The organism is Streptomyces physcomitrii, from assembly GCF_012273655.1.
Taxonomy (GTDB): domain Bacteria; phylum Actinomycetota; class Actinomycetes; order Streptomycetales; family Streptomycetaceae; genus Streptomyces; species Streptomyces physcomitrii.
Genome location: NZ_JAAWWP010000003.1, coordinates 114,198 through 229,540, shown reverse-complemented (window position 1 = coordinate 229,540; position 115,343 = coordinate 114,198). Strand labels below are relative to the sequence as shown.

General features: G+C 73.5%; 77 protein-coding genes, 2 tRNA genes, 1 other RNA gene, 2 pseudogenes, 1 CRISPR repeat array and 1 riboswitch (2 of these 84 cut by a window edge). Of the genes and pseudogenes, 43 read left to right on the top strand and 39 right to left on the bottom strand.

Annotated features, from left to right (window positions below; genetic code table 11):
- A protein-coding gene (locus HFV08_RS06840; protein ID WP_312885433.1) for a tetratricopeptide repeat protein crosses the window boundary here: on the bottom strand, positions 1-2,037 show its 5' portion. It extends 483 nt beyond the left edge of the window; the window shows 2,037 of its 2,520 coding nt (coding positions 1-2,037); the start codon lies at positions 2,035-2,037; the stop codon falls past the left edge of the window.
- Between the two features lie 350 nt (positions 2,038-2,387).
- Here HFV08_RS06840 and HFV08_RS06835 point away from each other — a divergent pair, with 350 nt between their 5' ends.
- Positions 2,388-5,666, top strand: a complete 3,279-nt coding sequence (locus tag HFV08_RS06835; protein ID WP_312885432.1) for an AfsR/SARP family transcriptional regulator — start codon at positions 2,388-2,390, stop codon at positions 5,664-5,666.
- A 511-nt stretch (positions 5,667-6,177) separates the two neighbouring features.
- Here the strand turns inward: HFV08_RS06835 and HFV08_RS06830 are convergent.
- Positions 6,178-6,750 (bottom strand): hypothetical protein, encoded by a 573-nt coding sequence (locus HFV08_RS06830; protein WP_168536838.1) that lies wholly within the window; start codon positions 6,748-6,750, stop codon positions 6,178-6,180.
- Positions 6,747-7,997, bottom strand: a complete 1,251-nt coding sequence (locus HFV08_RS06825) for a hypothetical protein (protein ID WP_210429940.1) — start codon at positions 7,995-7,997, stop codon at positions 6,747-6,749. Before HFV08_RS06825 ends, HFV08_RS06830 begins: the two co-directional genes overlap by 4 nt.
- Before the next feature lie 684 nt (positions 7,998-8,681).
- On the opposite strand from HFV08_RS06825, the gene cbiE reads away from it, so the two are divergent.
- Together cbiE and cobM are read left to right on the top strand one after the other, a co-directional pair.
- Entirely contained in the window at positions 8,682-10,154 is a 1,473-nt protein-coding gene (gene cbiE, locus HFV08_RS06820; RefSeq protein ID WP_312885431.1) for a precorrin-6y C5,15-methyltransferase (decarboxylating) subunit CbiE, read from the top strand.
- On the top strand, positions 10,151-10,900 hold the full coding sequence (gene cobM, locus HFV08_RS06815) for a precorrin-4 C(11)-methyltransferase (RefSeq protein WP_168536836.1): 750 nt from the start codon (positions 10,151-10,153) through the stop codon (positions 10,898-10,900). The genes cbiE and cobM overlap by 4 nt, the downstream gene beginning before the upstream one ends.
- A gap of 143 nt (positions 10,901-11,043) precedes the next feature.
- Here cobM and HFV08_RS06810 read toward each other — a convergent pair whose 3' ends face one another.
- From HFV08_RS06810 to HFV08_RS06800, 3 genes are all read right to left on the bottom strand, one after another.
- Positions 11,044-12,798 carry a hydrogenase maturation protein gene (locus HFV08_RS06810; RefSeq protein WP_168536834.1) on the bottom strand — a complete coding sequence of 585 codons (1,755 nt, stop codon included), beginning with the start codon at positions 12,796-12,798 and terminating at the stop codon, positions 11,044-11,046.
- A gap of 204 nt (positions 12,799-13,002) precedes the next feature.
- Positions 13,003-13,989 carry an aminoglycoside phosphotransferase family protein gene (locus HFV08_RS06805; RefSeq protein WP_168536832.1) on the bottom strand — a complete coding sequence of 329 codons (987 nt, stop codon included), beginning with the start codon at positions 13,987-13,989 and terminating at the stop codon, positions 13,003-13,005.
- A 249-nt stretch (positions 13,990-14,238) separates the two neighbouring features.
- On the bottom strand, positions 14,239-14,790 hold the full coding sequence (locus tag HFV08_RS06800; protein WP_168536830.1) for a TetR/AcrR family transcriptional regulator: 552 nt from the start codon (positions 14,788-14,790) through the stop codon (positions 14,239-14,241).
- 202 nt (positions 14,791-14,992) lie between these two features.
- Here HFV08_RS06800 and HFV08_RS06795 point away from each other — a divergent pair, with 202 nt between their 5' ends.
- Both HFV08_RS06795 and HFV08_RS06790 read left to right on the top strand, forming a co-directional pair.
- On the top strand, positions 14,993-15,391 hold the full coding sequence (locus tag HFV08_RS06795; RefSeq protein WP_210429939.1) for a PPOX class F420-dependent oxidoreductase: 399 nt from the start codon (positions 14,993-14,995) through the stop codon (positions 15,389-15,391).
- A gap of 88 nt (positions 15,392-15,479) precedes the next feature.
- A complete protein-coding gene (locus HFV08_RS06790) occupies positions 15,480-16,328 on the top strand; it encodes an SDR family NAD(P)-dependent oxidoreductase (protein WP_168536828.1) in 849 nt (282 codons plus the stop codon).
- A gap of 28 nt (positions 16,329-16,356) precedes the next feature.
- Here HFV08_RS06790 and HFV08_RS06785 read toward each other — a convergent pair whose 3' ends face one another.
- Entirely contained in the window at positions 16,357-17,472 is a 1,116-nt protein-coding gene (locus HFV08_RS06785; protein WP_168536826.1) for a cobalt-precorrin-5B (C(1))-methyltransferase, read from the bottom strand.
- Between the two features lie 17 nt (positions 17,473-17,489).
- Here HFV08_RS06785 and HFV08_RS06780 point away from each other — a divergent pair, with 17 nt between their 5' ends.
- From HFV08_RS06780 to HFV08_RS06765, 4 genes are all read left to right on the top strand, one after another.
- Positions 17,490-18,230: a cobalt-precorrin-6A reductase gene (locus HFV08_RS06780; RefSeq protein ID WP_168536824.1), complete on the top strand. Its 741-nt coding sequence runs from the start codon at positions 17,490-17,492 to the stop codon at positions 18,228-18,230.
- 147 nt (positions 18,231-18,377) lie between these two features.
- A complete protein-coding gene (locus tag HFV08_RS06775) occupies positions 18,378-18,767 on the top strand; it encodes a ribosome maturation factor RimM (protein ID WP_168536822.1) in 390 nt (129 codons plus the stop codon).
- Between the two features lie 86 nt (positions 18,768-18,853).
- Positions 18,854-19,903: a polyphosphate kinase 2 gene (gene ppk2, locus HFV08_RS06770; protein ID WP_168536820.1), complete on the top strand. Its 1,050-nt coding sequence runs from the start codon at positions 18,854-18,856 to the stop codon at positions 19,901-19,903.
- Positions 19,904-20,053: 150 nt separating this feature from the next.
- Positions 20,054-20,761, top strand: a complete 708-nt coding sequence (locus HFV08_RS06765; RefSeq protein WP_168536818.1) for a GAF and ANTAR domain-containing protein — start codon at positions 20,054-20,056, stop codon at positions 20,759-20,761.
- 153 nt (positions 20,762-20,914) lie between these two features.
- On the opposite strand, the gene HFV08_RS06760 is transcribed toward HFV08_RS06765, so the two are convergent.
- On the bottom strand, positions 20,915-21,988 hold the full coding sequence (locus tag HFV08_RS06760; protein WP_168536816.1) for a medium chain dehydrogenase/reductase family protein: 1,074 nt from the start codon (positions 21,986-21,988) through the stop codon (positions 20,915-20,917).
- Between the two features lie 181 nt (positions 21,989-22,169).
- On the opposite strand from HFV08_RS06760, the gene HFV08_RS06755 reads away from it, so the two are divergent.
- Entirely contained in the window at positions 22,170-22,943 is a 774-nt protein-coding gene (locus HFV08_RS06755; RefSeq protein WP_246341559.1) for a TetR/AcrR family transcriptional regulator, read from the top strand.
- 224 nt (positions 22,944-23,167) lie between these two features.
- Here the strand turns inward: HFV08_RS06755 and HFV08_RS06750 are convergent, their stop codons facing one another.
- From HFV08_RS06750 to HFV08_RS32490, 3 genes and pseudogenes are all read right to left on the bottom strand, one after another.
- Complete coding sequence (locus tag HFV08_RS06750) at positions 23,168-24,718, bottom strand: precorrin-2 C(20)-methyltransferase (protein WP_246341583.1); 1,551 nt, start codon at positions 24,716-24,718, stop codon at positions 23,168-23,170.
- Positions 24,719-24,858: 140 nt separating this feature from the next.
- The gene (locus HFV08_RS06745) at positions 24,859-25,500 is read right to left on the bottom strand and encodes a precorrin-8X methylmutase (RefSeq protein WP_168537181.1); all 642 of its coding nucleotides are present in this window, start codon (positions 25,498-25,500) and stop codon (positions 24,859-24,861) included.
- Between the two features lie 1,329 nt (positions 25,501-26,829).
- Positions 26,830-27,099: pseudogene (locus HFV08_RS32490) on the bottom strand (ferredoxin-like domain-containing protein); the annotation flags it as partial.
- A 200-nt stretch (positions 27,100-27,299) separates the two neighbouring features.
- A riboswitch (cobalamin riboswitch) is annotated at positions 27,300-27,368 on the top strand.
- A gap of 54 nt (positions 27,369-27,422) precedes the next feature.
- On the opposite strand from HFV08_RS32490, the gene cobN reads away from it, so the two are divergent.
- Positions 27,423-31,196, top strand: coding sequence for a cobaltochelatase subunit CobN (cobN, locus tag HFV08_RS06735; protein ID WP_246341558.1), 3,774 nt, complete (start codon positions 27,423-27,425; stop codon positions 31,194-31,196).
- A gap of 143 nt (positions 31,197-31,339) precedes the next feature.
- Here the strand turns inward: cobN and HFV08_RS06730 are convergent, their stop codons facing one another.
- Positions 31,340-33,835: a glycoside hydrolase family 65 protein gene (locus HFV08_RS06730; protein WP_376770570.1), complete on the bottom strand. Its 2,496-nt coding sequence runs from the start codon at positions 33,833-33,835 to the stop codon at positions 31,340-31,342.
- 2 nt (positions 33,836-33,837) lie between these two features.
- Positions 33,838-34,608, bottom strand: a complete 771-nt coding sequence (locus tag HFV08_RS06725) for an HAD family hydrolase (protein WP_168536812.1) — start codon at positions 34,606-34,608, stop codon at positions 33,838-33,840.
- Positions 34,609-34,848: 240 nt separating this feature from the next.
- Between HFV08_RS06725 and HFV08_RS06720 the strand changes: the two genes are divergently transcribed.
- Positions 34,849-35,070, top strand: coding sequence for a hypothetical protein (locus tag HFV08_RS06720; protein WP_168536810.1), 222 nt, complete (start codon positions 34,849-34,851; stop codon positions 35,068-35,070).
- Between the two features lie 163 nt (positions 35,071-35,233).
- Here HFV08_RS06720 and HFV08_RS06715 read toward each other — a convergent pair whose 3' ends face one another.
- On the bottom strand, positions 35,234-35,437 hold the full coding sequence (locus HFV08_RS06715; RefSeq protein WP_040250848.1) for a cold-shock protein: 204 nt from the start codon (positions 35,435-35,437) through the stop codon (positions 35,234-35,236).
- Positions 35,438-35,966: 529 nt separating this feature from the next.
- On the opposite strand from HFV08_RS06715, the gene HFV08_RS06710 reads away from it, so the two are divergent.
- Entirely contained in the window at positions 35,967-36,722 is a 756-nt protein-coding gene (locus HFV08_RS06710) for a helix-turn-helix domain-containing protein (RefSeq protein ID WP_168536808.1), read from the top strand.
- 174 nt (positions 36,723-36,896) lie between these two features.
- Entirely contained in the window at positions 36,897-37,253 is a 357-nt protein-coding gene (locus HFV08_RS06705; RefSeq protein ID WP_168536806.1) for a PRC-barrel domain-containing protein, read from the top strand.
- Positions 37,254-37,323: 70 nt separating this feature from the next.
- Here the strand turns inward: HFV08_RS06705 and HFV08_RS06700 are convergent, their stop codons facing one another.
- Together HFV08_RS06700 and HFV08_RS06695 are read right to left on the bottom strand one after the other, a co-directional pair.
- Entirely contained in the window at positions 37,324-38,007 is a 684-nt protein-coding gene (locus HFV08_RS06700) for a class F sortase (protein ID WP_168537175.1), read from the bottom strand.
- A 257-nt stretch (positions 38,008-38,264) separates the two neighbouring features.
- A complete protein-coding gene (locus HFV08_RS06695; protein ID WP_168536804.1) occupies positions 38,265-39,104 on the bottom strand; it encodes a GVDTG sorting domain-containing protein in 840 nt (279 codons plus the stop codon).
- Between the two features lie 395 nt (positions 39,105-39,499).
- Here HFV08_RS06695 and HFV08_RS06690 point away from each other — a divergent pair, with 395 nt between their 5' ends.
- Positions 39,500-39,799: a chaplin gene (locus tag HFV08_RS06690; protein ID WP_168536802.1), complete on the top strand. Its 300-nt coding sequence runs from the start codon at positions 39,500-39,502 to the stop codon at positions 39,797-39,799.
- A gap of 285 nt (positions 39,800-40,084) precedes the next feature.
- On the opposite strand, the gene HFV08_RS06685 is transcribed toward HFV08_RS06690, so the two are convergent.
- The 4 genes from HFV08_RS06685 to HFV08_RS06670 all read right to left on the bottom strand — a co-directional run bounded on the left by HFV08_RS06685 (position 40,085) and on the right by HFV08_RS06670 (position 43,292).
- Entirely contained in the window at positions 40,085-40,846 is a 762-nt protein-coding gene (locus HFV08_RS06685) for an SDR family oxidoreductase (RefSeq protein ID WP_168536800.1), read from the bottom strand.
- A 375-nt stretch (positions 40,847-41,221) separates the two neighbouring features.
- Positions 41,222-41,479 carry a hypothetical protein gene (locus tag HFV08_RS06680; RefSeq protein WP_168536798.1) on the bottom strand — a complete coding sequence of 86 codons (258 nt, stop codon included), beginning with the start codon at positions 41,477-41,479 and terminating at the stop codon, positions 41,222-41,224.
- Positions 41,476-41,880 carry an ArsR/SmtB family transcription factor gene (locus tag HFV08_RS06675; RefSeq protein WP_376770576.1) on the bottom strand — a complete coding sequence of 135 codons (405 nt, stop codon included), beginning with the start codon at positions 41,878-41,880 and terminating at the stop codon, positions 41,476-41,478. The genes HFV08_RS06680 and HFV08_RS06675 overlap by 4 nt, the downstream gene beginning before the upstream one ends.
- A 446-nt stretch (positions 41,881-42,326) precedes the next feature.
- Positions 42,327-43,292, bottom strand: coding sequence for an AfsR/SARP family transcriptional regulator (locus HFV08_RS06670; protein WP_168536794.1), 966 nt, complete (start codon positions 43,290-43,292; stop codon positions 42,327-42,329).
- 405 nt (positions 43,293-43,697) lie between these two features.
- Between HFV08_RS06670 and HFV08_RS06665 the strand changes: the two genes are divergently transcribed.
- Positions 43,698-44,075, top strand: a complete 378-nt coding sequence (locus HFV08_RS06665) for an ArsR/SmtB family transcription factor (RefSeq protein ID WP_210429938.1) — start codon at positions 43,698-43,700, stop codon at positions 44,073-44,075.
- 32 nt (positions 44,076-44,107) lie between these two features.
- On the opposite strand, the pseudogene HFV08_RS31075 reads toward HFV08_RS06665, so the two are convergent.
- Positions 44,108-45,005 (bottom strand): annotated as a pseudogene (locus tag HFV08_RS31075) (SDR family oxidoreductase).
- 654 nt (positions 45,006-45,659) lie between these two features.
- Here HFV08_RS31075 and HFV08_RS06655 point away from each other — a divergent pair.
- The 4 genes from HFV08_RS06655 to HFV08_RS06640 all read left to right on the top strand — a co-directional run bounded on the left by HFV08_RS06655 (position 45,660) and on the right by HFV08_RS06640 (position 49,901).
- Positions 45,660-46,841: an LLM class flavin-dependent oxidoreductase gene (locus HFV08_RS06655; protein ID WP_168536790.1), complete on the top strand. Its 1,182-nt coding sequence runs from the start codon at positions 45,660-45,662 to the stop codon at positions 46,839-46,841.
- The gene (locus tag HFV08_RS06650) at positions 46,838-47,440 is read left to right on the top strand and encodes a GNAT family N-acetyltransferase (protein WP_168536788.1); all 603 of its coding nucleotides are present in this window, start codon (positions 46,838-46,840) and stop codon (positions 47,438-47,440) included. Before HFV08_RS06655 ends, HFV08_RS06650 begins: the two co-directional genes overlap by 4 nt.
- A 544-nt stretch (positions 47,441-47,984) precedes the next feature.
- Positions 47,985-49,151 (top strand): metalloprotease, encoded by a 1,167-nt coding sequence (locus HFV08_RS06645; protein ID WP_246341557.1) that lies wholly within the window; start codon positions 47,985-47,987, stop codon positions 49,149-49,151.
- Between the two features lie 219 nt (positions 49,152-49,370).
- Positions 49,371-49,901: a DUF5994 family protein gene (locus tag HFV08_RS06640; protein ID WP_168536786.1), complete on the top strand. Its 531-nt coding sequence runs from the start codon at positions 49,371-49,373 to the stop codon at positions 49,899-49,901.
- A gap of 106 nt (positions 49,902-50,007) precedes the next feature.
- On the opposite strand, the gene HFV08_RS06635 is transcribed toward HFV08_RS06640, so the two are convergent.
- Both HFV08_RS06635 and HFV08_RS06625 read right to left on the bottom strand, forming a co-directional pair.
- Complete coding sequence (locus HFV08_RS06635) at positions 50,008-52,548, bottom strand: aldehyde dehydrogenase family protein (protein ID WP_210429936.1); 2,541 nt, start codon at positions 52,546-52,548, stop codon at positions 50,008-50,010.
- A gap of 47 nt (positions 52,549-52,595) precedes the next feature.
- On the bottom strand, positions 52,596-53,447 hold the full coding sequence (locus HFV08_RS06625) for an IclR family transcriptional regulator (RefSeq protein WP_168536784.1): 852 nt from the start codon (positions 53,445-53,447) through the stop codon (positions 52,596-52,598).
- A 262-nt stretch (positions 53,448-53,709) separates the two neighbouring features.
- Between HFV08_RS06625 and HFV08_RS06620 the strand changes: the two genes are divergently transcribed.
- The 4 genes from HFV08_RS06620 to HFV08_RS06605 all read left to right on the top strand — a co-directional run bounded on the left by HFV08_RS06620 (position 53,710) and on the right by HFV08_RS06605 (position 58,976).
- Positions 53,710-55,260 carry a sodium:solute symporter family protein gene (locus tag HFV08_RS06620; RefSeq protein ID WP_168536782.1) on the top strand — a complete coding sequence of 517 codons (1,551 nt, stop codon included), beginning with the start codon at positions 53,710-53,712 and terminating at the stop codon, positions 55,258-55,260.
- Between the two features lie 170 nt (positions 55,261-55,430).
- Positions 55,431-56,411, top strand: a complete 981-nt coding sequence (locus tag HFV08_RS06615) for a 5-dehydro-4-deoxyglucarate dehydratase (protein WP_168536780.1) — start codon at positions 55,431-55,433, stop codon at positions 56,409-56,411.
- 71 nt (positions 56,412-56,482) lie between these two features.
- A complete protein-coding gene (locus HFV08_RS06610; RefSeq protein WP_168537169.1) occupies positions 56,483-57,748 on the top strand; it encodes an enolase C-terminal domain-like protein in 1,266 nt (421 codons plus the stop codon).
- Between the two features lie 64 nt (positions 57,749-57,812).
- Positions 57,813-58,976, top strand: coding sequence for a hypothetical protein (locus HFV08_RS06605; protein ID WP_168536778.1), 1,164 nt, complete (start codon positions 57,813-57,815; stop codon positions 58,974-58,976).
- A gap of 24 nt (positions 58,977-59,000) precedes the next feature.
- Here HFV08_RS06605 and HFV08_RS06600 read toward each other — a convergent pair whose 3' ends face one another.
- Together HFV08_RS06600 and HFV08_RS06595 are read right to left on the bottom strand one after the other, a co-directional pair.
- On the bottom strand, positions 59,001-59,795 hold the full coding sequence (locus HFV08_RS06600; RefSeq protein ID WP_168536776.1) for a potassium channel family protein: 795 nt from the start codon (positions 59,793-59,795) through the stop codon (positions 59,001-59,003).
- A 341-nt stretch (positions 59,796-60,136) separates the two neighbouring features.
- A complete protein-coding gene (locus HFV08_RS06595; protein WP_168536774.1) occupies positions 60,137-61,042 on the bottom strand; it encodes a LysR family transcriptional regulator in 906 nt (301 codons plus the stop codon).
- Between the two features lie 132 nt (positions 61,043-61,174).
- Between HFV08_RS06595 and HFV08_RS06590 the strand changes: the two genes are divergently transcribed.
- Positions 61,175-62,287 carry an EamA family transporter gene (locus HFV08_RS06590; protein ID WP_168536772.1) on the top strand — a complete coding sequence of 371 codons (1,113 nt, stop codon included), beginning with the start codon at positions 61,175-61,177 and terminating at the stop codon, positions 62,285-62,287.
- Positions 62,288-62,437: 150 nt separating this feature from the next.
- On the opposite strand, the gene HFV08_RS06585 is transcribed toward HFV08_RS06590, so the two are convergent.
- Entirely contained in the window at positions 62,438-65,812 is a 3,375-nt protein-coding gene (locus HFV08_RS06585) for a pyruvate carboxylase (RefSeq protein ID WP_168536770.1), read from the bottom strand.
- 464 nt (positions 65,813-66,276) lie between these two features.
- Positions 66,277-67,851, bottom strand: coding sequence for a peptidoglycan-binding protein (locus tag HFV08_RS06580; RefSeq protein ID WP_168536768.1), 1,575 nt, complete (start codon positions 67,849-67,851; stop codon positions 66,277-66,279).
- A gap of 515 nt (positions 67,852-68,366) precedes the next feature.
- Between HFV08_RS06580 and HFV08_RS06575 the strand changes: the two genes are divergently transcribed.
- The 12 genes from HFV08_RS06575 (at position 68,367) to HFV08_RS06520 (ending at position 87,250) form a co-directional block, all read left to right on the top strand.
- Positions 68,367-69,656: an MFS transporter gene (locus HFV08_RS06575; RefSeq protein WP_246341556.1), complete on the top strand. Its 1,290-nt coding sequence runs from the start codon at positions 68,367-68,369 to the stop codon at positions 69,654-69,656.
- A gap of 207 nt (positions 69,657-69,863) precedes the next feature.
- Complete coding sequence (locus HFV08_RS06570; RefSeq protein ID WP_168536766.1) at positions 69,864-73,685, top strand: amino acid adenylation domain-containing protein; 3,822 nt, start codon at positions 69,864-69,866, stop codon at positions 73,683-73,685.
- A complete protein-coding gene (locus HFV08_RS06565) occupies positions 73,682-74,977 on the top strand; it encodes an ATP-grasp domain-containing protein (protein WP_168536764.1) in 1,296 nt (431 codons plus the stop codon). Before HFV08_RS06570 ends, HFV08_RS06565 begins: the two co-directional genes overlap by 4 nt.
- The gene (locus HFV08_RS06560) at positions 74,974-75,918 is read left to right on the top strand and encodes a peptidase (RefSeq protein WP_246341555.1); all 945 of its coding nucleotides are present in this window, start codon (positions 74,974-74,976) and stop codon (positions 75,916-75,918) included. Before HFV08_RS06565 ends, HFV08_RS06560 begins: the two co-directional genes overlap by 4 nt.
- A 3-nt stretch (positions 75,919-75,921) precedes the next feature.
- Positions 75,922-77,721: an asparagine synthase (glutamine-hydrolyzing) gene (asnB, locus tag HFV08_RS06555; RefSeq protein WP_168536762.1), complete on the top strand. Its 1,800-nt coding sequence runs from the start codon at positions 75,922-75,924 to the stop codon at positions 77,719-77,721.
- 89 nt (positions 77,722-77,810) lie between these two features.
- Positions 77,811-78,647, top strand: a complete 837-nt coding sequence (locus HFV08_RS06550) for a hypothetical protein (RefSeq protein WP_168536760.1) — start codon at positions 77,811-77,813, stop codon at positions 78,645-78,647.
- 11 nt (positions 78,648-78,658) lie between these two features.
- Positions 78,659-79,579, top strand: coding sequence for an aminotransferase class IV (locus tag HFV08_RS06545; protein WP_168536758.1), 921 nt, complete (start codon positions 78,659-78,661; stop codon positions 79,577-79,579).
- A gap of 94 nt (positions 79,580-79,673) precedes the next feature.
- Entirely contained in the window at positions 79,674-80,624 is a 951-nt protein-coding gene (locus HFV08_RS06540; protein ID WP_168536756.1) for an AEC family transporter, read from the top strand.
- Between the two features lie 96 nt (positions 80,625-80,720).
- The gene (locus HFV08_RS06535) at positions 80,721-81,683 is read left to right on the top strand and encodes a TauD/TfdA dioxygenase family protein (protein ID WP_312885425.1); all 963 of its coding nucleotides are present in this window, start codon (positions 80,721-80,723) and stop codon (positions 81,681-81,683) included.
- 173 nt (positions 81,684-81,856) lie between these two features.
- The gene (locus HFV08_RS06530) at positions 81,857-83,101 is read left to right on the top strand and encodes an aminotransferase class V-fold PLP-dependent enzyme (protein WP_312885424.1); all 1,245 of its coding nucleotides are present in this window, start codon (positions 81,857-81,859) and stop codon (positions 83,099-83,101) included.
- Positions 83,102-83,496: 395 nt separating this feature from the next.
- Positions 83,497-85,668, top strand: coding sequence for a hypothetical protein (locus HFV08_RS06525; RefSeq protein WP_168536752.1), 2,172 nt, complete (start codon positions 83,497-83,499; stop codon positions 85,666-85,668).
- A gap of 4 nt (positions 85,669-85,672) precedes the next feature.
- Positions 85,673-87,250, top strand: a complete 1,578-nt coding sequence (locus HFV08_RS06520) for a type 1 periplasmic-binding domain-containing protein (RefSeq protein ID WP_168536750.1) — start codon at positions 85,673-85,675, stop codon at positions 87,248-87,250.
- Positions 87,251-89,342: 2,092 nt separating this feature from the next.
- Here HFV08_RS06520 and cas2e read toward each other — a convergent pair.
- The 8 genes from cas2e to HFV08_RS06480 form a co-directional block, all read right to left on the bottom strand.
- Positions 89,343-89,717: a type I-E CRISPR-associated endoribonuclease Cas2e gene (gene cas2e, locus HFV08_RS06515; protein WP_168536748.1), complete on the bottom strand. Its 375-nt coding sequence runs from the start codon at positions 89,715-89,717 to the stop codon at positions 89,343-89,345.
- On the bottom strand, positions 89,714-90,679 hold the full coding sequence (gene cas1e, locus HFV08_RS06510) for a type I-E CRISPR-associated endonuclease Cas1e (RefSeq protein WP_168536746.1): 966 nt from the start codon (positions 90,677-90,679) through the stop codon (positions 89,714-89,716). Before cas1e ends, cas2e begins: the two co-directional genes overlap by 4 nt.
- 10 nt (positions 90,680-90,689) lie before the next feature.
- Entirely contained in the window at positions 90,690-91,454 is a 765-nt protein-coding gene (gene cas6e / locus HFV08_RS06505; RefSeq protein WP_168536744.1) for a type I-E CRISPR-associated protein Cas6/Cse3/CasE, read from the bottom strand.
- Positions 91,455-91,463: 9 nt separating this feature from the next.
- Entirely contained in the window at positions 91,464-92,219 is a 756-nt protein-coding gene (gene cas5e / locus HFV08_RS06500; RefSeq protein ID WP_168536742.1) for a type I-E CRISPR-associated protein Cas5/CasD, read from the bottom strand.
- Entirely contained in the window at positions 92,216-93,409 is a 1,194-nt protein-coding gene (cas7e, locus tag HFV08_RS06495; protein ID WP_168536741.1) for a type I-E CRISPR-associated protein Cas7/Cse4/CasC, read from the bottom strand. Before cas7e ends, cas5e begins: the two co-directional genes overlap by 4 nt.
- Positions 93,410-93,526: 117 nt before the next feature.
- Positions 93,527-94,468, bottom strand: coding sequence for a type I-E CRISPR-associated protein Cse2/CasB (gene casB / locus HFV08_RS06490; protein ID WP_168536740.1), 942 nt, complete (start codon positions 94,466-94,468; stop codon positions 93,527-93,529).
- A gap of 54 nt (positions 94,469-94,522) precedes the next feature.
- Positions 94,523-99,322, bottom strand: coding sequence for a type I-E CRISPR-associated protein Cse1/CasA (gene casA / locus HFV08_RS06485; protein ID WP_168536739.1), 4,800 nt, complete (start codon positions 99,320-99,322; stop codon positions 94,523-94,525).
- Between the two features lie 724 nt (positions 99,323-100,046).
- Positions 100,047-100,625: direct repeats of the CRISPR family, unit length 29 nt; unit sequence GGGACCACCCCCGCATGCGCGGGGACCAC.
- A 452-nt stretch (positions 100,626-101,077) separates the two neighbouring features.
- Positions 101,078-101,165 (bottom strand) — tRNA-Ser (locus HFV08_RS06480).
- A 71-nt stretch (positions 101,166-101,236) separates the two neighbouring features.
- Between HFV08_RS06480 and ffs the strand changes: the two genes are divergently transcribed.
- The 6 genes from ffs (at position 101,237) to HFV08_RS06450 (ending at position 111,915) form a co-directional block, all read left to right on the top strand.
- Positions 101,237-101,333, top strand: an RNA gene (ffs, locus tag HFV08_RS06475) — signal recognition particle sRNA small type.
- A gap of 74 nt (positions 101,334-101,407) precedes the next feature.
- The gene (locus HFV08_RS06470) at positions 101,408-104,146 is read left to right on the top strand and encodes a DNA polymerase III subunit gamma and tau (RefSeq protein ID WP_168536738.1); all 2,739 of its coding nucleotides are present in this window, start codon (positions 101,408-101,410) and stop codon (positions 104,144-104,146) included.
- 364 nt (positions 104,147-104,510) lie between these two features.
- Positions 104,511-105,764: a phosphoribosylamine--glycine ligase gene (gene purD, locus HFV08_RS06465; RefSeq protein WP_168536737.1), complete on the top strand. Its 1,254-nt coding sequence runs from the start codon at positions 104,511-104,513 to the stop codon at positions 105,762-105,764.
- 580 nt (positions 105,765-106,344) lie between these two features.
- Positions 106,345-108,585 (top strand): hypothetical protein, encoded by a 2,241-nt coding sequence (locus tag HFV08_RS06460; RefSeq protein ID WP_210429933.1) that lies wholly within the window; start codon positions 106,345-106,347, stop codon positions 108,583-108,585.
- A 409-nt stretch (positions 108,586-108,994) separates the two neighbouring features.
- Positions 108,995-110,746, top strand: coding sequence for a N,N-dimethylformamidase beta subunit family domain-containing protein (locus HFV08_RS06455; RefSeq protein ID WP_246341554.1), 1,752 nt, complete (start codon positions 108,995-108,997; stop codon positions 110,744-110,746).
- Positions 110,747-111,015: 269 nt separating this feature from the next.
- Positions 111,016-111,915, top strand: coding sequence for a phosphoribosylaminoimidazolesuccinocarboxamide synthase (locus HFV08_RS06450; protein WP_168536736.1), 900 nt, complete (start codon positions 111,016-111,018; stop codon positions 111,913-111,915).
- Between the two features lie 292 nt (positions 111,916-112,207).
- Here the strand turns inward: HFV08_RS06450 and HFV08_RS06445 are convergent, their stop codons facing one another.
- The 4 genes from HFV08_RS06445 to HFV08_RS06430 all read right to left on the bottom strand — a co-directional run.
- A complete protein-coding gene (locus HFV08_RS06445) occupies positions 112,208-113,779 on the bottom strand; it encodes a sulfatase family protein (RefSeq protein ID WP_168536734.1) in 1,572 nt (523 codons plus the stop codon).
- Between the two features lie 252 nt (positions 113,780-114,031).
- Entirely contained in the window at positions 114,032-114,895 is an 864-nt protein-coding gene (locus tag HFV08_RS06440; RefSeq protein ID WP_168536732.1) for an SAM-dependent methyltransferase, read from the bottom strand.
- A 281-nt stretch (positions 114,896-115,176) separates the two neighbouring features.
- Positions 115,177-115,249 (bottom strand) — tRNA-Gly (locus HFV08_RS06435).
- 22 nt (positions 115,250-115,271) lie between these two features.
- On the bottom strand, positions 115,272-115,343 hold the final stretch of the coding sequence (locus tag HFV08_RS06430) for a response regulator (RefSeq protein WP_168537157.1). Its footprint extends 594 nt past the window's final position; the window shows 72 of its 666 coding nt (coding positions 595-666); its start codon lies beyond the right edge, outside the window; its stop codon occupies positions 115,272-115,274.

The window sequence follows — 115,343 nt, the reverse complement described above, 5'->3', positions numbered from 1 at the left end:
CTCGTAGCAGCAGGTCCCGAGTCCGAGCAGCGACTGGCCCGCGTCGCGCACATCGCCCGCGGCCCGGGCCGCTTCGAGGGCCTCCTCGTGCCAGGCCAGCGCCTCGTCCGGTTTCCCGGCCGCGCTCAGTCCGATGGCGCCCGAGGTGAGCAGCTGCCGGAAGGCGGGCGCGCTGCCGTCGAGGCGCGCGGCGTCCCGGCCGATCTCATGGGCCTCGATCCACAGGTCGTAGTGGCGGACGTTCAGGAAGTACGGCCACATCGCGTCGACCAGCTGCCAGGCGCAGGCGTGCCAGCCGCGGGCGACGGACTCCCGTAGGCAGGCGACGAGTTCGAGCCGGTGAGCCTCCAGCCAGGCCAGTGCCTGCCGCTCGCCGTCGAAGCGGGGGAGGGCCTCCGGCTCGCACGGGTACGCGTAGGTGCGGGGCAGGACCGCCTGGGCGGGCGTCAGCAGCCGCTGGGCGGTGGAGGCGGCGGCCAGGTGCCAGTCCACCGCGCGGCGGACGGTCCCGGTGCGCGACTCCGCCGGGTCGAGCCGTTCCGCGGTCTCGCGCGCATGGGCCCGTACCAGGTCGTGGAACCGGTAGCGGCCCAACTCGTCGTCCTCGACCAGATTGGCCTCCATGAGTTCGTCGAGCACTTCCTCGCTCTGATGTGCCGTCAGCTCGCTTGTGCAGGCGATGAGTTGACTGTCATAAGTGAGGAGCGGGAGTGCGCCGAGGCGGCGGTAGAGGAGCGCGGCGTCCTGACCGAGGGCGTCGTAGGACGCGTCGAGCGCGTTCCGCACGGGGTGGACTCCTTCTGCGTGGAGGGCGGTGAGCGGCCCGGACTCATGGGCGAGTGCCTCGGCCAGTACGCGGATGGGCTGGCGGGGCCGGGAGGCGAGCCGCGCCGAGGCGAGGGAGACGGCGAGCGGCAGCCCGGCGCACAGGTCCACCACCCGCTGGGCGGCCTCGGGTTCGCGGGCGACGCGCTCCCCGCCGATCACCCGGCTGAGCAGCGCGTGCCCCGCCTCGGCGGCCAGCGGCCGCAGTACGTGGGAGCGGGCGCCGTCGACCAGGAGCCCGGTCAGCCGCTGGCGGCTGGTCACCACGACCACGCTGCCCGTGCCGCCCGGTATCAGCGGCCTGGCCTGCGCCGCGGTGAGCGCGTTGTCGAGCAGCAGGGCGAGCCGTCGGCCCGCGGTCATCGAACGCCACAGCGAGATCTGCTCGGCCTCCCCCGCGGGAACCGAGGCGGCCCCGAGGGAGCGCAGCAGGAGGCCGAGGGCCACGGTCGGCGGCAGCGCGCCCTGGAGCGTGTCGCCCCGCAGATCCACGTACAACTGCCCGTCGGGACAAGCCTGTTCACCTATCGCCCGCAGCCACGCGGTGGCGAGCGAGGTCTTGCCGACCCCGGCGGGCCCGCTGAGGACCAGCAGCAGCGGGGCGTCCGGCAGGGGAGCGGCCAGCAGCCGGTCGAAGAGGCCCATGTCCTCGGCCCGTCCGGTGAAGTGCGAGGTGGTGGGCGGCAGTTGGCGGGGCGCGATCGCCTCGCGCGCGGCGGACCCGGCCGCCTGCGGCGCCGCGTGGACGTGCACGCTGTGCAGATGCACGGGCCCGGTGATCCGCCCCGCCTGCACCACGGGGCCGTACTGCTGCGAGTCGCCGGTGAGGGTGTTGTGGACTTGGCTCGGGGGTGGGGCGTCGGCGGGCTGCGGGGTATCCCTCGACTCACGGGCGCCATGGCCGGGTTCCGGCGGCGGGGCCTCATCCTCCCCTGTGGGTAGGGGAGTTGGACCGGTGCGGCGGATCAGGTCCCCGAGCCGCTGCTCGGTTGCGGGGTGCCGCGCCGCCGTGGCGAGCAGCGCCGCCGCGAAGGCAGCCGGGATGCCGCTGTCGGGAGCGGACCTGGCCCGCGTCCATAACTCCCCTATGGCCGCGTCCGGTTGGGTGCGGTCGAGGTCGGCGGCGAGTTCGCCGAGCCCGGCCCGTGCCTCTCCGGTCCCGTCCGGCGGCGGGGCTCCGTCCGGGCCGAGGCCGTCCAGGGCCCGTGACACCAGTCCCAGAACCTCGCGAAGACTGACCGGTTGCATGCGTCCCCCCGGATCGGCAGTGCCCTCTGTGTGGTGCTGACGTCAACGCGTGCGAAACAGGAGCCGGTGCTCTCTCTGACTCTTCCCCTCAACCCGGTCCTTTACATGATCGGCTACGACAATACTGGTCGGGCTCGCGAAGAAACTCGGCCACCGGGCGCACGCAATACGGCAGCGAACGGCTCCTTCTCGCGCCGTGCCGTCTGGTAACCGCCCCCGGGCCCGTGGCATGCTCGTCAATTCCTTAACAACAGCCGTATCTGCACTGCGACTTCAACTGACCGCCCGCCTCACGGGATCACGGATCATGGGGAGTGACGCCGGTGGAACTCTTACTGCTTGGGCCAGTCGAGCTGAGTGCGGCCGGGGCGACCCACTCGTTCAGCGCGGGGAAAGAGGAGCGGCTCGTCGTGAGCCTCGCCCTCAATATCGGGCGGCTGCTCACCGTCGACACCCTGATCGACCGGCTCTGGGACGGTGATCCTCCCGACCACGCCCGCTCCAGTGTGCATAGCCATGTCTCGCGCCTGCGAAGGAAGTTGAAAGAGGCGGGAGCGCCCCCGGGAGCGCAGCCGCTCATCCGCCGCAATCATGCGTACGGATTAGAGGAATCGTTCATCTCCGTCGATTACCTCGGATTCCGCGGACTCATCGAGCAGGCGCGCACCGCGGCCTCCCGGGGCGAGGACGAGCGCGTGGTCGAGCTGCTGAGCACGGCGCGCGCCCTGTGGCGCGGTGAGGCGCTGGCCGGGATGGACGGCCTCTGGCCGAAGCGGGTGCGGCGCGAGTTCGCGGAGAAGCACGCCGACGCCGTACTGACCCAGAGCGCCGCCTGCCTGCGCCTCGGCCGCTACCCCGATCTCATCCCCGACCTCACGGAACTGACCCAGCAGGAGCCGGAGGACGAAGTCCTCGGTCTCCAGCTGATGTTGAGCCTCTACGGAGCGGGCCGCTACTCCGACGCGATGCGCGTCCACCAGCGCATCAGCAGCGTCCTGCGCAGCCAGCACGGCACCCCGCCCGGCCCGCGCCTCGCCCGCCTGCACGAGGACATGCTGCGGCGCAGGCCGGTGGAGGAGCTGGTACGGGAGTGCTTGGGGGAGCGGGGTGCGGCGGGGGGCCCGAGAGGCGCGGAGACGGTTCGGTGGGAGGCACCCCTGCCCGGGGAGCACGAGGCGCGCACGCCGGCTCCTTCCCGGGACCCGGCCGCCCGGTCCATCCTCCGGGACAGGCCGAGGGCGCTGCCGCCCTATGCGCGCGTGATCGGCCGCAGCCGTGAACTGGACGCGATCACAGGCGAGTTGAGCGAGGTCGGGAACGCCGGGGGCACCGTGGTGGTGACCGGCACCGCGGGGGTGGGCAAGTCGGCGCTCGCGGTGCAGGCGGCGCGCGTCCTGGCCGAGCGGTACCCGGACGGCGAGCTGTACCTCAACCTCCGTACCTACTCGGGATCCCAGCCGCCGCTGGACCCCGAGGAGGCCCTCGCCACCCTGCTGCGCATGCTGCTCGGCCATGAGCACCCCGTCCCGCTCACGCTCGCCGAACTCACCGCGACCTGGCGCTCCTCGCTCGCTCGGCTGCGCTGTGTGGTGGTCCTGGACGACGCCAAGGACGCCGCACACATCGGCTCGCTGCTCCCGGGGGACTCCACCTCGCTGATGCTGGTCACCAGCCGCCGCCGGATCGGCGGGCTCCCGCGGGCGCTCAACGTGGCCCTGGAGCTCCTGGAACCGCAGGACGCCATCGCGATGTTCCGGGAGATCGTCGGCCCCGAGCGCACCCAGGACATCGCCGTGGTCGCCCGGATCGTGCGCCTCTGCGGCTATCTGCCGCTGGCGATCGACATTGTCGGGCACCGCCTCCGCGGCCGGCCTGCCTGGAACCTCGGCGCCCTCAGCGAACGCCTGGAGCGCCATCCGGGGCGGCTGCACGAACTCCGCGACTCGGACCGCCAGGTGGAACGCGCCCTCGCCATGTCCTACGAGGCCCTCACGCCCACCGAGCAGTCGGCCTTCCGCCTCCTGAGCCTGCACCCCGGCGCCGAGTTCTCGCTCGGTGCGGCGGCGGCCCTGCTGGACCGCGCGGAACCGCAGGCGGAGCCCCTCGTGGACGAACTCCTCACCACCCACCTGCTGCAGGAGACCGAGGCGGACCGGTACCACTACCTGGATCTGCTGGGGGAGTTCGCCCGCTCGCTGGTCCAGCGGCACGACTCCGCCGAGGAGCAGGAAGCCGCGATGCTCCGCCTGCTGGCCTTCTACGGAAGGGCAGTTGCCCAGGCGGACCTGAGCGCCCATCCGCACACCTGGCGCCCCCCGGCCGACCCGTACTCCCCGACCGGCCGACCCGGGCCCCTGCCCTTCGCCACCACCGCCCAGGCGGCCCGGACCTGGCTCCGGAAGGAGCGTGGCACCCTCCTCGCCCTGGTCCAGTACGCGCGGACGCGGGGCGACACCGACACCGCCGTCTTCCTCGCCCAGCATCTCTTCGCCTCGCTCGACGAGGACGGCCGCTGGGGCGAGGCCCGCGCCCTCGCCGAACTGAGCGCGGACCACTGGCGGGCGCGCGGCCGCACCGCCCCGCTCTGCCGCGCGCTGCTGATACTGAGCGGTGCGCTGATGCAGCTCAGCGATTACCCGCGGGCGCGGAGAACCGCCGAGGAAGTGCTTTCCCTCTCCCGTGCCCAGGGGATCAGCGTGGCCGAGGGCGAAGCCTTGAGAATTCTCGGGGTCCTGCAATGGCACCAGGGCGCCTTCGCCCCGGCGATCGAATTCTTCGAGGCCGCGCTGCCCATCAAGAAGGCGACGGGAACCGCGATCGAGGCGGCGAGATTGCTCAACAACATCGCCATCTCGTCAAACTATCTCGGGCGGTACGAGGAGGCTCTCAGCTCTTTGGGAGCCGCCATCGAGGAATTCCGTCGCGCGGGGGACACGAAAGCGGTGGGGTCGGCCCTGAGCAATAAGGCGACTTTCCACATGGACCGTGAGGACAACGAACTGGCCCGGGAATGCCTGGAAGAAGCGATACCGCTTCTGGAATCTTCGGGGAATCTATACGAAAGCGCCACCGCGCGCGCGAACATGGCAGATCTGCTGGTGAAATCCGGGGAGCCCTCGAAGGCCCTCCCGGTATATCGGGAGAGCCTGGCGATACACCGGGAATCGGGCGACCAGAAGAGCCAGGTGAACTGTCTGAACGGCCTGGGCGCGGCCTACCACGCCCTGGAGCGCCATGAGGAGGCGCTCGACCAGTACCACGCCTCGATCCGCTTGGCCCAGGATCTGGGGGCCACCCATGACGAGATCGTCGCCCGGATCGGTGCGGGGCGGACGATGCATTCCCTGGGCCGGGTTTCCGACGCGTTCGACATGTTGGCCTCCGCTGTCGCTCTCGCACGCCGGGTCGGAGAGGCCGACGAACAGGTGCGGGCGCTCGCGCATTTCGTCCGTTTCCTGCGGGCGGAGAATAATATGCGTGAGGCATATGCCAGAGTCATAGGAGCCCTTGATGTACTGGGAAGTCGCACTCATCCGGATCGAGAATACTTGCTGCGGGTGCGCAGAGAGTTACGTCAAGTGAGCACCGAGTGAGTCGCCGGGATTCGCCACTCCCCGCCACCTCGGGGGCGTTACCGACGGCGTGAGTCGGCATGATAAGAATTCGCTCCGAGCAGTTCGATCTATGCTTTTCTGGAGCGAGAGTTGCCGAACCGTGGGGTGCGCATTTCCCGGACGGTCGTCCTTTTCCCTTTCCTCGTGGCGGGTGTGGTGTCCGGGTCGCCGACGGAGGGCCGAATACCGTACGCCTCCGAGCAGAGCCTCGGTGGCCCGTCCGGTGCGGGGCGCGTGGAGGATGTCTCGTGGCGTTTCTCTGTCGATGTGGCTGCTGCGGAGGGGGTGCCCGCCCGGAGGGTGGTGGCCTCGGCCTGCATTCCGATGTTCAAGAAGTCCGGGACGGGCGGCGCGGCGGCGGCGATGACAGAGGAAGGCATTTTGAGGTGTCCATGTAAGGAATGGAGGCGGGTCGCGTAGCTGCCGACCCGCCTCTTTCGCGAATTCTCCGCGTGGCTCGCGCTGCAGATCGCGTGCCCCATCCGCTCCCTCACTCCAGCAGCGTGACTCTCTCCCTTCCTTGCAGACGCCGCCCGGTGGTCAGCCAGCCGTGCAGGCAGGACGGAAGCAGCAGTCGCGCCGTCGCCGACGTGAACGACCCGCCGTCGAGGCGGAGTTCATGCAGCGACAGCCCTCCTCGGCCCCTCCCGGTGTTCCGGACGGCGACTGCCCACCCGTGCCTCGCGGGGGCCGTCGCCAGCAGGCAGCCGGGGTGGTCGCGCAGCAGCCGTCCTGCCGAACTACGTGCCTGATCAATGGAGTTGACCTCCAGCAGCGCCAGTACGTCGGCCTGGGCAAGGCCGTCCAGGTCGACGCGGGCGTGAGGCCCGGGCGCGGTGACGGAGAGATGGATGTCGAGGGGGGCGTCCGACTCCGGTAGGGCCCGCTCCCACGGCTCGCTCCGGGTAGGGCCCGGCCGGGTGAGCGTCGCGACCAGCCCGAACCCGTCCACGCGGGCCCCGAGAGCCCTGAGGCCGTGCGCTTCCGCCTCCCGTACGAGGGCCCGCACCCGCCCGTCCGGCACCCCCTCCCCCAGCAGATGCACCGCCACGAACCCGCTCACGCCGACACCTCCCAAGCCGCCCCCGGGGCGCCCGGTCCCGACCACTCCGGCGGGCGTACCGGCAGTGGCAGGCGGGCCGTGGGGGGTTCGTGGGCGGGCTGGCCGAGGCCCAGGGCGAGGTAGAGGACGCGGCGCATGCGGCGGGCGAACTCGCCCGGGCAGGAGGTCAGCCGGGCCGCGATCGCCGCGTACTCCTCGCGCCGGTACTGCGAGGCGGCGTAGGCCAGTTGCTCGGGGAGCGGGGCCGATCCCGTCAGGGCGGGGGCCGTTGCCGCGAGGGTGGCGGCGGGGGAATCCGGGTTGATCTCCCGCTCCGGTGAACTCGCCAGCAGGATGGGCGCGTCGGTGAGCGTGGCGTAGACGGACAGGCTGCCGTGATCGCCCAGCAGGTGATCGGCGGCGACCAGCAGGCTCCGCCATTCCGTCTCCGGGGGAAGTACGGCGATGCCGCGCCGCACGCAGGCCGCGAGCCAGGCGGACACCTGGTAACGCCCGTGCCAGGCGAAGACGTTGGGGTGGAGCAGCACCGCGGTGCGGAAGCGGTCCTTCGGGAGTTCGGTGGCGAGCCGGGGGAGCAGGGTCTCCGCCTTGGCGAAGGCAGAGTGCGGGCCCCAGGTGGAGAGGAAGAGGACCAGCTTCTCCTCGGCGCGCAGTCCCAGGGCCTCGCGGTAGGCGGCGCGGTGCGGGAGGCTCGCCGTGACCCGGTCGCACACCGGGTCCCCGACCACCCGCGTGATCGGCAGAGCCTCCGGGCAGCTGCGGGCCAGACCCCGCAGCTCCTCGGTGTGCGGGACGGTGAGCGCGGCCGGCAGGGTGGCCCCGTCCGGCATCACGTCCTTCCTGCGCAGCCCCGGGATTCCGTCCTCCTCCGGCCCGAGGCCGCTGATCCGCTTCACGTACCCGGCGCCGTGCGACAGGGCCACCAGCGGGGCGTCCACCTCGCTCACCCCGCGCGGCCCCGCGGCCAGTGCCAGGTCGAAGCGCTCCCGGGTCGCCTGCTCCCAGGGCACCACCGCACTGCCCAACTCGCGCAGGGCGTGCGGCACTTCGCCGCCGAAGACATGCGGCGGCGCGGTGAAGAGCACCTGCACCCGGAAGTCGCCCTCGAACAGGGCCAGTACATCGCGCATCCGCTTGAGGTAGGTGAGGGAGTGGACGATGGCGAGTACGCGCTTCTGCCCGGGGAGGGTGAGCCACTGACGGCCCCCCGGGCTCCCCTCACCGGCTGACGAGTGAGATCGGTTCATGTCCCCCGTGTCCCTTCTCTGAAGTACCGCTTGACGGAGGCCTGTTGGCCCCCGTGCCTGGCGGGCGCCCCCCGTTTTCGGGCGCCGGTGAAGGGACTGTCACCGCGCGCCCGCACAGAGCCCGTATGAGGAACTGTCAGAAACCTTGCACGGAACCTGCGTCGAGGCGCCGACCTCGGTCGTGCGCCCCCGCCCGGGGTGTTCCGCCGCCCCGCGTCGGCGAGGGCGGGGGCGTGCCGAGCGCGGCCTTCCGCCGAGGCGGGGTGGGGGCGGTGAGGCGGGAGGGGACGCTGCGGTGGGCGGTGGCCGTACCGGGCGGTCCGCTTGCAGGAGGCGTATGCCCTTGTCAGGTGAGGTGTCTGCCTTCGGGGACCTTGCACCGCCGGGGATTTCGCGTACGGGCGCACGGGTGGCAATGGGAGCACTTCGGGCGTGCGGGGTCGCGCGGTACGGGCGGCGGGCGTGATCCGGTGGAGGAGCGGGGAGGGCGGGGCGCGCCGCCGCTCGGGAAGCGAGCCGGTCCCGCCCCCGGCGCCGGGCTCGGCGTCCCGCCCGCCCGGGACCGAAAACCGACTGGCCAGTAAAGTGCGGTTGCCCGCCCTTTGCCCTTCCTGCCCCGCTGACCCGCCCGTTTCTCTTTCTTCTCCCGCTTCCCCTCTCCCGTCTTCTTCGAGGTGCCCCGCAGTGACTCCCTCAGTTCCTTCCGTGCCGGTGGTGACCGTGGCCGGGATCGGGGCCGACGGCTGGGAAGGGCTGCCGGGGGCGGCGCGGGCGGCGCTGCTGGACGCCGAGGTGCTGCTCGGCGGGGCGCGGCAGCTGGCCCTGCTGCCGCCGGAGTGCCGAGGGGAACGGGTGGCCTGGCCCTCGCCGCTGCGGCCCGCGGTGCCGGGGCTGCTCGCACGGTATGCGGGGCGCCGGGTCGCCGTACTGGCCAGTGGGGACCCGCTGTTCTACGGGATCGGGCGGACGCTGGCCGAGGTGCTGGGGGCGGAGGCGGTCGCGGCCGGGGCGCTGCGGGTGCTGCCGCATCCCTCCTCGGTGTCCTATGCCTGCGCCCGGCTCGGCTGGGCGGTGGAGGAGACCGCGACGGTCACCCTCGTGGGGCGCCCGCTCGCGGGGCTCGCCGCCGCGCTGCACCCCGGGCGGCGGCTGCTCGTCCTGAGCGCGGGGGCGGCGACCCCGGCCGAGGTGGCCGCGCTGCTGCGGGACCGCGGCTTCGGGCCGAGCCGGATGCGGGTCATGGAGCAGCTCGGGGGCGAGAAGGAACGTACCGGGCCGGAGCGTATGGCCCAGGACTGGGCGGAGCCGCTCGGGGATCCGCTCAATCTGGTGGCCGTGGAGTGCCGCAGGGCGGCGGAAGCGCTGCCGCTCGGTGCGGTGCCGGGGCTGCCGGACGCGGCGTACGCGCACGACGGGCAGCTCACCAAGCGCCATGTGCGCGCCGCCACGCTGGCCGTCCTCGCGCCCGAACCCGGCGAACTGCTCTGGGACATCGGCGGCGGCTCGGGCTCGATCGGCATCGAGTGGATGCGTACGCATCCCTCCTGCCGCGCCGTCTGCGTCGAACGCGACCCGGCCCGCGCCGAGCGCATCCGCGCCAACGCCGAGCAGCTCGGTGTCCCAGGGCTCCAGGTCGTGACCGGTGCCGCACCTCAGGCGCTTGCCCAACTCCCGTTCCCCGACGCGGTCTTCATCGGCGGCGGTCTCACCGCTCCCGGGCTGCTCGACGCCTGCTGGCAGGCGCTGCCGCCCGGCGCCCGCCTGGTCGCCAACACGGTCACCCTGGAGTCGGAGGCCCTGCTCACCGAGTGCTACCGGCGGCACGGCGGCGACCTCGTGCGGCTGGCCGTCGCGCACGCCGCGCCGGTGGGCGGCTTCACCGGCTGGCGGCAGGCGATGCCGGTGACGCAGTGGTCGGTACGCAAGCCTTCGGCGCCGCCCGGTTCCGCGTCCTCCACCCCCGGTGTCCGTCCCGGGGTGGAGAACCCGCCCGTACCGGAGGTGGAGAACCCGCCCCCGCCCAGCGAGGAGCCGCCCCCGCCCAGCGAGGAGCCGCCCGGATGCAGCACCTCGGAGCCCTCCACCCCCGACTCGGCCTCCACCTCCTCCGCCCTTGACTCGACCTCGACCTCGACCCCTCCGGGAGCAGGCGCATGACCGTGTACTTCATCGGCGCGGGGCCCGGCGCCGCCGATCTGATCACCCTGCGCGGCGCCCGCACCCTCGCCGCCTGCCGGGTCTGCCTGTACGCCGGCAGCCTCGTCCCGCGCGAACTCCTCGCCGAGTGCCCGCCGGGCGCCCGGCTGGTGGACACCGCGCGGCTCGACCTGGACGAGATCACCGCCGAACTGGTCCGCGCGCACGCCGAGGGCCACGACGTGGCGCGGCTGCACTCGGGCGACCCCTCCGTCTTCAGCGCGATGGCCGAGCAGATGCGGCGACTGGACGCGGCAGAGATCCCGTACGAGGTGGTGCCCGGGGTGCCCGCCTTCGCCGCCGCTGCTGCCGCGCTGGGGCGGGAGCTGACGGTGCCCACGGTGGGCCAGACGGTCATCCTCACACGGGTCGCCCAGCAGGCCACGGCGATGCCGGAGGGGGAGGACCTGGCCACCCTCGGCCGCAGCGGCGCCCTGCTTGTCCTGCATCTGGCGGCGCGGTACGTGGACCGGGTGGTCGCCGAACTGGAGCCGCACTACGGGGCCGACTGCCCGGCCGCCGTCGTCGCGATGGCCAGCCGCCCCGAGGAGCTGGTGCTGCGCGGCACGCTGGCCGGCATCGCGGCCCAGGTGAAGGAGGCGGGGGTGGTCCGTACCGCCGTGATCATGGTCGGCCGCACCCTGGGCGCCGAACAGTTCGGGGACAGCTACCTCTACTCACCGGACCGGTCCCGGCACGACTGCTGAGCCGCGACCCCTGGCATTCAGGGACGCGGGGATTCAGGGATGTGGGTACTCGGGGATCCGGGGATCGTTGAACGATCCTCTCACTCACCCCGCACCCCGCACCCGGCATCCCGCACCCGGCATCCCACCCCCCGGCAGCCCCCTCACCCCACCGGCGCCGCCACCCGCAGTGCCCCCGGAAGCGCCATCGGCCCCGTGCCCGAACCGGCCAGCGGGCGCGGGCTCCCCGTACCCGGTGTCCTGTGGACGAAGTCCGTGCGCAGGGCGTGGTACGGGGCCTCCGGGTCGAAGAAGGTGCGGCGCATGTGCTCCAGTTCCTCGCGGCGGTAGTCCGCGAGGGGGCGGGCGGTCTCGTCGCGCTGCCGGGCCGCGGCCTTCTCGCTGATCCTGCGGTGCAGGTCGAGGGAGCCGGCCAGGGCGGTGGCCAACTGCTCGACCTCGTGGGGGAAGTCCTCGGGGGCGACGGGGAAGAGCCGGTCGGCGAGGCCCAGGCGCAGGGCGCTCACCGCGGTGACCGGTTCCGCCCGCTCCATCAGCTCGGCCGCCATGGCGGGGCCGACCCGGCGCGGCAGCGTGTACGTCCAGAACTCGGAGCCGTACAGGCCCATCCGGCGGTAGTGCGGGTTGAGGACGGCGCCGCCGCGGCACCAGACCTCGTCGGCGGCGAGGGCGAGCAGGGCGCCACCGGCGGCGGCGTTCCCGCCGAGGGCGGCGACGACCATCCGGTCGGTGGTCCGCAGGATCGCCTCGACCAGGTCGTCCATGGCGTTGACGTTGGCCCAGGACTCCTGGCCGGGGTCGGCGGCGTGCTCGATGACGCCCAGGTGGATGCCGTTGGAGAAGAAGTCGCGGGGCGCGCCGAGGACCAGGACCTCGGTGGGCCGGGTGAGGGCGAACCGGTAGGCGGCGAGCAGGCGGCGGCAGTGCGCGGTGCTCATCGCGCCGCCGGGGAAGCCGAACCAGAGGTAGCCGATGGTGCCGTCCTGCCGGTAGCGGATGTCCGACCAGGTGCGGCGGTGGGCGGGCAGTTCCAGGGCGGCGGGCATCGGCGGCAGCGCGTCGGCCGCCTCACCGAGGGCGAGGGCGGCCGGGAGCTTGAAGGTCCGCGGGCCGCCGGGCATCCGCCGGGCCCGCAGTTCGGGGATCCACACCGCCCCGTCGACCGTGGCCCGGCACACCGCCCCGGCGCGGGTAGCGAGGAGTTCGCCGGGTTCGCCGCGCAGCCGGTCCTCGGGCCATCCACCGTGCAGATAGAACTCCTCGCCGTGCAGCGCGTCGAGGACCCCGGGCCGGGAGTCGGCGGTGCGCAGCTTGCGCACGACGGTCCCGGTCGGGTCGGCGGACCAGTCGATGCGGCGCTGGGCCTGCCGGAACCCGTCGCGCCAGACGACCTGCACGGAATCCGCGCCCGCCCCGCTCTGCGGCTGCGGCTGGTGGCCGCCGGAGGCGAAGCGCTCCACGGAGAGCAGCACGGCGCGTACCGCGGCGTCGGAGGCCTCGCCCCGGTACAGGTCGCTCTTGGCGACCGGCGGCACGTCGAAGGGCACCTCGGCCCAGACGTCCCCGGCGTCCAGCTCGGCCCCGGCCTGGAGGACGGTGACGCCCCACCGCCGGGCCCCGGTGTGCAGCGCCCAGTCGAGCGCCGAGGGGCCGCGGTCGCCGAGCGGCCCCGGGTGGACGATCAGGCAGGGGCAGGCGGACCAGATGTCCTCGGGCAGGGGGGTGCGCAGCATCGGGGCGACGATCAGCTGGGGCGCCGTCTCCCGGACGGCCGCGCGTACCGCCTCCTCGCCGTGCGAGGCGAGGACGACGTCCACCCGGTGGCCGTGGTCGGTGAGTTCCGCGTACATCCGCTGGCAGAGACTGTTGAAGGCGCTGGCGACGAGCAGGACAAACATGGGACCGCTTTCCGGGGCCGGCACACCGGGCCGGTAACCCCCGGCCCGGCGAAGGACATCGACGGATCGTCACACCAATGCGGCCGGGCCGCGCGGCAGGCTGGCCGGATGCGCCGGTATTTCCGCCGGTCGGGCGAGGACGGTGCGGCCGGGCGGGGGAACGGCCGCGGTGTGCCGGGCCGGGGCGGGGGCCTCGCGGTCCGGTCAGGCTTCCCCGGACCCGCAGTACCCGGACTCCGCCAGCACCGCCCGGATCACGTGCCGGGCGTTCTCCGCCATCGCCGGGTTCCCGGTGCGGTGGTGGGGCAGCGAGATCAGGGCCTGGGAGAGGGTGCGGGCCCGGCCGCGGACCCAGGTCGCCTCGTCGGCGCCGAGGGTCTCGCGGAAGACCTCGCGGGCCCCGGCGGGCAGCAGGTTCCACGCCGGGAACAGGTCGCAGGCCGGGTCGCCCCGCCCCGCGCAGCCGAAGTCGATCACCGCGGTCAGCCGTCCGTCCGCCACCAGGAGGTTGCCCGGCATCAGGTCGGCGTGCAGCCAGACCGGCTCCCCCGCCGGGCCGGGCGCGCGCAGCGCCTCCTGCCAGACGGCGGTCACGGCCGCGCGGTCCACGCCCTCTTCGGGCAGCCCACGCAGCGCCTCGATCGCGGCCCGGGTCTCGCCGTCGAGCGAGGCCAGCGGCCCGCCGCGATACGCCGCCGGTGCCCCCGGCAGCTCCACCCGCCGCATCGCCGCCACGAACTCCCCCAGCTCGTGGGCCAGTTGTACGGCTCCGCCCGGCGCCCCCGTCCCGGGATGCCGCCCCGGCAGCCACCGGTGGACCGACCACGGCCAGGGATATCCCTCGGCGGGCTCCCCGGCGTCCACCACCTCGGGCACGGCCACGGGCAGCAGCGGCGCGAGGCGCGGCAGCCACTCCTGCTCCCGGAGCACGTCCTCGGCGCCGTCCGCCCGCAGCGGCAGCCGTACGACCAGGTCGGGGCCGAGCCGGAACATCGCGTTGACCGTGCCGCCGGACGGCACCCGCTCCACCGGGAGCCCCGCCCACCGCGGGAACCGCCCGGCGATCAGCCGCCGGACGAGGGCCTCGTCGAGGGGCGGGGTGCCGGAGTCCGGCGAACTCCCGCTGTGCGCAGGGGAGTTAGCGAGGGTGTCCGCGGGGGAGTGCGCGGGGGTCCGCCTGGGGGTGCTCATGGGGTGCCATCCGACCGCCGGAGGGCGGGCGCGGTCAACGGGATTCCGGGCGGGGCGGGTTCAGGGGGCCGGTCTCCGAGGCTCCACCCGGGCCGAGGCCGCCGAGGCTGTCGAGGCCGCCGATGTCGCCGAATCCACCGGGTCCACTGAGCCCGCCGGTCCCGTCCAGCCCACCGGTCCTGTCCAGCCCACCGGTCCTGTCCAGCCCGCCGGTCCCGTCGAGTCCGCCACTTCCGCCGGTGCCATCGCTCACTCCGCTCCCGCCGCTCCCCCGATCCCGGTGAACAGCGTGCGCGTCACCATGTCGGCGCCCCGCTCCGGGGTCAGTTCCGGCATCTCCAGGGAGGCGAGGGTGGTGAGGTGGACGAGGAGGGCGCGCGCCCAGCCGCCGGGGAGGCCGGGGCGTACCGCGCCCTCGCGTACCGCCCGCTCGAAGAAGGCGTCGAGGCGGCCGAGGAGCCCATCGAGGCGGGCCCGGGCCTCCGCGTCCTGGACCTGGCGCAGGTCCACCGGCCACTTCCTGGTGGCGGCGATGATGCCCTCCGCGTAGCGGTGCAGCGCCACGGCCACGGGCGCCTCGTCGAGGCGGGCGCGGGCGACGACCTCCTCGCAGGCGTCGAGCTTGGCCGTGTGCACGGCGGCCATCAGCGCCTCGCGGGTCGGGAAGCGGCGGTAGACGGTGCGCCGGTCGACGCCGGCCGCCTGCGCGATCGCCGCGATGCTCGTCCCCGGGTCGCGGGCGAGGAGGCGGGCGCCGGTCCCGAGGACCGCGTCCAGATTGCGTGCCGCGTCAGCTCTCATCGTGAGCGGAGCTTAGGCAGGGGCGGCAGCGGTGAGCCAGCTGTGAGGGTAAGTGCCATACCCGCCTTGCCAATCAGCCAGTAAGTGTCACATGCTTGTGGCGGTTGAATGCTCGGCCCTCCTCGCCGTCGTCCGCGAGGGGGCGAGCTCGTCGAACGCTGATCCGGGGGTGTGCGCGGTGGTGTCGGTGAGTCCGGTCCGGATGTCCGAGAAGCTGAAGGAGGTCCTCGATTCCCGGGTCTTCGGCACGGTGGCGACCCTGCGCCCCGACGGCAGCCCGCACCAGTCGGTGGTCTGGGTGGGGCGGCGCGGCGGGAGCCTCTTCTTCGTGACCGGCGTCGACAAGGTCAAGATCCGCAATCTGCGGCGCGACCCCCGGCTCAGCGTGGCGGTCAACCCGCCCGGGAATCCCTACGGTTACGCCGTGCTCAGCGGCACCGCCCGCTTCGAGAGCGCGGGCAGCCGCGAGCGGATGGACGAGCTGGCCCTCAAGTACAGCGGCAAGGTCTACGCCGAGCACCACCCGGAGTCGTACGCCGTCCTCCCGGAGCTGGTCACCGTCCACCTCGCCCCCGAGCGCATCGCGGCCCGCTTCCTGTGAGCCCGCGGACCACGCCACCCCGCGGCGGCGGCAGTCACCGAGGCCGTCGCGGAGGCGGTCACCGAGACGGCAAGAGGAGCGGCAGACGATGAGGACGTATGTCATCACCGGTGGTACGGACGGCATCGGCCGGGCGCTCGCCGATACGTATCTGGAGCGCGGGCAGCAGGTGGTGGCCGTCGGGCGCGGTGCGCGGAAGGGGGCGCAGTGGCTGGCGGCGGCGCGGCGGCGGGGCACGGCCGGGCGGGCGCACTTCCTCCGCGCCGATCTGGGCCTGGTGGCGGAGAACCGGGCGCTGGTGGCGCGGCTGCGGGAGTCCTTCGCGCGGATCGACGCCCTGGTGTTCTGCGCCCGGCACTTCCGCAGCGACCGGCTGGTCACGGCCGAGGGCCTGGAGTACACCTTCGCGCACTTCTGCCTCAGCCGCTTCCTGCTCGGCCACGGGCTCGCGGAGCTGCTCGAAGCCGCCCCAAAGCCGGTCCTCCTCAATGTCGCGGGACCCGGCGGCGGGGCACCGGTCCACTGGGACGACCTCCAACTCGCCCGGAACTACGACGGCTTGACCGCCCTCGCCCAGGGCGGACGGCTCAACGACCTGCTCGGCGCAGGCTTCCACGCGGCCCGTCCCGGCAGCCCGGTGCGGTACGTCCTCTTCCACCCGGGGGTGGTGCGCACCGGCTTCTCGGGGCAGTACACCCCCGAGGCAGGAGCCCAGGTGGAGGCCATGCGCCGGTCCGCTCCACCCGTCGAGGAGGCGGTGCCCCCGCTCCGCCGGGTCCTCGACCACCCGCCCGCCGCCCCGCTCTCCGCCTTCGTACGGGGTGAACCGCTCGACCCCTACGCGCCGTACGGGCCCGAGCGCACCGCCGAGGAGGCGCGGCGGCTGCACCGGTACGCGGAGGAGCTGCTGGCGGCGCGGGGGTCCGGGCAGCCGTAGGCCGGGGGCTCGCACATCCCGCCGCCGTTCAGCGCACCCCGCTGCGGCCCACCACCGTGCCCGCCCGGTCGATGCAGAGCACGTCGACCGCGATCGGGGCGCCGCGCAGTACGGACAGCGCCTCGTCCCGGGCCGTGACCGCGACCAGGTCGCCGAGCGGGACCCCGGCGGCGGCGCACAACTGGAGTGCTTCGAGGCCGGTGTTGGCGCCCGCGACCGCGGCGGCCAGGGCGGCGTCGGCACCGCCGTGGCGGGCCAGTCCGGCGAGGAAGCCCTTGTCGACCTGGGAGCGGGCGGAGTGCAGGTCCAGGTGCCCGGCGGCGAGTTTGGAGAGCTTGGCGAAGCCGCCGCAGAGGGTGAGGCGGTCGACCGGGTGGCGGCGCAGGTACTTCAGGACCGCGCCCGCGAAGTCGCCCATGTCGAGCAGGGCGTCCTCGGGCAGGTCGTGGACGGCGGCCGCGGTCCGCTCCGAGGTGGAGCCGGTGCACCCGGCCACATGGGTGCGCCCGGCGGCCCGCGCCACGTCCACCCCGCGGCGGATGGAGTCGATCCACGCCGAGCAGGAGTAGGGCACCACGATGCCGGTGGTCCCCAGGATGGAGAGGCCGCCGAGGATGCCCAGGCGGGGGTTCCAGGTGGAGCGGGCCAGCTCCTCCCCGTGGTCGACGGAGATCTCCACCCGGACATCGCCGGACCCCCGGTGGCGCGCGGCGACCGAGGCCAGATGCTCGGTGATCATCCGGCGCGGCACCGGGTTCACGGCCGGTTCGCCGACCGCGAGCGGCAGCCCGGGGCGGGTGACCGTGCCGACGCCGGGGCCCGCCGCGAAGCGCACGCCCGAGCCCGCGGGCCCCGGGCGCACCGCCGCCCGTACCAGCGCCCCGTGGGTGACGTCCGGGTCGTCCCCGGCGTCCTTGACCACGCCCGCCGCGGCCCAGTCCGCGCCCCGGTCCTCCACCGCCAGGGCGAAGGCAGGGGTCTGGCCCTTGGGCAGCGTGATGGTCACCGGGTCCGGGAAGTCGCCGGTCAGCAGCGCGGTGTACGCGGCGGTCGCGGCCGCGGTCGCGCAGGCACCGGTCGTCCAGCCGGGCCGCAGACCGGTGTGCTTGAGTTGGGCGCCGCGCCCGCCGCCGTCACCGCTCATGAGAGGACCCGGACCCCGTGCACGTACTGATCCTCGGCGGTACGACCGAGGCCCGCCGCCTCGCCGAACGGCTGCACGGCGAGCCGGGGCGGCGCGTCACCAGCTCGCTCGCGGGGCGGGTGGCCAGCCCCCGGCTGCCCCCGGGCGAGGTGCGCGTCGGCGGCTTCGGGGGCGCGGCGGGGCTCGCCGGATGGCTGTGCGCGCACCGGGTGGACCTGCTCATCGACGCCACCCACCCTTTCGCCCGGACCATGAGTTTCCACGCAGCGGCGGCCGCCGCCACCGCCCATGTTCCCCTGCTCGCCCTGCGCCGCCCCGGCTGGGTCGCGGGTCCGGGCGACGACTGGCGTCCGGTCCCCTCGCTGGCGGCCGCCGCGGAGCTGCTCGGCGAGGGCCTCGGCAGCCGCGTCTTCCTCACCACCGGGCGGATGGGCCTGGCCGCCTTCGCCCCACTCGCCTCCACCTGGTTCCTCCTCCGCTCGGTGGACGCCCCCGAGCCGCCGCTCCCCCCGCGGGCGGAGGTGCTTCTCGACCGGGGCCCCTTCAGCCTCGACGGGGAGCGCGCGCTGCTGCGCCGCCACCGCATCGACGCCCTGGTCACCAAGGACAGCGGCGGCGCCGCCACCGCCCCGAAGCTCACCGCCGCCCGCGAGGCCGGGATCCCGGTCGTCCTGGTGCGCCGCCCGCCGGTGCCCGAGGGCGTACCGGTGGTGCCGGGGGTGGCGGAGGCGGTGGAGTGGGTGCGGGAGCGGCGGTAGCGGCCGGACGCGTGCGCCGGGGGCGGCCTTCCGGGTGGACGGGGCGGGTTTGCGGCGGGACGGGGCGGACAAACGGAACAGCGGCCGGGAGGATGCGCGGTGCGGTCCGCACCCTTCTCCGGGCCGTCACGCCGTGGAGGTCAGCTCATGAGCAACACCGTCTGGGGCTATGGATCCGGCTCGGGCCATGTGGCCGACGCCGATCTGACGGGGTACCAGGTCGAGGCCGAGGACGGGCCCATCGGCAAGGTCGACAAGCACTCCGACGAGGCCGGCGCCCAGTGGATCGTCGTCGACACCGGGGTGTGGATCTTCGGCAAGGAGGTGCTCATCCCCGCCGGAGCCGTCAAGCTGGTCGACCTGGAGACCTTCCGCATCGAGGTGGGCCTCACCCGGGAGCAGATCAAGGCCGCCCCCGAGTTCACCCGGGACAAGCACCTCGGCGACCCCGAGTACCACGAGCGGCTCGGCGTCCACTACGGCCCGTACCTGCCCGGCTTCCCGGGACCCGGTCCGGGCTCGGGGCCCGCGATCTGAGGGCCGCCCCGCCGCGCGGGAGCGCAGGGGCGGCGGGGCCGACGAGGTCCGCGGAGGGAGAGGTGAGGGAGGCGAGAGGGACGGGAATGGACGACGAGGACCTGCTCGACGGACTCCAGGTGGACGACGCCCGCCCGGAGCGTCCGGTGCTGCTCGACGAGCAGGGCCGGGCGCTGCGCACCTGGCAGGAGAACTATCCGTACACCGAGAAACTCCGCCGCAAGGAGTACGAGCGCCGCAAGCGCATCCTGCAGATCGAACTGCTCAAGCTGCAGCGTTCGGTGAAGGAGCGGGGGCAGCGGGTCGTGGTCATCTGCGAGGGCCGCGACGCCGCCGGAAAGGGCGGCACGATCAAGCGGTTCACCGAGCGGCTCAACCCCCGTACCACCCGCACCGTCGCCCTCGACAAGCCGACCGAGCGGGAGTCGGGCCAGTGGTACTTCCAGCGCTATGTGGAGCAGCTGCCCTCCGCCGGGGAGATCGTCTTCTTCGACCGGTCCTGGTACAACAGGGCCGGGGTCGAGCCGGTGATGGGCTTCTGCACGCCCGAGCAGCACCAGCAGTTCCTGGAGCAGGCGCCGCTCTTCGAGAAGATGCTCACGGACGACGGCATCGTCCTCGTCAAATTCTGGTTCTCCGTCTCGCGCAATGAGCAGAAGTCCCGTTTCGCGATCCGCCGGGTGGACCCGGTGCGCCAGTGGAAGCTCTCGCCCACGGATCTCGCCTCCCTCGATCTGTGGGATTCCTACACCGACGCCAAGGTGCGGATGTTCCGGGCCACGGACATGCCGTCCGCGCCCTGGACCGTGGTCAAGAGCAACGACAAGCGCCGCGCCCGGCTGGAGGCGATGCGGCATCTGCTGCTCCGCCTGGACTACGAGGCGAAGGACGCCGAGGCGGTCGGCGAGGCCGATCCCCTGATCATCGGACCCGCCGACACCCTCCTGGAACCGGGCGAGAGCGCGACGGACCTCTCGCCCAGCAAGCTCGCCGAACACCAGGAGGGGCCGGGGCAGCATCCGGAGGACGAGGACGAGGACGAGGACGCGGAGGCGGACGCCGAGGCAGGCGCCGAGGGCGGGCAAGCCTCCGGCGGGAAGTCGCCCGGTGAGGAGCCCCCCGGCGAGGACCGGTAGCCCGGCCGCGGCTCCCGGCGCCGGTAGCGGCATCCTCCCTGCGTACGGCCCCGCCCGGCGCCGAAGGAGACCCACCGCGTGGATGCGGTGAAGGCGGCGTGAAAGGCTGGTGCCCGAGGTGCTGTGTCGACGGCGAATCGGGAGAGGGCCATGGGAGAGCAGCGCACTGGGGAAGAGCTGGCGGTCGCGGTGGCGCGCATGTCCCGGATCCTGCTGGCACAGCCCACCGTGCAGAGCACCCTCGACGAGATCGTCCGGCATGCCGTGGACCTCGTGGAGGGCTGCGAGGAGGCGGGCATCCTGGAGCTGGACCGGCAGGCCGAGGTACGCACCCTGGCGGCCAGCAGCGATCTGGTGGTCGCCTCCGACCGCGCCCAGGAGGAGGAGCGCGAGGGGCCCTGCTTCGACGCGGCGCGCAAGCTCCACGAGGCGTACCGCATCGCGGACATGAACGAGAGCCAGTCCCGCTGGTCGCGCTACGCCCCCCGGGCGCGGAAGCTGGGGGTCGGCAGCATGATGGGCTTCCTGCTGTGGACCGAGGAGGGGACGCTCGGCGCGCTCGACATGTACTCCTCCAGGCCCCGCGCCTTCACCGACCTCTCCGAGAACGCCGGCTGGATACTCGCCTCCCACGCCGCGGTCGCCCTCTCCAGCGCGCGCAGCACCGCCCAGCTGCACACCGCGATGGAGACCCGCAGCGAGATCGGGGAGGCCCTCGGCATCATCATGGAGCGCTACAAGGTCACCGGCGACCAGGCCTGGGACATCCTCAAGGAGAGCTCTCAGCAGCGGAACGTCAAGCTCCGGGATGTCGCGCACACCATCGTCACGACGGGTGAGATCCCGGGGGCGCGGTAGCGCGCCGTTCCTCGACCGCGGTGTGCGTGCCGGTGATTGACGGGCAAGTGATTGACGGGTGCTCAAGAGGTCTGTCGCATCGGCCTGTTGAGTCACGGGGGCGGGTAATCCCGCTCAACACCATTCGTACGTCGTCGAGTTGCGCCGTATCGGCTACGGGACGAGGACGACCTTCCCCGCCACCGTCCCCGACTCCGCGAGGCGCAGGGCCTCGGCGGTGCGGGCGAGGGGGAGCCGGGCGGCGATCCGGGGGGTGATCTCCCCGCGCTGGAGGGCTCCGAAGACCTGGCCGAGGTCGGCGCGGAGGCGGGCCCGGAAGCGGTTCCCGGCAAGCGCCCGGCCGGCCCAGACGTTGTAGAAGCAGGCGCGGCGGCGGTTCGGCAGGGCGTTCCACAGCCACACCCGGCCGAGCAGTCGGAGGATCGGCCACTGCTGGGAGCCCTCAGCGTCGCGGGTGGCGGCGCTGCCGTAGCAGACCAGGGTGCCGCCGGGGGCGAGCAGTCCCCAGGAGTCGACCGCGCTCCGCTCGCCGAGGTGGTCGAAGACGGCGTCCACCCCCTCGGGGGCGAGCGCGCGGACCCGGGCGGCGACGTCTCCGGCGCGGTAGTCGACAGGGGTCACGCCCTGTGCGCGCAGGGCCTCGTGGTGGCGGGCGGAGGCGGTGCCGATCACCTTCGCGCCCGCGGCCAGGGCGAGTTGGACCAGGACCGAGCCGACACCGCCGTTGGCGCCGTGCACCAGGACGGTGCCCCCGGCGCGGACCCGGGCCCTGCGGTGCAGCATCTGCCAGGCGGTGATGCCGTTCACCACCAGGGTCTCCGCCTCCGGGGCGCCGATGCCCTCGGGCACCGCCACCACGTCGGCGGCGTCGACCGGCAGATGGCTGGCCCAGCCGCCGGTCTTGACCAGGGCGGCCACCCGGGTGCCGGTCAGCGCCGGGTCGACGCCCGCGCCGGTGGACTGCACCCGGCCGACCAGGTCGTAGCCGGGGACGAAGGGGAACGGCGGCTGGTCGAAGTAGCGGCCGCGGCGCATCTGCTGCTCGGCGAAGGAGACCCCGGTCGCCTCCATCCGGACCAGCACCTGGCCAGGGCCCGGCTCGGGCACGGCCCCGTACCGGATCTCCAGTCCCTCCGGCTCGACCTTGCCCGGCAGGACGACCTCGACGAGTTCCTCGGTGTGCGGGGCGGGCCCGGCTGTCTGCGCGGCGGATCCTTCTGCGGTCATGGCGGTCTCCTTCGCCCCGTCGTGGACGGGGTCGCTGCTTCGGCTGGGCGATCGGTTATCGCTCCTCGCTTTAGTAAGAATGTATAACTCGGGATCGCCGAGAGTCAATAACGCGAGTGATAGCCTCTAACTCGCGCCCGCCGGGCATCCCTCCGGCGGCGAGCAGGGAGAGGGGCGGAGCATGGCCGGGCCGGGCACACCGGGTACGGAGAGTTCTCGTACGGAGAGTCCTCGCGAGCGGTACCGCAGCCAGGTGCGGGCCGAGGTCAAGGAGCGGGCCTGGGAGCAGATGGCCGAGGCGGGGGCGTCAGCGCTTTCGCTGAACGCGATCGCCAAGCAGATGGGCATGAGCGGGCCCGCCCTCTACCGGTACTTCGCCAGCCGCGACGACCTGATCACCGCGCTCATCCGGGACGCCTACCGGGGCCTCGCCGACACCGTCCGCCTCGCGTACGGGACCGGAGAGGGGGAGCCCGCTGGGAGCGGGGCCGGCAGCGGAGGCGGGCCGGGGGCGGACGCCTCCCGCGAGGCCGGGCGTGCCTCCCGCGGGGCCGAGGACGCCACCGCCCCCCTCGCCCGGATCGCGCACGCCCTGCGCGGGTGGGCGCTGGCCGACCCGCAGCGGTACTTCCTCGTGTACGGCACGCCCGTCCCCGGCTACCACGCGCCCGAGGACATCACCGCGATCGCCGACGAGATCATGAGGACCCTGCTCGACGCCTGCCCCGCGCCGCCCGCGGACCGCCCCGCGACCCCCTTCGAGACCCACCTCGCGGACCACCGGCAGTGGGCGGCGGGCCACCCCGCCCCGCCCGCCGCGCTGCGCCGCGCCCTGTCCTTCTGGACCCGGCTGCACGGCGTGCTCTCCCTCGAACTCGCGGGCCACTTCGACGGGATGGGCCTGGACCCCGACCGGCTCTTCGCTGCCGAACTGGACGGACTGCTGGCACCCTGAGCCCGCTTCAGGCGGCAACTCGCCGCGAAAGCAGGTGAGTTGCCGCTGCCGTAAGCCCGCCCCCCAACTCGCCGCGGGACTCCACGAGTTGTCCGAGCGGGGCATACGCGAGGCCGAGCCGTACGAGAGGCGGGCGAGCCCACGCGAGGACAGCGCCCGAGGACGGCGCCCGAGGGGGCCGCCCGAGGGGGCCGCCCGGGAGAGTCCGCCCGGGGGAGGGTGTCCTACCCCTCCGGATACCACCGCGGCGTCCACACCGCGCGCGTGATCGGGCCGTCCGCCCCGGTCGCCGCCAACCCGCCCCGGTCCGCGACCCGGGTCCGGGAGGAGCCCACGAGGAGCAGGGTGCGCATGTCGACCTCGGCGGGTTCGAGGTCGGCGAGGCGCAGGACGCGTACCGACTCCCCGGGGCCGCCGATGTCGCGGGCGACGACCACCGGGGTGTCCGGGGCCCGGTGCTCCAGGAGCAGTTCCTTGGCCTTGCCGACCTGCCAGGTCCGGCTGCGGGAACCGGGGTTGTAGAGCGCGAGGACCAGGTCCGCGGAGGCCGCCGCGGCCAGCCGGGCCGCGATCACCTCCCAGGGCTTGAGGCGGTCGGAGAGGGAGAGGGTGGCGTAGTCGTGGCCGAGGGGCGCGCCGACCCGGGCGGCCGCGGCGTGGGCGGCCGTCACCCCGGGCAGCACCCGCACCGGTACGTCCGTGTAGGCGTCCTGGGCGGCGGCTTCGAGTACGGCGCTGGCCATCGCGAAGACGCCCGGGTCGCCGCCGGAGACCACCGCGACCCGGTGCCCGCGCCGGGCCAGGTCGAGGGCGAACTCGGCGCGCTCGGACTCCACCTTGTTGTCCGAGCCGTGCCGCCGCTGGCCCGGGCGCCGCGGCACCCGGTCCAGGTAGGTGGTGTAGCCGACGAGGTCGTCGGCGGCGGCGAGGGCGCCCCGGGTCTCCGGGGTGAGCCAGCGCGCGCCCGCGGGGCCGGTGCCGACGACCACCACCTCGCCCCGCTCGCGCGGCACCGGCGAGGGCCGCTGCTCCGGCAGCGGGGCCACCCTGCTCGGCAGCACGGCCACCGAGAAGTAGGGCACCGAGTCGGGGTCGATGTCCGTGAAGGCGCCGGTGCGTTCGCCGTCCATGGTGGCGCGCTCCACATAACGCGCCTCCTCCAGACGGCCCGTGCGCTCCAGCGCCCGGCGCACGGCCGGGAAGGTGCGCCCCAGCTTCATCACCACCGCGGAGTCGGCCGCCGCGAGCCGGGCGGTCAGCTCCTCCTCCGGCAGCGTGCCGGGGATGACGGTCAGCGTCTCCTCGCCCTCGGTGAGCGGTGCGCCGAGCCGGGCCGCCGCCGCGCTGAGCGAGGTGACGCCGGGGATCACCTCGGTCGGGTAGCGGTGCGCGAGGCGCTTGTGCATGTGCTGGTAGGAGCCGTAGAAGAGGGGGTCGCCCTCGGCGAGCACGGCGACCGTGCGGCCCGCGTCCAGGTGGGCGGCGAGCCGGGCGGAGGCCTCCTCGTAGAAGTCGTCGAGGGCGCCGCGGTAGCCGCCGGGGTGGTCGGTGGTCTCCACGGTGAGCGGGTACATCAGCCGCTCCTCGATGTGCTCGGGCCGCAGATGCCGGTCCGCGATCCGGCGGGCGATCGAGCGCCCGTGCCGCGCCGAGTGGTACGCCACCACGTCCGCCTCCGCGATGGCCTCCACCGCGCGCAGGGTCAGCAGCGAGGGGTCGCCGGGGCCGAGTCCCACACCGTAGAGCTTGCCGGTGCGGGCCTGCGGCTCCCCCAACTCCCGTACTGCGCCGCCCTGTTCGGTCTGCCTGGTCTGCCTGGTCTCCCCGGGCTTCGCGGTATCTCTGGTCTCCGCGGTTTCCGCGGTCTCCGTGGATCCGTCCGCGCCGCCACCGCTCACGCCTGCTCGCCCCCCGCTCATTCCTGTTCGCTCGCGATCGCGTTGAGGGCGGCGGCGGCCATCGCGCTGCCGCCGCGCCTGCCGCGGACCACCAGGTACTCCAGGCCGAGCGGGGAGGCGGCCAGGGCGTCCTTGGACTCCGCGGCGCCGATGAAGCCGACCGGTACGCCGATGACGGCCGCCGGCCGGGGCGCCCCCTCGGCGATCATCTCCAGGAGCCGGAAGAGCGCGGTCGGCGCGTTGCCGACCGCGACCACCGCGCCGTCCAGGCGCTCCCGCCAGAGTTCGAGGGCGGCGGCGCTGCGGGTGGTGCCCAACTCGGCGGCGAGCGAGGGCACTTCGGGGGCGGAGAGGGTGCAGAGCACCTCGTTGTCCGCGGGCAGCCGCCTGCGGGTCACCCCGGAGGCGACCATCTGCGCGTCGCACAGGATCGGCGCCCCGGCGCGCAGCGCCTCGCGGGCGCGGGCCACCACCCGCGGCGAGTGGGCGAGATCGGCGACCAGGTCGGTCATCCCGCAGGCGTGGATCATCCGCACCGCGACCCGGCCGACGTCCTCGGGCAGCCCCGCGAGATCCGCCTCGGCCCTGATGGTGGCAAAGGAGCGGCGGTATATCTCGGCGCCGTCCTTCTCGTACTCGAACACGGTGCTCTCGCTCATCTCGAAGCCCCGGTCCTCGGCGCGAGGGCCCGGGGGTGTGGGTGGTGGGGGTGCCGCCGCGGGGGTACGGGAGGCCGCCGCGGGGGTACGGGGCGCGGGGGTACGGGGCGGGGGCGCGCTCCGGCGCACGGTGCGGACCGAGGTGATCGCCCCGCGGAGCCCGTCCTCGGTCTCCGGCACCGTGCAGCGCAGGTCGGGCAGGCCGCTCCGGCGCACGCTCACCTCGTACGCCCCCTCCGCGCGGGCGAGGACGTCGACGAAGTCGCCCGCCGGGTGACCGCAGCGCCGCTCGCACCCGGACCAGTACACCGGCAGTCCCCGGCCGGGCGCGGGCAGCGCCTCCGCGCGGACGTCCGCCCGGGATTTCCCGCAGCCGGGGCGGCCGGTACAGGCGCCCACGTGCAGCCAGGGCGAGTCGGGAGCGGTCGTCAGCCCGGCGGCGGCCAGCGCGGCGAGCCGTTCCCCGGCCTCGCGGCGGGTGAGGCCGGGCACCAGTACGGAGCGCCAGGGCGTGAGCCGCAGCTCGCGCGCGGGCGCGGACAGCAGCGCGCGCCACTGCGCCGGGCCCAGCCGCCCGAACGGCACCCCGGCGACCACCGTGCAGCTGCCGTCGGCGGCCTCCAGGATTCCCGGCAGGGGACCGGCGCTCGCGGCTCCGGGTGCCTGGGCTTCGTGGACCGCCGCCGCGGGTCCACTCCCGCACGCCACCGCCTCGGACCCGTTCCCGTACGCCGAGCCGTCCTCGTACGCCGACCCGTTCCCGTACTCGGAGCCATTCCCGTACGGCCCGACCTCGTACGCGGGCCCGTCTTCGTGCACAGCCCCGTCCTCGTCCACCGCCCCGGACCCGGCAGCCGCCCCCGCGCCCTCCACCGCCCGTGCCGGAATCCCCGCCGCCCGCAGGCACTCCCCGAGCGGCGGCTCCTGCCCGGGCGGCAGGTCCCGGACCCGCCAGGCGCCGTTGCCCGCCGTCTCGGCCGCGGTGAGGAAGGCGCGGGCGGCGGCGAGGGCCGCGCGGGGGGCCGCGGTGGCCGGGATCCGGAATGACCGGTTTCCTGCCTGTACGAGGGCTTCGTCGGCGGGAGTTGCGAGCAAGCTCACATCGGCGCCGAGGGTGCGGACATCGCCGCGGCCGTCGTCGAGGGCGAAGAGGAAGCGGCCGGAGAGGGCCGCGGTCCAGTCCTCGGCGCACAGCAGCGCGTCCAGCTCGCGGGCCCACAACTGGGCGTCGGCGAAGCCGAGTCGGTCGAGTCCGGCGGCAGGGGAGGCGACGATATTGCGTACCCGCTCGTGCCGCTCGGAGGGGAGCAGTCCCGCCTCGTGCAGCAGGGCGGCCAGTTCGGCGCCGCAGCCGCCGTCGAGCCCGCGCAGCTCGGCGTTGCCGCGCGAGGTGACACTCAGGCTCCCGTCCCCGAGCCGCTCGGCGGCGGTGCCCAGGACCTCGGCCTGACGCACCGTCAACACCCCACCGGGCAAACGGAGTCGGGCCAGAAAGCCGTCGTCCGCGCGGTGCAGGCGCAGCGCGCCGGGGCAGGCGTCGCCCCGTGTCCTGGCGGGAGCCTCGCCCGTACGTGAGGAAGGTGTCGAAAGGGGCGGCATGGCGGCGAGCATACCCACGGCCCCGACCGGCGGCTTTGGCCCGTTCGGCGGCCGGAACCCGCGCCCGGCGCCCGGGGGTGCGGTGACGAAGGCCCCACCGACAAGTCGGCCACCGGGGACTTACTATGCCTGCGGCGGGCCGACTGGTCCGTCGACGGCAACGGGCCCGGCGACCGCAAGCGGAAGACGGGCCCCGACGCGAGGAAGCCGGTGCGAATCCGGCACGGTCCCGCCACTGTGAGCCCGGTCCCCGGGCGAGTCAGGAACTCCGCCGTCCGACACCAGCCCGGGGCGTGGACACCCCGAGGAAGGCCAGACGCCGCATGCCGCACGCGCCCGAGGACCAGCCCCGCGAGACCGCCGACGAGATCCGCGAGCCCTCCGCGAGCGGCCATGAGGCCCCCGCCCCGGACGGCCCCGGCGGGATCCTGCTCCTGTCGACCTCCGACACCGACCTGCTGAGCGCCCGCGCCGCCGAGGGCCCGGTGCGCTACCGGTTCGCCAACCCCTCCCGCTTGCCCCTGGACGAGCTGCCCGCGCTGCTCGCGGCCACCGGCCTGGTCGTGGTCCGGCTGCTCGGCGGCGTCCGCGCCTGGCAGGAGGGCCTGGACATCCTGCTCGCGGGCGACCGCCCCGTGGTCGTGCTCACCGGTGAACAGGCCCCGGACGCCCAGCTGATGGCGGCCTCCACGGTCCCGGTCGGCATCGCCGCCGAGGCGCACGCCTACCTCGCGCACGGTGGCCCGGCCAACCTCGGCCAGCTCGCCCGCTTCCTCTCCGACACCGTGCTGCTCACCGGCCACGGCTTCGATCCGCCTGCCCCGGCGCCGAGTTGGGGCCCGCTGGAGCGCACTCCGCGGGCGGTTCCCGGCACCGCGGGTACCCGCCCCACGGTCGCCGTCCTCTACTACCGCGCCCACCACATGAGCGGCAACACCGCCTTCGTGGACGCCCTGTGCGGCGCGATCGAGGAGGCGGGCGCCACCGCGAAGGCCCTGTACGTGGCCTCGCTGCGGGTGCCCGAGCCGGAGCTGATCGAGGAGTTGCGCACCGCCGACGCGCTGGTGACCACGGTGCTCGCGGCCGGGGGCACCAAGCCCGCCGAGGCCTCCGCGGCAGAGAGCGGCTTGGCGCGTAGCGCCTCCTCCGAGGGCGGTGGCGGGCGACGGGAGGGAGAGGAGGCCTGGGACGCGGGCGCGCTCGCCGGACTCGACGTACCGATCCTCCAGGCGCTGTGCCTGACCGGCTCCCGCGCCGCCTGGGAGGAGAACGACGAGGGCGTCTCCCCGCTGGACGCGGCCACCCAGATCGCGGTGCCCGAGTTCGACGGCCGGCTGATCACCGTCCCCTTCTCCTTCAAGGAGATCGACGAGGACGGGCTGCCCGCCTACGTCCCCGACCCCGAGCGCGCCGCCCGGGTCGCCGGGATCGCGGTGCGCCACGCCCGCCTGCGGCACGTACCGGCCGCCGAGAAGCGCCTCGCCCTGGTGCTCTCCGCCTACCCGACCAAGCACTCCCGGATCGGCAACGCGGTCGGCCTCGACACCCCCGCGAGCGCGGTCGCCCTGCTGCGCCGACTGCGCGCCGAGGGCTACGACTTCGGGCCCGAGGAGGACATCCCCGGCCTGGTCTCCGGCGATGGCGACGAGCTGATCCGCGCGCTCATCGAGGCGGGCGGCCACGACCAGGACTGGCTCACCGAGGAGCAGCTCGCCAAGAACCCGGTGCGCGTCCCGGCCGCCGACTACACGCGCTGGTACGCCACCCTGCCCGAGGAGCTGCGCACCGCCGTCGAGGAGCACTGGGGGCCGCCGCCCGGCGAGATGTTCGTGGACCGCGGCGCCAACCCGGAGGGCGACATCGTGCTCGCGGCCCTCAGGCGCGGGAACCTGCTGATCGTCATCCAGCCCCCGCGCGGCTTCGGCGAGAACCCGATCGCGATCTACCACGACCCCGATCTGCCGCCCTCGCACCACTACTTGGCCGCCTACCGCTGGATCGCCGCCCCGGCCGCCGACGGCGGCTTCGGCGCGGACGCCATGGTCCACCTCGGCAAGCACGGCAACCTGGAGTGGCTGCCCGGCAAGAACGCCGGGCTCTCCGCGGCCTGCGCCCCCGACGCCGCCCTCGGCGACCTGCCGCTCGTCTACCCCTTCCTGGTCAACGACCCCGGCGAGGGCACCCAGGCCAAGCGCCGGGTGCACGCCACCCTGATCGACCACCTCGTCCCGCCGATGGCCCGCGCCGAGTCCTACGGCGACATCGCCCGCCTTGAGCAACTCCTCGACGAGTACGCCCAGATCAGCTCCATGGACCCGGCGAAGCTGCCCGCCATCCGCGCCCAGATCTGGACCCTGATCCAGGCCGCGAAGCTCGACCACGACCTCGGCCTCGACGACCGCCCCGACGACGACGGCTTCGACGACTTCCTGCTGCACGTCGACGGCTGGCTCTGCGAGGTCAAGGACGCCCAGATCCGCGACGGGCTGCACGTCCTCGGCAGTCCGCCCGCCGGGGGCGCCCATGTCGACCTGGTCCTCGCGGTGCTGAGGGCCCGTCAGATCTGGGGCGGCACCACGGCCCTGCCCGGACTGCGCGAGGCGCTCGGCCTGGATGAGTCGGCGGCGACCCGTACCACCGCCGACGCGGCCGAGGCGCAGGCGCGCGCCCTGGTCGAGGCGATGGAGGCGGCGGGCTGGGACCCGGCCGCGGCCGCCGAGGCGGGCGCCGGGCACGGTGAACAGGTGGTCGCCATCCTGGAGTTCGCCGCCCGCGAGGTCGTCCCCCGGCTCGCCGCGACCACCGCCGAGCTGGACCACGCGGTGCACGCGCTCAACGGCGGCTTCGTGCCCGCCGGGCCCTCCGGGTCCCCGCTGCGCGGCCTGGTCAACGTCCTGCCGACCGGCCGCAACTTCTACTCGGTGGACCCGAAGGCGGTCCCCTCCCGGCTCGCCTGGGAGACCGGACAGGCCCTCGCCGACTCCCTCCTGGAGCGCTACCGCACCGACAACGGCGACTGGCCCGTCTCGGTCGGCCTCTCGCTGTGGGGCACCAGCGCGATGCGCACCGCGGGCGACGACATCGCCGAGGCCCTCGCGCTGCTCGGCATCCGCCCGGTCTGGGACGACGCCTCCCGCCGGGTGACCGGCCTGGAGCCCATCCCCTACGAGGAGTTGGGCCGCCCGCGGATCGACGTCACGCTGCGCATCTCCGGCTTCTTCCGGGACGCCTTCCCGCACACCGTCGGCCTGCTCGACGACGCGGTACGCCTCGCCGCCTCCCTCGACGAGCCCGCCGAGCACAACCACGTCCGCGCCCACGCCCAGGCCGACCTCGCGGCGGGCGCCGACGAACGCCGTGCCACCACCCGCATCTTCGGCTCCCGGCCCGGTACGTACGGGGCGGGCCTGCTCCAGCTCATCGACTCCCGGGACTGGCGCACCGACGCCGACCTCGCGGAGGTCTACACGGTCTGGGGCGGCTACGCCTACGGCCGCGGACTCGACGGCCGCCCGGCCCGCGAGGAGATGGAGACCGCGTACAAGCGGATCGCGGTGGCCGCGAAGAACACCGACACCCGCGAGCACGACATCGCCGACTCGGACGACTACTTCCAATACCACGGCGGCATGGTGGCCACCGTCCGCGCCCTGCGCGGCACCGCCCCCGAGGCCTATATCGGCGACTCCACCCGCCCCGAGACGGTCCGCACCCGCACCCTGGTCGAGGAGACCTCCCGGGTCTTCCGCGCCCGGGTGGTCAACCCCAGGTGGATCGAGGCGATGCGCCGCCACGGCTACAAGGGCGCCTTCGAACTCGCCGCCACCGTGGACTACTTGTTCGGCTACGACGCCACCACCGGCGTGGTCGCCGACTGGATGTACGACAAGCTCACCGAGACCTACGTCCTGGACCCGGCCAACCGCGCCTTCCTCCAGGAGGCCAACCCCTGGGCCCTGCACGGCATCGCGGAACGCCTCCTGGAGGCCGAGTCGCGCGGCATGTGGGAGAAGCCGGACGCGGCCGTGCTCGAAGCGCTGCGCCAGGTGTACCTGGAGACCGAGGGCAACCTGGAGGGCGAGACGGGGGAGGAGTGAGCGCCGGGCGCCGGCGGGTGCCGCGCCGAGAGGTGCGGTGCTGAGGGGCGCGGTGCCGAGGAGTGCGGCAGCGAGGGACGCGGCAGTGAGGGACGCGGCAGTGAGGGACGCGGCGCTGCGGGGCGGCCCCAAGTCACGTTCTCTCAGCGCCCGTTGACCTCCACCCAGGGTGCCGTCCCCGGCTCCACGAGCATCTCGCGGCGGCCGACCCGCACCCGCAGCGGGCGGGGGCTCGCGGCGGACAGCGCGACCTGGACGCGGTTCCTGCGCAGCCGGAGCTTCACCTCGCCGTACTCCGCGAGCCGGAAGCCGATCGCGAACTTGGAGAGCTGGGGCAGCGGCGCGGGCGCCAACCACAGGGCCCCGTCGCGTACTTCGAGGCCCGGCAGCCCCCGCTGGACCAGGTCGAGGGTGCCGCCCATCGCGCCCAGGTGGATGCCCTCGCCGGTGGTGCCGCCCTGGAGGTCGGCCACGTCCCCGGCGAGGGCCTCCTCGCAGTAGCGCCAGGCCTCGGCGCGGCGGGCGCGGGCCAGGATCCAGGCGTGCACCACCGCGCTCAGGGTGGAGCCGTGGCTGGTGCGGGCCAGGTAGTAGTCGACGGTGCGGTGCCACCGCGCCTCGTCGAGTTCGTAGCCCAACTGCGTGAAGAGGGCGGCGAGTTCGGTGGGCGGGAAGAGGTAGCCGAGCATCAGCACATCGGCCTGCTTGGAGGCCTGGTAGCGGTTGGGGCTGTCGCCCTCCGCCTCCAGGATCCGGTCCAGGCGCCGGATGTCCCCGTACCGGGCGCGCAGCCCCTCCCAGTCCAGCGGGGCCAGCCTCTCGTAGCCGCTGAACTGGCTGATCACGCCCTCGTGGTGCGGCAGGTGGAGCAGCCGTGAGACCTCCTCCCACCGGGCCCGCTCCGCCTCGGTCACGTCGAGGCGCTCGCACAGGAGTCGGCGCTCGCGGTCGGGCAGCAGGGCGTAGGTCTCGCGGGCGCGGGCGAGGACCCAGGCCGCGGTGGCGTTGGTGTACGCGTTGTCGTCGAGGCCGGGCAGCGGCGCGTCCGGGTAGCCGTCGTGGTACTCGTCGGGGCCGACCACCCCGCGGATCCGGTAGCGGCCGAGCCCGGGGTCGAAGCGGGCCAGCGAGGACCAGAAGCGCGCGATCCCCCAGAGCATCTCCGCGCCCTGCGTGACCAGGAAGTCCCGGTCGCCGGTGGACTGCCAGTACCGCCAGACGTTGTACGCGACGGCGGAGCCCACATGGTGCTGGAGCCGGGAGTGGTCCGGCAGCCAGCGGCCCGAGCGCGGGTTGAGGTGCATCTCCTGGGTCTCCTCGCGCCCCTCGCTGCCGCTCTGCCAGGGGAACATCGCCCCGTCGAGCCCCTTCTCCCGCGCCGCCCGGCAGGCCGCGGGCAGCCGCCGGTACCGGTAGCCGAGCAGCGCCCTGGAGACCTCGGGGAAGTGCAGGTTGAGGTAGGGCAGCACGAACAGCTCGTCCCAGAAGACATGGCCCCGGTAGGCCTCGCCGTGCAGCCCCCGCGCCGGTACGCCCGCGTCCAGGGCGGCGGTGTGCGGCGAGAGGGTCCCGAGGAGGTGGAAGCGGTGCAGCCGCAGGATGCGTCCGGCCCGGCCCCGCACCTCCAGCGGGGTGCGCTGCCACAGGCCCTCCCAGGCCCGCCGGTGCGCGGCGAGCAGCACCCCGAAGTCGGCTGCCCGGGCGGCCAGTCGGGCGGCCTCCCGGTCCTGTTCCGCCGCCCGCTCCCGCCCGGTGGACAGCGCGACCGTCTTGTCCACGAAGACCGTGACCCCCGCCCGTACCGGCAGCGAGAGCTCCTGGAATGCCCCCCGCTCACCGGTGACGGTCCGCACCGCCTCCGCGGGCACCGGCGAGGCCACCGCCCGGGTACGCCGGTTGCCGTTCCACCCGCCGCCGTTGCCCCCGTTTCCCTCAACCGGCGTGCCCGGTACGTGGGTTCCGGCCCGGGTGCGGGCGGCCAGGGCGAGGTGGATGCCGGAGGCGTTGGTGCGGCAGCCGAGGGTGACGGTGTCCTCGGCGGCGGTGCCGGTGCGCCAGTCGCACAGATGGTGGCCCGCCAGGTCGCGGTAGCGGGGCACGCCCGCGTTGCGTACCCCGCCGTCGATCCCGCTGCGCACCTCCAGCGTCCCCGACCAGCCCTCGGGGGTGAACTCGGTTCGCTGGACGGCGAGATGGGGATCCCCCATGTGCACAAAGCGGAGTTGACGCACCGTCAGCCGATGCCCGGCCCCGTCCTCGTACACCGTCTCCCGGGTCAGGGTGCCGTGGCGCATGTCCAGGGTCTGGCGGTGGCGGCGCAGTTCCGGGCCGTCCGGGGTGAGCCAGTCGCCGGGGGGTGCCCCGGCCGGGCGCATCCGGTAGCGCAGCGGCAGCCAGTCGGGGAGGTTGACCATGTCCTCGTTCTCCACCTCCCTGGCCGCGGGGCCCTGACCGACGCGGGAGGTCAGCCGGTTGTAGACGCCCGCCGCGTAGGTACCGGGGTAGTGCACCTCGCCCGCCGGGGTCTCCGAGGCGGCCCCGCGGGTGGCGAAGACGCCGTTGCCCAGCGTGCAGATCGACTCCCGCAGCGTCTCCTCGGCGGGGTCGTAGCCCTCGTACGTCCAGGTCCAGGCGGGCACCGTCAGCCGCTCCCCGGCCGGGGCGGATCCGGGTCGAGCAGGGCGGCCAGGTCGGTCACCACCAGATCGGCGCCGTGCTCGCGCAGTTCGGCGGCGCTGGTCGGGCCGAGAGCGCGGTCCACCCCGACGACCAGGCCGAAGCCGCCGCGCCGCCCCGCGGCCACCCCGGCGAGGGCGTCCTCCACCACCGCGCACTCGCCCGGCGCCGCGCCCAGTCGGCGGGCCGCCTCCAGGAAGAGCGCCGGGTCCGGCTTGCCGGGCAGGCCGAGCCGCCGGGCTTCCTCGCCGTCCACGGTCTCGCGCAGCAGTCCGCGCAGCCGCGCCCCGGCGAGGAACTCCCGCGCGTGCCGGGAGGCGGAGACCGCGGCGCAGGGCACCCCGGCGACGTACAGCGCCTTCAGGAGCCGCACCGAACCGGGGTAGGCCGGGACGCCGGGGCCGCGCAGCCGCTCCCGCAGGAGCTGCTCCTTGCGGGCGGCGACCGCGGCGACCGAGCCGGTGCCGGGGGCCGCGTCCGAGGCGCCCGGCGGCAGGCCGAGGTCCCGGGAGCCGAGGAAGGCGGTGGCCCCGTCGAGGCGGGACCTGCCGTCCACGTAGCGGCGGTAGTCCTCGACGGCGTCGAAGGGGCGCGGGTCACCGGCCGCCCGCAGGCAGGCGTCGAAGGCGGTCTTCCAGGTGGCGGCGTGCAGCCAGGCGGAGTCGGTGAGCACCCCGTCGGTGTCCAGGACCACCGCGCGCACCGCAGCGAGGTGGCGGGACAGGGCCACTGCCATGCCCGTCTCCCTTCGCCGGAGTCCTCCCGCGGCGCACCGGGAGTCCTCCCATGGCAGCACGGCTCCCGGGGGGACGGCACCTTGTGGGCGGCCGGGGGCTGCGGGGCGCGGGCCTGCGGGGACGGCGTCGCGGGGGTCCCGCCGCTCGCCCCGCGGGGGCCGCCGCCCGGGCGTCGTGTCCAATCTGCAGCCCGCGGACCGGACCCTTCGGGCCCGCGGCGGCGCATACTGGAAGGCACGATGACGAAGCCCTCCGCGCCGCGGCGCCACCTGTCCACCAGCCCCTTCAAAGCCCCCGTCGCCTCCCCCGTCAAGGAGTTCGCGCTCGGCGACCGGGTCTCCCACGACCAGTTCGGCCTGGGCCGAGTCCTGCAGGTCGAGGACCAGGTCGCTCTGCTCGTCGACTTCGGTGCGACCCAGGTGCGGGTCGCCAGCCCGTACACGCGTCTGCACAAGCTCTGAGGCCGGCGCGCGCCGGGCCGCGGATCCGGCCCGGCGCGCGGACGGCGGGCGGCAGTGCCCGCCGGACAGCCGGACACCCGGACAACGGAAACGGGGCCCGCACCACGAAGGTGCGGGCCCCGTTCACGCGGGAGCGGATCCCGCGGAAACCACCGAGCCTGGATCAGGCGGGGAGGATGTTCTCCGCCTGCGGGCCCTTCTGGCCCTGGGTGACGTCGAAGGTCACCTTCTGGCCCTCCTGGAGCTCACGGAAGCCCGAGGTGGCGATGTTCGAGTAGTGGGCGAAGACGTCGGCGCCGCCGCCGTCCTGCGCGATGAAGCCGAAGCCCTTTTCCGAGTTGAACCACTTCACGGTTCCAGTAGCCATGTCATTCTCCTGAATGGGGCAGTGTCGAAAATCCGCACTTCACGGATTCCTCGTCGCCGCATTGAGCCCCACTCCGGAAACGGCCACTCGGTACGGAAGAGACTTCCGGATCCGTGGTGTCCACCGGCAAAACAAAATAATGCGCCCGAAGGGATAGTCCTGTCAGGCGCACATAAAGTTCATGGGTACCAAAACTGCAACCCGGCGAGCGTAGCACGTCCCCGTGGCGGCGCCGCATTCTTCTCCGCGGGCGCGGAGACCCGCCCGCGGAACACCCGCCTCCCTCTGCCGCAGGTCAGCGGCGGCCGGGGCGACTCGGGGGCGGTCCTCTCCGCGCCGGCCGCCGGACGCGGAGGGGGGAATTTCCGGTGCCGTACCGGAAATTTCTTCCGTCGTACGGGTGACGGGCACCCGCCCGCCCGGCGGTCCTCCGCAGGCGCCCGCGGCGGCGAGGCCCCAAGGTGGTGAGGGCGGCCGGGGCCTCGGTTCCCCGGGGCCGCCAAGGCGAGACGCACCGGGGAGCAGGCACGTGACAGAGCAGACACCGAGCGGGGGCCAAGCGCCCCGCGCGGGCGCGCACGCCGGAGCGCCGGATGAGGCGTCCGCCCCCAGCCGGAGCGATCTGGGCCGCCGGGTCCGGGCCCGCCGCGAGGCGCTGGGCCTCAGCCGCGAGGCGGTGGCCGAGCGGGCGGGCTCGGCGCCCGGCTACCTCCAGTACCTGGAGGACCACTCGGCGCGGCCCAGCTCCGGGCTGCTGCTGCGGCTCGCGCACGTGCTGCGCACCTCGGTGGCCGAGCTGGTCGGCGGCACCGCCGAACTCCCCGCCGGGATCGGCCGGGCCGGGCACCACCCCGAACTCCTCGTCCTCTCGGCCGCCGAGAGCCTCTCGCTGCTCGGCGGGCACGGGGTCGGCCGGATCGCGGTGACCCGACAGGGCGCGCCCGCCATCGCCGTCGTCAACTACACGGTCCGGGACCGCACGGTGGCCTTCCGCACCGAGCGCGGCGGCCCGCTCACCGCCGTCGCCGGGCAGGAGGCCGCCTTCGAGGCCGACCACCTCGACGAGGCGCGCAGCGAGGGCTGGAGCGTCCTGGTCACCGGCACGGCCCACGAGGTCACCGAGGAGGCGGAGGTACGGGCCTGGGACGCCGCCGAGTTCTCGGCGCCCTGGGCCGGCGGCGACCGCCCCCAGTGGATCGCCCTGCCCGCCGAACGCGTCACCGGCCGGCGCATCCGCGTACCGGGCGCCTCCGGCGGGGGCGCGGCGCCGGGAGAGCCGGGATGACCGGGAAATCCAGCGAAGCAGGGTGATCCGGGCGATCCGGGGTATCCGGGAAATTCGGAGTGCCCGGAAACGGGCCGGAAATCGGGAAAGACCGGGAGCCGTCGAGAGCCGAGAGCCCGGGCCGAGGACCGGGCAGCGGTCGAGAACCCATCGAGAACCGTAGGAGCGGACATCATGGTGCATGCCGGGGACATCCGGGAGTGGCGGGGTTACGACGTGGTCGACTCCGACGGCAAGAAGATCGGCACCCTGGAGGCCGTCTATGTGGACACGGCCACCGACGAGCCCTCCTTCGCGACCGTCACGGTCGGCCTGCCCCTCCAGCGCAAGCTGGTCTTCGTCCCGCTGGCCGAGGCGGTCCTAGGCCCCGTCTACGTGAAGGTGCCGTACGACCGCAAACTCGTCCGCGAGGCCCCCTCGATCGACACCGACGGCGAACTCCTCGCCACCGAGGAGCCCGCCGTCTTCGCCCACTACGCGCTGCCGTACGCCACCGGCAGCGGCGGCGAACGGCGGCTCGCCCGCCGCTGAGGCACCCGGAACGACGCACAGCGCCCCCGGGGTGTACGGCAGCCCTCGGCCGCACACCCCGGGGGCGCGCTCAGGAGTGGCTGCCGGTCAGCCGGGCGTAGACCACGACGTTGTCGGCGTAGCGGTGGTCGGCCTCCGAGTAGGTGCCGCCGCAGGTGATCAGGCGCAGCCCGGCGTGGTCCAGGTTCCGGTAGACCTCGATGGTGGGGAACTTCGCCTTGGTGTAGCGGGCGACGCGTTCGACGGTGAACTCGGCGGTGCGGCCGTCCTCGCGCGCGACGTCCACGCGGTCGCCCGGGTCGAGGTCCGCCAGACGGAAGAAGACCGCGGGCGCGCCGTCCCAGGTGACGTGCCCGGCGATCACCGCCGGGCCCTGCGCGCCGGGCGCCGGACCCGGCCGGTACCAGCCCGCCCTGGCCGGGTCGCGCGGCGTCTCCATGGCCCGGCTGCTGTCCAGGCCGAGGCTCTCCAGCGAGGAGGACACCTTCAGCTTGGGCACGCTGACCCGGACCGGCGGCGAGGACGGCAGCGGCGGCGTCCGCTTCCCCTCCGGTTCCGGCGCCGTGGACGAGCGGCCGGGAGCGGGGTCCCGCGAACCGGGCTCCCCGGACTCGCCGCCGGGGGAGCCCGGGACGGTGACGGTGGCCCCGGGTTTGTCGACCGCCTCGGGCGGGGCGGGCTGCTGGTCCCGCAGCCCGAGGGCGAGCAGTCCGCCACCGGCGGCCAGCAGCGCGAGGGCCAGCGCGAGCACCAGCCGCCGCCGGGGACCGCGGCGAGCGGGCCCGGGCTCACGCGCCTTTGACGGCCCCGGTGTCTCCGGCGCCCCCGGTATTCCAGGCGGCTCCGGTATCCCAGGCGGCTCCGACTGCTCCGGTATGTCCGGCGGTTCCGGCCGCTCCGGTATCTCCGGCATCCCTGCTCACCCGTCCCTCAACGCTCGCTCGCCGCTCGTTCCCGGCCCCCGCCCTCGGCCTCTCGGCCCTCAGCCCCTCGGCCTCTCCGCCGCCGTGCTCAGTGGCGGTCCGTGCGGGCCTCGGCGGTGCGCTGGTGGTTCCTGCGGTTCACGGCGAGGAGTCCGGCCGCGGCGAGCAGGGCCGCGCCGCCGCCCGCGAGGAGGCCGGGGGACTCGATGCCCTGGGTGCCGCCCGAGCCCGTCTCGACGCCGCCGGAGGGCATCGAGCCGACCGCCGCGCCCTTGACCATGCCGCAGTCCGCGGGGGCGGTGGCCTCCTGCGGGAGCTTCGGGTCGAGTTCGCTCTTGCCCTTGCCGAAGTCGTACTTGTCGTTGCCGTTCGGGTCGATGCCGTGCTGGACGACGTGCAGGTCCTTGATGTGGTCCACGACGTCCTGCGAGACGGTCAGGGTGCGCTCGTACGAGACCTTGCCGTCCTTGTCGGCGGCGGGCATCCGGTCGACGGCGAGACCGCTGTCCTTGGAGGTGTCGCCCTTGGTGGTCAGCGAGATGTTGATGTCGCCGTAGGCGGGCAGGCCCTCGGCGGTGGTGGTGATGCCGTCGCCGTTCTTGTCGGCGCTCGCGTCCGGGCAGTGGAAGTCGTGGCCGTCGGTGGAGCCGTGGATGTGCTGGGCGTGCGGCTGGCCCGGTACCAGGCCGGAGGCCTCGATCTTCACGGTGAGCTTCGTGCCGTCGAGGCTGAGCATGGCCGTGCCGGAGGCGCCCGAGTCGTTCAGCTGCTCCAGGTCGATCTGGTACGCCTGCGAGCCCTTCGCCGCGGCGGCTTCCTGGTGCCCGCCGTGTCCTTCGTGGGCGAGGGCGGGGGCGGCGGCGGCGAGGGTCAGGGCGGCGGGCAGCGCCAGGAAGGCGGAGAGGCGGGCTGTGCGGTGGCCTGTCACGGAAATGCACCTCGATGCTGAGGATGCGTCCGGCTCGTCCCGGGCCGGGCGCGCGGTGGTACCTCTGACAGCGGGTATTCGGTCCCGGTCCCGCGGCGGATTGGTGTGAATCTGTCAACCGCCGCCTCCCGCCCGCCCGATGCGGTCCCGGCCACGGCCGCCCGGTCTGCCGATACGTCAGCTTCCGTCCCGCTTCGTCCACTTGGTGGCCGCGGGTTCATCCGATGGGGTTGCCGTCCCCCGTGCGGCCAATCCCGCCCCTCCTGACCGGCGAATGACGACAGCAACCGCAGGTTCGCACCGCCGCCCGCGCGGATCCGGTCCGTACGGGCCGCGGTGGCGGAACCCGCAGCCGAGAAGAAGCGATCGAGAAATCGAGAAGTGAGGAATCAGAGATGTTCCGTGTGATCAAGAGCGCCGGTCTCGTGGTCGCGGCCGGTGCCGCGCTGATCGGTGGCGCCACCGCCGCCACCGCCGACTCGGGCGCCGAGGCCGAGGCCTACGCCTCGCACTCCCCGGGCGTGCTCTCCGGCAACGTGGTGCAGGTGCCGATCAACATCCCGGTCAATGTCTGCGGCAACAGCGTCAACGTCATCGCCGCGCTCAACCCGGCCGCGGGCAACGTCTGCGTCAACGGTGACATCGACCGCCACGGCGGCAAGGACCACCACGACGACCAGGGCTACGGCCGCTGAGGCGCTGAGCACCACCCCGCACGTTCGGAGACAGGCCGGGCCCGGCACCGCCCCGCAGGGGGAGGCGCCGGGCCCGGCCATGCGCGGATCCGCCATCGGCCCGCGTCCACCGCGGGCCCGCCCGTACGGCCGCAGACTCCCGTACGGCCGCAGACTCCCGTATGGCCGCGGGCTCCCGTACGGCTCCTGACGCCCTCACGGCCCCTGACGCCCGTACGGCTTCCGGCACTCGTACGGCTTCCGGTTCCGGTACGGCGCCCGGCGCCCGCCTGGGCCCCGGACGGCTCAGCTCACCCGCTCCGCGAGGAACTCCTCCCAGGTGCGCTTGCCGACGTCGTTGCCCTCCAGGGCCAGGTTCTCGCCCGCGCGGTAGGCCTTGCCGGCCTTGCCGGGCATCCGCATCCCCATCATCGGGCGCTTCTTGCCGCGGGCCTGGAGGTAGCTGGTGGCCAGCTCGCGCATGCCGTAGACCTTCGGGCCCGCCAGCGCGCGCACCATGCCCTGCGGCGTGCCGAGGGTCAGATCGGCGAGGCGGGCGGCCACCTCGCGGGAGTCGACCGGCTGGAAGCGCAGCCCGCCCGGGCAGGGGACCACCGGCATCTTGGTCATCTTCTCGACCACGGTCAGGATCAGGTCGTTGAACTGCGCGGCACGCAGGATGGTCCAGGGCAGCCCGGAGTCGATGATGGCCTGCTCGGCACCGTGCTGCTGCTTCAGCCAGGCAACCGGGACGCGGTCCGCGCCGATCACGGAGATGTAGACGACGTGCTTGACGCCGGAGTTCTTCGCGGCGGCCATCAGATGCGCGGTCGCCTTGTCGTCGCCCTTGGGGCCGCCCGCGAGGTGCAGCAGGATCTCGACGTCCTTCAGCGCGGGCTCGATCCCCTCGCCCTTGAGCAGGTCGACGCTGACATGCTCGATGCCCGGGCTGCTCTCCTTGGGGTGGCGGCTGAGGATCCTCACGTCACGGCCTGCTTCGCGCAGGAGCGGTACGACGTGGCTGCCCAGGGTGCCGGTGCCACCGGTGACCAGGATGGGTGACGTCATGGCTTCTCCAAAGTCGCTCGGCCGGGAGTCGCTCTCCCGGTCAGATCAGCTTGGTTCCGTCTCTCTGCACCAGTGACGTATGAGGCGGGGAGAGTGTGACGGGCACGGGTGGGCGAGTACGGGAACGGGTGTGCGGCAGGGGCGAGCCGCCGCTCATGCCGGGGGCATCACCTCGGCTCCGTAAGCCCTGGAGCGAAGTCGTCCGGGCTCGTGTTGCGTCCCTGCGCCCCCTGCGCCCCCTGCGTCCCTGCGCCCCCTTCGCCTCGCACTCGAACCGGACCGTCTTGCCGGATCAGCCAGGCGGCGAGGACGAGCCACCGGGCGCGCCGCCCTCCCGGTGCCGCCCGCCGAGGACGTCGGATCACCCCCGGCCGCTCACTCGATCTCGCGCATCATCTTCTCCATCGAGGCGATCGAGAGCCTGGCCTGCGTGAGTTCCTCCATGGAGCGGCGCTGGATCTCGACGCTGTCCTCCAGGAGTTGGGCGTACTTGAGCGTGAGCTGCTTGTACTGCTCCTCGCGGGCGGCCAGCATCCGGGCCCGCCAGGTCGCGGCGAGCTGCCGGACCGCCACGATCATGAAGAGGAAGAACCCGCCGGCACCGGCGACTCCCACCCAGTCCGTACCGTTCATGATGTTCTCTCCTCCTGTGTCCGTCCGGTTGGCCCGGGTTTCGTGGTCCGCTTCTTGTCCCGGTCCCGGTCCCGGTTCCCGGCGGGCTGCTCCTCGCCCTCGCCCTCGCCCTCGCCCTTGCCGGGCCGTCCGCTCCCGTCGCCCTTCTCGCCCTTCTCTCCCTCGGTGAGGGTCGGGGCGGCTCGGGAGACCGTCTCGGGGGTCAGTTCGTAGCGGAAGGGGGCCAGTTCGTAGAACCTCATCGCCTTTCCGTCCTCGGACAGTTCCAGGGAGCCGACGACCAGGCCCGCCGCCTCCAGGCGCTGGAGGTGCATGTGCAGCAGCGGCCGGCCCATGCCGATCTGGCGGGCCAGCGCGCTGACGTAGTTCCGGCCCCCGGCCAGCGCGGCGACGATCCGCATCCGGTGCGGATTGCCCAGCGCGTTGAGCACCTTGAGGAGCTGGTCTCCTCCCAACTGCCGCTCCTCGCCCGGGGGTTGGTGTTCGCCCAAGTCCCCTTCCTTGCCGGGGAGTTGCTTGCCGCCCAAGAGTGGCGCCCCGCCCGGGAGTTGGTTCCCGTCCGGGTGCGGGGGCGGCTCTCGGCTGATGGCGTCCTGGCTCATGGCGCCCCCTCTCCGGTACCTGTCAGGAGAAGCTGACACCCCCGCCCGGCACCTGTCAAAAGGTTCTGACAGGTGTCGGGGGGTGATGGGGGATCTGTGGGGGAGTCGGAGGAGGCGGCCTCAGGGTGTTCTCGGGGTACGACTCCGGGGGATCTCGGGGTTGGGCGGCGGAGCTGGGCGCGGAAGCCGGAGGCGTGCGGAGCGGCGCGAGGGTGTGCGGGGGAGGTGCCGCCGGGGCGGTGGGCTCAGCCCCGGGTCTCCCGCGGGTGCGCGTAGGCGCCGCGCTGTCCGGTGGCGGATGGAGAAGGCCGGTGGGTCTCCCGCAGACGCGCGTAGGCGCGCTCGACCTCCGGACCCGGGGCAGTCGCGCGCTCCTCGGCGAGGCGGTGCCGCAGCGTCTCGTAGACCTCCAGGGCCGGGTTCGGGCGACCGGCCGCCGCGAGGGTCAGCATGAGGCGGGCGGCCAGGCCCTCGTGCAGGGGCTCCTCCTCGGCGAGGGTGCCGAGCGGGCCGAGTGCCTCCTCGAACGCGTCCTGCGCGCAGGCCAGTTCGGCGTGTACGAGAGCGGCGTCGATACGGCGCGCGGTGGCGGCGAGGGCGGCCGGGTGCTCGCGCAGCCGGCTCGGCAGGTCGGAGAGGACGGGGCCGCGCCAGCAGCCCAGCGCCGCCGCGAACAGCGGCCGTGCGGCGGCCGGTCCCCGGGCGTACGCCGCCTCCGCCCGCTCCGCCGCCTGGTGGAAGCGCAGCAGGTCGAGGCGGTCGGCGGTGACCTGGAGCCGGTAGCCCTCGTCACCCGCCAGCATGGTGGCCGGGCCGGTGTGGCGGCGTGGCTCGATCCAGCGCCGCAGCCGCGCCACATGGCTGTGCACGAGCGACCAGGCGGAGGGCGGCGGATGCTCGCCCCACAGGGCGTCGATGACCTCCTCCCGGGCGACGGTCTCGCCCGCGCGCAGCGCGAGCAGGGCGAGCAGCGAGCGTTCCATGACCGCCCCGAGGTGGGCCGGGACCCCGTCCCGCTCCACCGTCAGCGGCCCGAGCACCGCGAACCGCAGCTCCGGCGAGGCGGGCGCCTCCGGCGCGGACGGCGCTCGGGGTGGCACCGGCGGCCCGGGCGGCACCGGCGGTCCCGGCGGAGGGAACTCGCCTCCGGTCAACCCGCCCCGGGCGGCGGGCGGTTGGGGGTTCCATGCCTGCGGCGGCTCGACGCTCATGGCTGCTCCTCCTTCTCGCTCATCCCCCCTCTTGTCCTGAATGACGGACATTCCGGGGAAGGGGTTCCGGCGGGACCGAGGGATGCATTCCGGCCAATCGCCGGTCCGGGTGCCGCGACCCGGCCCGGGAGGCACGGACCCGCCCGGCCGGAGGGCCGCCGGGCGCGGCAGGCGTCGTCGCCTGGCCTACCGGACGACCGGTTCTGAGGTGCTTCCTGCGGTTCCGGCCGGGCGGTCCGCCGCCAGGGGCCGGGGAGCGGGAGCCGTACCGACCGGGCGTACGAACGAGCGGGCCTCGCATGCCCGAGCCGCCGAGGCCCGGGGAGAGCCTCGCCGGGAACGGCTATCGGACGCGATGCTCCGCTCAGCGGACCGCCCCGCACCCCGGTCCGTAGGATGCGGCGCATGGGCCACGGAATGAACGCTTCTGCAGGCCCGGGGGTCGGCAGCGGCACCGCTTTGCCGCACACCCGGCTGACGGCCGAGACCGCCCGGGACGCCGCCGCCACCCTGCACGCCCTCGGCACCCCCTCCCGGCTGCGGATCCTGGCGCGCCTGCGCGAAGGACCTTGCCCCGCAACGGAGTTGGCGAGCGCGGTCGGCATGGAGCAGTCGGCCTGCTCGCACCAACTGCGGCTGCTGCGCGAGCTGGGCCTGGTCACCGGCACCCGCCGTGGCCGCAGCGTCGTCTACGACCTCTACGACCACCATGTCTCCCAACTCCTCGACCAGGCCCTGCGCCACGCGGAGTTGCTCCGGCTGCGGGTGCCCGACCCGGCCTGAGAAGCGCCGTACGCGCCGGGCCGCCCCGGCGGTCAGAAGGTCGTCGTCATCCCGCCGTCCACCGCGATGGACTGGCCGGTGAGGAAGGACGAGGACGGCCCGGCGAGGAAGACCACGAGCCCCGCGATCTCCTCCGGCCTGCCCCAACGCCCTAGCGCGGTACGGGACTTCAGCCAGTCCGCCCACTGGGGGTCCTCGGCGAGGCGGGCGTTGACGTCGGTGGCGAAGGTGCCGGGGGCGACGGCGTTGACGGTGATGCCGAAGGCCGAGGTCGGCCGCGAGTGCCCGGGTGAGCCCGTCCAGGCCGGACTTCGCGGCGGTGTAGGCGACATCCCCGCGGCGGCCGGGCCGCGCCATCACCGAGGAGACGTTGATGAGGCGCCCGGGCCTGCCGCGGCTCTTCAGCTCCCGGGCGACGATCCGGCTCAGCGCGTACGCGGAGGTGAGGTGCACGTCGAGCAGCCGCCGCGCCAGGTCCTCCGGCGTCAGCTCCTCGGAGCCGCGCCGGTCCCGGTGGCCGACGTTGTTGACCAGGACGTCCAGCGTGCCGAGCGCCGCCACCGCCTCCTCGGCCGCCCCGCGCTCGGTCACGTCGAAGGCGGCGCCGGTCACCTCGACCCCCTCCGCGCGCAGCCGCGCCACCGCCTCGTCGAGGCCCGCCCGCTCCCCGCCCGTCGAGCACCACCCGCTCCCCGCCCGTCGAGCACCACCCGCGCACCGGCCGCCGAGGCACGGGCGACCCGGGCCCTCGCCCTCGTCCGCGGACTCCTGATCGACCTCCTCGCCTGCGAGGAACCGGCCCGGGTGGCAGCGGCGGCCCGGCAGGGCTGGTGAGGGGAGGGGCGGTGCGGCGCGGGGGGACCGGCGGGAGCGGCTGCCGGAAGCCCGCCCGGCGCCTGCCTCACCCCACCCCGACCCACTCCACTCCACCTCACCTCACCGCACCGCACCGCACCTCGACCCGACCTGGCCCGCACCGCACCTCGCCCGGCCCGGCCCGGCCCGCCGAAGGTGACACCCGCATGAACTCTGTATCGGCCCGATGAACGCCGTATCAACCGCCGCAGGTGGGCGCCCGGGCTCCCGAAAGCGTGGTTGACGCACCGAATGCCCGGTGTTCCACTGGCCCCATGCAGAGGAGCCTGCCGCTGGTCACCCGCGACCACATCGACTTCGGCCGCGTGTGGTCCGCCTCCTGTAGCCGCTGACCTCGCAGGACCGCGCCCGCCCCGGCAGCGACGCCCGCCCCCGGCTCCCCTCCTTCTCCACCCTCCGCGCCCTGTCGCCCGTACCGCCGCTTCCCCTGAAGTCTCCGAACGCGAGGCCCTCGTAGGGAAGTTCTCGTACGGAAGTCCTCTTATGGGCGGGGTCGTCGTACGGGCGGTCCAGGAACGGGAGTTCCGCGTACCGGACGGCCTCGTACCGGAAAGCCAAGGGCAGTTGCCGGAGGCCGCCGACAGCCGCCGGAGATCCACCGTAAAACCCCGCACCCGCAAGGGAGTTGAGCCGCCCCGCAACGGCCCGCTCCTTGTGCCCCTTCCCGTATGCCGCCCTACCCGCCCTCCCCGCGAAAGGCCGCCCCTCATGCCCGTCGAGTTCCTCGGCATCGCCGCCACCCACAACGGCTCGGAGACGGACGTGCGTTCCGGTCCGTCCTTCGACAAGGAGTACACGCTGCGGCTCGGCCGGGCGCACGAGGACCACGGCTGGGACCGGGTGCTCTTCGCCTACGGCTCCGGCTCGCCGATCCCGGCCCCGGCCGCCGCCTACCTGGCGAGCAGGCTCGACCGGCTGGAGATCCTCCTCGCGCACCGGCCGAACGTCGCGTACCCGACCTACGCGGCCCGCACCTTCGCCACCCTGGACCAGATCAGCGACGGCCGCCTCACGGTGCACTTCATCACCGGGGGCGACGACCACGAGCAGGCCCGCGAGGGCGATCTGCTGACCAAGGACGAGCGGTACGCCCGCACCCGGGAGTACATCGAGATCGTCAAGAAGGTGTGGACGCACCGCGAACGCTTCGACCACGAGGGCGAGTTCTACCGCTTCCACGACTTCGTGAGCGATGTCTTCCCGGTGCAGCAGCCGCGCCCCGGGGTCTCCTTCGGCGGTTCCTCCCCGGCCGCGTACGCCGCCGGGGGTGCGGAGGCCGACGTCTACGGACTCTGGGGCGAGTCGCTCGCCGACACCGCCCGGCAGATCGAGGCGGTCCGCGCCGCGGCGAAGGCGGCCGGGCGCACCGACGCCCCGCGCATCCAGGTCGCCTTCCGGCCGGTCATCGCGCCGACCGAGCGACTGGCCTGGGAGAAGGCGCACCGCACCGTCGCCACCATCCGGGCCCGCCGCGCCACGGTGACCGACCCGCGGCTGCAGGCCCGGCTGACCGCACCCGAGAACACCGGTTCGCAGCGCCTGCTCGCCCTCGCCGAACGCGGCGAGCGCTACGACCGCGCCCTGTGGACGCCCACCGCCGCGGCCAGCGGCGGCGCCGGCAACTCCAATGCCCTGGTCGGCACCCCGGAGACCGTCGCCCAGGCGCTGCTCGACTACTACGACCTCGGCACCGACATCCTCTCCGCCCGCGGCTACGACCTCCTGGGCGACGCGATCGACTTCGGTCGCCATGTCATCCCGCTGGTCCGCGAGGGCGTCGCCCGGCGCGACCGGGAGGGCGCCGACCGCGGCCCGCACCTCCTCGCGAAGATCCAGTCCGACGCCGAGGCGGGCGCGGCCCCGGCCGCCGCGGTGGCGGTGGCCGGATGACCACCTCCGTGGACGGCACCTCCGTGGACACCACCTCCGTGAACACCACCTCCGTGGACGGCACCCAGGCACCGGCCGCCGCGGACGGCTCGCACGCCGCGTCCCCCGGGAGCCGTACCTCCTCCGCCCTGACCGTCGTCCAGGTGGCGGTCTCCGACCCGCTGGCCGCGCCCCTCCTCCGCGAACTCGCGGACGAGTACACCGCGCGCTACGGCCCCGAGGCGCACCGCGAACTGGCCCGCTACCCGGACACCGAGTTCGCCCCGCCGCACGGGGTACTGCTGCTCCTGCTGGCCGACGGGCGGCCGGTCGCGGGCGGCGCCTTCCGCCGCTACGACGCGAGGACCGCCGAGGTCAAACGGGTCTGGACGCACTCGGCACACCGCCGCCGGGGCCTGGCCCGCCGGGTCCTGACCGAACTGGAACAGGAGGCCGCCACCCGCGGCTACACCCGCCTCTACCTGACCACCGGCCCCCGCCAGCCCGAGGCCAAGAACCTCTACCTGACCGCGGGCTACACCCCTCTCTACGACCCGACCGCCGCCCCGGAGGACATCGGCCCGCATCCGTTCGAGAAGGAACTGGCGGGGGCGGGTTGAGGACTGCGCGCGCGAGGGGGCGGGAGCACAACCGCGGCGCCGCGGAGAGGCTTGCCGCGTCTCCGCGGGGGTGGGCGCCGCGAGGAGTACGCGTCCTGCGGGAGCCCGTACGGGATCGGCCCCTCGCCGCGGTCGCGCCCCCGCACCTGTCCGCTCAGCCCCAGCCGCTGTCCTCATCGTCATCCGCGCCGAACATGCGTGAGAGGGTTCCGGGAATGTGAACTGCCGTTCCTGACATGGTCGTTCCCTTCCATGAGCGCCGGGCGGGGAGTCCCTCGTCCCGGTCTCTGGGTGAGTCCGCCGGGCAGCGCACGGAAGTTTCCCGTGGTCTCGATCTGCCCGACGGGGCCAAAATACGCAGCTCCGGGCTCCGGCGAATTGGCTGTCCGTGCACAGTTCCTTAGCTGTGCGTGCACCGGGGAGCGGACCGCACCCGCCCCCGTACCGCCGTTACTCGCCCGTACCGGAATTCCGTCCGATACTTCGTCCTTGCAGGCCAAAGGGGTACGGGCACGGGTGAGGGAGCGGAAGCGGTGGCGTCGGGATGAGCGGGTTCAGCGGGGGTGCGCGGCGGCGGGCGGGGCGCGGGCGCCGGTGGCCGGCCGGGGGCGGGCTGCTCGCGGCCCTGCTGCTGCTCGCCCCGGTCGGCTGTGCCGGGTCCCCGGACGGTGACGGGGACCGGGTCTGCCTGCGGGGCTCGCTGCGGTACGAGCACCGGGACGCGGAGGCGGGCACCCGCAAGCCGCTCGCCTCGGCGCCGGCCCGGAACGCCAACTGGGAGCTGTGGGGCAGGGCGGGCGGCGGTGCGCAGCCGCGGATGCTCGCCGCCGGGCTGACCGGCGCCGAGAAGGGCGGCTTCAGGGCCTGCGCCGACAAGGGCGGTCCGCTGACCGAGGTGCACCTCAAGTTCCGTTCCAGCAGCGCCAATCTGTGGCGGGTGGTCAATCCGGGCACCGGCGCCCAGTACACCTTCGAGTCCCGGCACCTGCCCGAGGTGCGGAAGTCCGAGAGCCTCGGCGTGGTGCGGGTGCCCCGGGGCCAGCAGTCCGCCTGGAAGATCGTCGACACCCTCAACGAGCTGTACTGGCCCGCCTCCGACGCCAACTCCCGCGGTTCGCTCTGCTGGACGAGCCGCCAACCCGACGACGCCTGCGAGCAGTTGACCTTCTCCTGGGGCAAGGACGAGACCGAGGGCGGCTACTTCGACGTGGGCGACAGCAACCAGGTCGTCCTCGCGGCCGGGGACGCCGACTCCCGGCACACCATCCTCCACGAGGCCGGGCACTGGCTCCAGTGGCAGCTCTACGGCCACTGGCTGCCCGCCACCCCCGACTGCGAGGAGCACACCTTCGCCCTCGCGAGCTCCCCCGGCTGCGCCTGGACCGAGGGCTTCGCCGACGCGGCGGCCGCGTACGCACTCGGCGACTACCGCTATGTCGATGTCGACGGCACCCCCTTCGACCTGCACAACGACCGCGACAGCGACTGGGACCGCGGCGACTCGGTCCAGGGCCGGATCGGCAGCTCCCTGCTCGACCTGTGGGCCGAGGACGGCCCCGACGGCGGCGGCTGGGACCGCACCATCGCGCTGATGTCCCGCCACCGCAGCGACGACTTCCGCGAGCACTTCACCGTCGACCGCCCCAAGGCGGACCTCTCCACCACCGGCGAGGCCCGCGACATCGTCCGCGAGCACACCCTCGACTACTGAAATCGCTGCCTCGATCACCGAGCGGGTCTGTCGGCTCGGCTGCTGAGCGGGTCGGGCCGGATACCGTACGCGGTCGCGCCCATACGGTCGGTTTAGTCTGATAGGGGCGGAGTACGGTGGAATGACCGGGAGTCCCGTGCACCGGCCCGGTCGTCGGTGCCGCTGCCGGTGATCGATCAGCCGGAGCCGCCGAGACGTCCCCGGAGGCAGGTTCGCACCATGAACATCACGCTGCGCCGTACGAAGACGAAGCCCGGGAAGGCCAGGGCGAGCCGAAACGAACTGCCGTCGGCCCGCCTGTCGTTGGTGCCCGAAGGGATGGACGAGGCCGACCGGGGCGACCGTGCCGAGGAGGGCGGGCCGACCGGGGAGCGCGGGCCGGTGGGTGCCTGGTGGCCGCGGTCCCGGGATCTGACGCGTGAACTGCCCGCGCTGGCCGCGGCCCTGGCCGAGCGGTGCGGGGAGATCGGCGGCGCCCGCGTCAATCCCGCCCACTGGCCGCTGATCCCGCACAAGGTGCACGTCGAGGGGTACACCGTGCAGGTCGGCTGGTTCACCGACCGGCGGGACCCGCACAAGATCGTCCTCGACTCCGAGACCCAGGGAACCTTCGAACTCCTCGTCGTCCCACCCGAGACCGGCGAGGCCCTCGCCGAACGGCTGCTGTCCGCCGCCGCCGTTCCGGGCGGCCTGGGCACCGCCAACCGCCTGCTGACGGCGAGCGAGACGGAGCAGGGCATCAAGTGGTGAAGGGGAAGGGAGATACGGAGCAGGGCATCAAGTGGTGACCTGAGTGACCTGAGGGATCTCTTGCTGCGGTGACAAGGCCCCTGCCCCGCCCGCCTCCCCCCCCCCGCTAAGCGCTCAACTCCCGTGGCAAACACAGCGGGTTGGTCTCGCGCAGTTCGGGGGGCAGTAGTGCGTCGGGGGTGTTCTGGTAGGTGATGGGGCGCAGCCAGCGGTCGATGGCGGCGGTGCCGACCGAGGTGGTGTTGCTGGTCGACGCCGGGTACGGGCCGCCGTGCTGCATGGCCGGGGCCACGGCCACGCCGGTGGGCCAGCCGTCGACGACCAGCCGTCCGGCGAGCGGTTCGAGGCGGCGCAGGAGGGCCTCGGCGCCGGGGCCGCGCTCCTCGGCGGCGAGGTGCACGGTGGCGGTCAGGTTGCCGTCCAACTGGCCGAGGACCGCGCCGAGTTCGTCCTCGTCGGCGTAGCGGACCAGGACGGTGAGCGGGCCGAAGCACTCCTCGGTCAGCCGCGGGTGCAGTCGGGCGGCGGGGACGGCGAGCACCCCGGGGCGTACCGCGAGGGGGGCCTCGGGGGTCGGTTCGGCGCCCGCTGCGAGCAGTACCTCGACGCCGGGCAGTGCCGCCCGCTCGGCCGCCCCCGCGAGGAAGGCCTCCCGCATCCGCGGATCGAGCAGCGGCCGGGCCGGGGCTTCCGCCGCGGCCTTGACCAACTCCCGCTCCACCGAGACCTCTTGGGCAGGTACGAGGACGAGGCCGGGCTTCACGCAGAACTGGCCGGTGCCGAGCGTGAAGCTGGCGGCGAGCCCGGCACCCAGCTCGGCACCCCGGGTGGCGGCGGCGCGGGCGGTGAGCACCACGGGGTTGAGGCTGCCGAGTTCGCCGTGGAAGGGGATGGGGCGGGGGCGGGCGGCGGCGAGATCGTGCAGGGCGCGGCCGCCGCGTACCGAGCCGGTGAAGCCGACGGCGGCGGTGAGCGGGTGCCGGACCAGTGCGGTGCCGGCCTCGAAGCCGTGCACCAGCGAGAGGACGTCGGCCGGGAGTCCGCTCTCGCGGGCGGCCCCGCGCAGCAGCCGTGCGCACAGCTCCGAGGTGGCGGGGTGGTCCGGGTGGGCCTTGACCACCACCGGGCAGCCCGCGGCGAGGGCGCTGGCCGTGTCGCCGCCGGGCACGCTGAAGGCGAGCGGGAAGTTGGCGGCCCCGAAGACGGCGACCACGCCGAGCGGGACCTTCATCCGGCGCAGATCGGGGCGGGCCGGTCCGGTGTCCGCGTGGTCGATGCGCAGGCCGAGGTAGCCGCCGGTCTCGACGACCTCGGCGAAGGAGCGCAACTGGTAGGCGCTGCGGGCGAGTTCACCGCTGAGGCGGGGTGCGCCGAGCGCGCTCTCGGCGTCGGCGAGCGGCACGATCTCGTCCTCGGCGCCCTCCAGGGCCGAGGCCGCGAGGCGCAGGAAGGCCGCCCGCCGCGCCCGGTCCCGCAGCGCCTCGGCGGCCCCGGCCGCCGCGCGCACCGCCCGGTCCACCTCCGCCGCCCCGGACTCGACGGCGACCTGCTCGCGCCGCGTGCCCGTACGGGGGTCGACGCTCCAGACGGGGGCCGGGGCGGTGTCGCCGGCCCCCGACGGGCCGGTCCCGGCAGCCTCCGCCGGGCCGGTCCCGGCAGGCCCCACGGAGTCGGACCCGGCAGCCTCCGCCGGGCCGGTCTCGGCAGGGGCCACAGAGCCGGACCCCGCAGCCTCCACAGAGCCGGACCCGGCACCCTCCTCCCGCCCGGGCGCCGGGCGTACCCCGCCCGCCGAAGGCTCCGCCTCCCCCAGCGCCATCGTGCAGAAGCCGCCGCCCACGTACCGATCGGGATCCGCCGACGCGGCGCCGTCCGGGTCGAGTTGAGGGGCGAAGCGTTCGGCGTCGTCCCGGGGGGTGTAGCCGAGGGACTCGGCCTCGGTGAGGGAGTAGTAGCGGCGGGTGTTGGCGGAGACGCCCCACAGGAGGCGGTAGCCGGGGGAGGGGGCGGTGAGGCAGGCCTCGAAGAGGCGGGCGCCGTCGTCGGGGGAGAGCCAGGTGGCGAGCCCGCGCGGGCCGAGGGCGAGCGGGGTCTCGAAGCAGGAGCCGATGCGGACGGCGAGCACGTCCATGCCGAACCGGGAGTGGTAGAGGCTGCCCAGCGCCTCCATGGCCGCCTTGCTCACCCCGTAGTAGGTGTCGGGGCGCGGCGAGGAGTCGGCGGGCAGGCCCCCGGGGCCGCCCTCGGCGGGGTCGCGGAAGCCGACCGCGTGGTTGCTGGAGGCGAGGATCACCCGCGGTACCCCGGCCGCGCGCGCCGCCTCCAGGACGGTGCGGGTGCCGTGGATGTTGACGTCGAGGGTGGCCTCCCAGGTGTTCTCCCGGCTGAGTCCGCCGAGGTGGAGCACGGCGTCCACGTCCCGGCAGGCCGCCGCCATCGCCTCCGGGTCGGTGACCGAGGCGGTCAGCAGCTCGACGTCCTCGCCGTCCCCGGCGGCGGGCTGCGCGGCCAGGTCGAGCAGCCGCAGGGTCCGCCCGGGGCGCCGCAGCCGCGGGCGCATCAGGGTGCCGACGGTGCCGGCGGCGCCGGTGATCAGCACCCGCTGGTGCGGCGCGCGGCCGGTCGCCGGAGCCGTGGATTCCGCCATGTGCAGCTCTCCTCAGATGGGCCGGGGCCGCGGGCCCCGGGGTCGGGTCACCGCACCCCGGCGCGCCGCAGCCTGCGGCCGAGGTCGGCGGTGGCGTCCGCGAGGACCTCGCCGATGCGCGCGGCCTCGGCGTCGGTGACCTCGGCGGCGGGCATCGAGCAGCTCAGCGCGTCGGTGCCGGGGATGCGGTAGGGGATGACGGCGGCCACGCACCGTACGCCGGAGGTGCCCTCCTCGACTTCGGAGGCGTAGCCGCTCTCGCGGATGCGGGCGCACTCGGCGTGCAGGTCCGCGCGGGAGACCAGGGTGCGCGGGGTGAGCGCGGGCAGCTTCGCGGGCAGCAGCTGGTCGATCTCCTCCTGGGTCAGCTCGGCGAGCAGGGCCTTGCCGAGCGCGGTGGCGTGGGCCGGCAGGGTGCGGCCGACGCGGGAGACCAGATGCGTGGAGCGCTTGGCCTCGCGGGTCTCCAGATAGACCACCTCGGCGCCGTTGCGGCGGGCGAAGTGGGTGGTGCAGCCGGTCTCGCTGCGGATCTTCTCCAGCGTCTCGGTGGCATAGGGGACCACCGGGTCGCGGTCCAGATAGGCCGTACCGCAGATCAGCGCGCGCACGCCGAGGCGGTAGCGGCCGGAGCTCTGGTCGAGTTCCAGCCAGCCCGCCTCCAGGAGGGTGCGCAGGAGTCCGTGCAGGCTGGAGCGCGGGAAGCCGATGCCGGTGTGCAGGTCGGAGGGGGAGAGCCAGGCGTCGGTGGCCGCGAAGGCCTCGATCAGCTCGATGGCCCGCCGCGCCGACTTCACCCCGCCGGACTCGGCCGCCCCGGCCGCCGGCCCGCCCGCCGCGCCGCCCGCCGCCTTCGCGGCCGTGCCCGAACTCGCGGCCCGCTCGCCCTTATTCGGCATGTCGCCCCTCAGTTCCGTTCAGTTCTGTCCTGGCCGTTGACTGCCGACCACGGTAAGGCTAGCGTCCCGGAACGAAATTCCCATGGATGAACTCGTTCACCATAACACAGTCAATTCACGTATGTGGATAGACGGATGGCGCGCATGACTGCCGCATCGGTGACGGCTGCCGCTCCGGCGGCCCGGGTGGACGCGTGGGTGGAGCGGGCGCGGCGGGGACGACCGCGGCCGGCCGGGCGTCAGGACGAGAAGGGGGTCGGCCGTGCACGGACTCGACTGGACCGTGATGTGCGCGTACTTCGGTCTGATGGTGCTGATCGGCTGGTGGTCGCACCAACGGGTGGGCGACGTCAAGGACTTCTTCACCGCGGGCGGCCGGATGCCCTGGTGGCTGACCGGCATCTCGCACCACATGTCCGGCTACAGCGCGGTGCTCTTCGTCGCCTACGCGGCCGTCGCCTACACCAGCGGGATCACCGTCTACTTCTGGGGCTTCGCCAGTATCGGCATCGGTGTGGGCATCGGCACCTGGCTGTTCGCGCCGCGCTGGAACCGGCTGCGCTCCCGGCTCGGTGTGGCCTCCCCGCTCGAATACCTCGCCAAGCGGTACAGCGTCACCACCCAGCAGGCGCTGGCCTGGAGCGGCAGCCTGCTGAAGATCTTCGACATCGCGGCCAAGTGGTTCGCGGTCGCCACCCTGCTGCACGTCTTCGCGGGCGTCGACTACAACCTGGGCATCGTCATCACCGGCGTGGTGACTCTCTTCTACTGCACGGTCGGCGGGCTGTGGGCGGACGCCCTCACCGAGCTGGGCCAGTTCGTCATCCAGGCCGTCGCCGCGCTCGTGATGATCGTGGTGGTGCTCGGCAAGCTGGGCGGGATCGAGTCCCTGTGGACCATGTGGGGCGAGCTGCCCGCGAGCCACCACAATCCGACGACCCCGAAGTACACCACCGTCTTCCTGCTCGTCTACGTCCTGGTGAAGACCCTGGAGTACAACGGCGGCATGTGGAACCTGGCGCAGCGCTACATGGCCGCGCCCGACACCCGCGCGGCCCGCCGCGGCGCCGCGCTGTCCTCGCTGCTCTATCTGCTGTGGCCGCTCGTGCTGATGTTCCCGATGTTCGCCGCGCCGCTGCTGATCCCCGGCATCGACAAACCCGAGAACGCCTACGCGATCATGACCACCGAGTTCCTGCCGCCGGGCCTGATCGGCCTGGTGCTGGCCGGGATCTTCTCGCACACCATGGCGATGGTCTCCTCCGACGCCAACGCCATCTCCGCCGTCATCACCCGCGACATGATCCCGGTGATGAGCCGCCGCGCCCGAGCCTGGACCGACCGCCAGGGACTGACCGCCGCCCGCCTCACCACGGTCGTCTTCGTGCTCCTGACCATGGGCGTCGCCACCCAGGCCGAGAACCTCGGCGGGGTCCTGCAGATCGTCGTCAACTGGGTCGCCGCCCTGATGGGCCCGATCTCCATCCCGCTGCTCCTCGGCATGCTGCCCGCCTTCCGCCGCTGCGGCGCCCGCGCGGCACTCACCTCCTGGGCCGGCGGTCTGCTTGCCTACGCCCTCGTGTACTACGTCCTCGACACCGGCCAGACCGCGCTGATCGCCACCCCGGTCCTGGTCTCCCTCACCCTCTTCACCGGCCTCGGCCTGCTCGCCCCCGAGCGCAGCGCCACCACCGACGCCCTCGTCGAGGCGATCGGCGGCGAGGACGACCGGGGGCCCTGCGACACCTCCTCCCCGGCGGGCACCGACGACGAGTCCCGCGGCAAGGGCGACGGCTCGACGGCGCTCGTATGAACGCCCTTGCCCTGCCCGCCGGTTCGGCCGTCCGGGCCGCTCCGGCCGCCGGTGGTCCGGCAGTTGCCGCCCCCCGGCCGCCCTGAGCCGCGCTCCGGTTCCGCCGCCCCACCCGATACCCCGCCGTAAGCCCGTAAGCCCGTAAGCCCGTAAGCCCGAAAGAAGGACCCATGGCCCAGTCGTCCGGCCCGGTGCCCCAGTCGACCCCCTCCGCCACGCCGCACCCGAGCGGTCTCGACGGTCTCCTCGCCTTCCCGCTCACCCCCTTCACCGAGAGCCTCGACATCGATCTGGACGCCTTCGGCCAGGCGGTCGAGGCCCATGTGGCGGCCGGGGCGGGCGCGCTCTTCGTGGCCTGCGGCACCGGCGAGTTCAGCTCGCTCGCGCCCGGGGAGCACGCCGCGCTGCTCGCCCGCGCCCGCGAGGCGGCGGCCGGACGGGTGCCGGTGTGGGTGGGCGCGGGCGGCGGCGCCGCGGCGGCCCGCGCCTCCCTCGCGGCGGCCGAACAGGGCGGCGCCGACGGGGTGTTGCTGCTGCCGCCCTATCTGGTCGGCGGACCGCAGGAGGGACTCGTCGACTTCGTGCGGTACGCGGTCGGCGGGAGCAGCGTGCCGGTGGTCGTCTACCACCGCGCCACCGCCGTCTTCACCGAACGCTCGGTCCTGCGCCTCCTCGACATCCCCTCGGTCGCCGGACTCAAGGACGGCCACGGCGACATCGACCTCATGAGCCGCATCGTCACCGCGGTGCGCGCCCAAGGCACCGAGCGGGCAAGGGAGTTCCTCTTCTTCAACGGGCTGCCGACCGCCGAGGTCTCCGCCCGCGCCTACGCGGCGATCGGCGTCCCGCGCTACTCCTCGGCGGTGCACTGCTTCGCCCCCGAGATCGCCCACCGCTTCCACCGCGCGCTCGCCGAGGGCGACACCGCCGTGATGGACACCCTGCTCGCCCGCTTCTACCTCCCGCTGGTGGCGCTGCGCGACGAGACGCCCGGCTTCGCGGTGTCCCTGGTCAAGGCCGCGGCCCGGCTTCGCGGCGACAAGGCGGGGCCGGTGCGTCCGCCGCTCGCCGAGCCCGGTACGGACCAACTCCGCAGGCTGGAAAGGATTGTTGGGGAAGGCTACGCGGCCCTGGCGGAGGTGGCGCGGTGAGCTACTCCGGCACCAGCAGCGAGGGGCCCCGCCGCCGGGGCGGCCGCCGCGCCCCCGAGCGCCGGAGCGCCCTGCGCATCCGCGAGGCCGTGCTCACCCCGGTCGCCTTCGCCGACCCGCCGCTCCTGAACGTGATGGGCGTGCACCAGCCGTACGCGCTGCGCGGCATCCTCCAACTCGTCTGCGACGACGGCATCGTGGGCCTCGGCGAGTCCTACGGCGACCTCGCCTTCCTGGACCGGGTGCGGGAGGCGGTGCCCGAACTCCTCGGGCACGACGTCTTCGACCTCCAGGGCATCCGCGCCACCCTGGAACGCGCCCTCGCCGGACGGGTCGTCACCGACCAGCACGGACTCACCGGCGGCTTCTCCGCCCGCAAGACCGCCGCCACGGTCTTCTCCCTCTTCGAGACCGCCTGCCTGGACGCCCAGGGCCGGGCCCTCGGCGTCCCGGTCTGCGAACTCCTCGGCGGCCGGGCCCGGGACCGCGTCGACTTCTCCGCGTACCTCTTCTACAAGTACGCCGCCCACGCCCCGGACACCGGCGCCCCGGCCGACCCCTGGGGCGAGGTGCTCACCCCCGAGGCGCTGGTCGAGGAGGCCCGCCGCATGATCGGGGAGTACGGCTTCCGCTCGATCAAGCTCAAGGGCGGGGTCCTCGCACCGGAGCGCGAGAGCGAGGCCGTCCTCGCGCTCGCCGAGGCCTTCCCCGGCCACCCGCTGCGCATCGACCCCAACGCGGCCTGGACGGTGGCCACTTCGCTGCGGGTCGCGGAGCAACTCGACGGCGTACTGGAGTACTTGGAGGACCCCACCCCCGGTATCGCGGGCATGGCCGAGGTCGCCGCCCGGGCGCCGATGCCGCTCGCCACCAATATGTGCGTGGTCGGCCACGCCGACCTGGAACCGGCGCTGCGGGCCCGCGCCATCGGCGTACTCCTCTCCGACCACCACTACTGGGGCGGCATCCGCGCCACCCAGGCGCTCTCCACGGTCTGCGAGAGCTTCGGCGTCGGACTGTCCATGCACTCCAACAGCCATCTCGGCATCAGCCTCGCCGCCATGGTGCACACCGCCGCCGCCACGCCCCACCTGAGCTACGCCTGCGACACCCACTGGCCCTGGAAGACCACCGATGTCATCGCTCCCGGCCAACTCACCTTCACCGACGGCGCCTTGACCGTCCCCGACCGCCCCGGCCTCGGCGTCGACCTCGACCCGGACGCCCTCGCCAGAGCCCACGAGACCTACGAACGCTCCGGCCTGACCCACCGCGACGACGCCACCTACATGCGCCGCTTCGTCCCGGACTTCAGCCCCAACACAGCGCGGTGGTAGGCGCCATGACGTTCCGTCAGAGGACGGGTGTGCGGTCGGATGCCGCCGTACGGGAGGAGGCGCCGTGAGGATCACCGGTTACGCGTACCCCTGGGATGTCCTCGACGACCCCGGCTTCGTGCGCCGGGCCGTGGAGCTGGGGGTCGAGGAAGTGGCGGTGGCGCTCGCGTACCACAGCGCCCGCGCCGCAACTCCCCACTCCCCGCACGGTACTTCGGTGCTCGCACGGCACGCCGCCCTGTACCGCCCGGTGCGCGAGGAGGCCTGGCGGGAGGCCGCGCTGCGCCCCGCGGCGCCGGACTGGGTCCGCGGACCGGACAGCGGCGGCGAGGCCCTGCGCCTGCTCGCCGACAGCGGGCTCGGCACCGCCGCCTGGCTGGTGCTGACCCACAACTCCCTGCTGGGCAACGCCCATCCGGACTGCACGGTCACCAACTGCTTCGGCGAGCACTACCCCTGGGCGCTCTGCCCCGCCGAACCCCGGGTGCGCGCCTACGCGGCCACCCTCACCGCCGAGTCGCTGCGCGGGACGCGGCCCGACACGGTGGTCCTGGAGGCCTGCGGCCCGCTCGGCGCCGTTCATCAGCACCAGCACGAGAAGACCGACGCCGTCTGGTCACCCGCGGTACAGCGCCTGCTCTCGGTCTGCTGCTGCCCGTCCTGCGCCCGGGGCTGGAGCGCGGCGGGCCTGGATCCGCGGGAGGTACGCGCCCGGCTGCGCGCCGAGACCCACCGGCTGCTCCACGACGAGGACCTGACCACCGAGGCCGACGCGCTGCCGGAGGAACTGCGCCGCCTGCTGCTCACCACCCGCCGGTCGGCCACCGACCGGTTCCGCCAGGCCGTCCTGGAAGCCGTGCCCGCCGGGGTCCGCTGCGTCCTGCACGCCAGCCCCGACCCCTGGGCCACCGGCGCCCTGCCCGGACTGACCCCGGCCGCCGCGGAGGACGTCGACGCCGTGGTCGCCCCGGCCTGGGTCCCGGGCGCGGAGTCGGTACGCACGGCGGCCCGGGCCCGCGCGCTGCTGCCGGAGCGGGTGGCCCTCGGGAGCTATGTCACCGCCGTCGCCCCGGCCCCCGTACCCGCCGGCCACCTCCCCGGCCTCGCCCGCGCCGGCGCCGGCGAACTGCACCTCTACCACCTGGGCCTGGCCGGCCCCGCCCGGCTGCCGGACCTCCGCGCGGCCTGCGAGGCGGCGCGGAAGGCGGGTGCGGGAGGCGGGGAGTGAGCGGGGGTGAGCGGGGCCGGGCGGCTACTCCTGCCCGGGGTGCTCCTCGTGCCCGGGGTCCCCGTTCCCGTGTCGCTCGGGCGCGGGCTCGGTGTGCCCCGGCCCGTGGTGTCCCGTCGCGCCGTGGTGACGGTGCCCGTGGTCCCGGCCGTGCTTGTGGCCCTGGCCGATCCGTTTGCGTACGTGGGTGCTGAGGGCGGTGGCCGCCGCGGTGAGGAAGACGAAGGTGTAGCTGATCTGGAGGATGGTGACGGCCCGGGCCGCCTGCCCCCGGGGGCTGATGTCGCCGTAGCCGACGGTCGCCAGGGTGGTCACGGTGAAGTAGAGGGAGTCGAGCCGGGTCCGCAGGCCGCTCATCTGCCCCGGTTCCTGCGCCAGCACGAAGTACCCGGCGGAGAACACCAGGACCGACAGGCACACCAGGAAGGCGATCACCAGCCCCGAGTGGCTCTCGGTGCGCTCCCGCAGCACCTGCTTGATGTGCCAGAGCAGCAGCCCCGCCACCACGGCGAGCGCGAGCAGGAAGAGCGTCCAGCCGAGCGCGGGACGGCGCAGACTCGGATGGTCGAGCGGCAGCAGCCCGTACGCCACCACGAGACCGGCGAGCAGACAGCCCGCCAGTGACCACAGATGCTCGGAGAACCAGAGCCGGCCGAGCAGCCCGGGGCGCCTCCGGGCCGCGGTCCGGTTCGGAGCCTCGGTACGGTCCGGGCCCTCAGCCCGGTTCGAGGGCTCAGTGCGGTCCGTGGATCCGGGGCGAGGCGTGCCTGCGGGCTCTTCGGCCGGATCCCGGTCCGGGCCGCTGCCCTGCTGCGCCATCGCTGTTCACCCGCCCCCACTGCTGGATGCGCCCGTTGCTGGATACGCCCACGGAGGGGCGCGGCGGCCGGTACTCGCCTGCCGCCGATCTTCCGGCGGCGCGGCGCCCGCGCCCAGCGGGCGGTGTCCGAACGGGTGAGGGCGAGCCCGGCGGGGTTCGGGGTGAGGGAGACCCGGGTGTGGTGGAGAGACCTCGGGGCGGTGGAGGCCGGGTGCGGCGGAGTGCCGAGTGCGGTGGAGATCCGGATGCGGTGGAGATCCGGGTGCGGCAGGCGGGCTCGGGAGCGGAGGGGCGGGGCAGGGGGCCTGGCGCAGGGGGCGGGGTCGGCGGCGGGCCCCCGTCAGACCTGGCCCGCCGCCTCCCGCAGTGCCTCGATCAGGGTGACGAGGACCGGCTGCTCCAGGGCGACCTCGCGGACCGCCGCCTGGAGGCCGCGGACCGGCTGCGGATTGCGGACCGGGCGGACGACCACGCCGGGGTGCCGGGTGCCCAGGCCCAGCCGGGGCATCAGGCCGATGCCGAGGCCCGCGGCGACGAAGCCCTGCGCGGTCGCGTAGTCCCGGCTGTCCACCGCGAAGTCGGGGCTGAAGCCCGCCGCCGCGCAGGCGTCCAGGACCGGGGCCAGGCAGGGGCCGGGCGGTTCGCTGCCGACCCAGGGCTCCCCGGCGAGGTCGGCGAGGTCGAGCACCTCCTCGCCCGCCAGCGGATGGCCGAGGGGCAGCACCGCCGCGTACGGGTCGTCGAGCAGATGCACCAGGCGGATGCCCTCGGGCAGGGACTCGCCGGTCCCCCGGGGGCGGACCAGGAGTTCGAGGTCGGCGTGGCCGCGGGCGACCTCGTCGAGCGGGGTGTCCTGGGGTTCGGTGAGGCGGAGGTCGATCCGTACCCCCGGGTGGTCGCGGCGCAGCCGGGTCACGGCGGGGGCGACCAGGGAGGCGCCGGAGGTCGCGAAGTAGTGCAGGGTGAGCTTTCCGGTGCGCCCGGCGCGCAGTTCGGCGAGGGCGGTCTCGGCCTCCGCGAGGTTCCGGCTGAGGGTGGCGGCGTGCTCGGTCAGCAGCCGTCCGGCGGCCGTGGGGCGGACCCCGCGCCCCACCCGTTCGAGCAGCGCGACCCCGGTCTGCTTCTCCAGGGCGGCCACCTGCTGACTCACCGCCGAGGGGGTGTACCCGAGGTGCGCCGCCGCCGCGGTGACGGAACCACTGGTGATCACTGCCCGCAGCACCTGCATACGCCTGACGTCCAACATGTAGTCCAGCTTAACGATCCTGCAGAACTTTTCGCTTGTGCTGTCGAGTCGATGCGGGCACCGTTCTCTTGAGGCACGGCACCGGGCCCACCGGGCGCGATGCCCGCGTACACATCGCCAGGAGGAGGCCCCATGGCCGGGAGCGGGACCCTGCGGACGACCCAGGCGGGGGTACGGATCGCCGTCCTCGCGCTGCTGTGGGGGTCGACGTACCTGTGGATCGATCTGGCCCTGGACGGCCTCGGCCCGGTGCAGGTCGCCTTCATCCGCTGCGTCTTCGGCGCGCTCACCCTGGCGCTGTACTGCCTGTGGAGCCGGGTCCGGCTGCCGCGCGGGGCCGGGGTCTGGCGGCATGTCTGCGTCGCCGCCTTCTTCTGCAACGCGCTGCCGTTCACCCTCTTCAGCCTCGGCCAGCAGAGCGTCGACTCCGGGCTCGCCGGGGTCCTGAACGCCACCACCCCGCTCTGGTCCCTGCTGCTCGGCCTCACCCTGGGCACCGAACGCGGACTGCGCCCCATCCGCCTCGCGGGCCTGCTGCTCGGCTTCGCCGGTACGGTGCTGATCTTCGCGCCCTGGGGTGCCGACGGCGCCACCAGCTGGGGTGCGCTGGCCATCCTCGGCGCCGGGGCCAGCTACGCGATCGCCTTCAACTACATGCACCGGCACCTGGTGGGCAAGGGCTACGCCACCCTCTCGCTCTCCACCGCCCAGTTGCTCGCGGCCACCGGGTGGACCGCGCTGCTGCTGCCCTTCAGCGGCTCCGGCTCGCCGGGCTCGGAGTTCCTCAGCCTCGGCCACTTCGACCCCGGGGTGAAGCCCCTGCTCGCGGTCATCGTGCTCGGTGTCCTCGCCACCGGGGTCACCTTCCACCTGACCTACCGGATCATCGCGGACGAGGGCGCCACCGACGCCGCCACCGTGGGCTACCTGCTGCCCGTGGTCTCCGTACTGCTCGGCGCCCTGGTGCTGGGCGAGGACCTGAGCCTGCGCATCTTCGCCGGCATGGCCGTCGTCCTGGCCGGAGTGGCGATGACCCGCCGCGGCAAGCCGTCCGCGGAGCCCGAGTCCGTGGGGGAGCCCGGGTCTGCGGGAGAGCCCGAATCTGTGGGGAAGCCCGATCCCGCGGGGGAGCCTGACCCCGTGGGGCGGCCTGAGTCCGTCGGGGAGTCCGGGGCCCCGGGCGGGGACAGCCCCGAGGGGGAGACCGGACGGGGCGATCTCACCTCGCCCACTCCGCGCGCCTAGGGGCCGGGGAAGCCCGCCGTCTCGGCGGGGCCGGGGAGGCCGCCGTGGCGGCGGCGGGTCTCGCCGGCCTCGGTGGCCCCGGCCCGGGCGGTCGACCCGGCCGGAGTCACCCCCGGTCGGTCGACCCGGCCGGAGCCACCGAGGACCGCCTCAGCTCAGCTCGACCAGCAGATCGCCGCCCTCCACCTGCTGGATGGCGTTGATGGCGAGCCGGGAGACGGTGCCGGACTTCTGGGCGGTGATGGTGGCCTCCATCTTCATCGCCTCGATGGTGGCGACCGTGGCCCCGGCCTCCACCTGGTCGCCCTCCTTGGCGACCAGCGTCACCACTCCGGCGAAGGGCGCGGCCACATGGTTCGCGTTCGACTTGTCCGCCTTCTCCGCGGCGGGCAGGTCGGAGGCGACCGAGCGGTCCCGCACGCTGATCGGGCGCAACTGGCCGTTCAGCGTGGACATCACCGTGCGGTAGCCGCGCTCGTCGGCCTCGCCGATCGCCTCCAGCTCGATGAGCAGCCGTACCCCGGGCTCCAGGTCCACGGTGTACTCCTGGCGCGGGCGCAGTCCGTAGAAGAAGTCCTTGCTCTCCAGGATGCTGGTGTCGCCGTAGGCCTGGCGGTGGGCGTCGAACTCCTTGGTCGGGCCGGGGAACAGGAGCCGGTTCAGCGTGGCCTGCCGGTTCTTGGCGAGGCCCTCGCGGTCCTCGGCGGACAGCTCCTGGGTGGGCTTCGGCTCGGCACGGCCCTCAAGTGCCTTGCTGCGGAAGGGCTCCGGCCAGCCGCCGGGCGGCACGCCCAGCTCGCCGCGGAGGAAGCCGATGACCGAGTCGGGGATGTCGAAGGTGTGCGGCTCCGCCTCGAAGTCCTCCGGGGCGACCCCGGCGCCGACCAGGTGCAGGGCGAGGTCGCCGACCACCTTCGAGGAGGGGGTGACCTTCACCAGGTGGCCGAGGATCCGGTCGGCGGCCGCGTACATCGCCTCGATGTCCTCGAAGCGGTCGCCGAGGCCGAGCGCGATGGCCTGGGTGCGCAGGTTGGAGAGCTGACCGCCGGGGATCTCGTGGTGGTACACCCGCCCGGTCGGGGAGGCGAGGCCCGCCTCGAAGGGGGCGTAGATCTTGCGCACGCTCTCCCAGTACGGCTCCAGGTCGCCGACCGCCCCGAGGTCGAGGCCGGTGGGCCGGTCGGTGTGGTCGGTGGCGGCCACCAGGGCGGAGAGCGAGGGCTGCGAGGTGGTGCCGGCCATCGAGGCCACGGCCCCGTCGACCGCGTCCGCCCCGGCCTGGATCGCCGCGAGATAGGTGGCGAGCTGGCCGCCCGCGGTGTCGTGGGTGTGCAGGTGCACCGGCAGGTCGAACTCCCGGCGCAGCGCGGTCACCAGCTTCGCGGCGGCCGGGGCGCGCAGCAGTCCGGCCATGTCCTTGATGGCGAGGACATGCGCGCCCGCCGCCACGATCTGCTCGGCGAGGCGCAGGTAGTAGTCGAGGGTGTAGAGCTGCTCGCCCGGGTCGAGGAGGTTGGAGGTGTAGCAGAGCGCGACCTCGGCGACCGCGCTGCCGGTCTCGCGTACCGCCTCGATGGCGGGGCGCATCTGGTCCACGTCGTTGAGGGCGTCGAAGATGCGGAAGATGTCGATGCCGGTGGCGGTGGCCTCCTCGACGAAGGCGTGCGTCACCTCGGTCGGATACGGCGTGTACCCCACGGTGTTGCGGCCGCGCAGCAGCATCTGGAGGCAGATGTTGGGGGCCGCCTCGCGCAGCTGGGCCAGCCGCTCCCAGGGGTCCTCGGCGAGGAAGCGCAGCGCCACGTCGTAGGTGGCCCCGCCCCAGCACTCCAGGGAGAGCAGCTCCGGCAGGGTCCGCGCCACCACGGGCGCGACGGCGAGCAGGTCCTTGCTGCGGACCCGGGTGGCGAGCAGCGACTGGTGGGCGTCGCGGAAGGTGGTGTCGGTGACGCCGAGGGTGGGCGACTCGCGCAGCCAGCGCGCGAAGCCCTCCGGGCCCAGCTCGACCAGCTTCTGCTTGGAACCGGCGGGCGGCTGGGCGCCGTCCAGGCGCGGCAGCTTGCCGACCGGGTCGATCAGCTGGGGGCGCTCGCCGTGCGGCTTGTTGACGGTGACGTCGGCGAGGTAGGTGAGCAGCTTGGTGCCGCGGTCCGCGGAGTGCCGCGCGGTCAGCAGGTGCGGCCGCTGCTCGATGAAGGAGGTGGTGATGTTCCCGGCCTGGAAGTCCGGGTCGTCGAGGACCGCCTGCAGGAAGGGGATGTTGGTGGAGACACCGCGGATGCGGAACTCGGCCACCGCCCGGCGGGCCCGGCCGACCGCGGTCGCGAAGTCGCGTCCCCGGCAGCTCAGCTTCACCAGCATGGAGTCGAAGTGGGCGCTGATCTCCGTACCGGCGTGGGCGGTGCCGCCGTCGAGGCGGATGCCCGAGCCGCCGGGGGAGCGGTAGGCGCTGATCATGCCGGTGTCCGGCCGGAAGCCGTTGGCCGGGTCCTCGGTGGTGATCCGGCACTGCAGGGCGGCGCCGCGCAGATAGACGGTGTCCTGGGAGAGGCCGAGGTCGGCAAGGGTCTCGCCGCCCGCGATGCGCAGCTGGGACTGGACCAGGTCGACGTCGGTGACCTCCTCGGTCACCGTGTGCTCGACCTGGATGCGCGGGTTCATCTCGATGAAGACGTGGTTGCCCTCGCGGTCGAGGAGGAACTCCACGGTGCCCGCGTTGCGGTAGCCGATCTCGCGGGCGAAGCGCACCGCGTCGCCGCAGATCCGCTCCCGCAGCTCGGGAGGGAGGTTCGGCGCGGGCGCCAGCTCGATGACCTTCTGGTGGCGGCGCTGGAGCGAGCAGTCGCGCTCGAAGAGGTGGATGACATTGCCCTCGCCGTCCGCGAGGATCTGCACCTCGATGTGCCGGGGCTCCACGACGGCCTTCTCCAGGAAGACCGTCGGGTCGCCGAAGGCGGACTCCGCCTCGCGCGCCGCCGCCTCGATGGACTCGCGCAGCACCGAGGCGTCCTCGACGCGCCGCATGCCGCGACCGCCGCCGCCCGCGACCGCCTTCACGAAGACGGGGAAGCCCAACTGCTCGGCGGCGGCGACCAGTTCGTCGACGTCGGTGGAGGGCTCCGAGGAGCCGAGGACCGGCACGCCCGCGGCCCGGGCCGCGGCCACCGCGCGGGCCTTGTTGCCGGTCAGCTCCAGGATGTCCGCGCTGGGCCCGACGAAGGTGATGCCCGCCTCCTCGCAGGCCCGCGCGAGGTCCGGGTTCTCGGACAGGAAGCCGTACCCCGGGTAGACCGCGTCCGCGCCGGCCTCGCGGGCCGCGCGCACGATCTCCTCCACCGAGAGGTACGCCCGCACCGGGTGGCCCGGCGAGCCGATCTCGTAGGCCTCGTCGGCCTTGAGGCGGTGCAGCGAATTGCGGTCCTCGTGCGGGAAGACCGCGACGGTCCGCGCCCCCAGCTCGTATCCCGCGCGGAACGCCCGGATGGCGATCTCCCCGCGGTTGGCTACCAGCACCTTGCGGAACATGTCCGAATTCCCTTCAACCTGCCCGTTAGGAACACTGCACACTGCCGTGGCGGCGACGCTACTGCCCGGTAAGCCGTTCGCACAGCTTCTTGCGGGCGGATCCCACCACATGGACGGCCTGCGCTCCCGACGGATGCAGACGGCTCTGCCGGTGAGGTACCCGGCACGGCCGAAGGTATCCGGTGAGCTATCTCTCGCGGGAGGACCTGGCGATCCTGGGACCGCCGGTGCCTAGGCCGAACGGGTAAGCACTATGGGCGCCCCTCGCGCCCCCGCGGCCGACCGGGTACCCGTTGCGGGGTGCCCTTGCCGAGAAGTGAGGGGACCCGGGGTACGGCTACGGGGCCGCCGGAACCGGGACGTACGGAAAGGCCCTCGTCCGGACAGGGCGGGGTACGGCCACGGGGCCGCCCGCGAAGGGCGGCCCCGTGGGAGAGGAGGTGCGGGGAGTGGCGCGCCGGTGGTCAGCTGCCCGACTGGAGGGCGGTCCAGGTGGCCGCGCCCGCGATGCCGTCCACGCTCAGCCCGCGCGCCTTCTGGAAGGAGCGCACCGCGGTCTCGGTGGTGGCGCCGAAGGAGCCGTCCACCTTCACCGTGGAGCCCAGCGCCGCGGTCAGCGCCCGCTGGAGCCGCTTCACGTCCTCGCCCGAGGAGCCGTTCTTCAGCGTGGGCTTCGTCCCGGCCGAGAGCAGCGCCGTCCAGGTCTTCGCGCCGACGACGCCGTCCGCGGTCAGGCCCCGGGACTTCTGGAAGGCCTTCACCGCGCTCACGGTGGTCGGACCGAACTTCCCGTCGACCTCGCCCGCGTCGAAGTCCTGCGCCTTCAGGAGCTTCTGCACGGCCTTGACCTGAGCGCCGCTCGCCCCGTCCTGCTGGGTGGTGTACGAGGGGAAGCTCAGCTCGTCGCCGACGCCGGTGCCGCCGACCAGCTGCATGTAGTAGTCCCAGTTCCAGTGCGGGCCCGGGTCGGTGTGGTCGTTGCCCGGCACCTCGACGTGGCCGAGGATGTGCGCCCGGTCCTTCGGGATGCCGTGCGTGTCGCAGAGGTGCTTGGTGAGTGCCGCCGAGGAGCGGTACATGGCGTCCGTGAACCAGCTCGGGTCGTCGACGAAGCCCTCGTGCTCGATGCCGAGCGCGTGGCTGTTGGCGTCCCTGGCGTGCCAGGCGGTGTCGCCGTCGCGCACCATCTGGGTGATCTCGCCGTCCGAGGAGCGGACCACGTAGTGCGCGCTGACCTGCGCCTCAGGGTTCTGGAACCAGCTGACCGTGCCCGCGTACGAGCCCTGTGTCACATGGATGACCACCGTGTCGATGGCGGCGCTGCGCCCGGCGGCGTAGTTGCTGGTGGAGGCGGGCACCCAGAGCGCGGGCGGGTAGTCCGGGCTCTGCGCGGTGACGTCCTCGGCCGAGAGGCCGCCCTTGTCCGGGTGCACCGAGCGCCCGACGACGGTGACCTCCTCGCCGCCGGTCCGGGCGAGCAGGCCCTTGGCGAGGAAGTCGTAGACGGTGTCCGCGTACAGGGCGGCGGTGGCGCCCTTGCTGCCGCTGTAGCGGGCGACGGCCGGGTACCAGGCGTCCAGGTCGCCGCGCTCGGCGGCGCTCAGGCCCGCCTTGTCGGCGTAGGAGCGCAGCACGGCCGCGGCGCCGAGGATGTTCGCCTCGCTGTCCCGGCGCAGTTCCGCGGTGCTGAGCCCGGTCAGTTCGGCGGCCTCGTGCAGGGTGCGGTGGCCGGGGTTGCTCACCAGGTGCATCACGCCGTAGCCGTTGGCCTGGCTCGGCTTGCCCTGGTGGCCGTCGAGGTGCGTCTCGCCGTAGCCGACCGCGGCGAGCAGGTCGCGCGGTACGCCGAAGCGCTCGGCGGCCTTGGCGAAGGCCGAGTTGAGTGAGGTGTCCTGCGCGGACTGGGTACGGGTGTGGGGGGCCGTACCGTCGAGCACGGCGGCGCCGGCCGGCAGTCCGGTGGTGGCGAGCGCGGTGACGGTGATACCGGCCAGGACCAGGGTGCGCAGTCGGCGGCCGGAGGTGGCGGGGCGGGGCATCGGTGCTCCTGATCTGTGGGGGTACAGGAACGCCCTCGCACCACACGGGAGTCGGGAGCGAGGGCTGAAGTCCCGCACACTAGCGAGATGTTGCGGACATGACAATGACTTCGCCCCGAGTGCGGCTACGCGCGTAGCGCGGCGGTGCCGGGTGCCGTGCCCGGTGCGACCTTTGCCCCGGTAGGGGGGTGGCGATACCCCGTACGGGGTGCGCAGGGGTCGGGTCTCCGGTGGCCGAAACTCTGCGCCCGGAGCCGTTCTCTACCTCCCAGTAGGCGGGATATCGGCGATATATCCCGCTGGATTTTCCGCGAGAGGGCGGCGGGGATGAGGAAGTTCCTCTGCTGTGACCGGGGTCACAGAATATTTTTCTGGACACCGTGTCTCATCCGCCGCTTCTATGGGCCTGCACGGGGCGGGTACTTTTCGTCTCGGTACGGGGGTTTTGCCCGTTCTTGGTTGGCAATGGCGCTGAACGAGAGGTGGGGGAACGTGTCGGGTCTACTGACATGTACATGTCCAGAGGTGCGCACGCACCGGGAACGGAGCGCTCCGCGGCGACGCGCGGCCGGGACATGCTGAGCCGCTTCCTCCCGCCGACCGGTCCGGCGCGCACCCTGACCGGCATCACCCTCGTCCACACCATGGGCCAGGGCCTGTGGATGGCGCTCAACGCCATCTACGCGACCACCGTCCTCGACCTGACGCCCGGCCGGTTCGGCATCAGCATGGGGGCGGCCGCGGCCGTGGCGCTCGCGGTCAGCACCCCGACCGGGCACCTGGCCGACCGGCTCGGCCCGCGGGTCCTGCAAATCTGGTCCTTCCTCGCGCTCGGCCCGCTGACCGCCGCCCTGCTCGCGGTCGAGGGCTTCGGCCCGTATGTGGCCGTCGTCTGCGTACAGGCCGTCGCCTACAGCGCCAGCCGCAGCGCGCGGATGGCCATGGTCGCCGGGCTCATCCCGCCCGAGGACCGGGTGGCGGTCCGGGCCTTTCTGCGCGCCACCAGCAATGTCAGCGTCTCGGTGGGCGCGGGCCTCGCCGGACTGCTGCTCGCCGCCGACTCCGAGACCCTCTACCGCGCGGCCGTCGTCTTCAACGCCGCCACCTACCTGGTCACCGGTCTGCTCTCGCTGCTGCTGCCAGCGGTCGCCCCGCAGCCCGCCCGGCCGGGTCCCGCCCTGATCGTGCTCCGCGACCGGCCCTACCTGGCCTTCGTCGTCCTGGACGGGCTCCTGTCCATGCACAACCTGCTGCTCGACGTCGTCCTGCCGCTGTGGGTGCTGCACCGCACCCACGCCCCGCGCTGGATGATCGCGGGCATCCTGCTGACCAACACCGTCGCGGTGGTGCTGCTCCAGGTGCGGGCGGCCCGCGGCACCGACCAACCGCGGGCCGCCGCGCGCGCCTCCCGCTCGGGCGCGCTCTGCCTCGCCGCGGCCTGCCTGGTCTTCGCCGCCAGCGGCGGCCGTTCGGCCCTGACGGCGGGCCTGCTGCTCTTCGCCGGGGCCCTCGCGCACGTCCTCGGCGAGATCCGGCAGTCCGCGGGCAGCTGGGGCATGGCCTTCGGACTCGCCCCCGAGCACGCCCAGGGCCAGTACCAGGGCACCTACGCCATGGGCGCGGACATGGGCAAGATGCTCGCCCCCGCCCTGCTCACCTGGCTCGCCGTCGAGCACGGGGTGGCCGGCTGGGTGGTCATGGCGGTGGGCTTCGCCCTGGTGGGTGCCGCGATGCCGCTCCTCGTGCGGTGGGCCGAGCGCACCGCCGACCCCGGAAAGGCCGCCACCGAACCCGCCGCCGTCTGACCCGCCCCGCCGCAGCCGACCCGCGGACCGCGGGGGAGAGCACCACCTGCCCGCCGCCGCGGCGAGGAGCCCTGCCCGGTCCGGCCGTGCGCCGAGCCGCCGCACACACGCCTGCGGCACACCGAGAAACGCCTCACCACCGCCGACTCCGCTCCGCGCCCGCGGACGGGACGGCGGGGAAGAACAGGAAACGAGGGGAACACGATCGTGGGCGACCCATCCGCCGCATCCTCCGCCGTGGCCGTGCAGCTCCCGCTGCGGGAGCCGCGCGGCACGACCCCGGAGCCGAGCCGGCACACCTGGTCCGAGCGGCACCCCGGGGAGATCCGCCGCTGCGCCGAAGAGGCCGGAGCCCGCGCGGACGACCTGGCGCACGCGGCCTTCGCCCACCTCCTGCACCGCTACAGCGGACAGCACCCGACCCTCGGGCGCAGCGCCGATCCGGCCCCGGACGCCCGGCCCGGCACCCCGCCCGCCGAGTACGCGGTGCCACCGGCGCCCGACGACCGGGTCCCGCTGCCGGTGGCCGCCGCCGCACTCGCCCGGCAGCGCGCGGCGCAGGACCCGCGGACCGGGGAGCCGGCCGCGCTCGGCGCCGGGCTGCGCGCCGGGAGCCATCTGCGCCGCCCGGGCGTCCCGCTGCCCGCCGGCTACGACCTCCTCCTGGAGATCGTCACCGAGGGGGCGGCCACCGCGCTGGTCCTGCACCACGACGCCGCGCTCCTGTCCGAGGCGCTGGTCGCCCGGATGGCGGTGAACCTGGGCGTGCTGCTGACCGGGGCCGTCGCCCGCCCCGGCGCCGCGACGGGTGACCTCGACGTGCTCTCCGCCGCGGAAAGCCACCGCCTGCTGACCGGGCTCAACGACACCGCCCACCCCTACGACACCGCCGCCACCGTGCACGGACTCGTCGAGGCGCAGGCCGCGCGCACCCCCGCGGCGCCCGCCGTCTCCTGCGGCGGCACCGTCTGGAGCTACCGGGAGCTCGACGAGCAGGCCAACCGCCTGGCCCGCGCGCTCGCCGCCCGCGGGATCGCCCCCGGCGCCCGGATCGGCGTCAGCCTGGAGCGCAGCCACCGCACCGTCGCCCTGCTGCTGGCCGTGCACAAGGCGGGCTGCGCCTACGTACCGCTGGATCCGGCCTATCCCGCCGAGCGGCTGCGGGCGGTCGCCGCCACCGCGGGGATGTCGCTGGTGGTGCACGAGGGGGAGCGCTCGCCCGAGTGGCTCGCGGAGACCGGCGTGCCGGGCCTGCCCGCGGGCGAGCTGGGGGAGAAGGCCGCCGCCGAGGAGGCGAGCGCCCCACGGGTGGACGTCGCCCCGGCGGACACCACCCACCTCATCCACACCTCGGGCTCCACCGGCCTGCCCAAGGGCGTGGTGATCAGCCACCGCAACGTGGTCGCCCTGCTCGCCTGGGCCGAGGACACCTACCCGGCCGGGGATCTCGCCCGCGTCCTCTTCTCCACCTCACTCAACTTCGACCTCTCGGTCTTCGAGCTGTGGGCGCCGCTGACCCGCGGCGGCTGCGTGGTCGTCGTCGAGAACGTCCTCGCCCTCACCGAGGACCCGGGCCTCGCGCCCACCCTCGTCAACACCGTGCCCAGCGCGCTGAACGTGCTGCTGCGGCGCGAGGCGGTCCCCGCGTCCGTACGGGTCCTGAACGTCGCCGGGGAGCCGCTGCCCCGGGAACTGGTGCAGGAGGCCTTCGCGCGGACCTCGGCCGAGCGCCTCTACAACCTCTACGGCCCCTCGGAGGACACCACCTACTCCACCTGGAAGTGCTTCACCGGGCCCACGACCGGCCCGGTCACCATCGGGGTGCCGGTGCACAACACCCGGGCCCATCTGCTCGACGAGCGGGGGCGGCCGGTGCCCCTCGGCGCGGTCGGTGAACTCCACCTCGGCGGCGACGGGGTGGCAGACGGCTACTTCGGCGACCCGGTGCGCACCGCCGCCGCCTTCCTGCCCGCCCCCGCGCGGCCGGAGCCCGGCGGGCCCGACTGCCGCCTCTACCGCACCGGGGACCTGGCGCGCTGGACCGAGGACGGCGAACTGCGCTTCCTCGGCCGCCGGGACAACCAGGTCAAGGTCCGCGGCTTCCGGATCGAGCTGGGCGAGATCGAGTCCGTGCTGCGCGAGGCGGTCGGCCTGCGCGAGGTGGCGGCACTGGCCGTCCCCGCCGCCGACGGCACCCGGCTGGTCTGCTGGATCGGCTCCGGCGCGCAGGCGTGCCCCACCGAGGAGGTCGCCGCCCACCTGCGGGCGAAGCTGCCGCACTACATGCAGCCCGCCCGGATCCTCTGCCTGGAGAGCCTGCCCCTGCTGCCCAACGGCAAGGTCGACCGCAAGGCGCTGGCCGCCCGCCCGGTCGACTGGGGCGGCACCGGCGCCACCGCCCCCGACGGCAGCGCCGCGCTCACCGGCTCCGGCCCCGAGGAGCGCGAAGTCGCCGCCGCCTGGACGGAGTTGCTCGGCCTGCCGCAGCTCTCCGCCGAGCTGGACTTCTTCTCCGTGGGCGGCCACTCGCTGCTCGCCAACCTGCTGGCCGCCAGGCTGGGCGACACCGCCGGGCGCCCGGTGCGGGTCGCCGAGATCTACGCCCACCGCACCCTCGCCGCCCAGGCGGAGCTGCTGCGCCGCAAGCGCGCCGAGACCCCCGCCGCGAGCGGCACCGCCGGCGGTCCCGGCCGGGCGGCCGCGGTCGCCGCGACCCTGCGGGAGTCGGCCCGCGCCCACGGCGTGCCCGGAGCCGGGGTCGCCGTCCTGCTCGACGGCGAGGTGGAGTTCACGTACCACGGCATCGCCGACACGGCGGCGGGCACGCCCTACGGGCCGGGCACCCGGCAGCGGATCACCTGCATCACCAAGCCGATGCTGGCCTTCGTCGCGCTGCGCCTGGTGGACCGCGGCCTTCTCGGCCTGGACGAACCCCTCGACGGCATCCTCCCCGGGGCCTTCGTGCGCCGCGGCGGCGAGCGGGTCCGAGTCACCCTGCGCCAGCTGCTCTCGCACACCAGCGGCGTCGACGACAGCTACGAGGTCTGGCACGACACCGACCTGCCCGACCTGGACGGCTACCTGGCCACCCTCGGCGAGTACGGACAGCTCTTCTCTCCCGGCGAGGTCTTCGCGTACTCGGCCGTCGGCACCTCCATCGTCGCCGGGATCATCGAGAAGCTGCTCGGCATGCCCTGGCGCCGCGCCCTCAACGAGCTGCTGCTCCTGCCGCTCGGCATCGCCGCCGTCCCCGAGACCCTCGCGGAGAACGGCCACTACGGCGACGCGGTCTCCACCGGCTACCTGTGGCACGAGCCGACCAAGAGCTACCGGCCGCACGACCCGCCCCGGCAGACCGTCGCCGACGACGCCGCCGGCTCCTTCTCCGTCTGCCTCACCCTGGAGGAGCTGTCCCGCATCGCGCGCCTCGCGCTGGACGACGGCCTCGCCCCGAGCGGCGAGCGCCTGCTCTCCGCCGCGCTCGCCGCCGAGATGCGTACCCCGCAGATCCCGGTCCCCGGCCACCACTTCATGCACGCCTGGGGCCTCGGCTGGCTGATGTTCGGCCCCTCCGCCTTCGGCTTCAACTCCAACGGCAGCGGCCACCACAACTTCGTCCAGATCTTCCCCGAGGAGCGCAGCTTCCTGCTGCTGCTCGCCAACGCCTACCCGGCCTTCGGGCTCTACGAGGACCTGCTGCGCGAGGTGACCGGAGAGGGGCTCATCCGCACCGGCCGCCCCTTCGAGATGGCCCTCGGCGACTGCCCCGGCGTCTACGCCTCCGACGGCTACCGCCTGCACGTCCTGCCGGGCGAGGAGCACCTGCGGTACGAGTACGCCGAGCGCGCCCCCGACGGCACCTGGCGCCCGCTGGACGAGGGCAGCCTCGTGCTCTCCGGCGCGGGCGGCTTCAGCTCGATGTCCGAGCGCAACGTCCTCGCGGGCTCCATCTCCTTCATCCCGGCACCGGGGACCAGCACTCCCGGCTACGTCCGGATCGGCCAGCGCTTCGCCAGGAGGACCCGATGACCGCGGCCGAGAACCCCGCGAAGCCCGGGCAGGCCCGCAAGCACGTGGTGTTCGTGACCTGGAAGGCAGGCAACGCCCCCGCCTTCGAGGCCGCCGCCCGGCTCGGCCACCGGGTCACCCTGATCCGCTCGCTGCGCATGGAGAAGTCGCAGAACATCGACTTCGACGCCACCCCGTACGGCAGGTTCGTGGACGCCGTGCACGTCCTGGAGGACGCCACCGACCTCGACGCCCTGCGCACCCGGGTGCGCGCGGTGCACGCCGCACACCCCGTGGACGGCTTCGTCGCCACCGTCGACGCGCTCGTGGTGCCGGTGGCCCGGATCGCCGAGGAGCTGGGGGTGCCCTTCACCCGCGCCCGGGCCGCCGAGGACGCCAAGCAGAAGGACCGCTGCCGCCGCGTCCTCGCCGCCGCCGGACTCGACACCACCGCCCACGCCGTGGTCCCCGGCGCCGAGGAGGCCGCCGCCTTCGCCGCCCGCCACGGCTACCCGGTCGTGGTCAAACCGGCCCGCGGCTCCGGCAGCGAGGGCGCCCACGTCCTGGCCGACGAGGCCGAGCTGCGCGCCGTCCTCGCCGGTGCCGCGGACCGGCCCGCCTACGCCGCGGGCATCCTCGTCGAGGAGTACCTCCAAGGGCGCTTCGTCTCCGCCGAGATCGGGCTGTCCGCCGGGAGGTTCCTGCGCCTCGCCGTCAGCGAGCGCTCCACCTGGCACCGGCACGAGGCCCTGGAGACCGGCACCACCATCCCGGCCGCCCTGGACGCGGCCGACCACGACCGGGTGATGGAGTTCGCCGAGGCGGTCGTCGGCGCGCTCGGCCTGGGGCTCGGCATCTTCCACGTCGAGGTGATGCTCGGTGCGGACGGCACGCCCCGGCTCATCGAGTGCAATCCGCGCCTGATGGGCTCCTGCCTGCCCAACCTCTTCCAGCTCGCGGGCGGCGGCGACATCTTCGAACTCCTGGTCCGCATCCACCTGGACGAGCCCGTGGACCGCCCGCCCAGCAGTTTCGCGAGGTACGCCACCGTCCGCTGGTTCGGCGCCGCCGACGCCGTACCGCGTCCCGCACGGGCGCCGGACACCACCTGGGCCGCCGCCGAGTACGGCCCGCACCTGCACTCCTTCACCGTCCGCTTCCCCGAGGGAGAGGTCCTCGCCCCCTGCCGGGGCAACCTCGGCAACTTCGGCGAGGTGCAGGTCGTCCACCCCGACCACGACACCTCGATCCGCCTCGCGGAGGACATCGTCCGCCGCACCGCCGAGCAACTCGGATTCGAGGTGACCAGGTGATCACGACCGCCTTCTACGAGGAGACCAGGGCGCAGCTGGCCCGTCTCGGCCTGCCGGCCGGCGACCTGCTCGACGCCCCCGACTCGGGCCGCACCTTCCCCGACGGCTGCCACTTCCGCATCGAGGTGCCCACCGTCAACTCCGTGCAGGCCGCGGCCACCCTGCTCGCCGAGAGCCGCCGCCGGGGCTTCACCATCAACCGCATCACCGAGACCCGCGGCATGTACCGGCACACCGCCCGCGAGATCGGCGAGTACGTGGCCCTCGGCAAGGACTTCGGCGCCGAGATCCTGATGTCCGTCGGCCCCCGCGCCGGATACGACATCGGGGCGGGCGTGCAGACCCCCGAGGGCTCGCGCATCAGCTACCGGCTGCGCGGCCAGGAGCAGATCGTCCGCGCCGTGGAGGACGTCAAGCGCGGCGTCGACCTCGGGGTGCGCGGCTTCGTCGTCTACGACGAAGGGCTGCTGTGGGCCCTCGGCCGGCTGCGCACCGCCGGGCACCTCCCCGCCGACCTGCACCTGAAGGTCTCCGCGCACTGCGGGCAGGGCAATCCGGCCGCCGCCCAGATGCTGGAGATGCTCGGCGCCGACAGCTTCAACCCGGTGCGCGACCTGACCCTGCCGATGATCTCCGCGCTGCGGCAGTCGGTGCGGATCCCGCTCGACTGCCACGTCGACAACCCGAAGAAGTCCGGCGGCTTCATCCGCACCTACGAGGCCCCCGACTTCGTCCGCGCCGCCGCCCCGCTGCACCTCAAGACCGGCAACAGCGCCCTGGAGGGCCACGGCGTGAACCCCGGCCCCCAGCAGGTCGACGACATCCTCCGGCAGGTCGAGATCGTCGTCGAGTTCCTCGCCCGCCACTACCCGGCGGCCCGCCAGAGCCCGCCCGGGCTGAGCCGCTCCCCGGTCGCCGCCGGGACCCCCACGGAGGCCTGAACCATGTGCCGCATCTACGGACACCTCGGCGGCGCCCACCCGGGCCCGGACGTCCTGCGGGCGGTCGGCGCGGCCATGCGCGAGGGCGGCCCCGACGCGCAGACCACCGGCCTCGGCGCCCGCTGGTCGCTCGGCAGCAACCGCCTCGCCGTGCAGGGCATCGCCCACGGCGCCCAGCCCTACCGGCGCCCCGGCCTGACCTGCGTCTTCAACGGAGAGATCTACAACCACCGGGAACTGCGGGCCGAACTGCGCGCCCTGGGGCACGCGTTCGAGGGCGACTGCGACGGCGACGTGCTGCTGCCGCTGTACGAGCGGCACGGCGAGGACTTCGTCTCCCGCCTGGAGGGCATGTTCGCGATCGCCCTGGTCGACGAGCGCGGACCCGAGCCCGTGCTGCGGCTGTTCACGGACCACGCGGGCATGAAGTCGCTCTTCTACTACCGGACCCCGGACGGCGGCCTCCGCTTCGCCTCCGAGCTGCGCGCGCTGAGCCGCTACCCCGACTTCCCCGCCGCCCTCGACCCGCTGGCCGTCGACCGCTACCTCGGCGGCCGCGCGGTGTGGGGCCCCGGCACCGTCCACCGCGACGTCCGCACCCTGGAACCGGGCTCGGTGCTCCGCTTCACCGCGGGCCGCCTCGACGTGCGCCTGACCGCACTGGAGCCCGCCCGCCCCGACTGGCCGGACGGCACACCCACCGTGGCGGCCGCGGGCGCGCAGCTCGACGCCCTGCTGAGGCACGAGATGGGCCGCATGCTCGACGCGGACGTACCCGTCTGCGTGATCACCAGCGGCGGCCTCGACTCCAGCTACACCACCGCGCTCGCCGCCGACCTGCTGCCCGAGGTCTCCTCCTTCCACATCGCCTACCGCGGCGACTGGCCCGCCGACGAACGGCACTTCGCCGCCGAGGTCGCCCGGCGCTGCGGCACCGACCACCACGAGGTGCTGCTCGACCCGGCCGGTTTCCCCGCCCTCGTCGACCGCTTCGTCCGCCACCTCGACCAGCCCAACAACGCCCCGCACAGCCTCAGTACGTACGCGCTCTTCGAGGCGGTCCACGAGGCCGGATTCAAGGTGGCCCTGACCGGCGACGGCGCGGACGAGCTCTTCGGCGGCTACACCCGGTTCGTGAAGGCGGCCCGCGACGACAGCCCCACCTGGTACCGCGCCTACCAGGGCACCATGGCCGCCGTCCCCACCGAGGGCCTGCGCACGCTCTACACCCCCGACTACCTGGCCCGGGTCCATGCGGCGGGCGGCTTCTTCGGCGACGCCAGCGGCGACGCGCTCGACCGGCAGGTGCGCGCCGGAAACCACGGCAAGCTCGAAACCCTGCTGCGCTACGACCAGTTCGCCCGCTTCCCGTACTACATCCTGCGCCGCGTCGACCACCTGAGCATGGCCCACTCGGTGGAGGCCCGCGTCCCCTTCCTCCAGCCCTCGGTGATGCGCTTCGCCCACGCGCTGCCCGAGGAGGTCAAGGTCGCCGGGGACACGGTCAAGGCGCCCCTCGCCGAGGCCGCCCGCCGCTGGGTGCCGCGCAGTGTCCTGGACCGCCCCAAGCAGCCGTTCACCCTGCCCGTCACGGCGATGATCAAGCCGGGCGAGGCCCTCTACGACATGATCGGCGACCTGCTGCTGGCCCCCACCGCCCGCTGCCACGCCTTCGTACGCCCCGAGGCGCTGCGTGAACTCCTGGCGCTCCAGACCGAGTCGCCCGGCGCGCACGCCGCCGAGGCGCTCTGGTCGGTGCTGATGCTGGAGACCTGGCTCGCCGCCCGCGGCCTGGCCGCCTGACCCCCGCCCGGCCGCCCGGCCCCCGTGTCCACGACCACCGAGCGCGCCTCGCACCGAGGCCGCCGCCCACCCGAGGAAATGAGCCGAACATGACCGCGACCCCGCCCGAGCAGAGCCCCGCCATCACCTCGCTGCTCGCCCACACCACCAAGGACGACATCCGCCGGGACCCCTTCCCGCACGTCGTCGTCCGCAACGCGCTGCCGCAGGAGCTGTACGAGGCGCTGGCGAAGTCGATGCCGACCGGCGAGTACATCGCCGAGCGCATCGGCAAGCCCATCACCAGCAACGAGCGCTACAACTACATGTCCGAGCCGATACTCGCCGACCCGACCGTGGCACAGGTCTGGAAGGACTTCGTCACCTACCACGCCTCCCCGGCGTTCCTGACGGAGTTCCTCGACCTCTTCCAGGAGGACCTGCTCGCCAACCTGCCCGAGGCCGAGCAGAAGATCGGCACCCCGCTGCGCGAACTGCGGGTCGGGCGCCGCAACCGCGACTCCTTCGAGACCCACGACATCCTCATGGACTGCACCGCGGTCATCAACTCCGCCGTGACCGGCCGCCCTTCGGCCTACCGCGGCCCGCACGTCGACAAGCCCTACAAGCTCTTCGGCGGCCTCTTCTACATGCGCCTCGACGAGGACGACACCGAGGGCGGCGACCTCGTCCTCTACAAGTACCGCCCCGGCGCCCACAAGTTCCACACCAGCGCCTCCGAGTACGGCGACAACCGCTTCGACATCGACCCGCAGTATGTCGAGGAGGTCATGACCATCCCCTACGAGGCGAACACCCTGGTCCTCTACCCGATCAACCGGCTCGCCCTGCACGGCGTCTCGGTGCGCGCTCTCACCCAGCACCAGCGCCGCTTCGTCGCCCTCGTCGGCGACCTCCAGCACCACCTCTTCGACCTGGCGCTCTGAAGGAGACCCGCATGCTCCCCTTCGACCGGCGCACCGGGCACATCTGGTACGACGGCTCCCTCGTCGACTGGAGCGAGGCCACCCTGCACGTCCTCAGCCACGGACTGCACTACGCCTCCAGCATCTTCGAGGGCATCCGCGTCTACCGCGGCGAGCCCTTCCTGCTCGACCACCACCTGGACCGGCTCGCCGCCTCGGCCCGCATCCTCGACTTCACCCTGGAGTACGACCGCGAGACCCTGCGCGAGGCCGCCCGCGAGGTGGTCGACCGGGCCCAGATCACCGAGGGCTACCTGCGCGTCAACGCCTGGCGCGGCTCGGAGATCATCCAGACGGCGGCGCTGCACACCTCCGTGCACACCAGCCTCGCCGCCTGGGAGCTCCCGGCCGGCTACTACGCGGCCGCCGACGCCCTCGACACCGGCGTCCGGCTGGTCACCGGGCGCTACCGGCGCCCCTCGCCCGAGTACGCGCCGGTCAAGTCCAAGGCGGCCGGCAACTACATGATCGGCACCGTCAGCAAGAACGAGGCCCTGCGGGCGGGCTACGACGACGCCCTGCTCCTGGACGACTGCGGGAACTTCGTGGAGGCCACCGGCGCGCACCTGTTCTTCCTCAAGGACGGCGCGCTGCACACCCCGACGACCCGCTGCACCATCGACGGCATCACCCGCGCCGCGGTCCTCGCGCTCGCCGCCCACCGCGGCGTCGAGACCGTCGTGGGGGATCTGCCTCCGGCCTTCGCCCAGGAGGCCGAAGGAGCCTTCCTGTGCGGCACGGCCTGCGAGGTCCTTCCGGTCGCCTCGATCGATGGCCATGGTTACCAGGTGCGCGGCAACACGCTCCTGCGCTCCCTCGTCGACGACTACCGCGCGCTCGTCGAGGGCCGCCTCGACGTGGCGGTGGAGAACCCCTGGGCCCCGGTGCCCTGACCCGGGACGCTCCCGCGGCACCCGGCCGCGGGAGCACCCACCCCGCCCGAGCCACCGGGCACGGCGGAGCGCGACGAGCACGAGGAGGCGGGACATGGGAGCGGTCGAGGCGCTGGAGAAGCTGGCACCGGTGGTGCTGGCCTTCGGCTGCGGAGTCCTGCTCGCCCGGCGCAAGACCGTCCCCGCCGCGGCCTCCCAGGTCTTCGCCGACTACGCCTTCCTCTTCGCGGTGCCCTGCTTCCTCTTCGGCAGCATCTACCGCAGCGACCTCGGCGCCCTCTTCGACTGGCGCGCCTTCACCGGCTACGCGGCGGCCGCCCTGGCCGCCGCCGCCCTGACCGGGGCCCTGGTGCGCGCCCTCGGTGAACGCGACCCGCGCGGCATCGCTCTGCGCGTGATGGCCGCGGTCCAGGTGAACACGGCCTACTTCGCCGTACCCGTCTTCATCATGCTCTTCGGGGACGCGGCACCGATCTTCCCGGTGCTGCTCTTCCAGGTGTGCGTCCTCTCCCTGATCATCCTCTCGGTCATGGAACTCGGCAGCGCCGAGCGCACCGGCAGCCCCGCCCGCCGCCTCGGCGGAGCCGTCCGCGCCTCCCTGACGACCCCCGTGGTCCTCGCGTGCAACGCGGGCATCCTGCTCAACCTGCTGCCGCTGCACCTGCCCGTGGTGGTCCTGGACAGCTTCGACTTCGTCGGCGCCAGCGCCTCGCCCGTCGCCCTGTTCGCCCTCGGCCTGCACCTCGGCGGCACCGGCCTCGACGTACGGGGCACCACCCGCGAGGAGTGGGGCCTCATCGCCTTCAAGTGCCTCGCCTTCCCGCTGCTCACCTACCTGGTCTGCCACCACCTCTTCGGGGTGCGCGGAATCCGCCTCGACCAGCTCGTCCTGATCGCTGCGATGCCCGCACCGCAGAACCTGTTCATCTTCGCCCAGCGCTACCGCGTGGGCGCGGACATGGCCGCGGCCCTCGTCGTCAAGAGCTCCCTGGCCGCGTTACTCCTGCTCCCGCTGTGGACGCAGTTCCTCAGCCGCACGCCCTGACCCGGGACCACCCCGAGGCCACCCTCGTCCGGCCCCGGGGCACACCCGCTCCCTCCCCCCATGCACGACCGCCCGTCAGCTCAGAAAGGCACCGCCGTGAACAAGACCGCGCAGCCCACCCGACTCGTCGTACGCCGGACCGCGGGACGCATCGGCGCCGAGATCTCCGGCGTCGACCTGCGCGAGGAACTCGACGACGCCACCGTGGCGGCGATACGCGAGGCGGTGCTCGCCCACCGCGTCGTCTTCTTCCGCGACCAGCCCCTCGACCACGCCCAGCACATCGCCTTCGGCCGCCGCTTCGGCGCCCTGACCCGGCGCGAGGGCGCCAAGCACGGGGTCCACCCGGAAGGCCACCCCGAGATCCTCACCGTCGACCCCCGGGCCGACACCGAGCGCTACGGCGCCGACTTCGAGGAGCACTACCGGCGCAAGTGGCTCTCCCCGCTCGCCGGTTGGCACAGCGACCTCACCCAGTACCCCAACCCGCCCGCCCTCTCGATCCTGCGCGCCGAGCGCACCCCCGAGTTCGGCGGCGACACCCAGTGGACCAACACCGTCGCCGCCTACGAGGGCCTCGCCGCCCCCCTGCGCCGGCTCTGCGACGGACTCATGGCCGAGCACGCCTTCTTCAACGCCGTGCACCTGCGCCACTCCGACGAACGCGACCGCGAGATCCTGCGCAAGTTCTGCGCCGACCCCCAGGTCGCCGAGCATCCTGTGGTCCGCGTCCACCCCGAGACCGGCGAACGCGCCCTGTTCGTCAGCCCCGGCTCCACCACCCGGATCACCGGCTTCTCCGAACTGGAGAGCCGCCACCTCCTCGACCTCCTCTTCCAGCACCTGACGAGCGCCGAGTACACCGTCCGCTTCCGCTGGGAACCGCACAGCATCGCCTTCTGGGACAACCGCAGCACCTGCCACTTCGCCCCCACCGACTTCGCCCACCTGGACGTGGACCGCGTCATGCACCGCGTGACCGTCCTCGGCGAGCTTGTCGAGGGGCCCGGGGGACTGCGGAGCGAGTCGGCGGCGGGCACCGAGATGCGCGCCTGGTAGCAGCCGGGCGCGGGGCGGGGCCGCCGGTACCGCCCCGCCCCGACCACCGTCCCCCGTACCGTGTGACGGGCACCGCGAGGAGTGCCCGTCCGACCGGTCCCGTCGAGGGTCACCCGAGCGCAGGACCGGCCGCGACGCCCCCGGCACCCGCCGCCCCGGCCACCAGGAGTCCCGTGCGTACGACCAAGGCCCCCGCGCCCGAACCGCTCACGCTGCCCGACGGCCGGCCCGCCGCGGCCGCCTGGACGCTCGACCCGGCGATCAGGCACCTGAACCACGGTTCGTTCGGGGCGGTCCCGCGCTGCGCGCAGGAGGAGCAGAACCGGCTGCGGCAGCAGATGGAGGCCTCACCGGTGCGGTGGTTCCCCGAGCTGCCCGGCAGGGTCGCCGCCGCGCGGACCGCCGTCGCCGCCTTCCTGCGGGTGCCGCCCGGCGACCTCGCCCTCGTCCCCAACGCCAGCGGCGGTGCGAGCGCGGCCCACCTCGCCCTGCCGCCCCGCCCCGGCGCCGAGGTCCTGGTCACCGACCACGGCTACGGCGCGGTCACCATGGGCGCGGCCCGCCTCGCCCGCCGCTGGGGCGGCAGCCTGCGCACCGTCCATGTCCCCCTGGACGCGGACGCCGACACCGCCGAGGAGGCGGTGACCGCCGCCCTCGGCTCCTCGACCGGGCTCCTCGTGATCGACCACATCACCTCGGCCACCGCGCGCTGGCTGCCGGTGGCCCGGATCGCGGCGGCGGCCCGCGAGCGGGGCGTGCCGGTGCTCGTGGACGGCGCCCATGTGCCCGGCCTCGCCGAGGAGCCGCTCGCCGGCCTCGACTGCGACTTCTGGGTCGGCAATCTGCACAAGTTCGGCTGCGCCCCGCGCGGCACCGCCGCCCTGGTCGCCCGCGGCCCCCTGCGCGAGGACCTCCACCCCCTGATCGACTCCTGGGGCGCCCCCGACCCGTACCCCGAGCGCTTCGACACCCAGGGCACCGTCGACGCCACGGGCCCGCTCGCGGCGCCCACCGCACTCGCCTTCGTCGAGGACACCTGGGGCTGGTCCGCCGCCCGCGCCTACCTGAGCGCCCTGGCCGACTACGCCGAGGACCTGATCGGCGCGGCCTTCGCCGAACTCACCGGGGAGGACAGCCGGGTGGACGTCGGCATGCCGGTCGGCGCGATGCGCCTGGTCCGCCTCCCCGCGCCGCTCGGCGCCACCCGCGTCGAGGCGGACGCCCTCCGCGACCGCGTCGGCCGCGAACTGGGCGTCGCCGCCGCCTTCACCAGCTTCGGCGGCACCGGCTACTTCCGCCTGTCCACCCACGTCTACAACACCCCCGCCGACTACGAGCACTTCGCCGAGCGGTGCGTCCCGGTGCTGGGGGAGTGGGCCCGCCGGGCGGCGGGACGAGGGACGCGCGGGACGTCCTGACGAGCGAGGCGGACGCGTCCCCGGCCGCACGGATCCCCCGGCCGTCAGCCGCAGACGCCTTGCTCCCCGGCCGAGTTGCCCACGCCGCCCCGCACACAGGGGTGATGCCCGCCCGGTGCCGGCCGCCGCTCCGCGCGGGGAGGCTCTGCCACGGACCCGTACAGCATCGTCGTCGGGTACGACACCGAGCGGAGAGCAGGTGTGCCTCACCGGGACGGCACGCGGGCGCCCGACTGCCGCGGTGCCCGCCCTCCCGCCACCCCCTCATGCCCCCAACTCCCTTTTTTGCAGGGGTCGTTGCCGAACAACAGTGTTCGTGTTCCACTAACCCTTTTCTGGTGCATCGGACAGTGGGAAACCGTCTTCGGGCGGGATGAACACTTCATGGGGGGTCCGTGTGTGACGACTTGGGGTTCGAGAAACTCCTGAGCGAGGAGGGCTTCTTCGCGCACCTCCTCGGGCGGGCGCCCTCCGGCGCCGGCCGGGATCCGCTGTACGGGCCCGACCTGCCCGTGGTGCTGCTCACCGGCGGACCCGGCATGGGCAAGGGGCGGCTGCTGCGCGCGGTGCGGGACGCCTTCGCCGCCAAGGTGCCGGTGATCCACCTGGACTGCGGCTCGCCGGTCTACGCCGACCGGGCCGAGCCGGAGCCCGGCGCCCGCTCCGCCGCGACCGAGGCCCTGGTGGAGGTCGCCCGGCGGCTGTGTCTGTGGCAGGGGACGGGCGGCTCGTTCGCCTTCCCGCGGCTCTTCACCGGCCTCGCGATGATCGCCACCGGCGCCACCGAGGGCTCGCCCGAGGCGGTCGCCACGGAGGTCGAACGCTACGAGCAGCTGCCCCAGAAGCAGCGCCTGCGCGGCCTGGTCACCGGCGACTTCTGGCGCGGCATGCTCGGCGGGACCGTCCGCAACCTTCTGACGACCCTGTCCGGGCAGGCCCTCGACCCGTACTCGGCGGCCGTCGGCAACGCGATCCTGGACGCCCTCTTCGAGCGCCTCGCCCCCCGCGGCCGGCACGAACTCGAACGCATCTACGGCTCGTACCCCGGCGCCGCGGGCCAGCCCAGGCACGGACTGCGCAACCTCGCCGCTGACTTCCACACCGGCGGCGAGGCACGGGAGTTGGCCGAGAGCTTCCTCTTCCGGGCGCTGCGCGAGGACCTGGAGGCGGCCTACGCCTCCGCCGCCGGCTGGCTGCGCCGGGTCGGCCGCCCCGGACTGCTCCTCGACCACGCCGAGTCGCCGCTAGGGGAGCAACTGCTGCGCGCCGCGCTCACCGACCGCCGGGGCGGGCAGCGCGACCGCCTGGTGATCGTGGGCACGGCCCGCAGGGCGGACGGCGGCGCCTTCCTGCACGGCGGACTCCCGGCCGAGGAGGCGGCGGCCCCCGCGGAGTTCCGGCCGGCCGACGGCGGACCGCCCGCCTGGACCCGGCGCGCGGACGGCACCGCCGACCGCGCCCCGCTCGCCGACGGAGTACTGCTGCTGCGCATGCCCCTGCTCACCGGCGACCAGCTCCGCCGGGAGACCGAACGCAGGCAGCTCCACACCGAGCCGGAGGGCGCCTCGAACCGCCGCCGCATCGACGCCGCGGTGGCCCGGCTCAGCGGCGGACGGCCACACACGGTGATCCGCCTCGCCGCCGCCGCGGCCGCCTTCCGGATGCCCGAGGACGCCAACGACCGGGACATCCTGGACGCCCCGCTGCGCATACCCGGCGACGGCGCCCCCGAGCAGCGGGTGGCCGACGTACTGCTCCAGGAGCTGATCCTCGACCAACTGCCCGTACGGCTGCCGACCGAGCACCGCGACCAGTGGCTCGATCTGCTCACCCATCTGTCGGTCGCCCACGACAAGGAATGCGCGGACGTCCTTCTGCGCCACCACCAGGCAGGCCACGTCCATCACTTGACGGCCCATCACCTCTCCCAGCTCCTCACCGACACGGGCTGGCCGAGCTGCGAACGCCACTTCATCGGCGACTTCGGCCTGCGCCAGATGCTGGTGCACCGGCTGTACGGGCTGCGCCCGGGCGGCGCCGCCTGGAGCGCCGACCACCACCTGCTGCGGGACCACTACACGGGGCGCGCGGCTGTGGACGGGGCAGCCCCGGAGGGCCGGGCGTTCCGCTCGGTCACCGCGCACCGGATGAGCCACCACCTGGTCTCCGGCGGCGCGGACGACGTCGTCGACCACCTGGTCGCCACCCTGCCGGGCCGCCCCCGCCAGTGGTGCGCCGACCTCCTGGAGATCGCGCAGGCGCCCTACCCCGGCGGGGCGGACGCCCGGCGGGAACGGGCCCAGGGCCGGATGGCCGCCCGGGGCCCCGCGCTGCGCCGCACCGTCGACCAACTGCTGCACGCGGTCTGGCTGTGCGAGGAGCGGACCAGGCCGACCGGCAGGGAGACCGCCCGCACCCTGGCCAAGCTCCTCGACCTGCTGTCGATCATGGAATTCGACGGCGCGGGACAGCTCAGCGAGATGGCCACCGACTGGAGCGGCCTCGCGGAGAACGAGCAGCCGCTGCTGCGCTGCACCTGCACCGGTCAGCTCGGACGAAGGAGGTAGCGCAATGCCCAGATGGAAGAAGATCCTCTACTCGGTGCTGCTCGTCGCGGTCCTCGCGGCAGCCTCCTGGACGGCCTGGACCGTCTTCCGCAAGCCGGAGATGTGCGCCGACGGCGTGGAGAAGAAGGGCGGCGAGTGCATCGGCGTCAGCGCCGGCGGCTACGACTTCGGCTCCCCGGAGATCGCCGAGGTGTCCCGGGCCATCGCCAGGGAGAACGCGCGGATCGCCGACGAACCGCATGTCACGGTGGCGATGATGCTGCCGCTCCAGTCCGGCTCCGAGGCGCTGCGCCGACAGATGCGCAGCGACCTCCAGGGCGCGTACTTGGGCCAGTTGGAGGCCAACCGGGGCGAGGGGGAGCCCCCGAGGATCCGGCTGGTGCTCGCCAACCCCGGGCGCAACTACGGGCAGTGGGCCGCGGTCTCCGACACCCTGGTGCGCATGGCCGGCTCCGCCGAGGACCGGCTGCGCGCCGTCACCGGCTTCAACCTCACGCTCGACAACACCGAGAAGGCCGTCGAACGCCTCACGGAACACCGGGTCCCGGTGCTCGCCGCCCGGATCAGCGGGGACCAGATCGCCAACAGGGACAGGGGCGAGGAGCGCTTCCCCGGCCTCGCCCGGATCATCCCCACCAATCACGACGCCGCCCAGGCGCTCGCCGACTTCAACGAGAAGGGCCGCCGGGACAGCAGGACGGTACTGGTCTACGACAAGCGCGTCGACGCCTACACCGAATCCCTTGCCGAGGCCTTCGGCGACATCGAGGAGGTCGGCCCCTCGGGCCCCGCCGCGATGCCCTTCGAGTCCCCCGCCATCGACGAGGCGGGCTCGACGGGCAACCAGTTCGCCCAGGTCGCCAACAACATCTGCGACTCCGAGGCCGACACCGTCTACTTCGCCGGCCGCTCCATGCACTTGCGCATCTTCGCCCTCAAACTCGCCGAGGTGGGCTGCAAGGGCCGCCACTACACCGTCATCAGCGGCTCCGACGCCGCCTCCCTCCAACTCTCCATGACCCCCGGCAACTGGGAGCAGTTGCGCGGCGAGGACGGCAGGCCGAAGGTCAGCGTCCAGTACGCCGCCCCCGGGCACCCGGCCGCCTGGGAGCAGGAGCTGAAGCGCTGGCGGCGCGAGCACGGCACCGCCGAGCCGCCCGAGTACCTCACCCAGCCCAAGGCCGCCCTGGACACCCTGAACAAGTGGATCGCCGACACCGGGGAGACCTGGAAGACCCCGGCGGCGGCCCCGCGCCTGGAGGACTCCCGCGCGATGCTCTCCTACGACGGCCTCGTCACCGTCGGCAAGGCCGTGCACCAGGCCATGGGCGACGGCACGAGGATCCCCTCCCGCGAGGACGTCGGCAACCAGTGGGTCCTCCTCCAGTCCCAGCACCGCGTCCCCGGCACCAGCGGCCTCATCTGCCTCACCAGCGGCGGCAACGCCTACGACAAACCCGCCGCCGTGGTCGAACTCGACCCCGGCGGAAAGGGCCGCGGCAAACTCCGCTTCATCGGCCTCGGCTGGCCCACGGGCAGCCCTCAACCCAAGAACTGCGTGATTCCCAGCGGGCAGGGGTGACGGGGCCCGTCCTGGGCGGGGCTGCACGCGGGCTCGCGCCCCCGGGGGAGTGGCTGACTCTCCGCGCCGCCGGGGAGGTGCTGGCTCTCCGCGCCGCCGGACACCTCCGTGAGTCGCCGCAGCGCCCTCGCCCGGGGCCGGACCGAACTGCCCTGCTGACGACCTCTCGGCGACCGTACCCGCCGCGACGCACCCCTCACGCCCACGAGAACCAGCGGCAGCGTCCGCCACACACGCCGAGGGGCCCCACCGCAAGCGGTGGGGCCCCTCGACATCGTGCCCGGTGAGGCACTGGCGGAGGATACGAGATTCGAACTCGTGAGGGGGTGCCCCCAACACGCTTTCCAACTGTTCGTCTTGGGGCTCGGGTGGGTTCGTCATCGTCCTGGCCTGCGATCCAATGGTTATTGATCACGCGTGTGGACCCACTTGAACGACCGCGAATGCAACCCGAACTGCAACCCGCGATTCATCTGGGCGCGGCGACAGCCGTGCGAGGCTACGTCGCGTCGGCTGTCACGTAAGCCACTGATCGGGTCGGGGCGGGGATCATCTCCGTGCTCTTCGGCGGGGAACCATCTCCGCGTGCGCGGGGACCACGTCGGGGGCTGAAGGCCAGTCCTTCGGGGATTACCCCGCATGCGCGGGGACCACCGCGGACGTCACGACGCCCGTACGGTCGACCAGGGACCATCCCCGCATGCGCGGGGACCCCACCATCCCACTCGGCGCCCTGGAGTTCGTCCCGGGACCACCCCCGCATGCGCGGGGACCACTTGGGCCGGGCCTCCCAGACCAGGCTGGACCCCGGACCACCCCCGCATGCGCGGGGACCACCGGGCCACCGCACCAGAGGAGTCGCCCATGCCGGGACCACCCCCGCATGCGCGGGGACCACGCGTCGCCGACGTCGAAGGGGTCCGCCGTCCCGGGACCACCCCCGCATGCGCGGGGACCACCGGAGGCACGAACAGCAGCCGGGGCACCGGCGGGGACCACCCCCGCATGCGCGGGGACCACCTCCAGAGCTTGCAGCCGCTCGCGGGGGCTCAGGGACCACCCCCGCATGCGCGGGCACCACACCTGCGCGGTTGCGACGGACCTGTTCTCTGCGGGACCACCCTCGCATGCGCGGGGACCACCCGACGGGAGACCGGGTCAGCGGCCACACCTCGGGACAACCCCCGCATGCGCGGGGACCACGCCTGGAGGATCTGGCAGAGCAGCCCGCACCGGGGACCACCCCCGCATGCGCGGGGACCACACCCCGGCGCGCACCACGGCGCGGGCGGCCGGGGGAACACCCCCGCATGCGCGGGGACCACGGTGCCTTGCCCGGCCCGGTGCAGTCCGCAGTGGGAACACCCCCGCATGCGCGGGGATCACACCATGCTCCAACTCCTCGCCTCGGACCCCGCGGGAACACCCCCGCATGCGCGGGGATCACAGGGCGGTGACCGTGCGGACGTGCACGGGGTGCGGAACACCCCCGCATGCGCGGGGACCACCCAGAGCAGCATCTCGACCATGAGGGCCGTGCGGGAACACCCCCGCATGCGCGGGGACCACTCGTCCTGTGGAAGCGCAGCGACACCGACGACTGGAACACCCCCGCATGCGCGGGGACCACTCGAGGCGCCGTAGCTCGACCGACTGGGTCCAGGGAACACCCCCGCATGCGCGGGGACCACTCCCACACGGTCCACGCGAGACGGCCGTCCCGGGGAACACCCCCGCATGCGCGGGGACCACGTACTGCACGTCTCTGGCCCGCGCGCCGGAGAGGGACCACCCCCGCATGCGCGGGGACCACCACACCGAGGTGACGCCGGGGATGCTCGCGGTGGGGACCACCCCCGCATGCGCGGGGACCACGTGCGTCGACACGGTGCCCTCGCTCAGGCCGAGGGACCACCCCCGCATGCGCGGGGACCACCCACCACCCCGAGCACCCCGAGGAGACGTCGTGGGACCACCCCCGCATGCGCGGGGACCACAGGAGCTGACCTGCGGTGCTATCCCGCCAGGCAGTGGACTTTACCTGCTTTGCCAAACTCCGGTGTATGGGTCATAAGTGACATTCTTTGCCGTCTCATCCTCCGAACCGTCGTCGCTTCGCTGCCTTGCTCCACCCCTGCTTCGGCGGCTGCCCCGATGCCCCGGGCGCTCTCGCCACCCCTGGGGCGGCATTCGGTTGGCTGGGGCGGTGGAGGAGGGTGAGGCCCTCATGGTCGGTGGGGTGCCAGGCGTGGTCGTGGGTGCGGAAGGTGAAGCCTTGTTCGTTGTCGGTGGTGTGGGCGAGGAGGGCGCGGCCTTGGCCGGAGTATGTGCGTATCTCTTCCCAGAGGATGTCCCGGACCCGGGCGGAAGGGGAGCCGATGAAGACGCCGGCGGAGATCTCGAGCATCCAGCGGGTGAGGAAGCCGCGTAGTCCGGCAGGGCAGTTGGTCAGGACGATGACAGTCACCAGACAGGCTCGTCTCCGTAGTTGCGCCCGGAGGCCAGTAGTTGGCTGCTGTCGGTCTGGATGCCGACCCGATCCCTGTCTGGACCGCCGTCCGACGCTGTGCCGTCGGTCCCGGAGTTGTCGTAGCGCAGGAGTTTCTTGATGTCGTCGACGCAACGCTCCAGCAGACCGGTCTTGTTGATGCGGTCACGCAGCGCCCGCCGGGTGCGGGTCGGCACGTCCTCGTCACCGGCCGCGGCCGCGTCGAAGGCAGCCGGAATGGCGATCTCTGTCTTGTAGAGGTCGGCGATGTCGAGGACGAAGGATCGTTCGTGCCCTGAGTGCACGAAACCCAGTCCGGGGGAGCAGCCGAGGGCGGCCACCACGGCGTGAGCCACCCCGTACATGCACTGGGCGGCGGCCGTGACCCCCTGGTTGGGAGCGTCGCCGGCGGCGAAGTCGCCGTGATGGTAGTCCCGCCGGACCCAGCGGACTCCGGTGCGCTCGGATTCCTGCCGGTAGCACTGCTTGACCCGGCGTCCCTCCATCCGCAGCAGGTCGTCCCGGCTGCAGCCGGCGGTGTCCTCGCCGGGGAACCGCATGCGGTACATCTCCCGGGCCACCTGCACTCGGGTACGCCGGTTCGCCCACGCCGTCGCCTGCGCCTCCAGCAGACCGGACGAGCGGGTGAGCGCCCGGCCGCCGGCGTAGAAGCGTACGCCGTGCTCGCCGACCCAGCTCACGGCGGCGCCACTCTCCCCGAGCAGGGCCATCGCTTGGTGCGTGACGCGCGTGCCCGGGCCCAGCAGCAGGGCCCCGATGGTTGCCGACGGGATGTGGGTGACCCCGTCGGCGTCGGTGGCGGTGAGGGCGTTGTCGTCCCGGTGGACGGTGCAGCGCTCCAGGTAGAGGAATGCGGTGCGGTCGCCGACCCGGGTGAGTTCGCGAGGCGAGGAGAGGCTGCGTTTGCCGACAGTGCTCATGGACGGCTCCTCACTTCACCGGCGCGAGAGTCATCAGGCCGCATCCGTACGCCTTCGACTTGCCCATCCCGTGGGTGAGCGTACGGCGGAATGCCGTGAGGTCGGTGATGCGCAGCCGTCCGTCGAAGGTGGCCCGGGTGAAGCGCACGTCGGAGTCGGAGCCGCGTCGGCCCCTTGGCTGCTCCGTGCGCCGCGGGAACCGCACTGGCGTGCGGTCGTGGACGACCAGTTGATAGCGCCACTGCACCGGAGTCTCCCCGGTCTCCGCATCCGCCCCCGCACCGCTCTCGACGGCGGTCCCTTCCCTGGGAAGCACCTCGAACCCGGCCCGCTCCTGGTGCTTGAGCAGCCAGCCGACCTGGTGTCCGACGGTCACGTGGGCCGCCCGCTTGGTCGGGGCGCCCACTGGGTCCTGCTCGCGCCGGATGTGGTGCAGCGGGTTGGCGGTGAGCCGGAACGCCCACTCGCCGCCCACCGCGAGCGCGTCCAGGAAATCTCCGTAGGCGAACGTGGCCCACCCCTCCGCGCCCAGACTCGGCCAGCCCGCCTGCTCGGCCAGATGGGTGAGGTCGGGCCGGCCCGGACTGGAGATGAGTAGATCGACGCGGTTGGCCGGGGCCCGGTCCAGTCGCCACAGGATTCGGGGGCCGCCGCCGTCGCGGGCCGGAGGCTCCGGGAACGCCATGTCAACGGCACCGTGCAGGCGCTGGGGAGAGGCGAGCAGGGCACGGGCTCCGGAGCGGGCCGTATTGATGCGGAAGCGGGTCAGGTACATCGGCGGTTCCTAGAAGTCGTCCGTGGCGAGGGGCGGAGCAGACGAGTCGTGCCGCGCGGTCTGGGCCGGCCGCAGGTGGGCTGTCGGGTCGTGGAGAGGAGCCGAAGCCGGTACGTACCCGGTCCGTACGCCGCGCATCGCGTACCGGCGGTGGTGCGGGTCGTAGCTGAGAGGGGTGTCGCGGAGCTGGAAGTCGGGGGTGTCCTGCGGCGGACAGTCCAGCAGCATGTCCAGTTCCTCCGGCGGCTGGCCGTCCTCCGCCCGGCGGTTGCGTGGGCCCCTTCCTCCCTGCCACGGAGCCTTTTGGAGCGCGTCCTCCAACGGAAGGGTGCTGAGAGAGCCCTTGTCCTCCAGGAGCAGCGGATGCGACGGCGGGCATGAGCGGCGTCCCAGATACGGAAGGAACCGGGGCGCGTCGACGGCGGCGTACAGCCGCCTCATGAACGCGTCCTCGCCCTCGACTCCGGCGACGAAGACCGCGTCGGCGAGGTAGTACCGGTGGGACAGCGGCAGTACGCGTCCCGTGTCGCTGTTCTCCGCCTTGTGGAAGTCGCGGATGCGGGAGCCGGGCCGGTCGATGCGGACACCGAAACGTAGCGCGGCCAGGTCGGAGAGATCGGCTTCGCGCGGGCGGCCCTCCGCGGCGGCCAGCAGACCGAGCACTCCGCTCTTGGTCGGCGCGTTCTCCGTGCTGCGCTGCACGAACCGGGAGGAGGCCCCCCACGACTGGAGCGGCCCGGCGAGCCGCAGCAGCAGCGTAGTCATGCGCCGGACTCCAGCCGCTCGCGGACCGTCGAACCGACCTGCTCGAGCAGTGTCCTCAGTGTCAGTGCGCTGCCCAGGCCGGCCAGGCCTTTGGTCTCCTCGCCCACCCGGAACACCCAGGTGGGGTCGGAGTCGAGCCCATACGCCCGCTCCATCTCTGCTACGTGAGCCGCCAGTTGATCGCAGCTTCCGCGGAGGAAGCCGCCGCTTGCGCTCTTCGGCACCGGCGTCTCGAAAGCACCCACGAAGTTCAGCGGCCAGCGGTCGCGGAGTTTGACCACGACCACCGAAGGCAGGGTGTGGTGGGCGAAGGTGTTGATCTTCCCGGTCGGCAGGGAGGTGATGAACGCCTCCAGGAACGCCGTGAGCGCCTTCGCGGCGGGGGTGCTAGGCGGCTGCTCCGGGTCGAGCCCCGCACCGAGATTGCGATGGAGTTCGTCCACGTCGACGGCTGCGTACCGGTAGAGGGTCGCGGAGTTGAAGTCGACGGTCCCGATCATTCCGGCTCCGGAATCGGAATCGCCGCTCAAGTCGTCCACGGCCGTGTAGTAGTCCGACTCCAACTCGGACCGGTGCACGCTGAGCGCGTGGGCGACCTGTGCTGCGGCATCCACGTTGAGGCCGGCGGTGTCGGCCACCATTCGGCCGAAGAGGGCGATGTCCACCGAGTGCCGGGTGTCGACGGCGGCACGGGCCCTCGCCTTCTTCGTCTTGTCCTTCAGCTCCGCTTTCAGAGTCGCGGGATCGCCTCCGTCGCTCTCGGCGACTGCGATGTCGGCTAGCGCGTCCAACTGCCTTCGGCTGAGGAACATCAGGTACTTCGCCTCGGGGAGTGCGCCGCCACTGCCGTCATCCTTGGCCTTGCGCTTGGGCACATCCAGCGTCGAGCCGGTCGCGACCGACAGCACTTCTTCGGCCAGCTTCACCGCGTTGTCGGCGACGGTCGCATCCCGCTCCGTGATGCGCTCCACAAGCGCCTCCACTACCCGCTTCGTCCGCACACCGAGTTCCTCAGGCGGGAGCAACTGCTGGAACCGATTCCTGGTGGCCCGCTTCCACGCCTGGCTGGAGACCCGGGCCCTGCGTTCCCCGCCGTAGTAGGCGGACTTGGGGGTACCGGTGTCGTCTCGATTCATGTTGCTGGGCGGCACGTTCTGCAGGATGTGGATGTCAACGATGCTGCGTGTCACAGGAGTTCTGCTCTCGTATCGACGATTGGGCCGGAAGTGAAGGGCGTCGGAGGAGGGGGCGCGTGGGGCGGGAAGGGGAACGGCCGCGGGGTGGTGGCGAGCCGCCGGCATGACCGGTCAAGCGTCGAAGCCCCGCTCCTCCCCGTCCCCGGACTCGTCGTCCGGGTCGGCTGCCCGGACGCCCGCTGTCTCGGCCGTCTCCTCGGCGGCTCTGTCGTCCGGTCCCCAGTACCGGCGGTGCAGTTCGACGCCCCAGGCACGGGTGACGGAGTCGCGCGCGGTCGGGTTCTGCCACCGGAACAGCTGGTCGGCGAGGCGCACATAGTCGAGCGGGATACGGGCATCGCGCAGCATCAGCACTAGTTCGCGCAGTCGAGTCGCCACGACCGTGATGTCTGTGGACGCGCCGACCCGTACGTACCGCTTGCGGACGGTCTCGTTCAGCGCTCCGGCCTCCACGGGACGCGCGTCCCCGGGTTTCACATCGGCGGGCTTCGCTTCCGCGTCTCGGCGCACACCGCCAGCATCCTCCGCGTCGCTCTTGCCCTGTCCGTTCTCCGCGTCCTTCGTGCCGGTCGGGTTCCCAACTCCCGTCTCGCCGAGCGCCAGTCGCCGGACCGAGCGGCCGAAGGCCCACCCGGGCCGGTGCATGGGCTCGTCCCGTACCGACTGCTGGTGCAGCGCCCAGAGCGTCACCGCGAGGTGGACGGCGTTGTCTTCCCGCCGCTCCTGAGCCTCGCGTGCGGTATAGCCGCGCGAGGAGAGAAGAGCGGGGTCCACGCTGCCCGCCCCCCGTGCCTTCCGCAGGGCGTCTGCGCGTTCCAGACGGAGTGCGCCCAGGGTCTCCAGATGCCCCAGACCCCAGGCCGTGGGCGACTCGTGCGCCTGTCTTCCGGCCTCGCGGCGCAGCCGGGCCACGTCGGCGACTGCCCAGCCGACATCCTGCCGGTACCCGCCCTGCAGCTCAGGGAGGAACCGGGCGACGGCCAGCCCAGGCAGCGGCCGGAGATGCCCGCTTCGGCCGGGTACGTGCGGTGAATCATCGGTCACTGGTGCCATCGGTAGCTCTCCACAGAATCGGAGTCCCGGACGCGGCGGTTCGGGGAGGTGGTGTCAGTAGTTGCCGACCGGCGGCTGTGCCGTCTCGGCGGCCTCATTGTCCGGACGTGGCACCGTGCCGAGGACCTTCGCCAGTCGGCCGCGGAACCAGAGATCTGCCCGCCCGGCGTCCAGCAGGGTGGCGCCGCGCCCGGGAAGGTCGACCATCCGTCCTTCGACTGCGGACCGGCCTGCCGAGCGGATCTCCTGCCGGGCCAGTTGCTCCACCTGATGTCGGACGGTCTCCCGCCACTGTCGCAGGGCATCCAGCAGGTCTGGCTGCTGGCCCAGTTCACGCAGCCACTTGCGGTACGGGCCGTCCAGCGCGCCGAACGCCCGGTCCCGGACGGTGTCCATCGCAACGTCGGTGTGCTCCCCGCCGGCCGCGCGCACAAGGTTGGCAGCCAACTGAGCCAGCGCCCCTACCGCCTGGTCGGCGTCGCTGACGGCGTCGACCGCCGCGGCCCCGTAGACCTCGTTCCCGGCGTGGAGAGTGATCACCGGCAGAACCACGGCGTCGTCGACGATCTCATCGACGACCGACTGCTGTGTGCCGTACTCGACTCCCACAGTCCTCAGCCGTATCAGCTTCGACAGTGGCAGGAGTTCCTCGTCGGCCAGTTCCGTGGCTAGCAGCCGCAGCCACTTGGTGATCCGCGGCCGGAGCCGCTGGGCACCCTCGCCCGGCTTTCCGGTCACCTCCTCGCCGGCCCGCAGATGCAGCAGCGACTCCAGCCCGCGCCAGGCTGCCCTGCGTGGCTGGTGCCGCAGTGCGGTGTAGTACGGCACCCGCTTGCGCTTCTTCTCTTGGACCCCGCTGCGCCGCCAGGCGGTCATCGGCTCCAGCACCCAGGGCGACTCCTGCGTCGGCGGGTCGCCGTACCCCAGGACGACCCCGGTTACCGAGTCGCCGTCGGCCACCAGCCGGATACGGCGGCTCTGCCAGGTGTACAGGTCCCGCAAACCGGCGGGCTCCGGCCCGCCCTCCCTCGCCCCGCGCGGACCGGACCCGTACGGCTTGTCGCGGCGCCAGACGGGGCGGTCCATCGGGATGCGCTGCTCGAATCCGGAGCCGCCGTACGCTTCCTCGAACGGTACGAGGTTGAGCAGCATCGTCTCCCGCAGTGTCTCTCCCTCCGCGAAGATGCCGCCGAGCATCCCGAGTGAACCCACGCCCAACGGGTAGACCTTGCCCGCCTTGGCCCGGGTGTCCTGCCGCATGGCGGGCTTGATGCCCGACACGTCGAACGCGTGCGCGTGCACCAGCCAGCGGGCGGCCTCCGCGAACGGGATGCGCTCGACTCCCGGTCGGCGCATGGAGAACAGCGCCCCGCCGGAGGACGCGTCGGTCACGATCCGGCTCAGCGGTGCCACTTCGTCCTTCGCCGTCTTCAGGTCGGCTGTCTGGAAGAACGGCCTTTTGTCATCCAGGAGTTCGAAGCGTTCCGCCATCTCGTCGAGGTAGGCGCACGTGACCTGGCTGAAGGTGTCGTCCGTGTCCGGTTCCCAGAGCTCCAGCCAGGCGTCGAGGTCCACGGGCCCCTGATGGGCGTCGTACAGCACAGCCAGGGCGAGCCGCAGCAGAGCGATCTCCTGCGTCGGCACATCACCCACGATCCGACGGAACTCGCCCGCTCGGGCGAAGAGTTCGCGCAGCGATACCTCCTCCACCGTGCCGTCGGAGAGCCGCTGCACGGGCAGCCAGGCGTCCCGCACCAGGTTGCACGCGGGCGGCCGTGTCGGGGTGGGACTCACCGCGTCCACCCGCTTCGCTCCGAGGCTGTGGCTGTCACCCCGGACCCCTGCCCGTCCCTCCCCCTGCCCGATGTCAAGGGCGTCCCCTTCCGCGCGGACCTTCCCGTCCCGACCCTCCAGCGCGACACCATCCCGCTCGGCCCCCTTGCTGTCGTCCGCTGCTTTCTCCGACGCCTCCAGCTCCGCGCCGGGCACGGCGAAGCTGAGCCCATCCTGCGTGCTGTAGCTCAACTCGTAGCCTGACAGACGGGTCTGACAACGCTCGTCCAGAACGAGAATCAGCTGGCCCGCCAGCCACGGGCATTCCTTCACCTGCCAGGCGGGGACGAGGAAGCGTTCCAACTCGGCGATGGTGCTGTCGATGATCTCCAGGTGACTGAAGGCTCCAGGCAGCGTCAGCGCGCTCGCGGCGACCGCTTCCGCCGCCCGTCTGGTCGGAGGTGAGTCGACGGGAAGGTCCAGTCCGCCCCGCCTGTCGCCCAGCCATGGCACCGTGGTGATCCTGCCGTTGTCCCACCGCTGCACGACCAGTACTTCGAGGGTTTCGTCGGAGTCCCGTACCTGAGCCCGCCCGGAGATACTGTCGTCCGCGTCTCCGGCGTGCGCCTCCAGCCAGCCGTACAGCGGCCGGCCGGGACGGCCCACATGGCCGAGCAGGAAAGCGTCCGCCCGGCGCTGTTTTGCGTCGATCAGTGCGGCGTGGCGCTCTCGCGCCCGCTCTGTCGCGTCCGCCCATTCCTCGGGGCCGATCTTCCCGTCGCCGTAGGCGCGTTGCACCAGTGTGCTGATGTCGTCGGGCAGCCGCACCGGTGCTCCGCGCAGATGCGGTGCGAGTGCCGCCGACGCCCGCAGCAGTGTCCAGTCGCCCCGGTACACCGCCCGTGATCCCTTCACCGGCAGCGGCGGCGAGGCTGTCCAGTCCACCACGCCGGTGATCAGGCACTTCGGCGTGGCAAGCCGGGCCGGCCGGCCGGGCGCGGGATGCCGGTGCAGCCGCCCCATCCGCTGCAGCACGAGGTCGACGGGCGCCAGATCCGTCACGAGCAGGTCGAAACTGACGTCGAGCGACTGCTCCACCACCTGGCTGGCGACGACCACATGGCGAGCGGGCCGGTCGCCTCCCGGCCCGTACCGTTCCACCAGCCGGACATCGTTCGCTGCCCGGTCCGCCGCCAGGAACCGCGAATGCGCCACCGTCACCTGCCCGTTGCCGAAGCGCTCGCGCAGCACCCGCGCCGCCTCCAGCACCCGGGTCACCGTGTTCCGCACGACGAGCGCGCATCCCCCGTCGGCCAGTTCTGTCTCCAGCCGGTCCGCCAAGAGCTCGACGTCGTCGTCCAGCGGCTCCACCGAGACCGCCGCCTGCCGCCCGGACGCTGCCGCAGGGTGCGCGGTGATCGCCTCCCGTCCCGGCGACACGGCGGTCAGCAGCGGATACGCGTCCGCCGCCGTCTCCACTCCGCGCGCCGCCTCCGTCCCGGCGTAGGCGGCGGCGAGTTCCTGCCGGCGGGCAGCGGGCAGCGTCGCCGAAAGCAGGACGACCGGCACCCGATAGGCGGCCAACCACTCCAGCGTCCTGTCGAGGTACCGGTTCATGTACGCGTCGTACGCGTGGACCTCGTCGATCACTACGACCTTGCCGGCGACCGCGAGATGCCGCAGCGCGAGATGCCGGCTCTTCAGACCCGCGAACAGCACCTGGTCAATGGTCCCGACGGCGAACGACGCCAGCAGCTGCTTCTTGCGCCCGCGAAGCCACTGGTGCGCGTGCAACCCGGACGGCTGCCAGCGGTTCCGCCCGCCCCCGTACGCGTCACCGTCCGGGTCGACCGCTGAGATCGCCCGATCCTCCTCCCGCAGCAGCCCGGCCCAGTCACTCTGCAGGGCGGCCTTGGCGTGAGCGAGCACGACGGACCAGTTTCCGGCGCCGCCCTCCGCCGGAAGCGCGTCCAGCCAGGCACGCAGCCGCTTGAACATCGCGTCCGAGGTGGCCCGGGTCGGCAGGGCCAGCAGCAGCCCACCGGCACCGGACCGCGCGGCCAGCACCTCCGCCGCCGCCAGCGCCGCCTCGGTCTTCCCCTCACCCATCGGCGCCTCGACTATCAGCAGGCCGCCCGGCGCCATCTCCCGTGCCAGACGGACTGCTTCGGCCTGCACCGGGCGGAGTGACGCTCCGGCGAGCTGGGGAGAGCGCGCTGCGAACAACTCCTCGACGGAGCCCGCGGGCTCCGTCGGCTGCCACGGAGCCGTCAGTTCCAGCCCTTCCCAAGCAGCCTGCAGCCGGCGGGATTCACCTCCCACCAGCCAGGATTCGGGCGCGTAGGGAAACAGTTCCGGGGCGCTGGCTATCCAGTCGGCGAGGATGACCACTGCCGTCAGCAGCACCTGGGCGGGTTGCGACAGCCGAACGCTCTCCAGCTGCGTCAACACCTCACGGGCACGGCACAGTTCGGCACTCCAGTCCAGCAACTCGAACTGGGTCCGCCGCCATACTTCTTCGCTCGTACCCGTGTGCCGCAACAGGTGCGGGCGGAGCCTCACGTCGTGGATCTGCCCGCTCTCGGGCGGCGCTCCGTGGTGGCCGCCGGCAACTACAGCGAACTGTCCCGAAACCCTGGCCGTGAGCCCGTAACGCTCCCGCAGCCACTCCTGTATGAGCAACTGCCCCGCCAGCCCGTGCGGCGCCAGTCGCCGTGCCGATCCGTACTCCTTTGCGGTCAGCATGTCCAACCCGCGGTCACGCATCCGTCCGGCCAACTCCTCGACCTGGCAAGCGAATGCGGGCGTACATTTCCCTATGTCATGAGAGGTGGCCATAAAACGGACAAGCTTTACCACCTCTTCTTCAGTCCCCGGCAGGTCCTCCCGTACCACTCTCTTCGCTGACTCCGGAAGCCAGTGCTCCCACAGCAACCCAGCTACGGCCCCGCTGTCGGCCAAATGTCGCCAGAGTGGTAGCCAACTTCCGCTCTTATGCTCATATTTGGCCCAAACCGATCGGGCCGCACCGGACAGTGGCCTTCCCGGCGTCGGGGCTTGGTCCTCCGAACCCACTGCCATGTCCTGTGTTCCTTCTGAGGCGTTTGCGTAGACCTTCGTGCTGATGACCGGGGCGGAATCGTCGACCGCCCGCCCCGGTGTCGATCAGCGTCCGATCCAGAACGAGAGGCCGACGCCTCCGGCGATCAGTAGTGCCCAGGCGGCGGGTTGGCCTGGAGAGCCACTAATCATCGCGCAAACGAGCAGCCAGTGGCGTTCGTCGTGGGTCGATGCGGCTAAGAGAGGCATCGGTACACTCCTTGTGCTTCTGATTCTGGACAGAGTCGGAGACGAAGAGCGGACTTGAGCGCGAGTGTGTCTGGCCGACTGTCGCGCCAAGTCCGCCTTTTTCGGGCGGAGGTTGAGTCCGTCGCCCTGCCGCCGTCTCAGCGGCAGGGCGATACCGTAGCGCATATCCAGAGGCCGTTTTGTCAGTTGCCTTGGGGGAGGTAAAAATCGCCAGCCTCAGTTCATGAATTTTTCCCTTCGGGGATCGCAAGGAGCTCAGGCAGGGCGCCGAACACCCCCGCATGCGCGGGGAACACCAAGCAGTTTGAACAACGCCACCCTCAGGGGTCACCCCCGCCTGCGCGGGGAGCGCGGTCGGCGTTGCCGCATCGTCTCACGGCGATACCAGCATGCACGCGCGGAGACCACGAGCAGGCGGGCAGTAGACAGACTCGCGGAAGTGACCCCTGCATGCGCGGGGACCACGAGTCCGGGTCCACGGGGCCGGGGGCGTTCTCGGGACCACCCCCGCATGCGCGGGGACCACATCGAGGTGAGCACCCCGAAGGCGAGCGCGGGGGGACCACCCCCGCATGCGCGGGGACCACACCAGCCGGGCGTTGGCCCGGGCGAACCCCAGGGGACCACCCCCGCATGCGCGGGGACCACCCGCGCGGCCAACAGCGGCCGGTCCTCGGCCAGGGACCACCCCCGCATGCGCGGGGACCACGCGACTCGGGGGCCGCCGGGGAGGACGTCCAGGGGACCACCCCCGCATGCGCGGGGACCACAATCGCAGATGTGCGCGCAGTACCAGGTGAGCGGGACCACCCCCGCATGCGCGGGGACCACTCCACTGCCTCCTGTCCAGAGGACGAGAGCCAGGGACCACCCCCGCATGCGCGGGGACCACTGCCAGGCCTGGTCCGAGTCGCAGAACTGCCCGGGACCACCCCCGCATGCGCGGGGACCACCGCCTCGGCCGCTCCCTGAAAAACCTCATCGAGGGACCACCCCCGCATGCGCGGGGACCACCCGGACTCGAACCGGTACGCCCCCGTGGGGCAGGGACCACCCCCGCATGCGCGGGGACCACAGGAGTTGACCTGCGGTGTTACCTCGCCGGGTGGCGAATTTTACTTGCTTTGCGGAACTCCGGCCCATCGGTCGTGGGTTGCATTGTCCGCGCTCGGTGCGACATCTCAACTCCCAGTCTCATGAACCGTGATGGCGGCGCCTGCCGGATTCGTGCTCGGCCTGAAGCCTGTGACTGCCGGCTGCTGACCGCAGGCGCGTGCTCCGCGGTGCAGGTCAGAGATTCTCACCGTGTGACGAGGGTGACGTCCGCCCGCGCGGACGGTTCGCTCTGCCGCGCCCGAGCCCCGTAGGCCGTATCGATGAGGCAGGCTCACCGCGTCGATCGTCTGTTGCCGCCGAGGTCATGCCCGGCGGCGGTGTCGAAGCGCCAGGACGACGCGAGCTGAATGCAATGTCGAGGGGCCCCACCGCACGCGGTGGGGCCCCTCGACATCGTGCCCGGTGAGGCACTGGCGGAGGATACGAGATTCGAACTCGTGAGGGGTTGCCCCCAACACGCTTTCCAAGCGTGCGCCCTAGGCCTCTAGGCGAATCCTCCGCCGGGAACATTACATGAAGCGCGGGAGTGCTCGCGAACTCGTTCCCGGTCGGCTGATCGGGTACCCTGGGCGCAGCCCCTCACGTGGCGCTATCTGACTGAACTCCCCCAGGGCCGGAAGGCAGCAAGGGTAGGTCGGCTCTGGCGGGTGCGTGGGGGGCCCTTTGTGTCTCCGGGGCCGTGAGCGGGGGCCGGGGCAGGGGCGGGGCCGGTTGTCGGTGGGCGCCTATAACCTCGTAGATGTGTCGTCTCTCGCGCTGTACCGCCGTTATCGCCCGGAGTCGTTCGCCGAGGTCATCGGGCAGGAGCATGTCACCGACCCGTTGCAGCAGGCGCTGCGGAACAACCGGGTCAATCACGCGTACCTGTTCAGTGGTCCGCGCGGCTGCGGCAAGACGACCAGTGCGCGCATCCTGGCCCGCTGCCTGAACTGCGAGCAGGGGCCCACCCCGACGCCCTGCGGGGAGTGCCAGTCCTGCCGCGATCTGGCGCGGACGGGGCCGGGGTCCATCGACGTCATCGAGATCGACGCCGCCTCGCACGGTGGTGTGGACGACGCCCGTGAGCTGCGGGAGAAGGCCTTCTTCGGGCCCGCCTCCAGCCGGTACAAGATCTACATCATCGACGAGGCGCACATGGTCACCTCGGCGGGCTTCAACGCCCTGCTGAAGGTGGTCGAGGAGCCGCCGGAGCACCTCAAGTTCATCTTCGCGACGACCGAGCCCGAGAAGGTCATCGGGACGATCCGTTCGCGTACCCACCACTATCCCTTCCGGCTCGTGCCGCCCGGCACCCTGCGCGAGTACCTCGGCGAGGTCTGCGGGCGGGAGCAGATCCCGGTCGAGGACGGTGTGCTGCCGCTGGTGGTGCGGGCGGGCGCCGGTTCCGTACGGGACTCGATGTCCGTCATGGACCAGTTGCTCGCGGGAGCGGCCGCGGACGGTGTGACGTACGCCATGGCCACCGCGCTGCTCGGTTATACGGACGGCACCCTGCTCGACTCCGTGGTGGAGGCCTTCGCCGCGGGGGACGGGGCCGCCGCCTTCGAGGTCGTGGACCAGGTCATCGAGGGGGGCAACGACCCCCGCCGTTTCGTCGCCGACCTGCTGGAGCGGCTGCGCGACCTGGTGATCCTCGCGGCCGTGCCGGACGCCGCGGAGAAGGGGCTCATCGACGCCCCCGCCGATGTCCTGGAGCGCATGCAGGCGCAGGCCGGGGTCTTCGGCGCCGCCGAGCTGAGCCGCGCCGCCGACCTGGTCAACGAGGGCCTCACGGAGATGCGCGGCGCCACCGCGCCCCGCCTCCAGCTGGAGCTGATCTGCGCCCGCGTCCTGCTGCCCGCCGCCTACGACGACCAGCGCGCCCTCCTCGCCCGCCTGGACCGCCTGGAGCGCGGCGGCGGTGTGCACTTCGTACCGGGGAGCCAGGGGCCGCCGATGGCCTACGCGCCCGGGCCCGGCGCCCATCCGCCGATGCAGGCGGGGCCCGGCCCGGCGCAGGGCGCTCCTGGACCGGCGGCCGGTGGCGCGGTGCCTCCGGGCGGCGGTCCCGCGGCGGCTCGTGCGGCGGTACGGGGCGGGGTTCCGGAGGGGGGCGACGGCGGCTCGGGTAATGGTCCGGGGGCCGGTCCGGGTCCCGGCGCTGGTGCTGGTCACGGTCCCGGGCAGGCGGCTGAGGGGCGTCCCTCCGGCGGTCACCCGGCGGGCGAAGGCGCGGCGGCCGCACCCGGCGCGACAACCGATGCCGCCTCGGCACCGGCAGCTGCTTCTCCTCCTTCCTCCTCTTCTCCGCCCTCTCCGCCTTCTCCTTCGGGCGCATCGGCGCCCTCGGCCGGGGCACCGCCCGCCGAAGGTACGGACTCGGGTACGCGCGCCCCGGGCGCCTGGCCAGGAGCCGCCGGAGCCGCCGGATCGGCCGGCGCCCAGGGCGCACCCGCTGGTGCTGGCGGTGGTGGCGAGCGCCGTCCCGGTGGCTGGCCGACCGCGGCCACGGCGGGTGGGGGCCAGATCCCCGGCAGGTCAGCCGGGCCGTCCGCCGCGCCCCCGGCCCCGGGTGCCGGCACGCCCTCCGCGTCGAACGCCCAGTCCAGCCCACCCCAGTCCGTACCGAGCGGCCCATCCGCCCCCTCGCAGTACGCCCCGGCAGAACCGGCCCCCGCCCACTCCGCACCCGGCGGTGGAGGCGGACTCGACCCCCGGGTGCTGTGGCCGAACATCCTGGAGGCCGTCAAGAACCGGCGGCGGTTCACCTGGATCCTGCTCAGCCAGAATGCGCAGGTCGCCGGGTTCGACGGCACCACGCTCCAGATCGGCTTCGTCAACGCCGGGGCCCGGGACAACTTCGCCAGCAGTGGCAGCGAGGAAGTGCTGCGGCAGGCGCTCGTGGAGCAGTTCAACGTCCCGTGGAAGGTCGAGGCCATCGTCGACCCCTCGGGCGGCAGCGCTCCGCCCCCCGCGGCCGGCGGCTTCGGCGGCGGTCCCACCGGGGGCGGCGCACCCGGCGGAGGCATGTCCGGCGGCGGTCCCGGGGGCGGCTTCGGCGGCGGGGCGCCCGGTGGCGGTCCCGGCGGCCAACGGCCCGGCACCTCGTACTCCGACTCCTCTCCGTCCGCTGCCTCCTCCCCCTCCCCTTCCTCTTCCTCTTCTCCGCACTCCTCTTCTTCCTCCTCGTACTCCTCGTCCGCTTCCGCCCACTCCTCCGGCTCGTCCGGGGCCTCTGCCGCCCAGGCCCAAGGCGGCGGCGGGTACTCGTCGGCGGGTTCGTCCGGCGGGCACGCGGGGGCGGCCCACTCCTCCGGGGCGGCGGGGCAGGCGGCGAACGCCTCGGCCTCCGGGCACCCGGGATCGTCGTATGTGGCCCCCGAGGACGACATGCCCGCCGAGGACGACGCGGACCTGGACGCCACCGCGGCGCTCTCCGGGCACGACCTGATCGTCCGCGAACTCGGCGCCACCGTCCTGGAGGAGATCCCGCACGAGTGATCCGGCACGAGTGGTCTCGCATGAGTGATCCCGCCCGCACGAGTGATCCCACGCGGGTGACCGCCCGCACCGGGCCGGACGGCTGGCGACGTGGCGACGTAAGCGGCGTGAGCGACGACGTGGCGACGCGAGCGATACACGCGCCTCACCCCGTGCCGCCCGCGAGACTCCGCACACCGGGCCGCTGCCCACCCCCGGGCCACTGCCCGCCCCGGGCCTCCGCTCACACCGCTCCACTGCCTGACCGCGTCAGCGCGATTGCGGTTGTCCACAGCCGAGCTGTCCGAACATACGAATGTGACCGGTCGGCCCGTTCGGTGGCCCGTCCAAAGGGTGTGGACCGGTGGCGGATAGGCTGGCCCGTGTGAAGGTCCTTGTCATCGGCGGCGGTGCCCGCGAACACGCCCTGTGCCGTTCCCTGTCCCTCGACCCCGACGTCAGCGCACTGCACTGCGCGCCCGGCAACGCCGGTATCGCCGAGCTGGCCGAGCTGCACACCGTGGACGCGAGCGACGGCGACGCCGTGGCCGTGCTCGCGCGGCAGCTCGGGGCGGGGCTGGTCGTGGTCGGCCCCGAGGCACCCCTGGTCGAGGGCGTCGCGGACGCGGTACGGGAGGCGGGCATCCCCTGCTTCGGCCCGTCCCGCGAGGCCGCGCGACTGGAGGGTTCCAAGGCCTTCGCCAAGGACGTGATGGCGGCCGCCGGGGTGCCCACCGCCCGCAGCTACGTCTGCACCACCGCCGCGGAGATCGACGCGGCGCTGGACGCCTTCGGGCCCCCGTACGTGGTGAAGGACGACGGTCTGGCGGCGGGCAAGGGCGTCGTGGTGACCGGTGACCTGGACCTGGCGCGGGAGCACGCGCTGGCCTGCGGGCGGGTGGTGATCGAGGATTACCTGGACGGGCCCGAGGTCTCGCTCTTCGCGGTCACCGACGGCGAGACCGTGGTGCCGCTCCAGCCCGCGCAGGACTTCAAGCGCGCGCTCGACGGCGACCAGGGGCCCAACACCGGTGGTATGGGCGCCTATTCGCCGCTGCCCTGGGCCGACCCGAAGCTGGTGGACGAGGTCCTCGCCACGGTCCTCCAGCCCACCGTCGACGAACTGCGCCGCCGCGGCACGCCCTTCTCCGGTCTGCTCTACGCCGGGCTCGCGATCACCTCGCGGGGCGTGCGGGTCATCGAGTTCAACGCCCGGTTCGGGGACCCGGAGACCCAGGTGGTCCTGGCCCGTCTGAAGACCCCCCTCGCGGGGCTGCTGCTCGCCTCCGCCGAGGGCACCCTCGCCGACGCCGAGCCGCTGCGCTGGAGCGAGGACGCGGCGGTGACGGTGGTCGTCGCCTCCCACAACTACCCCGGTACGCCTCGCACCGGCGACCGGATCGAGGGCCTGGACGAGGTCACCGCCGAGGACGCCCCGCACGCCTACGTCCTGCACGCGGGCACCCGGCTCGCCGAGGGCGCCGTCGTCAGCGCGGGCGGGCGGGTCCTGTCGGTCACGGCCACCGGTGCCGACCTCGGCGAGGCGCGGGAACGGGCCTACGCCGCCGTGGGCCGCCTCCGCCTCGACGGTTCCCAGCACCGCACCGACATCGCGGCGAGGGCGGCCGGCCAGGTCTGAGACCGGCGCTGCGGACCCGGCCCGCCGCTCCCTGTCGTTCCCGGCCCGCTCTCCGTTCGCCACGGCGCGCTCGCTCCCGGGTCCGGCGCACGTTTCCGGCTCCGGCGCGCTCGCTTCCGCGTCCGGTGCGGCCTCTTGCGGTCCGGGTGCGCCTCTTCCGGGTCCGGTGCGCTCGCCTTCGTGACCGTCGCTCAGCCCCGGCCACCGGAGGTAAAGAGCCTTCCCGGCGGTAAAGGGCCTTCTCGGCGCTGAAGGGCCTTCCTGGTGGTGAGAGGCCCCCAGTCGACCGGTCCCGTTCGCCGCGTCGGCCCTATACGCCCCCGCGATCCCCGAGGCCTCACCTTTACCCAAAGCCATTCCATCGAGTGAGCCCCCCGCTCAACCCGCTGACGGGTGCGGGGGGCCCAACTATGGTGCGGCGCAGGCTTTCCGGCACTTGGCCCACCGGCATTGCGATGTCAGTGGCGGCTGTCACAGTGGGGGAGTGAGCACAGTCAGGGACATTCGCGCGCAAAAGGCCGCCCCCGTGGGCGGCGTGCGGAGCTCCCGTCACGGGCGACGGTAGGGGGTGGCAGCGGGCATGGCCGCTATGGGTCTGGAAGCAGGGGCGTACGTGGCGCGGTCGCGCGCGCTGGCCGTGCTGCGGATGCGCGGTCGCGCGCTGGCCGCGGCCCTGCTGCCCGCCGCCTGCGCCGTGGTCCTCTTCGTGGCGGAGGGCACCGGACGGCTCGGCGCCGGGGTCTGGGACACCGTGCGCTGGGTGGTGACCGCGGTCGCCGCCCTCACGCTGCTCGGCGCCCTCGCCGTGGGGCTGGTCGTGGCGCGGGCGCGCCCGGCGGTGAGCCCCACGGTGCCGGTGCCGGAGCGGTCGGCGCCGGATCTGTACCGGCTGGTGCGCGATCTCGCCGACCGCCTCGGCGTCCCGGCACCCTCGGCGATAGCGCTGACCCCGGACTGCGACAGCTGGCTGGAGGACCGTACGCATCGGGCGTACCGGGCGGTGGACGGCGAGGGACCGGCCGCGGACGGATTCCGTACGGGATCCGGGTCCTCCGGCGGTTCCGGGTTCCGGGCGGCCGACGGGCCGGGAGCCGGTGCCGAGCGGGGTGTGCCGCCCGCGCCCGTGCTGGTGATCGGCTCGCCCTTCCTGTGGTGGATGCGGGTGGCCGAGCTGCGGGCGGTGCTCGCGCCGGTGGTCGCCGGGACCGAGCCCTCCGCGCACCCGGACATAGCGGCGGCCCGGCGGTTCGTCCGCGGCCTGGACGCGGCCGTGGCCGTGAGCGCCTCCCCCCGCCGCGGACCGGTGGCGCGGGCCGCGCTGGCCGGGGTCGGCTGGGTGGCCCGGCTGCTGCTGCGGAGCTGCCGGGTGCACGCGGCCGAGATGGAGCGCGGCGCCGCGGCCGCCGCGGCCGAGCGTGCACAGGCTGTGGACTACGGGCTGCGGATCTCCGCGCAGGAGCAGGTGGGCCTGGCCTACGCGGGCTGGGACCGGCTGCTCACCAAGGTGGCGCTGCCCGCCTGGCGGATGGGGCGCTGGCCCGCCCGGCTGGACGCCGGGGTGGTCTCCGCGCTCACCGAACTCTCCCGCCGCGACCGCCTCGCGGACGGTTTCGCCTCCCGCCTCGGCGAGCGCCCGGCCTGCGATCTCCTGGAGGAACCGGGCTCGATGGACGAGGCCGCCTCGCTGCTCGCCGCCCGCCTCTTCCACGGCGGCCCGGCCGAACCGGGCCCGGACTGGGCGCCGGTGGACTGGCAGCACTACCCGGAGGAGGTCGTCGACCGGAAGTGGCGTGCCGACGCCGCCCGCCTGCACAAGGTCCTCGACCGCCTCTCCGGCCCGCCGGGACTCCCCGGCCCGGCGGCCACCGTGCCGGGCACGGCTGCCGGCTCGCTCTCCGGCGGCGCGGGCCATGGCGCGGGGGTCGCCCCGGTCCCGCCGACCGCCGCCGCCTCCGTACCCGAAGGCCCCACGCTGGCAAGGGTGATGGCCCATCTCCAGCTGACGGATCCGACCGAGCCGCCCTCGCCGTCCCGCCCGCCTCAGCCGCCTCAGCCGCCTCACTACTCACCTGGGTCACCTGAGCTGCCCCAACCACCTGAGCTGTCTCAGTCGCTCGACCCGAGCGAGCGACAGACCCCGAGCGAGCGACCGGTCCCGAGCGAGCCGTCCGGACCGAGCGAGCCGTCCGGACCGAGCGAGCCGTCCGGACCGAGCGAGCCGCCCGGACCGAGCGAGCCCCCTGACTCGATCGAGCGGCTCGACCCGAGCGAGCCCGCTGACCCGAGCGAACCACCCGCCCCGTACGAGGAAAGGGACCCCGACCTCGCCCCCGATCCCGCCCTCGATCCCGGCCTCGACCTCGACCTCGGCCCTGACCTCGATCCCGACCCCGACCCCGTACTCGGCGAGCGGACCTCGTTGCTTGCGGCCGGGCTGAGTGCCGAGTTGGCGCGGGAGGAGGCCGCTTCGCCCGGGCCGCGGGCGTTCGGTGCCGGGGCCGAGGGGGGTGTGGCCGGGGCGGACACCGCCTGGTGGGGCGACGGGATACTGCCGCTGTTCCCGCTCCAGCAGCCGCGTACGGCAAGGGAGTTGCTGACCGACCATGTGAAGGCGATGGTGTGCTGCGCGGCGGTCGACACGGCCGGGGCGGCGCCCGGGCTCGACTGGCTGGACGGTCCCTCGCTGCTCGTGGGCGGTGAACGGGACGCGGAGGTCGGGCAGTTGGTGCTGCGGCTCGTCGAGTACGGGGATTCCGGGCCCCTCAAGGCCTGGCTGGCGGACCGTGGCGTACGTGCCGACAAGCCGGTCCGTCTGGTCTGAGCGGAATATCCCGCGGCGGCCGGCGTGCGGGGGCAGGCGCCCGCGAACTCGCGGGCGCACCACCTGCGACCTCGGGTGCGGCGGTGGAGTGCGCAGGCGCCCGCGGGCGCGCGGGGCGCACGCTCCCGCGCGTTGATGTGGTTCTCCTCACGCCTATTCGCGACGAAAGGTGACGAGGCCGGTGCGTCATGTGATGTGCTGGGACCGGTCCTGACACGAGTCGTGGCCGGGAGGTCGCTCAGCGCGACGCCCCGTGCCCTCCGGCGGGCAGGGCCCGGGAGGCAGCCCTCGCAGGCAACACCCCACAGCCCCCGGCGAGTTCAGATAAGCCCACTTCTCACATGTCCACGACGTCCGGCACCACCCGCACCACCCCGCACCACCACGCAAGGCGAGGGAGGGGACCACGATGAGAGCGCAGCAGCAACCGGCCGGGCAACCGCCGAAGAACACCATTCCCCCCGCACACCCCACGCCCCCCACACAGCCCACGGCCGCCCCGGCGACCGCGACCACCGCGAAGCCGGCGACCACCGGGACCACAGCGAAGCCCGCGACCACCGGGACCACCGCGACCACCGCGAAGCCCGCGACCCCCGCGACCACCACGAAGACCCCGAGCGACGCCACCGCCGAGCCCCCACCCGGCACCGCCCCCACCACCTCCACCACCGGCGACGCGGCCCCGCCGCTGATCCGGCGCTGGGAGTCCGGGGCGCTGGCGCACGCGGTCAGCGACCCCTTCGGGCAGGGGCCGCTGCCCTGGCTGCGCGGCAGCGAGCACTACTTCGACGACACCGGTCAGGTGGTCCCCTGGTACGTGGACCACGCCCCCGCGCCCGGTGCCCGCCGGGTCCCCGCGCCGCGTCCCAGCGGGCCCCGGATGGCGGACGATGTGCACCGGCAGATCAAGGGGTTCACCGCGACCGGCGCGGTGGCGCCGGGCGAGGCGATCGACTTCCACATCACGGTCGACCCGCCGCAGCAGTTCAGCGTGGACATCTACCGGATCGGCCACTACCAGGGCGACGGCGCCGCGCACATCACCACCAGCCCTCGGCTCTCCGGCATCAAGCAGCAGCCGCCGCTCACCGCGGACCGGTCGGTCTCCTGCCACCACTGGTGGCTCTCCTGGCGCCTCCAGGTGCCGAGTTACTGGAACGTGGGCGCGTATGTCGCCGTGCTCACCACGGTGGACGGCTTCCGTTCGCACGTCCCCTTCACCGTCCGCGACGAGCGCCGCGCGGACCTGCTCCTGCTGCTCCCGGACGTCACCTGGCAGGCGTACAACCTCTTCCCCGAGGACGGCCGCACCGGTGCCAGCCTCTACCACGCCTGGGACGAGCAGGGGCGGCTGCTCGGCGAGCGGGAGGCGGCGACCACCGTCTCCTTCGACCGGCCGTACGCGGGCGCCGGGCTGCCCCTGCACGTCGGCCACGCCTACGACTTCATCCGCTGGGCGGAGCGGTACGGCTACGACCTCGCCTACGCCGACACCCGCGATCTGCACGCCGGACGCGTGGACCCGGCGCGGTACCGCGGCCTGGTCTTCCCGGGGCACGACGAATACTGGTCGGTGCCGATGCGCCGGACCACCGAACGCGCCCGCGAGCACGGCACCTCGCTGGTCTTCCTCTCCGCCAACTCCATGTACTGGCAGGTCGAGTTGGGCCCCTCGCCGTCCGGGGTGCCGGACCGGCTGATGCGCTGCCGCAAGCGGCGCGGCCCGGGCCGCCCGGCACTCTGGCGCGAGATCGACCGGCCGGAGCAGGAGCTGATGGGCATCCAGTACGCGGGCCGGGTGCCCGAGCCCAGCCCGCTGGTGGTGCGCAACGCCGACCACTGGCTGTGGGAGGCGACCGGGGCGCACGAGGGCGAGGGCATCGAGGGCCTGGTCGCGGGGGAGGCCGACCGCTACTTCCCGCGCACCCCGCTGCCCGAGCACGAGGGCCGGGTGCTGCTCGCCCACTCCCCGTACGAGGACGCCGAGGGCACCCGCCGCCACCAGGAGACCTCGCTGTACCGGGCGCCCTCGGGTGCCCTGGTCTTCGCCTCCGGCACCTTCGCCTGGTCACCCGCCCTGGACCGCCCGGGTCATGTCGACCCCCGCGTCCAGCGCGCCACCGCCAACCTCCTCGACCGCATCTGCAAGCACGACTGAGGGGCAGGTACGACTGAACCGCGAGCCCGACCGGACCGCGCGCCCGACCGGACCGCGAGCCCGACCGAACCGCGAGCCCCACCGAACCGCGAGCCAGACCGGACCGCGAACCCGACCGGCCGTCGGCCCGGCGGCGAGGATCCGGAACCCGGAAAGCGGGGCCCGCCGGCGGCCCCCTCACCAGGTCACCCGCGCCATGAGCGAGAATCGGAGGGTATGTACGGAGCCCCGCGTGTACCGAGCGAGGGACTGAGCCACAGGAGGAACCGGTGTCCGGATTCGTCGAGAAGCCCGAACCCAGGGAGGTTCCGGGCCTGGTGCATCTGCACACCGGCAAGGTGCGCGACCTGTACCGCAACGCGTCCGGGGACCTGGTCATGGTCGCCAGCGACCGGATCTCCGCCTACGACTGGGTGCTGCCCACCGAGATCCCGGACAAGGGCCGGGTGCTGACCCAGCTCTCCCTGTGGTGGTTCGACCAGCTCGCCGACCTGGTCCCCAACCACGTACTGAGCAGCGAGCTGCCCGAGGGCGCCCCGGCCGACTGGGCGGGCCGGACCCTGGTCTGCAAGGCGCTCGACATGGTCCCCGTCGAGTGCGTGGCGCGCGGCTACCTCACCGGTTCGGGCCTCACGGAGTACGAGCAGACCCGTACCGTCTGCGGTCTCGCCCTGCCGCACGGGCTGGTCGACGGCTCGGAGCTGCCCGCGGCCGTGTTCACCCCGGCGACCAAGGCGGCGGTCGGCGAGCACGACGAGAACGTCTCCTATGAGGAGGTCGCCCGCCAGGTCGGCGCGGAGACCGCGGCGGAGCTGCGGCAGGCCACCCTCGCCGTCTACGCCCGGGCCCGGGACACCGCGCGCGAACGCGGGCTGATCCTCGCGGACACCAAGTTCGAGTTCGGCTTCGACGGTGGGGAACTGGTCCTCGCCGACGAGGTGCTCACCCCGGACTCCTCGCGGTTCTGGCCCGCCGAGGAGTGGGAGCCCGGCCGCGCGCAGCCCTCCTTCGACAAGCAGTTCGTCCGCGACTGGCTGACCTCCCCCGAGTCCGGCTGGGACCGCGCCGCCGAGCGGCCGACGCCCCCGCTGCCGGAGAAAGTCGTCGAGGCGACCCGCGCCAAGTACATCGAGGCCTACGAGCGGCTCACCGGGCTGAACTGGGCCTGACCCCTCCCTCAACTGCCCGCGCGGGCCCGCCGATTACACGCGCCTCCGCCGCCTCCGCCGTACGGTGCCGCCGCCTCCGTACGGGCCTCCGCTTCCGTACGGGCCGCCGCCTCCGTACGAGGCCTCCGCACCGGCGGAACGGGGCCGGGTCCCCGACCAGCGACCCGGCCCCGCACGCCCGCCGCAAACCGGCGATCCCGCACATCCCGCACCTCTGCGAACCCGAACCCGCGGCGATCCCGCACCTCTTCGAGCCCGAGCCCGAGCCCGAACCCGCGGCGATCCCGCGCACCTACGAACCCGCCGCGCCCCCGCACTCCTTCGCGCCCTCGCAGGACCGCAACGCGGCCACCTGCCGCGCCAGTTCCTTCTTCCTCTCCCCGGACAGCTCGCCGTAGGTGTTGTGCAGCTGGTCCGGGTCGCGCCGCCGGTCGTAGAACTCGCGGGAGCCGTCGGCGTACTCGACGTAGGTGGCGTCGGCGGTGCGGATCGCCTCGTAACCGGGCGGGTTGCCGCTGCCCTTGCGCGGGCGATCGGGGTCCTCGGCCGTGTCCTTGGCGCCGTGGTGCTCGATCAGCGCGGCCCGGGGCCAGTCCTTCGGGGTCTCGCCGCCGAGGAGCGGGACCAGGCTGCGGCCGTCCACCTCGGAGGCCGGGGTGCCGCCGCCGAGTGCGGTGAAGGTGGGGGCGAGGTCGATGTTGCCGACCACCGCGTGGCTGGTGCGGCCCTCGGGGACGCCGGGTCCGGTGACGATCAGCGGCACATTGACGTCGGTGTCGAAGGCGGTCTGCTTCCCGGGGGTGAGCCGGTACTCGCCCATGTGGAAGCCGTTGTCGGAGGCGAAGACGAAGACGGTGTCCTCGTAGACACCCTCTTTCTTCAGCCGGTCCTGGAGGTCGCCGATCATGCGGTCGACGGCCTGCACGGAGCGGACGCGCTCCCGGTGGTTCCGGTCGATCTTCTTCAGCTGCTTCTCCGGCAGCGGCTTCTTCTGCGCGAGCCACTTCGGGGCGTCCTCGGGCAGCTTGTCGAAGGACGGCGGCCGCGGGGCCTTCAGAGAGGCGAACTTCTCCTCGTCCTCGGGCGCCGGGGTGGCCGGCCCGTGCGGGGCGAAGGTGGAGATGTCCAGGACGAAGGGCTTGCCGTCCTTCGCCGACTCGGTGACGAAGTCCTGGCCCTTCCTGCTCACCACATCGGTGAGGTAGTCCTCGGGCTCGTGGCCGTACTTCACGGTGCGGCCGTTCTCGTTCAGCGTGTAGTCGTACTCGGGGTAGCCGTTTCCGGCCACGGCCCACTCGTCCCAGCCGGGCGGTACGTAGTTCTTCTCGCCGCCGACCGTCATATCCGGTTCGTAGCGGTTGAGGTACTTGCCCATCATCGCCGTGCGGTAGCCGCGCTCCTTGAGCGAGGTGGCGAAGGTGTGGTCCTCGTTGCCCTTCTCATGGAAGACGTCGAAGCCGCCGTCCGGCGGGGTGTTGGTGAACACCCCTGTGTTGTGCGGGTACTTGCCGGTGTAGATCGAGGAGCGGGAGGGGCAGCAGAGCGAGTCCGTCACGGTGTAGTCGGCGAAGGACAGGCCCTGCTTCCGCATCTCCTCGACGTGCGGCATGTACTCGACGAGGTCCTCGGAGAGGTCGTCGGTGAGGACGAAGACGATGTTCCGCTGCGAGTCCGCCTCGCCGGAGTCGGCCGACGGCGGGGCGGAGGGGGCCGCGGACTCCTCCGCCGCCTTCCCGGATCCGCCGTCGCCGCAGGCGGTGGCCCCGGCCAGCAGCAGGGCGCCCAGGGCGAGCCACACCCCCGTGCGGCCCGGAGCGCGGCCGGGGGCCCGGCGCCCCCGGGGACGTGTGCGCCTGCGGTACATCGCCACCTGCCTTCCCGCCCCGCCGCCACCGGACCGGACGGCGGGAACCTCGTGATGCCGGTCCTGGACGGCCCCGGCGGTCACGACGGTAGGGCGGCAAGGGTGGGAAACCGGTGGGAGCCGGGTACGGGGCGGGTGGGAAGCCCAGCCCTCGGGGGAGGCTCACTCCTCGCGAAAGCTGAGCCCTCGCGGGAGGCTCCAGTCCTCGCGGAAAGCCCAGCCCTCGCGGAAAGCCCAGCCCTCGCGGAAAGCTCAGTCCTTGCGGGCGCGGAGGTGGACGGCGCGGTCCGTCGTCCCGGTGGAGGGCAGCGTCCGGCCGAGGCCGCGGGCCGACTCGTGCGCGGAGGCGGCGCTCCACCGCCAGCCCAGCGCGGTGAGCTGCTCCTGCGGCGCCCGGCGCTCCCCCTCGGGCAGCAGGGCCTTCAGATCGATGCCGTACGCCTCGCCGTCCGCGAGCAGCTGGGGCTCACGGGCCACCGCGGCCGCCTGGTCGATGTGTTCGACGGCGGCCCGGCTGCCCGGGGCGGAGAGCCGGTCGATCTCCCGGAAGAGCTGCTCCTCGGCCGCGGGCGGCAGATACGGCAGCAGCCCCTCGGCCAGCCAGGCGGTGGGCAGCGCGCCGTCGAAGCCCGCCGCCTCCAGGGCCGCCGCCCAGTCGTCCCGCAGATCCACCGGGACGGGGGTGTGCGCGCAGAGCGGCTCGGCCCCCTCGGCGCCGAGGACCCGCAGCTTGAAGTCGAGTACGAGCGGCTGGTCGAGCTCGAAGCAGCGGGTGCCGGCGGGCCAGGGCAGCCGGAAGGCGCGGCTGTCCAGCCCGGAGGCGAGCACCACGACTTGGCGCAAACCGTCCTCCGCCGCCGCGACCAGGAAGTCGTCGAAGACCCGGGAGCGGACGCCCACGTAGTCGGTCATCAGCGCGGGGTCGGACTGCTCGCCGGGCGCTTCGAGCCGCAGGAAGGGCAGGTCGAGCCCGGCGGCCTCAACGAAGGCCCCGGCGTACGGGTCGTTGATCAGCCGGTCCGGGCGGAGCGACTCCCGCGCTCTCGCGGCGGCCACGGCGAGGGCGGTGATCCCCACGCCCGAGGTGATGTCCCACTGCTGCTGCGGTGCCGTCATCGCCGACCTCCATACGTGCCAGAGCGGCCCGGCCGGGATCCGGCGGGCCGGGTGCGACGGGCACGCTACTGGATGGTCGCCTCAGGCAAACAACTCACCGGAAGGGTCAAGTCCCCTTACGGACAAGGCGGAAGGGGCCGGATCCGATCCCCGCAAGCGGGCGGATCCCTCCCGGGCCGACGGAACGGACGGAACGGAGAAACGGCCGGCAGAGCGAAGAGAACCGGGTGGCGGAACGGAAGAACCCCCGCTCACCCGGAGCGGGGGTTCTCTTCCTTCGGAGCGAACGACGAGGTTCGAACTCGCGACCTCAACCTTGGCAAGGTTGCGCTCTACCAACTGAGCTACGTTCGCATGCGCCGAAGCGCGGGCTCCACTATACCCAACCTCGGGCGCGCGCGAGACGTACCGCCGCATGCCGGTTCTCGGCCCCGAGTTTGCTGACCGC

What these genes read in the sequence shown, in the direction of transcription:
- HFV08_RS06635 (WP_210429936.1), bottom strand. Translation starts at nt 52,548, where the DNA reads ATGGCGGAATCCACGGCTCCGGCGACCGGCCGCGCGCCGCACCAGCGG.
- HFV08_RS06725 (WP_168536812.1), bottom strand. Translation starts at nt 34,608, where the DNA reads ATGGCAGTGGCCCTGTCCCGCCACCTCGCTGCGGTGCGCGCGGTGGTC.
- HFV08_RS06760 (WP_168536816.1), bottom strand. Translation starts at nt 21,988, where the DNA reads ATGACCGCAGAAGGATCCGCCGCGCAGACAGCCGGGCCCGCCCCGCAC.
- HFV08_RS06580 (WP_168536768.1), bottom strand. Translation starts at nt 67,851, where the DNA reads ATGCCCCGCCCCGCCACCTCCGGCCGCCGACTGCGCACCCTGGTCCTG.
- HFV08_RS06445 (WP_168536734.1), bottom strand. Translation starts at nt 113,779, where the DNA reads ATGTACCGCAGGCGCACACGTCCCCGGGGGCGCCGGGCCCCCGGCCGC.
- HFV08_RS06785 (WP_168536826.1), bottom strand. Translation starts at nt 17,472, where the DNA reads ATGAGCGGTGACGGCGGCGGGCGCGGCGCCCAACTCAAGCACACCGGT.
- cas1e (WP_168536746.1), bottom strand. Translation starts at nt 90,679, where the DNA reads ATGAGCACTGTCGGCAAACGCAGCCTCTCCTCGCCTCGCGAACTCACC.
- HFV08_RS06590 (WP_168536772.1), top strand. Translation starts at nt 61,175, where the DNA reads ATGGCCGGGAGCGGGACCCTGCGGACGACCCAGGCGGGGGTACGGATC.
- HFV08_RS06665 (WP_210429938.1), top strand. Translation starts at nt 43,698, where the DNA reads ATGGGCCACGGAATGAACGCTTCTGCAGGCCCGGGGGTCGGCAGCGGC.
- HFV08_RS06765 (WP_168536818.1), top strand. Translation starts at nt 20,054, where the DNA reads ATGGGAGAGCAGCGCACTGGGGAAGAGCTGGCGGTCGCGGTGGCGCGC.
- HFV08_RS06795 (WP_210429939.1), top strand. Translation starts at nt 14,993, where the DNA reads ATGTCCGAGAAGCTGAAGGAGGTCCTCGATTCCCGGGTCTTCGGCACG.
- HFV08_RS06675 (WP_376770576.1), bottom strand. Translation starts at nt 41,880, where the DNA reads ATGCGGATCGTCGCCGCGCTGGCCGGGGGCCGGAACTACGTCAGCGCG.
- HFV08_RS06670 (WP_168536794.1), bottom strand. Translation starts at nt 43,292, where the DNA reads ATGAGCGTCGAGCCGCCGCAGGCATGGAACCCCCAACCGCCCGCCGCC.
- HFV08_RS06575 (WP_246341556.1), top strand. Translation starts at nt 68,367, where the DNA reads ATGTCCAGAGGTGCGCACGCACCGGGAACGGAGCGCTCCGCGGCGACG.
- HFV08_RS06455 (WP_246341554.1), top strand. Translation starts at nt 108,995, where the DNA reads ATGAGAGCGCAGCAGCAACCGGCCGGGCAACCGCCGAAGAACACCATT.
- HFV08_RS06680 (WP_168536798.1), bottom strand. Translation starts at nt 41,479, where the DNA reads ATGAACGGTACGGACTGGGTGGGAGTCGCCGGTGCCGGCGGGTTCTTC.
- cobN (WP_246341558.1), top strand. Translation starts at nt 27,423, where the DNA reads ATGCCGCACGCGCCCGAGGACCAGCCCCGCGAGACCGCCGACGAGATC.
- HFV08_RS06685 (WP_168536800.1), bottom strand. Translation starts at nt 40,846, where the DNA reads ATGACGTCACCCATCCTGGTCACCGGTGGCACCGGCACCCTGGGCAGC.
- HFV08_RS06705 (WP_168536806.1), top strand. Translation starts at nt 36,897, where the DNA reads ATGGTGCATGCCGGGGACATCCGGGAGTGGCGGGGTTACGACGTGGTC.
- HFV08_RS06800 (WP_168536830.1), bottom strand. Translation starts at nt 14,790, where the DNA reads ATGAGAGCTGACGCGGCACGCAATCTGGACGCGGTCCTCGGGACCGGC.
- HFV08_RS06790 (WP_168536828.1), top strand. Translation starts at nt 15,480, where the DNA reads ATGAGGACGTATGTCATCACCGGTGGTACGGACGGCATCGGCCGGGCG.
- cas5e (WP_168536742.1), bottom strand. Translation starts at nt 92,219, where the DNA reads ATGACTACGCTGCTGCTGCGGCTCGCCGGGCCGCTCCAGTCGTGGGGG.
- HFV08_RS06640 (WP_168536786.1), top strand. Translation starts at nt 49,371, where the DNA reads ATGAACATCACGCTGCGCCGTACGAAGACGAAGCCCGGGAAGGCCAGG.
- HFV08_RS06655 (WP_168536790.1), top strand. Translation starts at nt 45,660, where the DNA reads ATGCCCGTCGAGTTCCTCGGCATCGCCGCCACCCACAACGGCTCGGAG.
- HFV08_RS06550 (WP_168536760.1), top strand. Translation starts at nt 77,811, where the DNA reads ATGACCGCGACCCCGCCCGAGCAGAGCCCCGCCATCACCTCGCTGCTC.
- HFV08_RS06625 (WP_168536784.1), bottom strand. Translation starts at nt 53,447, where the DNA reads ATGCCGAATAAGGGCGAGCGGGCCGCGAGTTCGGGCACGGCCGCGAAG.
- HFV08_RS06775 (WP_168536822.1), top strand. Translation starts at nt 18,378, where the DNA reads ATGAGCAACACCGTCTGGGGCTATGGATCCGGCTCGGGCCATGTGGCC.
- HFV08_RS06595 (WP_168536774.1), bottom strand. Translation starts at nt 61,042, where the DNA reads ATGTTGGACGTCAGGCGTATGCAGGTGCTGCGGGCAGTGATCACCAGT.
- HFV08_RS06720 (WP_168536810.1), top strand. Translation starts at nt 34,849, where the DNA reads ATGACGAAGCCCTCCGCGCCGCGGCGCCACCTGTCCACCAGCCCCTTC.
- asnB (WP_168536762.1), top strand. Translation starts at nt 75,922, where the DNA reads ATGTGCCGCATCTACGGACACCTCGGCGGCGCCCACCCGGGCCCGGAC.
- HFV08_RS06745 (WP_168537181.1), bottom strand. Translation starts at nt 25,500, where the DNA reads ATGAGCGAGAGCACCGTGTTCGAGTACGAGAAGGACGGCGCCGAGATA.
- cas6e (WP_168536744.1), bottom strand. Translation starts at nt 91,454, where the DNA reads ATGTACCTGACCCGCTTCCGCATCAATACGGCCCGCTCCGGAGCCCGT.
- HFV08_RS06585 (WP_168536770.1), bottom strand. Translation starts at nt 65,812, where the DNA reads ATGTTCCGCAAGGTGCTGGTAGCCAACCGCGGGGAGATCGCCATCCGG.
- HFV08_RS06540 (WP_168536756.1), top strand. Translation starts at nt 79,674, where the DNA reads ATGGGAGCGGTCGAGGCGCTGGAGAAGCTGGCACCGGTGGTGCTGGCC.
- cobM (WP_168536836.1), top strand. Translation starts at nt 10,151, where the DNA reads ATGACCGTGTACTTCATCGGCGCGGGGCCCGGCGCCGCCGATCTGATC.
- HFV08_RS06810 (WP_168536834.1), bottom strand. Translation starts at nt 12,798, where the DNA reads ATGTTTGTCCTGCTCGTCGCCAGCGCCTTCAACAGTCTCTGCCAGCGG.
- HFV08_RS06825 (WP_210429940.1), bottom strand. Translation starts at nt 7,997, where the DNA reads ATGAACCGATCTCACTCGTCAGCCGGTGAGGGGAGCCCGGGGGGCCGT.
- HFV08_RS06690 (WP_168536802.1), top strand. Translation starts at nt 39,500, where the DNA reads ATGTTCCGTGTGATCAAGAGCGCCGGTCTCGTGGTCGCGGCCGGTGCC.
- HFV08_RS06755 (WP_246341559.1), top strand. Translation starts at nt 22,170, where the DNA reads ATGGCCGGGCCGGGCACACCGGGTACGGAGAGTTCTCGTACGGAGAGT.
- HFV08_RS06460 (WP_210429933.1), top strand. Translation starts at nt 106,345, where the DNA reads ATGGCCGCTATGGGTCTGGAAGCAGGGGCGTACGTGGCGCGGTCGCGC.
- HFV08_RS06600 (WP_168536776.1), bottom strand. Translation starts at nt 59,795, where the DNA reads ATGGCGCAGCAGGGCAGCGGCCCGGACCGGGATCCGGCCGAAGAGCCC.
- HFV08_RS06615 (WP_168536780.1), top strand. Translation starts at nt 55,431, where the DNA reads ATGGCCCAGTCGTCCGGCCCGGTGCCCCAGTCGACCCCCTCCGCCACG.
- HFV08_RS06715 (WP_040250848.1), bottom strand. Translation starts at nt 35,437, where the DNA reads ATGGCTACTGGAACCGTGAAGTGGTTCAACTCGGAAAAGGGCTTCGGC.
- HFV08_RS06805 (WP_168536832.1), bottom strand. Translation starts at nt 13,989, where the DNA reads ATGAGCACCCCCAGGCGGACCCCCGCGCACTCCCCCGCGGACACCCTC.
- HFV08_RS06440 (WP_168536732.1), bottom strand. Translation starts at nt 114,895, where the DNA reads ATGACGGCACCGCAGCAGCAGTGGGACATCACCTCGGGCGTGGGGATC.
- casA (WP_168536739.1), bottom strand. Translation starts at nt 99,322, where the DNA reads ATGGCAGTGGGTTCGGAGGACCAAGCCCCGACGCCGGGAAGGCCACTG.
- HFV08_RS06650 (WP_168536788.1), top strand. Translation starts at nt 46,838, where the DNA reads ATGACCACCTCCGTGGACGGCACCTCCGTGGACACCACCTCCGTGAAC.
- HFV08_RS06565 (WP_168536764.1), top strand. Translation starts at nt 73,682, where the DNA reads ATGACCGCGGCCGAGAACCCCGCGAAGCCCGGGCAGGCCCGCAAGCAC.
- HFV08_RS06645 (WP_246341557.1), top strand. Translation starts at nt 47,985, where the DNA reads ATGAGCGGGTTCAGCGGGGGTGCGCGGCGGCGGGCGGGGCGCGGGCGC.
- ppk2 (WP_168536820.1), top strand. Translation starts at nt 18,854, where the DNA reads ATGGACGACGAGGACCTGCTCGACGGACTCCAGGTGGACGACGCCCGC.
- HFV08_RS06520 (WP_168536750.1), top strand. Translation starts at nt 85,673, where the DNA reads ATGCCCAGATGGAAGAAGATCCTCTACTCGGTGCTGCTCGTCGCGGTC.
- HFV08_RS06545 (WP_168536758.1), top strand. Translation starts at nt 78,659, where the DNA reads ATGCTCCCCTTCGACCGGCGCACCGGGCACATCTGGTACGACGGCTCC.
- casB (WP_168536740.1), bottom strand. Translation starts at nt 94,468, where the DNA reads ATGGCACCAGTGACCGATGATTCACCGCACGTACCCGGCCGAAGCGGG.